The 113,051-nt window shown below is 71.8% G+C and carries 101 protein-coding genes and 1 riboswitch (1 of these 102 running past the window's edge); of the genes, 52 read left to right on the plus strand and 49 right to left on the minus strand.

All coding sequences use genetic code 11. The features are described from left to right. Positions 1 to 146: 146 nt before the first annotated feature. Positions 147 to 1,364 (minus strand): glycoside hydrolase domain-containing protein, encoded by a 1,218-nt coding sequence (locus ACZ4AA_RS00260; RefSeq protein WP_467592894.1) that lies wholly within the window; start codon positions 1,362 to 1,364, stop codon positions 147 to 149. A gap of 125 nt (positions 1,365 to 1,489) precedes the next feature. Between ACZ4AA_RS00260 and ACZ4AA_RS00265 the strand changes: the two genes are divergently transcribed. Next, a complete protein-coding gene (locus ACZ4AA_RS00265) occupies positions 1,490 to 1,546 on the plus strand; it encodes a trp operon leader peptide (protein WP_101392327.1) in 57 nt (18 codons plus the stop codon). Between the two features lie 108 nt (positions 1,547 to 1,654). After that, positions 1,655 to 3,607, plus strand: coding sequence for an anthranilate synthase family protein (locus tag ACZ4AA_RS00270; RefSeq protein WP_467592897.1), 1,953 nt, complete (start codon positions 1,655 to 1,657; stop codon positions 3,605 to 3,607). Here ACZ4AA_RS00270 and ACZ4AA_RS00275 read toward each other — a convergent pair. The 5 genes from ACZ4AA_RS00275 to ACZ4AA_RS00295 all read right to left on the minus strand — a co-directional run bounded on the left by ACZ4AA_RS00275 (position 3,559) and on the right by ACZ4AA_RS00295 (position 8,629). Beyond that, a complete protein-coding gene (locus ACZ4AA_RS00275; RefSeq protein WP_467592900.1) occupies positions 3,559 to 4,554 on the minus strand; it encodes a 2-hydroxyacid dehydrogenase in 996 nt (331 codons plus the stop codon). The genes ACZ4AA_RS00270 and ACZ4AA_RS00275 overlap by 49 nt on opposite strands. Before the next feature lie 82 nt (positions 4,555 to 4,636). Next, entirely contained in the window at positions 4,637 to 5,665 is a 1,029-nt protein-coding gene (locus ACZ4AA_RS00280) for a 6-phosphofructokinase (protein ID WP_467592903.1), read from the minus strand. Between the two features lie 140 nt (positions 5,666 to 5,805). Beyond that, complete coding sequence (locus tag ACZ4AA_RS00285) at positions 5,806 to 6,504, minus strand: response regulator (RefSeq protein WP_467592905.1); 699 nt, start codon at positions 6,502 to 6,504, stop codon at positions 5,806 to 5,808. 19 nt (positions 6,505 to 6,523) lie between these two features. After that, positions 6,524 to 7,741 carry a MacS family sensor histidine kinase gene (macS, locus tag ACZ4AA_RS00290; protein ID WP_467592908.1) on the minus strand — a complete coding sequence of 406 codons (1,218 nt, stop codon included), beginning with the start codon at positions 7,739 to 7,741 and terminating at the stop codon, positions 6,524 to 6,526. 27 nt (positions 7,742 to 7,768) lie between these two features. Continuing rightward, a complete protein-coding gene (locus tag ACZ4AA_RS00295; RefSeq protein ID WP_467592910.1) occupies positions 7,769 to 8,629 on the minus strand; it encodes a lysophospholipid acyltransferase family protein in 861 nt (286 codons plus the stop codon). Between the two features lie 159 nt (positions 8,630 to 8,788). Here ACZ4AA_RS00295 and ACZ4AA_RS00300 point away from each other — a divergent pair, with 159 nt between their 5' ends. Both ACZ4AA_RS00300 and ACZ4AA_RS00305 read left to right on the plus strand, forming a co-directional pair. Then, on the plus strand, positions 8,789 to 9,598 hold the full coding sequence (locus tag ACZ4AA_RS00300) for an alpha/beta hydrolase (RefSeq protein ID WP_467592913.1): 810 nt from the start codon (positions 8,789 to 8,791) through the stop codon (positions 9,596 to 9,598). Beyond that, on the plus strand, positions 9,591 to 10,361 hold the full coding sequence (locus ACZ4AA_RS00305) for a hypothetical protein (protein WP_467592916.1): 771 nt from the start codon (positions 9,591 to 9,593) through the stop codon (positions 10,359 to 10,361). Before ACZ4AA_RS00300 ends, ACZ4AA_RS00305 begins: the two co-directional genes overlap by 8 nt. Before the next feature lie 119 nt (positions 10,362 to 10,480). Here the strand turns inward: ACZ4AA_RS00305 and ACZ4AA_RS00310 are convergent, their stop codons facing one another. From ACZ4AA_RS00310 to ACZ4AA_RS00335, 6 genes are all read right to left on the minus strand, one after another. After that, on the minus strand, positions 10,481 to 11,245 hold the full coding sequence (locus tag ACZ4AA_RS00310; RefSeq protein ID WP_467592919.1) for an endonuclease/exonuclease/phosphatase family protein: 765 nt from the start codon (positions 11,243 to 11,245) through the stop codon (positions 10,481 to 10,483). 228 nt (positions 11,246 to 11,473) lie between these two features. Next, a complete protein-coding gene (locus ACZ4AA_RS00315) occupies positions 11,474 to 12,427 on the minus strand; it encodes an ROK family glucokinase (protein ID WP_398395472.1) in 954 nt (317 codons plus the stop codon). A gap of 54 nt (positions 12,428 to 12,481) precedes the next feature. Continuing rightward, complete coding sequence (locus tag ACZ4AA_RS00320) at positions 12,482 to 12,967, minus strand: DUF5304 domain-containing protein (protein ID WP_467592923.1); 486 nt, start codon at positions 12,965 to 12,967, stop codon at positions 12,482 to 12,484. Positions 12,968 to 13,059: 92 nt separating this feature from the next. Continuing rightward, on the minus strand, positions 13,060 to 14,229 hold the full coding sequence (locus ACZ4AA_RS00325) for an ArsA family ATPase (protein ID WP_467592926.1): 1,170 nt from the start codon (positions 14,227 to 14,229) through the stop codon (positions 13,060 to 13,062). A gap of 274 nt (positions 14,230 to 14,503) precedes the next feature. Further along, the gene (locus ACZ4AA_RS00330; protein ID WP_467592929.1) at positions 14,504 to 14,944 is read right to left on the minus strand and encodes an SRPBCC family protein; all 441 of its coding nucleotides are present in this window, start codon (positions 14,942 to 14,944) and stop codon (positions 14,504 to 14,506) included. A 124-nt stretch (positions 14,945 to 15,068) separates the two neighbouring features. Beyond that, entirely contained in the window at positions 15,069 to 15,866 is a 798-nt protein-coding gene (locus tag ACZ4AA_RS00335) for a metallophosphoesterase family protein (protein ID WP_467592931.1), read from the minus strand. Between the two features lie 296 nt (positions 15,867 to 16,162). Between ACZ4AA_RS00335 and ACZ4AA_RS00340 the strand changes: the two genes are divergently transcribed. Next, positions 16,163 to 17,959 (plus strand): AMP-dependent synthetase/ligase, encoded by a 1,797-nt coding sequence (locus ACZ4AA_RS00340; RefSeq protein ID WP_467592934.1) that lies wholly within the window; start codon positions 16,163 to 16,165, stop codon positions 17,957 to 17,959. 245 nt (positions 17,960 to 18,204) lie between these two features. Here the strand turns inward: ACZ4AA_RS00340 and ACZ4AA_RS00345 are convergent, their stop codons facing one another. After that, positions 18,205 to 19,347, minus strand: coding sequence for a glycosyltransferase family 4 protein (locus ACZ4AA_RS00345; protein WP_467592937.1), 1,143 nt, complete (start codon positions 19,345 to 19,347; stop codon positions 18,205 to 18,207). Between the two features lie 143 nt (positions 19,348 to 19,490). Here ACZ4AA_RS00345 and ACZ4AA_RS00350 point away from each other — a divergent pair, with 143 nt between their 5' ends. Next, positions 19,491 to 20,729 carry a glycosyltransferase 87 family protein gene (locus tag ACZ4AA_RS00350; RefSeq protein WP_467592939.1) on the plus strand — a complete coding sequence of 413 codons (1,239 nt, stop codon included), beginning with the start codon at positions 19,491 to 19,493 and terminating at the stop codon, positions 20,727 to 20,729. On the opposite strand, the gene ACZ4AA_RS00355 is transcribed toward ACZ4AA_RS00350, so the two are convergent. Next, complete coding sequence (locus ACZ4AA_RS00355) at positions 20,693 to 22,018, minus strand: MATE family efflux transporter (protein ID WP_467592942.1); 1,326 nt, start codon at positions 22,016 to 22,018, stop codon at positions 20,693 to 20,695. The two genes, ACZ4AA_RS00350 and ACZ4AA_RS00355, sit on opposite strands and share 37 nt — an antisense overlap. 128 nt (positions 22,019 to 22,146) lie before the next feature. Between ACZ4AA_RS00355 and ACZ4AA_RS00360 the strand changes: the two genes are divergently transcribed. Continuing rightward, entirely contained in the window at positions 22,147 to 22,671 is a 525-nt protein-coding gene (locus ACZ4AA_RS00360; RefSeq protein WP_467592944.1) for a PadR family transcriptional regulator, read from the plus strand. 13 nt (positions 22,672 to 22,684) lie between these two features. Here ACZ4AA_RS00360 and ACZ4AA_RS00365 read toward each other — a convergent pair whose 3' ends face one another. The 5 genes from ACZ4AA_RS00365 to ACZ4AA_RS00385 all read right to left on the minus strand — a co-directional run bounded on the left by ACZ4AA_RS00365 (position 22,685) and on the right by ACZ4AA_RS00385 (position 28,242). Beyond that, a complete protein-coding gene (locus tag ACZ4AA_RS00365) occupies positions 22,685 to 23,884 on the minus strand; it encodes a hypothetical protein (RefSeq protein ID WP_467592947.1) in 1,200 nt (399 codons plus the stop codon). A 77-nt stretch (positions 23,885 to 23,961) separates the two neighbouring features. Continuing rightward, entirely contained in the window at positions 23,962 to 24,984 is a 1,023-nt protein-coding gene (locus ACZ4AA_RS00370) for a C40 family peptidase (RefSeq protein ID WP_467592950.1), read from the minus strand. A gap of 237 nt (positions 24,985 to 25,221) precedes the next feature. Further along, positions 25,222 to 26,256 (minus strand): C40 family peptidase, encoded by a 1,035-nt coding sequence (locus ACZ4AA_RS00375; protein WP_467592952.1) that lies wholly within the window; start codon positions 26,254 to 26,256, stop codon positions 25,222 to 25,224. 361 nt (positions 26,257 to 26,617) lie between these two features. After that, the gene (locus ACZ4AA_RS00380; protein ID WP_467592955.1) at positions 26,618 to 27,967 is read right to left on the minus strand and encodes an NYN domain-containing protein; all 1,350 of its coding nucleotides are present in this window, start codon (positions 27,965 to 27,967) and stop codon (positions 26,618 to 26,620) included. A gap of 35 nt (positions 27,968 to 28,002) precedes the next feature. Continuing rightward, the gene (locus tag ACZ4AA_RS00385) at positions 28,003 to 28,242 is read right to left on the minus strand and encodes a hypothetical protein (RefSeq protein ID WP_261706939.1); all 240 of its coding nucleotides are present in this window, start codon (positions 28,240 to 28,242) and stop codon (positions 28,003 to 28,005) included. A 153-nt stretch (positions 28,243 to 28,395) separates the two neighbouring features. Between ACZ4AA_RS00385 and ACZ4AA_RS00390 the strand changes: the two genes are divergently transcribed. Further along, positions 28,396 to 29,151: a rhomboid family intramembrane serine protease gene (locus ACZ4AA_RS00390; protein WP_467592958.1), complete on the plus strand. Its 756-nt coding sequence runs from the start codon at positions 28,396 to 28,398 to the stop codon at positions 29,149 to 29,151. A gap of 41 nt (positions 29,152 to 29,192) precedes the next feature. Next, a complete protein-coding gene (locus tag ACZ4AA_RS00395) occupies positions 29,193 to 29,474 on the plus strand; it encodes an Lrp/AsnC family transcriptional regulator (RefSeq protein WP_467592961.1) in 282 nt (93 codons plus the stop codon). A gap of 39 nt (positions 29,475 to 29,513) precedes the next feature. On the opposite strand, the gene ACZ4AA_RS00400 is transcribed toward ACZ4AA_RS00395, so the two are convergent. From ACZ4AA_RS00400 to ctaE, 6 genes are all read right to left on the minus strand, one after another. After that, complete coding sequence (locus tag ACZ4AA_RS00400; RefSeq protein ID WP_467592964.1) at positions 29,514 to 30,890, minus strand: aminotransferase class V-fold PLP-dependent enzyme; 1,377 nt, start codon at positions 30,888 to 30,890, stop codon at positions 29,514 to 29,516. Between the two features lie 186 nt (positions 30,891 to 31,076). Continuing rightward, positions 31,077 to 31,193, minus strand: a riboswitch (SAM riboswitch). 98 nt (positions 31,194 to 31,291) lie between these two features. Continuing rightward, the gene (gene trpD / locus ACZ4AA_RS00405) at positions 31,292 to 32,356 is read right to left on the minus strand and encodes an anthranilate phosphoribosyltransferase (RefSeq protein ID WP_467592967.1); all 1,065 of its coding nucleotides are present in this window, start codon (positions 32,354 to 32,356) and stop codon (positions 31,292 to 31,294) included. 183 nt (positions 32,357 to 32,539) lie between these two features. Beyond that, positions 32,540 to 34,180 (minus strand): cytochrome bc1 complex cytochrome b subunit, encoded by a 1,641-nt coding sequence (qcrB, locus tag ACZ4AA_RS00410; protein ID WP_467592970.1) that lies wholly within the window; start codon positions 34,178 to 34,180, stop codon positions 32,540 to 32,542. Beyond that, positions 34,177 to 35,244, minus strand: a complete 1,068-nt coding sequence (qcrA, locus tag ACZ4AA_RS00415; RefSeq protein ID WP_467592973.1) for a cytochrome bc1 complex Rieske iron-sulfur subunit — start codon at positions 35,242 to 35,244, stop codon at positions 34,177 to 34,179. The genes qcrB and qcrA overlap by 4 nt, the downstream gene beginning before the upstream one ends. Continuing rightward, the gene (gene qcrC / locus ACZ4AA_RS00420; RefSeq protein WP_467592976.1) at positions 35,241 to 36,050 is read right to left on the minus strand and encodes a cytochrome bc1 complex diheme cytochrome c subunit; all 810 of its coding nucleotides are present in this window, start codon (positions 36,048 to 36,050) and stop codon (positions 35,241 to 35,243) included. Before qcrC ends, qcrA begins: the two co-directional genes overlap by 4 nt. A 64-nt stretch (positions 36,051 to 36,114) precedes the next feature. Then, on the minus strand, positions 36,115 to 36,735 hold the full coding sequence (gene ctaE / locus ACZ4AA_RS00425; RefSeq protein WP_328555967.1) for an aa3-type cytochrome oxidase subunit III: 621 nt from the start codon (positions 36,733 to 36,735) through the stop codon (positions 36,115 to 36,117). A gap of 202 nt (positions 36,736 to 36,937) precedes the next feature. On the opposite strand from ctaE, the gene ACZ4AA_RS00430 reads away from it, so the two are divergent. Next, a complete protein-coding gene (locus tag ACZ4AA_RS00430) occupies positions 36,938 to 37,339 on the plus strand; it encodes a response regulator (protein WP_467592980.1) in 402 nt (133 codons plus the stop codon). Positions 37,340 to 37,398: 59 nt separating this feature from the next. Here the strand turns inward: ACZ4AA_RS00430 and ACZ4AA_RS00435 are convergent, their stop codons facing one another. The 4 genes from ACZ4AA_RS00435 to ctaC form a co-directional block, all read right to left on the minus strand. Beyond that, on the minus strand, positions 37,399 to 38,670 hold the full coding sequence (locus tag ACZ4AA_RS00435; protein ID WP_467592983.1) for a L,D-transpeptidase: 1,272 nt from the start codon (positions 38,668 to 38,670) through the stop codon (positions 37,399 to 37,401). Positions 38,671 to 38,800: 130 nt separating this feature from the next. Beyond that, positions 38,801 to 39,199 (minus strand): cytochrome c oxidase subunit 4, encoded by a 399-nt coding sequence (locus tag ACZ4AA_RS00440; RefSeq protein WP_467592985.1) that lies wholly within the window; start codon positions 39,197 to 39,199, stop codon positions 38,801 to 38,803. After that, positions 39,196 to 40,929 (minus strand): aa3-type cytochrome oxidase subunit I, encoded by a 1,734-nt coding sequence (gene ctaD, locus ACZ4AA_RS00445; RefSeq protein ID WP_339128939.1) that lies wholly within the window; start codon positions 40,927 to 40,929, stop codon positions 39,196 to 39,198. Before ctaD ends, ACZ4AA_RS00440 begins: the two co-directional genes overlap by 4 nt. Next, on the minus strand, positions 40,926 to 41,891 hold the full coding sequence (gene ctaC, locus ACZ4AA_RS00450) for an aa3-type cytochrome oxidase subunit II (RefSeq protein ID WP_467592987.1): 966 nt from the start codon (positions 41,889 to 41,891) through the stop codon (positions 40,926 to 40,928). Before ctaC ends, ctaD begins: the two co-directional genes overlap by 4 nt. A 298-nt stretch (positions 41,892 to 42,189) precedes the next feature. Between ctaC and ACZ4AA_RS00455 the strand changes: the two genes are divergently transcribed. Beyond that, positions 42,190 to 43,572, plus strand: a complete 1,383-nt coding sequence (locus ACZ4AA_RS00455; RefSeq protein WP_467592989.1) for an aminotransferase class V-fold PLP-dependent enzyme — start codon at positions 42,190 to 42,192, stop codon at positions 43,570 to 43,572. 94 nt (positions 43,573 to 43,666) lie between these two features. Here the strand turns inward: ACZ4AA_RS00455 and ACZ4AA_RS00460 are convergent, their stop codons facing one another. Beyond that, positions 43,667 to 44,641: a carbohydrate kinase family protein gene (locus ACZ4AA_RS00460; protein ID WP_467592992.1), complete on the minus strand. Its 975-nt coding sequence runs from the start codon at positions 44,639 to 44,641 to the stop codon at positions 43,667 to 43,669. A 133-nt stretch (positions 44,642 to 44,774) separates the two neighbouring features. On the opposite strand from ACZ4AA_RS00460, the gene ACZ4AA_RS00465 reads away from it, so the two are divergent. Together ACZ4AA_RS00465 and ACZ4AA_RS00470 are read left to right on the plus strand one after the other, a co-directional pair. Then, complete coding sequence (locus ACZ4AA_RS00465; RefSeq protein WP_467592994.1) at positions 44,775 to 44,996, plus strand: hypothetical protein; 222 nt, start codon at positions 44,775 to 44,777, stop codon at positions 44,994 to 44,996. Between the two features lie 208 nt (positions 44,997 to 45,204). Further along, positions 45,205 to 47,307 (plus strand): hypothetical protein, encoded by a 2,103-nt coding sequence (locus ACZ4AA_RS00470; RefSeq protein WP_467592997.1) that lies wholly within the window; start codon positions 45,205 to 45,207, stop codon positions 47,305 to 47,307. A gap of 173 nt (positions 47,308 to 47,480) precedes the next feature. Here the strand turns inward: ACZ4AA_RS00470 and erpA are convergent, their stop codons facing one another. Beyond that, entirely contained in the window at positions 47,481 to 47,837 is a 357-nt protein-coding gene (gene erpA / locus ACZ4AA_RS00475; protein ID WP_037623995.1) for an iron-sulfur cluster insertion protein ErpA, read from the minus strand. A gap of 334 nt (positions 47,838 to 48,171) precedes the next feature. Between erpA and nadA the strand changes: the two genes are divergently transcribed. Beyond that, positions 48,172 to 49,356, plus strand: coding sequence for a quinolinate synthase NadA (gene nadA, locus ACZ4AA_RS00480; RefSeq protein WP_467593001.1), 1,185 nt, complete (start codon positions 48,172 to 48,174; stop codon positions 49,354 to 49,356). A 129-nt stretch (positions 49,357 to 49,485) separates the two neighbouring features. On the opposite strand, the gene ACZ4AA_RS00485 is transcribed toward nadA, so the two are convergent. The 5 genes from ACZ4AA_RS00485 to ACZ4AA_RS00505 form a co-directional block, all read right to left on the minus strand. Then, the gene (locus ACZ4AA_RS00485; RefSeq protein WP_467593004.1) at positions 49,486 to 52,629 is read right to left on the minus strand and encodes an efflux RND transporter permease subunit; all 3,144 of its coding nucleotides are present in this window, start codon (positions 52,627 to 52,629) and stop codon (positions 49,486 to 49,488) included. Between the two features lie 156 nt (positions 52,630 to 52,785). Then, entirely contained in the window at positions 52,786 to 53,463 is a 678-nt protein-coding gene (locus ACZ4AA_RS00490) for a response regulator (RefSeq protein WP_467593007.1), read from the minus strand. Continuing rightward, a complete protein-coding gene (locus ACZ4AA_RS00495) occupies positions 53,460 to 54,734 on the minus strand; it encodes a sensor histidine kinase (RefSeq protein WP_467593011.1) in 1,275 nt (424 codons plus the stop codon). Before ACZ4AA_RS00495 ends, ACZ4AA_RS00490 begins: the two co-directional genes overlap by 4 nt. A 348-nt stretch (positions 54,735 to 55,082) precedes the next feature. Then, entirely contained in the window at positions 55,083 to 55,361 is a 279-nt protein-coding gene (gene pspAA, locus ACZ4AA_RS00500) for a PspA-associated protein PspAA (RefSeq protein ID WP_467593014.1), read from the minus strand. A gap of 29 nt (positions 55,362 to 55,390) precedes the next feature. After that, on the minus strand, positions 55,391 to 56,188 hold the full coding sequence (locus tag ACZ4AA_RS00505) for a PspA/IM30 family protein (protein ID WP_467595043.1): 798 nt from the start codon (positions 56,186 to 56,188) through the stop codon (positions 55,391 to 55,393). Positions 56,189 to 56,433: 245 nt separating this feature from the next. On the opposite strand from ACZ4AA_RS00505, the gene ACZ4AA_RS00510 reads away from it, so the two are divergent. After that, positions 56,434 to 57,060, plus strand: coding sequence for a DUF3043 domain-containing protein (locus tag ACZ4AA_RS00510; protein WP_467593017.1), 627 nt, complete (start codon positions 56,434 to 56,436; stop codon positions 57,058 to 57,060). Between the two features lie 83 nt (positions 57,061 to 57,143). Continuing rightward, complete coding sequence (locus ACZ4AA_RS00515) at positions 57,144 to 57,845, plus strand: class I SAM-dependent methyltransferase (RefSeq protein WP_467593020.1); 702 nt, start codon at positions 57,144 to 57,146, stop codon at positions 57,843 to 57,845. A gap of 107 nt (positions 57,846 to 57,952) precedes the next feature. On the opposite strand, the gene ACZ4AA_RS00520 is transcribed toward ACZ4AA_RS00515, so the two are convergent. Further along, a complete protein-coding gene (locus ACZ4AA_RS00520) occupies positions 57,953 to 58,165 on the minus strand; it encodes a hypothetical protein (protein ID WP_467593023.1) in 213 nt (70 codons plus the stop codon). A 113-nt stretch (positions 58,166 to 58,278) separates the two neighbouring features. Between ACZ4AA_RS00520 and ACZ4AA_RS00525 the strand changes: the two genes are divergently transcribed. Beyond that, positions 58,279 to 59,478 carry a bifunctional adenosylcobinamide kinase/adenosylcobinamide-phosphate guanylyltransferase gene (locus tag ACZ4AA_RS00525; RefSeq protein WP_467593025.1) on the plus strand — a complete coding sequence of 400 codons (1,200 nt, stop codon included), beginning with the start codon at positions 58,279 to 58,281 and terminating at the stop codon, positions 59,476 to 59,478. A gap of 33 nt (positions 59,479 to 59,511) precedes the next feature. On the opposite strand, the gene ACZ4AA_RS00530 is transcribed toward ACZ4AA_RS00525, so the two are convergent. After that, positions 59,512 to 60,576: a class I SAM-dependent methyltransferase gene (locus ACZ4AA_RS00530; RefSeq protein WP_467593028.1), complete on the minus strand. Its 1,065-nt coding sequence runs from the start codon at positions 60,574 to 60,576 to the stop codon at positions 59,512 to 59,514. 121 nt (positions 60,577 to 60,697) lie between these two features. Between ACZ4AA_RS00530 and cobT the strand changes: the two genes are divergently transcribed. The 3 genes from cobT (at position 60,698) to ACZ4AA_RS00545 (ending at position 64,492) form a co-directional block, all read left to right on the plus strand. After that, positions 60,698 to 61,843: a nicotinate-nucleotide--dimethylbenzimidazole phosphoribosyltransferase gene (cobT, locus tag ACZ4AA_RS00535; protein WP_467593031.1), complete on the plus strand. Its 1,146-nt coding sequence runs from the start codon at positions 60,698 to 60,700 to the stop codon at positions 61,841 to 61,843. A gap of 107 nt (positions 61,844 to 61,950) precedes the next feature. Beyond that, entirely contained in the window at positions 61,951 to 63,747 is a 1,797-nt protein-coding gene (locus tag ACZ4AA_RS00540; protein WP_467593034.1) for a phosphatidylglycerol lysyltransferase domain-containing protein, read from the plus strand. A 43-nt stretch (positions 63,748 to 63,790) separates the two neighbouring features. Then, positions 63,791 to 64,492: a hypothetical protein gene (locus ACZ4AA_RS00545; protein ID WP_467593036.1), complete on the plus strand. Its 702-nt coding sequence runs from the start codon at positions 63,791 to 63,793 to the stop codon at positions 64,490 to 64,492. Here the strand turns inward: ACZ4AA_RS00545 and ACZ4AA_RS00550 are convergent. After that, positions 64,429 to 65,196, minus strand: a complete 768-nt coding sequence (locus ACZ4AA_RS00550; protein WP_467593038.1) for a hypothetical protein — start codon at positions 65,194 to 65,196, stop codon at positions 64,429 to 64,431. The two genes, ACZ4AA_RS00545 and ACZ4AA_RS00550, sit on opposite strands and share 64 nt — an antisense overlap. A 60-nt stretch (positions 65,197 to 65,256) precedes the next feature. On the opposite strand from ACZ4AA_RS00550, the gene ACZ4AA_RS00555 reads away from it, so the two are divergent. Next, positions 65,257 to 66,051 (plus strand): adenosylcobinamide-GDP ribazoletransferase, encoded by a 795-nt coding sequence (locus tag ACZ4AA_RS00555; RefSeq protein ID WP_467593041.1) that lies wholly within the window; start codon positions 65,257 to 65,259, stop codon positions 66,049 to 66,051. 286 nt (positions 66,052 to 66,337) lie between these two features. Here ACZ4AA_RS00555 and ACZ4AA_RS00560 read toward each other — a convergent pair whose 3' ends face one another. Next, positions 66,338 to 68,368, minus strand: a complete 2,031-nt coding sequence (locus ACZ4AA_RS00560; RefSeq protein ID WP_467593044.1) for a hypothetical protein — start codon at positions 68,366 to 68,368, stop codon at positions 66,338 to 66,340. A 346-nt stretch (positions 68,369 to 68,714) separates the two neighbouring features. Between ACZ4AA_RS00560 and ACZ4AA_RS00565 the strand changes: the two genes are divergently transcribed. From ACZ4AA_RS00565 to ACZ4AA_RS00595, 7 genes are all read left to right on the plus strand, one after another. Continuing rightward, complete coding sequence (locus ACZ4AA_RS00565; protein WP_467593046.1) at positions 68,715 to 70,241, plus strand: leucyl aminopeptidase; 1,527 nt, start codon at positions 68,715 to 68,717, stop codon at positions 70,239 to 70,241. A gap of 315 nt (positions 70,242 to 70,556) precedes the next feature. Then, positions 70,557 to 71,945, plus strand: coding sequence for a dihydrolipoyl dehydrogenase (gene lpdA / locus ACZ4AA_RS00570; RefSeq protein WP_467593049.1), 1,389 nt, complete (start codon positions 70,557 to 70,559; stop codon positions 71,943 to 71,945). Between the two features lie 145 nt (positions 71,946 to 72,090). Next, entirely contained in the window at positions 72,091 to 73,878 is a 1,788-nt protein-coding gene (gene sucB, locus ACZ4AA_RS00575) for a 2-oxoglutarate dehydrogenase, E2 component, dihydrolipoamide succinyltransferase (RefSeq protein WP_467593051.1), read from the plus strand. 315 nt (positions 73,879 to 74,193) lie between these two features. After that, positions 74,194 to 74,817, plus strand: coding sequence for a GntR family transcriptional regulator (locus ACZ4AA_RS00580; RefSeq protein ID WP_037623974.1), 624 nt, complete (start codon positions 74,194 to 74,196; stop codon positions 74,815 to 74,817). 296 nt (positions 74,818 to 75,113) lie between these two features. Beyond that, positions 75,114 to 77,813, plus strand: a complete 2,700-nt coding sequence (aceE, locus tag ACZ4AA_RS00585) for a pyruvate dehydrogenase (acetyl-transferring), homodimeric type (RefSeq protein ID WP_467593053.1) — start codon at positions 75,114 to 75,116, stop codon at positions 77,811 to 77,813. 132 nt (positions 77,814 to 77,945) lie between these two features. Continuing rightward, entirely contained in the window at positions 77,946 to 78,929 is a 984-nt protein-coding gene (locus tag ACZ4AA_RS00590; RefSeq protein WP_467593056.1) for a helix-turn-helix transcriptional regulator, read from the plus strand. Between the two features lie 103 nt (positions 78,930 to 79,032). Continuing rightward, entirely contained in the window at positions 79,033 to 79,554 is a 522-nt protein-coding gene (locus tag ACZ4AA_RS00595) for a DUF4240 domain-containing protein (RefSeq protein ID WP_467595046.1), read from the plus strand. Between the two features lie 21 nt (positions 79,555 to 79,575). On the opposite strand, the gene ACZ4AA_RS00600 is transcribed toward ACZ4AA_RS00595, so the two are convergent. Both ACZ4AA_RS00600 and ACZ4AA_RS00605 read right to left on the minus strand, forming a co-directional pair. Beyond that, on the minus strand, positions 79,576 to 79,743 hold the full coding sequence (locus ACZ4AA_RS00600) for a hypothetical protein (RefSeq protein WP_467593059.1): 168 nt from the start codon (positions 79,741 to 79,743) through the stop codon (positions 79,576 to 79,578). Positions 79,744 to 80,044: 301 nt separating this feature from the next. Continuing rightward, positions 80,045 to 80,785, minus strand: a complete 741-nt coding sequence (locus ACZ4AA_RS00605; RefSeq protein ID WP_467595049.1) for a peptidoglycan recognition protein family protein — start codon at positions 80,783 to 80,785, stop codon at positions 80,045 to 80,047. A gap of 384 nt (positions 80,786 to 81,169) precedes the next feature. Between ACZ4AA_RS00605 and ACZ4AA_RS00610 the strand changes: the two genes are divergently transcribed. After that, complete coding sequence (locus ACZ4AA_RS00610) at positions 81,170 to 82,354, plus strand: MarP family serine protease (RefSeq protein ID WP_467593061.1); 1,185 nt, start codon at positions 81,170 to 81,172, stop codon at positions 82,352 to 82,354. A gap of 79 nt (positions 82,355 to 82,433) precedes the next feature. Here ACZ4AA_RS00610 and ACZ4AA_RS00615 read toward each other — a convergent pair whose 3' ends face one another. After that, a complete protein-coding gene (locus ACZ4AA_RS00615) occupies positions 82,434 to 82,925 on the minus strand; it encodes a GNAT family N-acetyltransferase (RefSeq protein WP_467593064.1) in 492 nt (163 codons plus the stop codon). 72 nt (positions 82,926 to 82,997) lie between these two features. Between ACZ4AA_RS00615 and ACZ4AA_RS00620 the strand changes: the two genes are divergently transcribed. Beyond that, on the plus strand, positions 82,998 to 83,915 hold the full coding sequence (locus ACZ4AA_RS00620) for a TIGR01777 family oxidoreductase (protein ID WP_467593066.1): 918 nt from the start codon (positions 82,998 to 83,000) through the stop codon (positions 83,913 to 83,915). 455 nt (positions 83,916 to 84,370) lie between these two features. Then, the gene (locus ACZ4AA_RS00625; RefSeq protein WP_467593069.1) at positions 84,371 to 85,762 is read left to right on the plus strand and encodes an FAD-dependent oxidoreductase; all 1,392 of its coding nucleotides are present in this window, start codon (positions 84,371 to 84,373) and stop codon (positions 85,760 to 85,762) included. 356 nt (positions 85,763 to 86,118) lie between these two features. On the opposite strand, the gene ACZ4AA_RS00630 is transcribed toward ACZ4AA_RS00625, so the two are convergent. Then, positions 86,119 to 87,591 (minus strand): regulator, encoded by a 1,473-nt coding sequence (locus tag ACZ4AA_RS00630; protein ID WP_467593071.1) that lies wholly within the window; start codon positions 87,589 to 87,591, stop codon positions 86,119 to 86,121. A gap of 331 nt (positions 87,592 to 87,922) precedes the next feature. On the opposite strand from ACZ4AA_RS00630, the gene lipB reads away from it, so the two are divergent. From lipB to ACZ4AA_RS00650, 4 genes are all read left to right on the plus strand, one after another. Further along, positions 87,923 to 88,732: a lipoyl(octanoyl) transferase LipB gene (gene lipB, locus ACZ4AA_RS00635; protein ID WP_467593074.1), complete on the plus strand. Its 810-nt coding sequence runs from the start codon at positions 87,923 to 87,925 to the stop codon at positions 88,730 to 88,732. A gap of 132 nt (positions 88,733 to 88,864) precedes the next feature. Then, positions 88,865 to 89,830 carry a lipoyl synthase gene (lipA, locus tag ACZ4AA_RS00640; protein ID WP_467593076.1) on the plus strand — a complete coding sequence of 322 codons (966 nt, stop codon included), beginning with the start codon at positions 88,865 to 88,867 and terminating at the stop codon, positions 89,828 to 89,830. Positions 89,831 to 90,122: 292 nt separating this feature from the next. Beyond that, complete coding sequence (locus ACZ4AA_RS00645; RefSeq protein WP_467593078.1) at positions 90,123 to 90,317, plus strand: SCO2195 family GlnR-regulated protein; 195 nt, start codon at positions 90,123 to 90,125, stop codon at positions 90,315 to 90,317. Positions 90,318 to 90,480: 163 nt separating this feature from the next. Then, the gene (locus tag ACZ4AA_RS00650; protein WP_467593080.1) at positions 90,481 to 91,179 is read left to right on the plus strand and encodes a DUF4191 domain-containing protein; all 699 of its coding nucleotides are present in this window, start codon (positions 90,481 to 90,483) and stop codon (positions 91,177 to 91,179) included. Positions 91,180 to 91,627: 448 nt separating this feature from the next. Here the strand turns inward: ACZ4AA_RS00650 and ACZ4AA_RS00655 are convergent, their stop codons facing one another. Continuing rightward, on the minus strand, positions 91,628 to 92,095 hold the full coding sequence (locus ACZ4AA_RS00655) for an RDD family protein (RefSeq protein WP_467593082.1): 468 nt from the start codon (positions 92,093 to 92,095) through the stop codon (positions 91,628 to 91,630). A 199-nt stretch (positions 92,096 to 92,294) separates the two neighbouring features. On the opposite strand from ACZ4AA_RS00655, the gene glnA reads away from it, so the two are divergent. The 6 genes from glnA (at position 92,295) to ACZ4AA_RS00685 (ending at position 97,734) form a co-directional block, all read left to right on the plus strand. Continuing rightward, the gene (gene glnA / locus ACZ4AA_RS00660) at positions 92,295 to 93,704 is read left to right on the plus strand and encodes a type I glutamate--ammonia ligase (protein WP_467593085.1); all 1,410 of its coding nucleotides are present in this window, start codon (positions 92,295 to 92,297) and stop codon (positions 93,702 to 93,704) included. A 208-nt stretch (positions 93,705 to 93,912) separates the two neighbouring features. Continuing rightward, on the plus strand, positions 93,913 to 94,230 hold the full coding sequence (locus tag ACZ4AA_RS00665; protein WP_467593087.1) for a hypothetical protein: 318 nt from the start codon (positions 93,913 to 93,915) through the stop codon (positions 94,228 to 94,230). A 309-nt stretch (positions 94,231 to 94,539) separates the two neighbouring features. Then, positions 94,540 to 95,484: a zinc metalloprotease HtpX gene (gene htpX / locus ACZ4AA_RS00670; protein WP_467593090.1), complete on the plus strand. Its 945-nt coding sequence runs from the start codon at positions 94,540 to 94,542 to the stop codon at positions 95,482 to 95,484. A gap of 4 nt (positions 95,485 to 95,488) precedes the next feature. Continuing rightward, positions 95,489 to 96,073 carry a PspA-associated protein PspAB gene (pspAB, locus tag ACZ4AA_RS00675; protein ID WP_467593093.1) on the plus strand — a complete coding sequence of 195 codons (585 nt, stop codon included), beginning with the start codon at positions 95,489 to 95,491 and terminating at the stop codon, positions 96,071 to 96,073. Positions 96,074 to 96,181: 108 nt separating this feature from the next. Beyond that, complete coding sequence (locus ACZ4AA_RS00680) at positions 96,182 to 96,811, plus strand: DUF1269 domain-containing protein (RefSeq protein ID WP_467593096.1); 630 nt, start codon at positions 96,182 to 96,184, stop codon at positions 96,809 to 96,811. A 122-nt stretch (positions 96,812 to 96,933) separates the two neighbouring features. Then, positions 96,934 to 97,734 carry an alpha/beta hydrolase gene (locus ACZ4AA_RS00685; protein ID WP_467593099.1) on the plus strand — a complete coding sequence of 267 codons (801 nt, stop codon included), beginning with the start codon at positions 96,934 to 96,936 and terminating at the stop codon, positions 97,732 to 97,734. A 123-nt stretch (positions 97,735 to 97,857) separates the two neighbouring features. Here ACZ4AA_RS00685 and ACZ4AA_RS00690 read toward each other — a convergent pair whose 3' ends face one another. Together ACZ4AA_RS00690 and ACZ4AA_RS00695 are read right to left on the minus strand one after the other, a co-directional pair. Then, a complete protein-coding gene (locus ACZ4AA_RS00690; RefSeq protein ID WP_467593102.1) occupies positions 97,858 to 99,225 on the minus strand; it encodes a DUF2252 domain-containing protein in 1,368 nt (455 codons plus the stop codon). A gap of 5 nt (positions 99,226 to 99,230) precedes the next feature. Then, positions 99,231 to 99,761 (minus strand): hypothetical protein, encoded by a 531-nt coding sequence (locus tag ACZ4AA_RS00695; RefSeq protein WP_467593105.1) that lies wholly within the window; start codon positions 99,759 to 99,761, stop codon positions 99,231 to 99,233. A gap of 196 nt (positions 99,762 to 99,957) precedes the next feature. Here ACZ4AA_RS00695 and ACZ4AA_RS00700 point away from each other — a divergent pair, with 196 nt between their 5' ends. Beyond that, on the plus strand, positions 99,958 to 101,154 hold the full coding sequence (locus ACZ4AA_RS00700) for a winged helix DNA-binding domain-containing protein (RefSeq protein ID WP_467593107.1): 1,197 nt from the start codon (positions 99,958 to 99,960) through the stop codon (positions 101,152 to 101,154). 171 nt (positions 101,155 to 101,325) lie between these two features. On the opposite strand, the gene ACZ4AA_RS00705 is transcribed toward ACZ4AA_RS00700, so the two are convergent. Continuing rightward, positions 101,326 to 101,634 carry a hypothetical protein gene (locus tag ACZ4AA_RS00705; RefSeq protein WP_467593110.1) on the minus strand — a complete coding sequence of 103 codons (309 nt, stop codon included), beginning with the start codon at positions 101,632 to 101,634 and terminating at the stop codon, positions 101,326 to 101,328. A gap of 164 nt (positions 101,635 to 101,798) precedes the next feature. Here ACZ4AA_RS00705 and ACZ4AA_RS00710 point away from each other — a divergent pair, with 164 nt between their 5' ends. From ACZ4AA_RS00710 to ACZ4AA_RS00735, 6 genes are all read left to right on the plus strand, one after another. Then, on the plus strand, positions 101,799 to 102,158 hold the full coding sequence (locus ACZ4AA_RS00710) for an arsenate reductase family protein (RefSeq protein WP_467593114.1): 360 nt from the start codon (positions 101,799 to 101,801) through the stop codon (positions 102,156 to 102,158). Between the two features lie 124 nt (positions 102,159 to 102,282). After that, a complete protein-coding gene (locus ACZ4AA_RS00715; protein ID WP_467593116.1) occupies positions 102,283 to 102,960 on the plus strand; it encodes a hypothetical protein in 678 nt (225 codons plus the stop codon). A 434-nt stretch (positions 102,961 to 103,394) separates the two neighbouring features. Then, on the plus strand, positions 103,395 to 104,423 hold the full coding sequence (gene glnII, locus ACZ4AA_RS00720) for a glutamine synthetase (protein WP_467593118.1): 1,029 nt from the start codon (positions 103,395 to 103,397) through the stop codon (positions 104,421 to 104,423). A 402-nt stretch (positions 104,424 to 104,825) separates the two neighbouring features. Continuing rightward, positions 104,826 to 105,425: a winged helix-turn-helix domain-containing protein gene (locus tag ACZ4AA_RS00725; RefSeq protein WP_467593121.1), complete on the plus strand. Its 600-nt coding sequence runs from the start codon at positions 104,826 to 104,828 to the stop codon at positions 105,423 to 105,425. Between the two features lie 130 nt (positions 105,426 to 105,555). Continuing rightward, entirely contained in the window at positions 105,556 to 106,542 is a 987-nt protein-coding gene (locus tag ACZ4AA_RS00730; protein ID WP_467595053.1) for an NAD-dependent epimerase/dehydratase family protein, read from the plus strand. A 350-nt stretch (positions 106,543 to 106,892) separates the two neighbouring features. Continuing rightward, a complete protein-coding gene (locus ACZ4AA_RS00735; RefSeq protein WP_467593123.1) occupies positions 106,893 to 108,461 on the plus strand; it encodes a DUF1996 domain-containing protein in 1,569 nt (522 codons plus the stop codon). 91 nt (positions 108,462 to 108,552) lie between these two features. Here the strand turns inward: ACZ4AA_RS00735 and ACZ4AA_RS00740 are convergent, their stop codons facing one another. Continuing rightward, a complete protein-coding gene (locus ACZ4AA_RS00740; RefSeq protein ID WP_467593125.1) occupies positions 108,553 to 108,981 on the minus strand; it encodes a hypothetical protein in 429 nt (142 codons plus the stop codon). A gap of 154 nt (positions 108,982 to 109,135) precedes the next feature. Here ACZ4AA_RS00740 and ACZ4AA_RS00745 point away from each other — a divergent pair, with 154 nt between their 5' ends. The 4 genes from ACZ4AA_RS00745 to ACZ4AA_RS00760 form a co-directional block, all read left to right on the plus strand. Then, the gene (locus ACZ4AA_RS00745) at positions 109,136 to 109,645 is read left to right on the plus strand and encodes a tetratricopeptide repeat protein (RefSeq protein ID WP_467593128.1); all 510 of its coding nucleotides are present in this window, start codon (positions 109,136 to 109,138) and stop codon (positions 109,643 to 109,645) included. Positions 109,646 to 109,695: 50 nt separating this feature from the next. Continuing rightward, positions 109,696 to 111,624: a hypothetical protein gene (locus ACZ4AA_RS00750; protein WP_467593130.1), complete on the plus strand. Its 1,929-nt coding sequence runs from the start codon at positions 109,696 to 109,698 to the stop codon at positions 111,622 to 111,624. Positions 111,625 to 111,789: 165 nt separating this feature from the next. Continuing rightward, entirely contained in the window at positions 111,790 to 112,710 is a 921-nt protein-coding gene (locus ACZ4AA_RS00755) for a metal-dependent hydrolase (protein ID WP_467593134.1), read from the plus strand. Then, a protein-coding gene (locus ACZ4AA_RS00760) for a PDR/VanB family oxidoreductase (protein WP_467593136.1) crosses the window boundary here: on the plus strand, positions 112,707 to 113,051 show its 5' end (the start). 708 nt of this gene lie beyond the right edge of the window; 345 of the gene's 1,053 nt are visible here — the first part of the coding sequence; its start codon is at positions 112,707 to 112,709; its stop codon lies beyond the right edge, outside the window. Before ACZ4AA_RS00755 ends, ACZ4AA_RS00760 begins: the two co-directional genes overlap by 4 nt.

Below are 113,051 nucleotides of genomic sequence, written 5' to 3' on the forward strand. Positions count from 1 at the left end.
AACTGGGGGGGTTGGGGCCGCGCGCCCCCCCAACACCAAAATCTTGCCCCCCCCCCCCCCCGCCGGGGGGGCGGGGGGGGGGGGGGGGCCGGCCGCCCCCCCCCCCCCCCCCCCCCCCCCCGCCCGGGGAGGAGGGCCGCCGGTGTCTAGTTCACGTCGAGGCGGTCGCGGTCGATGGAGATCCGCACGCCGCCGTGGGTCTCGGTCGTGTCGCCCACGTACTGGTGGACACGCTGGTGCTTGGCCCACAGGGACGAGGGGATCGAGGAGTCGGAGGTGCTCGACACCCCGTTCCAGCGGGCGAAGTGGAGCACGTCGGGCAGGGTGACGGAGCTCTTGGCGGCGATCAGGTCGGACACCAGGGACGAGGTGTTGCCGTACGCGCCGGAGCGGTAGCCGAGGGCGTGCAGGCGCACGGTGTAGGCCTGGAGGTAGGAGAGCACCTGGTCGGTGACCTTGCCGCCGGGCTCGTAGTGCTCCAGGTCGAGATAGAGCACCGCGCCCTTGCCGAAGCCCAGCGCCGCCGCCTGCTTGACGGCGTCGTCGGCGGCCGCGGTTCCCTGCGACACCGGACTGGTGATCGCCGCGCAGCCGCCGCCGCAGCTGCCGCCGTCCGAGGAGGGCTGCCGGCCGACGTACAGCGGGAAGAACCGCCAGCCGCGCGTGTACTGCGTGCGCACCCAGCCGGCGGTCAGGTGCTGCTGGGCGCAGGCCCGGTTGAGACCGCCGATGTAGACACCGATGGCGCCGTACGGGGAGTTGTCGCGCCAGGCGTCCATCGCCGACTGGCTCGGGGCGGTGCAGGCGTCGAAGCCCTCACCGCGGTAGGAGGTCGCGTCGGTGGGCAGCGGGTCGACCGCGGCCTGGTCGGCGGCCCCCTCGCGCCGGGCCGAGGCGACGGGCAGTCCGGCGCTGCGCAGGACGTCCTGGATGCGGGTGCGGTCGTATCCGTAGGCGGCGCTGACCGCGATGCGGTCGGCGGTGGCCCGGTAGGTGCGGGCCGTGGGGTTCTCGGTGACCGCCTTCGGTGCCACGGGAGCGGGCTGGATCAGGAGGGCCTCGGTGCGGCCGGTGGCCCTGGCCGGGCAGTTCTGGTCGCTGCCCGGGGTGCCGAGGTAGACGGCGTGCCGGTCGAAGCGGACACAGGTGTCGGGATGTTTCTTCAGGTCCACGATCTGCCAGGAGTCGGGGACGGTGAACTTGTAGCCGCGGTAGGCGATCTGGGTGAGGTCCTCGGAGTCGCTCGGGCGCGGGGCGGAGCTCGCGGGGACGAGCGGCCCTGCGGCGAGGGCGGCCGCCGCGAGGAGCACGGTCAGGGCTCGGGTGCCGGTCCGGCGGGGCTGGGACGAACGGGCTGCGCGCATGGTTCTCGTTTCTCGGTGCGTTCGGACTGTCTGGCCATCCATGGCCGGTGACCGGACGGTAGGAACGCCCCGCGGGGCCGTTTCACGCTGTTGCCCGCCCCTCACCGTCGGGTAAGGTGCGGCGCATGTTCGCGCATTCGAACCAGAACTGGTGGTGGACCGCTCATCCGGCGGCCCACTGACTGCGCGTAGACGAAACGTCGCGAAGGCCGCCCGAGGGCGGCCTTCGGCGTTTGCGGACCCGGGCCGTTCCTCTCCGAGATGCACGATCCGAGAGAAGGACCGCACCGATGAATCTGCTCGACCTGCTGGACGATCCCCGTCCGTTCGCCCTGCTGCGCCGCCGCACCCCGGGCCGTGACCACGACGTCGTCGAAGTGCTGCTGGGGCCGGTGCGCGAGGTGGAGCGCCTCGCCGACATCCCCGACGAGGCTCTGGCGCTGATCCCGTTCCGGCAGATCAGGGAGCGCGGTTTCGACGTGCGGGACGACGGCACCCCGCTCACGGTGCTCGTCCCCGAGGAACGCCGCGAACTGCCGCTCGCGCAGGCGGTGGCGGAGCTCCCGGCCCACGACGTCCGGGTCGAGGGCGGCGGCTTCGACGTGGGCGACGAGGAGTACTCCGGGATCGTCGAGCGGGTGTTGCGCGAGGAGATCGGGCGCGGCGAGGGCGCCAACTTCGTGATCCGGCGGACGTACGAGGGCAGGATCCCGGGGTTCGGACGGGCCGACGCCCTGGCGCTGTTCCGCCGGCTGCTGGTCGGCGAGCGGGGCGCGTACTGGACGTTCGTCGTGCACACCGGAAATCGGCAAGGGCCCGAAGGACCTTCCTCGGAAGGGCGGGGGCGGGAGACGGGTGGGCGGACGCTCGTCGGCGCGAGCCCGGAGGTGCATGTGCGGATGTCCGCCGGGACGGTCGTGATGAACCCGATCAGCGGGACGTACCGCTATCCGGCCGGGGGGCCGACCCCCGAGGACCTGCTGGCGTTCCTCGCCGACGGCAAGGAGATCGAGGAGCTCTCGATGGTCGTCGACGAGGAGCTCAAGATGATGTGCACGGTCGGGGACATGGGCGGGGTGGTGATCGGGCCCCGGCTCAAGGAGATGGCCCATCTCGCGCACACCGAGTACGAGTTGCGCGGCCGCTCCTCGCTGGACGTGCGCGACGTGCTGCGGGAGACCATGTTCGCGGCGACCGTCACCGGCTCGCCGGTGCAGAACGCCTGCCGGGTCATCGAGCGTCACGAGGTGGGCGGGCGCGGCTACTACGCGGGCGCGCTGGCGCTCGTCGGGCGTCAGGAGGACGGGCCGGACGGCGCGCCCGGGGCGCAGACGCTCGACTCCCCGATCCTCATCCGCACCGCCGACATCGACGCGGACGGCCGGCTGCGGGTGCCGGTCGGCGCCACCCTCGTCCGGGGCTCGGACCCGGCGGGCGAGGTCGCCGAGACCCACGCCAAGGCGGCGGGGGTCCTTACGGCGCTGGGGGTGCGGCCCGGCCGGCCGGGTCCGGACGGCGCCCGGCCGGGGCTGGGCGAGGATCCGCGCGTACGGGCGTCGCTTGACGGGCGGCGGGCCTCGCTGGCGCCGTTCTGGCTGCGGATGCAGGAGCGATCCCGGGACCTGGCGGGGCACGCGCTGGTCGTGGACGCCGAGGACACCTTCACCGCGATGCTTGCGCATGTGCTGCGGTCTTCGGGCCTTGAGGTGACGGTACGCCGTCACGACGAGCCGGGGCTGCGCGAGGCGGTCCGCGCGCACGAGGGTCCGGTCGTCCTCGGCCCGGGTCCCGGTGATCCCTCCGACGCGGCGGACCCCAGGATGCGTTTCCTGCGCGGGCTGACCGCCCAGGTGCTCCGGGAGCACCGGCACGGAGTCCTCGGGGTGTGCCTCGGGCACGAGCTGATCGCGGCCGAGCTGGGTCTTGAGATCGTCCGCAAGGACGTGCCGTACCAGGGCGCGCAGACCCGTATCGACCTCTTCGGGCGGCCCGAGACCGTCGGTTTCTACAACAGCTTCGCCGCCCGGTGCGACGACGAGGCGCTGGCGGAGTTGTCGGCGCACGGCGTCGAGGTCGCGCGGGCCGCGAACGGCGAGGTGCACGCGCTGCGCGGGCCGGGGTTCGCGGGCGTGCAGTTCCACCCGGAGTCGGTGCTGACGCTGAACGGCGCGGGCGTGCTGCGGGAGCTGACGGCTCAGCTTCGAGGCACGAGCACGTTCTGCGAGCGGCGGCCCTCGGTGTAGTCGAGGACGTTCGCGGCGGTGGCCTCGACGATCTGACCGACGGCGTCACGGGTGTAGTACGCCTGGTGCGAGGTGACCAGGACGTTCGGGAAGGTGACCAGGCGGGCCAGGGTGTCGTCCTCGACGGTCTCCAGGGACTTGTCGAGGAAGAACAGTCCGGCCTCCGCCTCGTACACGTCGAGGCCGACGCCCGTGAAGCGGCCCTCGCGCAGCTCGGCGACGAGGGCCTGGCTGTCGATGAGGCCGCCGCGGCTGGAGTTCACGAGGATCGCGTCGTCCTTCATCAGGCGCAGGGCCTCGGCGTCGATGAGGTGCTGGGTCCCGGGCATCAGCGGGACGTGCAGGGAGACGAGGTCGGACTCGGCGAGCAGCCGCTCCTTGGAGACGTACTCCATGCCGAGTGCGGCGCACGCCGGGTTCTGGGCGATGTCCCAGCCGAGCAGACGCATGCCGAAGCCGTGGGCGATCCGGGTGAAGGCCTCGCCGATCTTGCCGGTGCCGACGACTCCCGCGGTGCGGCCGTGCAGGTCACGGCCCATCAGTCCTTCGAGGCGGAAGTCGAAGTCGCGGGTGCGGTTGGCGGCGCGCACGATACGGCGGTTGACGGCCATGCCGAGCGTCCAGGCGAACTCGGCGACCGAGTACGGCGAGTAGGACGAGACCCGGGCCACCGTCATGCCGAGGCGCTCGGCGACGTCGAGGTCGATGTTGTTGAACCCGGTGGAGCGCTGGGCGACCAGTTGGGTGCCGCCGGCCGCGAGGGTCTGGAGCACGCGGTGCCCCAGAGCGCAGTTGACGCTGGTGGACACGATCTCGTGGCCGGTGGCGATGGGCGCGGTGTCCTCGGTCAGGAAGACGTCGAGGCAGTGGACCTCGTGGCGTCCCGCGAAGGCCTTCTCGATCAGGGGCTTCTCGTCGGCCTGGACGCCGAACGCCAGAATCTCCACCGGTCTCTCCCGTGCTGGGGTACGGGCCGAATATACGGCCCGTACCCCCGGCGGACACCCGGGCAGCGCCGGGACGCCGTGGTCAGCCGAAGAACACCCCGACCTCCTGGTACAGGGCGGGGTCGACCGTCTTCAGCCTGGCGGTGGCCTCCGCGATCGGGACGCGGACGATGTCGGTGCCGCGCAGGGCGACCATCTTGCCGAAGTCGCCGTCGCGGACGGCCTCGATGGCGTGCAGTCCGAAGCGGGTGGCGAGCCAGCGGTCGAAGGCGCTGGGCGTCCCGCCGCGCTGGACGTGTCCGAGGACCGTGGTGCGGGCCTCCTTGCCGGTACGCCGCTCGATCTCCTTGGCCAGCCACTCGCCGACGCCGGAGAGCCGCACGTGCCCGAAGGAGTCCAGGCTGCCGTCCTTGAGGACCACGTCGCCGTCCTTGGGCATGGCGCCCTCGGCGACGACGACGATCGGCGCGTAGGACGCCTTGAAGCGGGAGGTCACCCAGGCGCAGACCTGGTCCACGTCGAAGCGCTGCTCGGGGATGAGGATGACGTTGGCGCCGCCGGCCAGGCCCGAGTGGATGGCGATCCAGCCCGCGTGGCGGCCCATCACCTCGCAGACGAGGACGCGCATGTGCGATTCGGCGGTGGTGTGGAGGCGGTCGATGGCCTCGGTGGCGATGTTGACCGCCGTGTCGAAGCCGAAGGTGTAGTCGGTGGCGGAGAGGTCGTTGTCGATGGTCTTCGGCACGCCGACGACGTTGATGCCGTACTCGTCGCCGAGCCGGGCGGCGACGCCGAGGGTGTCCTCGCCGCCGATCGCGACGAGTGCCTCGACCTCCTGCTTGGCGAGGTTCTCCTTGATGCGGCGGATGCCGTTCTCGTGCTTGAGGGGGTTGGTGCGCGAGGAGCCGAGGATGGTGCCGCCGCGCGGCAGGATCCCGCGCACGGCGGGGATGTCGAGCCGTACGGTGTCGCCTTCGAGCGGCCCCCGCCAGCCGTCCCGGTATCCGACGAAGTCATAGCCGTACTCCTGCACGCCCTTGCGGACGATGCCCCGGATGACGGCGTTGAGCCCGGGGCAGTCGCCGCCTCCGGTCAGTACTCCGACCCGCATGGAAAGTCCCTTCGCCACGGTTGGCTGTCGGACTCACGCTAATAGTGATCCAGGTCACTTCGACATGATGCGGAAGGCCTGTTCGGTGAATTGCGGGGAGTTGATACGTACATACCACCCAAAAGGTGGCATCGGCCGGGTCATCCCTCGTCGAGTCCGCGCTCGATGGCGTAGCGGACCAGCTCGACCCGGTTGTGCAGCTGGAGCTTGCCCAGGGTGTTCTGCACATGGTTCTGGACCGTGCGGTGGGAGATGACCAGGCGCTCGGCGATCTGCTTGTAGCTCAGGCCCTTGGCGACCAGGCGCAGCACCTCGGTCTCACGGTCGGTCAGCTGCGGGGCCCGCGGCTGGTCGGCGCCCGTGGCGGGGACGGGTTCCGAGGCCAGCCGGCGGTACTCGCCGAGGACCAGTCCCGCGAGACCCGGGGTGAACACCGGGTCACCCGCGGCCGTCCTGCGCACCGCGTCGGTCAGCTCCTCGGCCGAGGCCGACTTCAGGAGGTAACCGGTCGCGCCCGACTTCACCGCCTCCAGTACGTCGGCGTGCTCGCCGCTGGCCGACAGCACCAGGACGCGCAGGGACGGGTCGGCGCCGACCAGCTCCTTGCAGACCTGGACCCCCGGCTTGGCGGGCAGGTTGAGGTCGAGGACCAGGACGTCGGGGGCCGCCGCCGGCGCGCGGCGCACGGCCTGTTCGCCGTCGCCGGCGGTCGCGACCACGTCGAACCCGGCGGCCGCCAGGTCACGGGCCACGGCGTCCCGCCACATGGGGTGGTCGTCCACCACCATGACCTTGATGGGGTTCTCCCCCGCTCGCGGCTCCGCCGCCCCGACCGTCATCGCCCTGCCGCCGCCTTCGTCATCGCGTCTTCGCCCTCGTGTCCTTCGGTACCTTCAGCTCGACCTCGGTGCCCTGTCCCGGGACGGAGACCAGCTCCGCCGTGCCGCCCAGGTCGCGCAGCCGGCCGCGGATCGAGAGCGCCACGCCGAGCCGCCCCTCGCCCTCGGCCTGCGCGAGCCGCCCCTCAGGGATACCGGGGCCGTCGTCGCGCACCGTCACGATCACGGCGTCCGGTTCGTCCTCGACCAGGATCCAGGCCCTGGCGTCCACGCCCACGTGCCTGCGGACATTGTCCAGGGCGGCGCCGACGGCGGCGGCCAGTTCCCGTGCGGCGGGCGGGTCCAGCGGCACCGGCGCTCCGGGCTCGGACAGGGTCACGCGGGCGGTGGCGTACGGGGCGAGCAGTCCGCGCAGGTCGAGGGGGCCCGCGCCGTCCTCGTCGTCGGGTTCCTCCACCGCGCGTACGACCGCGCCGAGCGAGACGTCCTCCGACACCCGGGAGACGGGCACCAGACCGCCCGACACCAGGGTGCGCAGCGCGGCCTCCTGCTCACCGGCCATCCGGCCGAGCTCCGCGGCCTCGCCGCCGAGCGCGGTGCCGCGCCGCTGCACCATGGCGAGGACCTGGAGCACGCCGTCGTGGATGTCCCGGGCGAGCCGCTCGCGTTCGCGGGTGGCCGCCTCGATCTCCAGGGCCCGGGCGAGCGTGCGCTCGGAGGCGCGGGCGACCTCGACGACGTAGCCGATGGCGATGGAGGCGACCCAGACCAGGATCACGTTGTGCACGGTGTCCCGGGTCGGGGCGCCGCGCTCGACGAGGTTGGCCGCGGCCACGAGCGTGGAGGCGAAGGCCGCCCACCGCCAGCCGCCCTTGATCGCGAAGGCCAGGACCGCGCCCGCCGTCCATATCGACGGCAGGGTCGGACCGCCCGCGTCGATGCGTGAGGCGGAGTCCGCGACGCGGGTGAGCAGGATGCCGGTCAGCGCGACGGTGAGGTCGGCGGCCAGGAACCGCTTGGTGCAGTGGGCCGCGCCGGCGACCCTGGGCAGCGTGGCCAGCGTCCAGACCAGCAGGAACGCGAAGAACACCACGGCCACCCAGGGTCGGGCGAACCTGTCGTACGTGGTGGCGAAGAGCCCGATCGCGTACAGCACGGTCAGCACCCGGTAGCCGGTCAGCGCACGCCACAGCGGCTGCTCGACCGACATCCTCATGACTCTCTCGCGCTTGGCCATGCCCCCCACCCCACAACGCCGACGTCCCTACGGACGCTCCTGGGAGCCGGAACGTTGCCCGTCGGCCGGTCCGGTCTCTCCCTCGTCCGCTCTCTCGCCCTCGCCCCGTGCGCCGGCCCGCGGAGCGCCCTCTTCGCCCGCCTGGTCCGCGGCCGCCAGCTTCTCGGCCTGGGCGAGAGCCGCCCTGGCCGCCTTCTCCGCGTCCTTCTCGGCCTTCGCCGCGTCCGCGATCTGCCGCTTGGCGGCCGTCGCGTACATGTCGACGTACTCCTGGCCGGAGAGCTTCATGATCTCGTACATGACCTCGTCGGTCACCGCGCGGAGCACGAACCGGTCGTGCTCCATGCCGCTGTAGCGGCTGAAGTCCAGCGGCTTGCCGATACGGATGCCCGGACGCATCAGCTTGGGCATCAGCTTGCCCGGCGGCTGGATCTTCTCCGTGTCGATCATCGCGACCGGGACGACGGGCGCGCCCGTGGCGAGGGCCACGCGCGCGAGACCGCCGGGCTTGCCGCGGTAGAGGCGGCCGTCGGGCGAGCGGGTGCCCTCCGGGTAGATGCCGAACAGCTCACCGCGCTCGATCACGTCTATGCCGCTCTTGATGGCCGCCTCGCCCGCGCCGCGCCCGCCGGAACGGTCCACCGGGAGCTGGCCGACCCCCTTGAAGAAGGCGGCCGTCATCCGGCCCTTGATGCCCGGGGTCGTGAAGTACTCCGCCTTCGCGATGAAGGTCACCTTGCGTTCGAGGACCGCGGGAAGGAAGAACGAGTCCGAGAACGAGAGGTGATTGCTCGCCAGAATGGCCGGGCCCTCGGCGGGGATGTTCTCGAGGCCTTCCACCCAGGGTCTGAAGGCGAGCTTCAGCGGCCCTCCGATGGAAAACTTCATTGCGCCGTAGATCACCCGCGTGCCTCCTGTGTCGTGGATCAGACCTTAACCCGGAGCACCGTCAAAGGACCCGACGACCCTGGTCGGTGTCAGTACCGTCGCGTACGGTGAAGCACATCCGGAGTCGTTTTCCGCCCAACTCATGAACAGGAGACCGAGGTGCCGGTCCTTCCTGGAGCCGAGCCGTTCCGCCACGAGGGCGGAGAGGTCGGCGTCCTTCTCTGCCACGGTTTCACCGGCTCCCCGCAGTCGCTGCGCCCCTGGGCGGAGTACCTCGCCGAGCAGGGCCTGACCGTCGCCCTGCCGCTGCTGCCGGGACACGGCACGCGCTGGCAGGACATGCAGGTCACCGGCTGGCAGGACTGGTACGCGGAGGTCGACCGCGAGCTGCGCGCCCTGCGCGCGAGCTGCTCACGGGTGTTCGTCCTCGGGCTCTCGATGGGCGGCGCGCTGGCCCTGCGGCTCGCGGCCCGGCACGGAGACGAGATCAGCGGCGTCGTGCTCGTCAACCCGCTCAACAAGGTGCAGGGCCTGACGGCGCACGCCCTGCCCGTGCTCCGTCACCTCGTCCCGTCCGTGAAGGGCATCGCGAGCGACATCGCCAAGGAGGGCGCCGAGGAGCTCGGCTACGACCGGGTGCCGCTGCACGCCGCGCATTCGCTGCGCCTGCTGTGCGGGGTGGTGGACGCGGAGCTGCCGCAGGTCACCCAGCCGCTCCTGCTGCTGCACAGTCTCCAGGACCATGTGGTCTCCCCCGCCGACTCGGCGCGCATCCTGGGCCGGGTGTCCTCCACCGACGTCACGGAGATCGTGCTGGAACAGAGCTACCACGTCGCGACGTTGGACCACGACGCGGACCGGATCTTCGAGGAGAGCCACTCCTTCGTCACCCGGCTCGCGCCCGGTGCCGGCACGAAGGCCGACGCGGGTCGGGTGGGACGGCAGGAAGGGACGGCAGCCGGTGGCTGAGCACGACGCGGACCGGGGCGATTCCGAGGAGAAGGGCGTCCCGGTGGGCGAGCCGCTCGACGGGGCGCACGGTGAGGGTGTCGGCGACGCGCGCACCGAATCCGCCGGGGACCTGACCGGGGAGCCGCCCGCCGAAACCCGCGCGGAGTCCGCGGGCGACGAGCAGAGCGTGCCCTTCGACGAGGAGGCCGCCTGGAAGTCGATCGTCGAGGGGTACGGCCAGGAGCCGCCGGACCCGCCCGGCTCGCGGCCGTTCCGGCCCATCGAGGACCTGGCGCTTCCCGAGCCCGGGCCGGACATCGACTCCGGTGCGGACGGCGGCGGCGCGGGAGACGAAGAGGGCAAGGGCGACACCCCGGCTCCGGGCGCCGGGTCCGAGCCGGAGGCATCCGCGGGCGATCCGCCCGCGGCCGTCAAGCCGCTCGGCAGTTCGATCGCCTTCGCTCCCGGGGTCGGCGGCCCGCGCGACTACCGCGCGCCCGAGCCGTCCGAGGACGACTACGACGAGGACGACGAGGGCCATTTCGTTCCGCCCGAGCCGCCTCCGCTGCCCGCCGCGGACACGACCGCCAAGTTCGCCTGGCTCGGCGTGCTCGGCGGCCCCACCCTGCTTCTACTGGCCGTACTGCTCGGCTGGGACATGACCTGGTGGCTCACCACCCTGGGCGTCGGCGGCTTCCTCGGCGGCTTCGCCACCCTGGTGACGCGCATGAACGACGACGACGAGGACCACGACGACCCGGGGCGCGGCGCGGTGGTCTGACCGGGGCGCGGTGCAGTGGCCCGGGCGCGGTGCTCTGACCTGGGGGTGCTCTGACCGGGGCGCGGTCGCGGTGATCCGACCCGGCCGGCCAGGACCGGCCGGGCGTTTCGGCCGGGCTTCTAGGACGCGGGCACTCTGAGGGCGGCCAGGACCGGCAGGTGGTCCGTGGCCGCCCTCAGGTCCGCCTCGCTCACGCCGGGGAGGCCGAGCGGCACCCCGCAGCCGAGCACCTCGACGCCGGGGGTGGCGAAGACGGCGTCGATGCGCCGCTCGGGGCCCGCGAACGTCCAGGTGTGCTCCCCGCCCCAGGGACGCGTGGCCCAGCCGTCCTGGAGCGCGCCCGCGAGACGGCGGAACGACGGTCCCGCCGGGGCTTCGTTGAGGTCGCCACCCGCGACGGCGTGCACGGTGCCGAGCCCGGCGAGCCGGTCGAGGAGCATGCCGCTCTGTTCCCGGCGCTCGTCGTTCCGGAGCGACAGATGGCAGCTCAGCACGCCGAGCCGGGCACCCCCGAACCGGACGACCGCCGTGGCGAAGCCGCGCCGGTGCTCCCCCGGGGTGAGCGGGAGCAGCACGTCCTCGGTGCGCTCCACGGTGGCCCGCAGGGTGCACAGCAGCGCGGGTCCGGCGGCGGTGGCGCCTCCGGACAGGACGACGAGGCCGGAGGACGAGGCGAGTCGCGCGAGCTTCTTGCGCCAGCGGAAGAACCGCGGCGCCTCCTGGACCAGGACGAGGTCGGGTGCGCAGGCGCTGATCACCCGGGCGAGCGCCGCGGTGTCGTCGCGCATCGAGCGGATGTTGTAGCTGAGCACGCGGATGACGGCCGAACCGTCGGGCTCGGTACGGGACACGGGCAGCGGACTGGCGGAGAAGCTGGTCGGCATGGCGATCAAGATACGCGCCGGGAGCCCGTCGGAAGGGCCGAAAGGCGACACGGCCGCCGCTCCGCGAAGACACGGGACGGGGGCTCGCTTCCCTCCGGCGCGCCGGAGACCCCTCGATCGGGTGAGGCGGCAGCGGGCGGGGCCGCGGTCCGGGGCTGAGGCCGGACATGGCGGCGCCCGCCGTCCTGTGCGGGGTCGGCGGGCGCTGCCGTGCGGGACACGCGGGACCTACATGATCGGGTCGGGCTCCCGGGCCAGGTCCGCCGCTCCGACGAGACCGGCCTTGTTGCCCAGCTGAGCGGCGATCACATCGGCGACCGGGCGCCAGTTGCCGCCGACCAGCCAGCGCTTGTACGACTTGCGGATCGGGTCGAGGACCAGCTCGCCCTCGTCCGAGAGACCGCCGCCGACGATGAAGGCGGACGGGTCGAAGAGCGAGGCGAGGTCCGCCAGACCCGCGCCGGCCCAGCGGGCCAGCTCGCGGTAGGAGTCCACCGCGACATGGTCGCCCTGGCGGGCGGCCATGGAGATGTGCTTGCCCTCGATGCCGTCCGGGGTGCCGTCGCCGAGGCTCAGCAGAACCTCCGCCGCCTCGGGCGTCGCGTTGGCGCGCTGCTTGGCGTACCGGACGAGCGCGCGCCCGGAGGCGTACTGCTCCCAGCAGCCCTGCGAGCCGCAGCCGCACAGCAGGCCGTCCGGCACCATCCGGATGTGGCCGAACTCGGCGGCCACGCCGAAGTGCCCGCGGCGCAGCTTGTTGCCGATGATGATGCCGCCGCCGAGGCCCGTGCCCAGGGTGATGCAGATGACGTTGCGGTGGCCCTTGCCCGCGCCGAACTTGTACTCGCCCCAGGCGGCCGCGTTCGCGTCGTTCTCGACGACGACCGGCAGCCCGACCCGTCGCTCGACCTCGGCCTTGAGCGGCTCGTTGCGCCAGTCGATGTTCGGCGCGAAGTAGACCGTCGAGCGCTGTCGGTTCACATATCCGGCGGCACCGATGCCGACGCCGACGATGTCGTGCCCGGCCCGCGCGCCCTCCACGGCCGAGGCGATGGCGTCCACGATGGCCTGCGGCGTGCCCGGGGTCGGCACCTTGTGCGTCGAGAGAATATTGCCTTCCTCGTCGACCACACCGGCCGCGATCTTCGTGCCGCCGATGTCGACGCCGATGGTGAGTCCCATGAATCCCTCAGTTTCGGTCGAGCCCCGCTACGGCCAACCGTACCCGAGGGGCGATTAGTCCAGGTCGATGTGTTCGCCCGGACCGGGCTCGTCGTCGGGGGAATCGGTGCCGCGAGCGGTCCAGCGACGCTCCTGGTTCTCGACTGCGGAGCGGTAGGCGGCGAGCAGTTCGGAGCCCGCGGCGGCGAGGTGGTCGAAGACCTCGGGGTTGCGCTCCAGCACCGGTTCCACGGCGGCCTTGGCCTGCTGCACGACCTGGCTGACCACCTGCTGGGCGGTGCCGCCCGCCACCGCGCCGAACAGCGGCGACTGGAGTCCGGAGAGCTTGTCGGCGACGGCGTCGACGAGTTTGCGCAGTTCCTCGGCGGCCGAGCCGGGCGGCGGGCCGTGCTGGGCGCGGCGGCGGGCCTTCTCCGCGGCCAGGTCCTCCGCACAGGCGGTCGCCCAGGCGTCGGAGTCGGTGGCGTGCGCTTCCTCGAAACGGACCTCGTCGGCCGTCTCCTCCTGAGCGGCGTCGGAAGTGGGGCGCTCTTCGCTCATGGCGGGACTCCTGCCTACGTTTCTCGTGCCTTCGACGTTACCCGAACGGGGGTACCCCGTTCACCGTGCCCGGCACCCCGGATGCCGGGCGGTCACTTCCCGCGCGGCCACAGCCCTGGATCCGGGGTGAAACGGATGCGCAGCTCGCCCTCGCGCAGCGCGGCTCCGGCCACCGTGCAGCGCCGGAGAGCGGACGGGAGCGGGACGATCCTGCGGAACTGGCCGACGGTGACGACGAGTTCGTCGCCGCGCCGGATGAGGTCGAGCTCGTCGCGTATCGCGCCGGGCAGCGGAATGTGCCACACGAGCACGCCGTCGTCGGCGAGACGGTCGGTCACGGGCCACTCGACCGGGGTGGGCGCGGTGTTGACGCCGGGGACGGGAAGCGCGGCGAGGTCGTCGGTGCCGCGCGGGTCGTGGCCGCGGTGCGGGACCTCGTGGACCGTGTAGGCCTCGCGCCACTCCTCCAGGGCCTTGCGCTGCTGGGCCGCGAGGGATCCCAGCCAGGCGTCGTGGGTGGCCCCGGGCAGCACCCTGTTCGCGATCAGACCGTCGACGGGCAGTCCTCGCAGGGCGAAGGCGGTGGCGGCGGTGCGGACGGCGTCGGTGCCGGCGGGTCCGGGTTCGGCGACCAGCCGTACGGTCGTGGCGCGGTCCTCGACGACGCCCTGGACGGCGGCCAGCTCGATGTCCCAGCGCCCCGCGGTCTCGTACAGCCACTCGGCGGGCATGGGCACGCCCGCGAGCCGCCCCAGGACCGGGCGCAGGGCGCGGGCCGCCTGCCGTTCGGGCGGGAGCAGCCGGCGCAGATAGCGGCGGAGTTCCTCGGGCAGCGCGAGGAGGGCGAGGGCCTGGGGGGCCGGGGGCAGGTCCACGACGAGCAGGCCGTACGCCTCCGAGAGCGCGGCGTCGCGCAGGGCGCGCAGCAGGGCCAGTTCCTCGGCGCCGGGGAGCGGGGTGACCTCCTCGGCGTCCAGGCGGGAGGCGCCGAGGAGGTCGAGGGCGGTGGTGGCGCGGCGCTGGAAGGCGGTGAGGTCGTCGCGGAAGCGGGCGGCGGCGTCGGGGCGCCAGGCGGTGAGGCCGGGGGCGGCTTCCACGGGGTCGGGGCCGGTGGGGACGCCGAGGACGGCACCGAGGGTGTCGGTGCGGTCGGCGGTGAGCACCAGGGTGCGGGTGCCTTCCCGCGCGGCGTTCAGCGCGGTGGCCGCGGCGACGGTGGTACGGCCTGTGCCGCCCTGGCCGGTGATCAGGATGGTGCGCATGGGGGTGAACGCTACCGGTGCGGGGGCCTCGGCGGTTTTCGGGTGCGGTCCGGTGGGTCGGGTGCGGTCCGGTGGTGGGTCGGGGTCGTGCCGGTGCATCAGCCCGTCGCCGTCGGGTGTCGGGTGAGGTGTGGGCGTCGGCGGCGACGGGCATCGATGTACCGGCCCGTCCCCTCGCGCCGGATCCCGGGTGCGGGTAGCAGCACCGAGAGATTCAGCCCCTCCGGCGTTTGAGGAGCGGGGTCTGGGGCGGAGCCCCAGGGGTGGGGCAGGGCTACGCCGGTTCCTCGACGCGCTTCTTCAGGCCGGCCAGGGCCCGGTCGATGATGACCTTCTCGGCCTTGCGCTTGATCATGCCGAGCATCGGGATCTTGACGTCGACGGTCAGCCGGTAGGTGACCTCGGTGGCGCCCTCGCCCGCGGGCTCGAGGAGGTACGAGCCGTCCAGCGAGCGCAGCATCTGGGACTTGACCAGGGTCCAGGAGACCTCGTTCGCGCCGGTCCAGGTGTAACCGAGGGTCTGGTCGTCCTTGATGGCGCCGGCGTCCATGACGAGCCGGACCTGCTCGGCGCGGCCGTGCTCGTCCTCCTTGAGGACCTGCGCCTCCTTCACCTCACCCGTCCAGTCCGGGTAGCGGGCGAAGTCGGCGATCACCGCCATGACGTCAGCCGGCGCCGCCTCGATCGTGATGCTCGAACTGGTGTGTTCCGCCATCGCGGTGGCTCCTCGAGATGCGGTCCGGTGAGGGAGGATGGTGCGCACGTGTGTGCAGCGTGAAGGCTACCGCGCACGGCCACGGGCGCTGTCACCCCACCTGGCCTTCAGCCCTGTCGCCGCGTCACCACTCCAGCACCCAGGGGCGCCCCGAGCCCGCGAAGTGCCCCACATTGACGCATTCCGTCGCCCCGACCCGCATCCGGCGGGCGAGGGGCTGGTGGACGTGGCCGAAGAGCGCGTACCGGGGGCGCGTACGCCGGATCGCGTCCAGCAGCGCGCGGGAGCCCCGTTCGAAGCGGCGCGCCACGGTGTCGTACACCAGTTCCGGCACCTCCGGCGGAATGTGCGTGCACAACACGTCGACCTCGCCGACCGCCTCGATCTTGGCCGCGTACTCCTCGTCGCTGATCTCGTACGGCGTCCGCATCGGGGTCCGCAGTCCCCCGCCGACGAACCCGAAGACCCGGCCGCCGATCTCGACCCGCTCGCCGTCGAGGACCGTCGTGCCGGGTCCGGCGTACTCCGGCCACAGCGCCGGCATGTCGACATTGCCGTAGGTCGCGTACGTCGGTTTCGGGAAGGCCGCGAACAGCTCGGCGTACTGCTTGCGCACCGCCTTCTCGATCGCCGCGGCCCGGTCGGTGCCGATGCCCGCCCACAGCCGGGCGCCGAACGCGCGCGCCTCCTCGAAGCGGCGCGCGGTGCGCAGCTCGACGATGCGGTCGGCGTTCTCCACGCCGAAGAGGTCCGGGAAGATGCCGCGCGCGTGGTCGGCGTAGTCGAGGAAGAGGACCAGGTCACCGAGGCAGATCAGAGCGTCGGCGCCTTCGCCGGCCCGGGCGAGGTCCCGGGCGTTGCCGTGCACGTCACTGACGACATGAATGCGCGTCTTGCGACGGCCGACCGGTGTGGATGCCATGACGATCAAGCGTAGGCCGGTGTGGCAAACGTGAACAGAGGCGGCCGGACCTGCGATTACTGGCACCCCCGGAAGCGCGTGGACTACTGTGCGCCAAGGAACGCCAACACGTGTGACGCATAGAACATCTCACCGGGACCCCCTGTCGAAGAGGCCATACCGGCGGGTAACGTCCGGGCAGTCCAGTCGTACTCGGGATTTCAACAAGTGATCTCTTGAGTACTTGCCCGAGCCTTGGACCGCACCGTCGCATCACACAGAGTCGTGGCGCCGGCGCCCTATGAGGAGCAGCAGTCTTGCGCGAGTTCAGCCTTCCGGCTTTGTACGAGGTCCCCGCGGACGGAAATCTCACCGACATCGTCCGCCGAAACGCCGCGCAGCATCCCGACGTAGCCGTGATCGCCCGCAAGGTGGGCGGCACCTGGACGGATGTCAGCGCCACCGTCTTCCTCGCCGAGGTGCTGGCCGCGGCCAAGGGGCTCATCGCCTCGGGCGTGCGGCCCGGTGACCGCGTCGCGCTCATGTCACGGACCCGCTACGAGTGGACGCTGCTCGACTTCGCGATCTGGAGCGCCGGCGCCGTCACCGTGCCGGTGTACGAGACCAGCTCGCCCGAGCAGGTGCAGTGGATCCTCGGCGACTCGGGCGCACGGGCCTGCATCGTGGAGCTTCCCGCGCACGCGGCCTGCGTCGAGTCGGTGCGCGACCGGCTGCCCGCCCTCGAACACGTCTGGCAGATCGAGGCCGGCGGCGTCGAGGAGCTGGGGCGCCTGGGCGCGGACGTCAGCGACGCGGCCGTCGAGGAGCGCAGCTCGCTCGCCAAGGCGGACGACCCGGCGACCATCGTCTACACCTCCGGGACCACCGGCCGCCCCAAGGGCTGTGTGCTGACCCACCGCGCCTTCTTCGCGGAGTGCGGCAACATCGTGGAGCGGCTGCGCCCGCTGTTCCGCACCGGCGAGTGCTCCGTGCTGCTCTTCCTGCCGCTCGCGCACGTCTTCGGGCGGCTCGTCCAGGTCGCGCCGATGATGGCGCCGATCAAGCTGGGCTGTGTCCCGGACATCAAGAACCTCACCGACGAGCTCGCCGCGTTCCGGCCGACGCTGATCCTCGGTGTGCCGCGCGTCTTCGAGAAGGTCTACAACTCGGCGCGCGCCAAGGCCCAGGCGGACGGCAAGGGCAAGATCTTCGACAAGGCCGCCGACACGGCGATCGCCTACAGCCGCGCGCTGGACACCCCCTCGGGGCCGTCGCTCGGTCTGAAGATCAAGTACAAGACGTTCGACAAGCTCGTCTACAGCAAGCTGCGCGCGGTGCTCGGCGGCCGCGGCGAGTACGCGATCTCGGGCGGCGCGCCGCTGGGCGAGCGGCTCGGCCACTTCTTCCGCGGTATCGGGTTCACGGTCCTTGAGGGCTACGGCCTGACCGAGTCCTGCGCGGCCACGGCCTTCAACCCGTGGGACCGTACGAAGATCGGTACGGTCGGCCAGCCGCTGCCCGGCTCCGTGATCCGTATCGCCGACGACGGCGAGGTGCTGCTGCACGGCGAGCACCTGTTCCAGGGGTACTGGAACAACGAGGCGGCCACCGCCGAGGCCCTCGCCGACGGCTGGTTCCACACCGGTGACATCGGCACCCTCGACGAGGACGGCTACCTCCGCATCACCGGCCGCAAGAAGGAGATCATCGTCACCGCGGGCGGCAAGAACGTCGCCCCGGCCGTGATCGAGGACCGCATCCGTGCCCACGCGCTGGTCGCGGAGTGCATGGTCGTCGGCGACGGGCGTCCGTTCGTCGGCGCGCTGGTCACGGTCGACGAGGAGTTCCTGGGCCGTTGGGCCGAGGAACACGGGAAGCCGGCCGGCTCCACCGCGGAGTCGCTGCGTGAGGACCCGGACCTGTTCGCCGCCATCCAGGACGCGATCGACGACGGCAACGCCGCGGTGTCCAAGGCGGAGTCGGTCCGCAAGTTCCGCATCCTCGCCCACCAGTTCACGGAGGAGTCGGGGCACCTGACGCCGTCCCTGAAGCTGAAGCGGAACGTGGTGGCGAAGGACTACGCGAACGAGATCGAGGCACTGTATCGGGGCTGACGCCCGAGCGACCGGGGACTGCCCCGGCCGGAGACAACACGGCTCGGCCCCCTCTGCTGGAGGGGGCCGAGCCGTTTCCGTCCGGGGGGCCGTTTGCCCCGTCCTCCGGGGGGCGCTCCGGCCCGCGCCGCGGGGATCGGGTTCGTCCCGGGCTGACGGCCCGTCGTGGTTGCGAGCAACCCAGGGCGGTCCGCAGGCACCGGAAGTCGGTCAGCGGCACCCCGGTGGGCGAACCTGGTGACGCGCTAGAGAAGCTCTCGCAGGTGTTCGGCCAGCAGGTCCCAGCGCCATTTCTCCTCGACCCAGGACCGGCCGCGTTCGCCCATGCGGCGGCGCAGTTCGGGGTCGCCGAGCAGGGTGACGATCCTGTCGGCGCTCTCCTCGGGGGAGCCGCCGCGGACGACCCAGCCCGTCTCACCGTCGAGCACCGCGTCCGGCGCGCCCCCGGAGTCGCCGGCCACCACCGGAAGGCCCGTCGCGGACGCCTCCAGGTAGACGATGCCGAGCCCCTCGACGTCGAGTCCGCCCCTGCGCGTACGGCACGGCATCGCGAAGACGTCCCCGGCCCCGTAGTGCGCGGGCAGCTCCGACCAGGGCACCGCACCGGTGAACAGGACCGAGCCCGCGACCCCGGTCTCGTGCGCGAGCCTGCGCAGCTCCTTCTCGTACGGCCCGCCCCCGACGATCAGCAGCACCGCCTCCGGCTCCTTGGCGAGGATCCGCGGCATGGCGAGGACGAGGGTGTCCTGGCCCTTGCGCGGGACCAGGCGGGAGACGCAGACGACGACGGGCCGGTCGGTGAGGCCGAGCCGGGCCCGGACCCTCTCGCCGCCCGAGCCGGGGTGGAAGGTCCGCTCGTCGACGCCCGGCGGCAGCTGCACCATGCGCGCGGCCGCCTCGGGGGTCAGCGCGGAGGCGATCCGCGAGCGCGTGTACTCGCCGAGGTAGGTGATCGTGTCGGTGGACTCGCCGATGCGGCGCAGCAGGGTGCGGGCGGCGGGCAGCTGGGCCCAGCCGGCCTCGTGGCCGTGCGTGGTCGCCACGAGGCGGGTCGCGCCCGCCCTGCGCAGCGCCGGGGCCATCAGACCGAGCGGTGCCGCCGCCCCGAACCACACCGACGTACAGCCGTGTTCGCGCAGCAGTCCGGCCGCCCGCCGGGTGACGCCCGGCGTCGGAAGTAGCATGGTCGTGCGGTCCCGTACGACGGTGAAGGGCTGCTCCGCGTCGAAGGCCGCGGTGGCCTCCGCTCCCTCGTGGCCGCGCTTCCAGGTCGAGGCGTAGACGACGAGCCGATCGGGGTCCAGGCGCAGGGCCATGTTGTGCAGAAAGGCCTGGATGCCGCCGGGGCGGGGCGGGAAATCGTTCGTCACGATCAGGGTCTTGTGCATCGTGTTCGACACTATCGAATCTATACTCACAGCTCCGCACGGCCGCGCTCGACGGCTCGCACACAGACCGGTGCGTCACCCTGGTTCCGCTCGAAGCGCGGCGGCGAGGCGCACGGATTCCGGACGATGAGGGCCAGGTGGGCATGACGGGGGCACGGAGCACGAGGTTCCCGCTGGGCGTGGCCGCGCTGCTGGGGATCTGGGGCCTGACCAGGCTGGCGCTGCTCCTGTTCGTGGCCAAGGTGTACGTCTTCCCGGGCCCGGACGTCACCAGCGACGTCTCGGTGATCTACCACGGCTGGTACGACGTCCTGCGGCACGGCACCTTCCCGCTGCGCGACGTCACCTGGCAGTACCCGCCGGCCGCCTCGCTCGCGATCCTCGCCCCCGGTCTGCTGCCGTTCCTCGACTACGCGCACGCCTTCTTCGTGCTGGCCTTCGTCGCCGACCTGGTGGTCTTCGGACTGCTCCTGTACGCGGGCCCGCGCTCCGGCAAGACCCTGCGCGGCGCCTGGGTGTGGGCGATCGGGGTCCCGCTGCTCGGGCCGACCGTGTACGCCCGCTACGACGTGATGGTGACGGCCCTCGCGGTCGCCGCGCTGCTCGCCGGCTCCCGCCACCCCCGGGTGATGGGGATCCTCACGGGCTTCGGCGCGATGGTGAAGGTGTGGCCTGTGCTGCTCCTCCTCGGCGCCGTGCGCCGCCGGGCCTGGGTCTGGGCGGCGGCGACGGCGGCCGGGATCGGTGCGCTGTTCTGGGCGACGATGCCGGGCGCGTTCGCGTTCCTGACCTTCCAGCGCGACCGCGGCACCGAGGTGGAGTCGCTCGGCTCCCTCGTCTTCCACGTGGCCCGGCACCACGGCTGGGACGGGCGGGTGCTGCTCAACTACGGCTCGGTGGAGTTCGTCGGCCCGTACGTCGACCTGGTGAGCACGGCGGCGCTGATACTGACCGCGCTCGCCTTCGGCTGGCTGCTGCTGTGGCGGCTGTGCGCGAAGCGGTTCCTGTCGCACACGCTCGCCGACGCGGCGTTCGTCGGTGTCCTGATGTTCACCACCACCAGCCGGGTCATCAGCCCGCAGTATCTGGTGTGGCTGGTCGGGATCGCCGCGGTGTGCCTGTGCTTCCGTGCGAGCCGGATGGTGGTGCCGGCCTGTCTGGTGCTGCTCGCGTGCTTCGTGACGGTGCTGGAGTTCCCGACCTGGTTCGCGGACGTCGTGGGCAGCACCTGGCTCGGCATCACCCTCCTGGTCCTGCGCAACGGTCTGCTGGTGATCGCCTCGGTGCTGGCCGCCCGGGAGCTGTGGCGGAGCACGGTCTCCCGTCCCGCGCCCGACCTCCCGGCTCAGGCGGCCCGCGCCAAGGAGACGCTGGCCTCCTGACCCGCGGCCCGCGCGGCCCGCCTGGCCCACAGCCACAGGGCCGCGCACTGCACCGTCATGGACAGCGCGAGGGCCAGGCAGATGCCCGGCAGCCCCTGTGCCGACAGGGTGAGGGCGAGCGGCAGCTGGACAGTCGTGCCGGTCAGCGTGACCCGCAGCAGCACGGGTGCTCCCCCGCTGCCCTCGAAGACCCCGCCGAGGGCGATGAAGCAGGCCGTCAGCAGCAGGTAGGGGCCGACGCAGCGCAGGAACAGCACGCCGTCGTGGGCGACCGCGGGGCCGGCGCCGAACCCGCGCATGATCCAGGGGGCCAGGGTGGCGAGCAGCACCGCCGCGAGCAGGCCGACGGTCCCCGAGACGAGGACGGCCTGCCGTCCGATGGCGCCCCGCTCGTCCCGGCCCGCGCCGCGGCTGTGCGCGGTGTGGATCGAGGCGGCCTGGCGGACCGCGTAGAACGCCATGGTGGCGACGTACATGACCTTGTAGGCGATCGCGTAGGCGGCCACCGCCGTCGTCCCGAGGCGGGCCACGATCGCGACCAGGACCAGGGCGCCGCCCTGGCGCACCGTGAAGTCGGCGGACATGGGCAGGCCGGTGGTGAGGGTGCGGCGCAGGGCCGCGCCGGTGCCCTCGGCGGGTGCCGCGCCGGCCGCCGCCGAGAGCAGGGGGTCGCGGCGCAGGGCCCGCAGACCCGCGGCGAGGGCCACCGAGCGGCACAGCACGGTCGAGAGGGCGGCGCCCGGAACGCCGTACGCGTGGATGAGGAACGGGTCGAGGCCGAGGATCAGGCCGTTGGCCAGCAGGGCGAGACGCATCGGGGTGCGGGTGTCGCCGGCGCCCTTGAGGATGCCGTCGACGAGGTTCTGCGCGAAGAAGACGGCGATGCCTGGCATGGAGATCGCGAAGTACCGGACGGCGAGGGTGAGCGCGGGTCCGTCGCCGCCGAGCACCAGCCGGGCCAGCGGCGCGCGCAGCAGGAAGCCGCCGAGGGCGGTCACCGGGGTGAGCGCGGCGCACAGCGCCCAGCCTCCGCGTACGGCCGCGCGGACCGCTCCGGGGTCGCGGGCGCCCCGGGCGTGCGCGACCAGGACGGTGGTGCCCGAGGCGAAGACGAGGGCGACGCCGAGCAGCACGTTCTCGGTGTTCGTCGCGACGGCGACGGCGGCCACCGCGTCCCCGCCGAGCCGGGAGACCCAGACGGTGTTGATGATTCCGGCGGCCACGGAGGCGAGCAGCGAGAGGTAGACGGGGTGGGCCAGGGCTATGAGCTGCCTGCGGTGGGCGTTCACGACGACTCCCTCGAAGCGAGCTACCTCGTTTCGAGGTAGCTCGATAAGAGGTACCATGGGCGCGTGAACCCCGGCAAGCGCCCCGAGCGCCGGCCGCGTGGGGCGCACGCGAGGGAAGGGAGGGCCGGATGCTGGAACTGTCGATCCTGGGCTTTCTGTACGAGGAGCCCCTGCACGGCTATGAGCTGAAGGAGCGCATCAAGGCGCTCAGCGGCCATGTCCGTCCGGTCAGCGACGGCGCGCTCTACCCGGCGCTCACCCGCCTGGTCGACGCGGGGCTGCTCGACCAGCACACCGAGCCCGGCAGCGGCGCGGCCCCCCGGCGCATCCTGTCGCTCACCGACAAGGGGCGCGAGGACCTCCTGGAGCGGCTGCGGCACCCCAAGCAGGCCGAGATCACCGACCAGGTCCGCTTCAACACCCTGCTGTCGTTCCTGCGCCACCTGGGCGACCCGCGCGAGCAGGCCGCGGTGCTGCGCCGCCGCCAGGAGTTCCTCCAGGCCCCGACGAGCTTCTTCTACGAGGACGGCGAGCCCGTGCGCGCGGAGCAGGCCGGCGACCTGTTCCGGCAGGGCATGCTCCGGGTGGCACGGGCGACCGGCACGGCGGAGCGCGCCTGGCTCGCGGAGGCCATCGACCTGTTGGAGGCGTGAACGGCCGGGCGTGTCAGCCCAGTTGGTCCTTCAGATACTGCTGCCACAGCCGGGTGAAGTCCTCCGGCGTGGTGTGCAGCACGTCGCGCAGCGCGCCCTCGACCGCCCCCGCCCGCTTCCCGTGGTCGCCCACCGCGCGGTAGAAGTCGTTCAGCCGGACCTCGCCCCAGTGGTCCGCGATCAGCCGGCAGGCCATCCAGCCGCCCTCGTAGGCCCGCGCCAGCGCGCCCGCGTCCGCGGTGAACCCGAAGTCACGGTCGTCGGGCAGTGCCGCCGGGACCTGCCCCCCGGCCACCGCGCGCTCCAGTTCCGGCGCGACCTGTCCGGGCGTCCGCCCACTGCCGCGGTAGCCGGCCCAGTCCGCGTACCCCTCGGAGAGCCACAGCGGGGTGGCGGCCGTGGTGTGGGCGCGGGTGGCGACATGGGTGGTCTCGTGGGTGAGCACGACCTGCTTGCCGAGGTCGCCCAGGACGCCGTACGCGTCCGGGTTGACGATGATCCGGTCCGCGGGCGCCTTCGCCGAGCCCCCGGCCTCCCCGGTGGTGACCGCCGCGATCCCCCGGTACCCGGACGCCGGTGCCCCCAGCAGCCCCGCCATGCCCTCCAGCGACTTCGGTACGAGGACGACGACGTGCCGCGACCAGTCCGTGCCCCAGGCGTCGGACACGGCCGGTACGGCACGGTCCGCGAGCGACGCGAAGGAACGCAGCCGCTCGCCCGACTGCCCGACCCCCAGGACGAGGCTGTGCTCACCCCGTACGGCCGTCACGGCCCCCTCGTCCCACAGCTGCTCGCCGCCCTTGCCGGCCGGCCTGTCGGAGGTGACGCGCCAGGTTCCGCCGGTCCGGGTGAGCCCGAGCGTGCGGTCCACCGTGACGGGCGCGGTGTCGTAGCCGTCGATGCGGTAGCGCAGTTCGGCGCGGGCCGTGGCGCGGTCGCCCGTGCGGCTCAGACCGGCCAGACGGTAGGACCAGCCCGCCAGCGGCACCTCCCGCAGGTTCGCGAGGCCCGTTCCGGCACCGGCCGCGGCGCCGGTGGCCCGGAAGGCCGCCTCGTCCCGGTCCAGGACCGCGGCCGCCCGCCGGTCGAGGACCCGCCGCACATCGGCCGCGGCGGTGTCGGGCGCCGGCCGGCCGCCGCAGCCGACGAGCCCGGCGAGCAGCAGCAGCACCACCGAGAGCCCCGCTCGCGACGCACACCTTCGACCAGCCATTCTCCCGATCGTACGGTGCCCGTGCCCGCCTACAGGACCGCTCGCCCGGCCCGTGCGGTGTCCGGGTCCGCGGCCCGTCAGACGCGGGTGACGGACGAGATCGGCATCATCCCGACCGGGTCGTAGCGCACCGGGGCGCCCGGGTAGGGGGCGTGGATCACCTGGCCGTTGCCCACGTACATCCCGACATGGCTGGCGTCGGACCGGTAGGTGACCAGGTCACCTGGCCGTGCCTGGGAGAGCGGGATCCGGTGTCCGGCGAACCGCTGGGCCTGCGAGGTGCGGGGCAGACCGACGCCCGCGTGCGCGTAGGACCACTGCATGAGGCCCGAACAGTCGAAGCCGCCGGGCCCGTTGGCGCCCCACACGTAGGGGCGGCCGAGTGCCGAACGGGCCGCCGCGACGGCGATGGCCGCGCGCGAGGAGGAGGCGACGGAGTCGCCGAGCCCCGGCAGGTCGGCCCGGACCGAGCGCGACGCCCGGCCGTAGGCGGCGCGGTCGGCGTACGGCAGCGCGGCCAGGAGCTGCCGCGCCTTGGCCAGTTTGCCCTCGATGACCCGCTTGTTCCGGGCGACCGCCGTACGGCTGCGCTCCAGTTCGGCGAGTTTCCCGTCGGCCTCCTCGCGTTCCTGGGCCAGGTCGCGCAACGCGAGCTGGAGGTCCTTGAGTTCGCCCGCCTGACGGGTGCTGATCCGGTCGAGCGCGGTGGCCTTGTCGAGATAGTCCTCGGGATCGGCGGAGAAGAGCAGCGCGAGGGACGGGTCGAGGCCGCCGGAGCGGTACTGCGCCCCGGCGAGTGAACCCAGTTCGTCCCGCATGGCGTTGACGCGGTCCTGCTGCCGGGCGATCTCGTCCTGCGCCGTGCCGATCTGCCGGCGCAGCGCGTCGCCGTGCTCGTCGGCCTCGTTGTAGGCGTCGGTGGCCTTCTCGGCCTGGGCGTAGAGGCGGTCCACCTCGGCCCGGGCGTCGCCCCGCGGCGCCGCGGAGGCGGGCAGGGTGCCGAGCGCGGCGGCGGCCGCGGACATCACGCAGGCGGCGACACCGAACGCACCGGCGCCCCGGTCGAAGCCGGTCGGTGCAAGGCGGCGATGGAACCCCACGAGTGGCCGCACTCCCTTCCGCTGACGTTCCCCCGCCGTCGGGGGAACGCGGCAGACAGTAACCGCGCGACCACGCACCGGCCAAAGACCCCCGCGGGCACGCACAGTGACGCCCCGCCGGAGACGCAGGTCACCGACGGGGCGTGGGGTCAGCGCGAGTTGTCGCAATTCGCCCGTTTGGGCGGAACGGCGGAGAGCGCCGAGGGCGGGCACCGGAGCCGGGCCCGCCCTCGGGGATCAGATCCGGACGCCGAACTGGAAGGGCATGTTGCCGATCGCCTCGTAGCGGACGACCGCGCCGGTGTGCGGGGCGTGCAGCACCTGGCCGTTGCCCGCGTAGAGGCCGACGTGGTGCTGGTCGCCGTAGAAGATGACCAGGTCGCCGACCTGGAGATCGCTCTGCGAGTAGATCCGGGTGCCCGCGTTGGCCTGGGCCTCGGAGGTCCGGGGTATGGTCACGCCGGCCTGGGCGTAGGCCCAGGAGGTCAGGCCCGAGCAGTCGAACGAGCTGGGGCCGGAGGCACCGTAGACGTACGGCGAGCCGATCACGCTCTGGGCGGCCGCGAACGCGGCGCCGGCGCGGCCCGAGGCGGCCTTGGTGGTGCCGAGGTCGACGCGCTCGCTGGCGCGGGTCGCCCGCTCCTTCTCCTGGGTGGCCAGCGCCGCCTTGTCCTGCGCCGTCAGGGAGTTCAGGAGCTTCTGCGCGGAGCCCAGCTTGCCCTGGACTTCCTGCTTCTTCTTGGCGAGCTCGGCCCGGGTGTCGGCGAGGTCCTTGAGCTTCGCGGAGGCCTCGGCACGCTGCTGGGCCAGCGAACGCTGCTTCTCCTGGACCTTCTTGAGCGACTCGACCTGCTGGGCGCTCAGCTGGTCCATGGCCGAGGCCTTGTCCAGGAAGTCGTCCGGGTTGGAGGAGAGGAAGAGCGCGACGGAGGGGTCGATACCGCCGGTGCGGTACTGGGCGCTGGCCATCGAACCGAGGCCGTCACGGAGCTCGTTGAGCTCCTCCTGGCCACGGGCGACGTTGTCCTGGAGAGCGCTGATCTCCTTCTGGAGCTTCTGCTGCTTCTCCTTGGCGCCGTCGAGCTTCTCCGTGGCCTGCTCGGCCTCCTGGTAGAGCTTGTCGACCTTGGTCTTGACCTCGTCCTTGTTGGGCTTCTCGGACGGGGCCGCGTTGGCGGCGTTGGCGCTGAGCACAACGGCGGCAGCGGCGGCGGTGGTGAGCACGGTCACACGGGTGCGGCTCGGCTGCTTGGGTCGACGGTGGGACGCCACGAAGGCGAGCTCCTTCTTCCTCCAGCCGCCTGCCGAAAACGCCGACGGGCGGTGCCCCTCCACCGTCACTCCTCATGAGTGATCACCCTGTTGGAGGTTCGAGGCACGACCCTAGTGACCTACTTGTGATCAGTTCAAATCCAAACCTGAAAATTCTTTGTCACGGAGCGCATTCTTTGCCATCAACTCACCAGCAGTAATGCTCGCTTGACACTACGTCGCGTGAAGACATGACCAATTCGGGCATCACGCACAGACGTTACGCATGGTGCGTAGGCGGCTCATGCGACTTAGGAGACGGATCGCCGGACACGCGCGACGCGAGGGAGAAGACGTCCCGGAAGCACGCCGGAGGAGTCGCTCAGCCGCGCGAGAAGCGCTTGAGGAGCACCACGGACGCCACCGGCCGGGCGCCCGCCTTGGCGATCCCGTCGGCCACCTCACGGTCGGTGGAGACGACGATCACCGGCCGGCCGGGCGGCTCGGCGCGCACCAGCTGGCGGATCAGCTCGTCCGCCGTGACACCGGGCTTGGAGAACAGCACCCGCACCCCGCGCGGGGGCGCGAGCAGCACCGGCGCGGCCAGTTCGGCCCCGTCGAAGACACAGGTGACCTCGGCGCCGGTCTGCGCGGCCAGCTGCGAGAGCTGGCCGAGCAGCCGCAGCCGCTGCTTCTCCAGCGGCATCTGGGGATAGCCGGTCTTGGTGACGTTGTAGCCGTCGACCACCAGATGGGCCTGGGGCAGCGCGAGCAACTGGTCCAGGATCGCGGGGTCGTTCTCGGACAGGGCCCGGGTGGCGATGTCCTTCGGGGTCATCCGTCCCGGCTCGACCGCCTCCACCGTCTCCGCGGGCCGTACGGAGACGGGAGGCAGCGCCAGTTCCCTGCGCAGCCCCTGGGCCGCGTCCAGCACCGTGTCCAGCAGCAGCCGCACCCGCATGTCCTCGACGCTGCGACCCTCGCGGGCCGCCTTGCGGGTGGCCTCCAGCGCGGCCTCGGCCTCCGCCAGACGCGCCTTGAGCCGCCGCGTCTCGCTCTCGGCCGCGGACACCTGGGCCTGGCCCTCCGCCTTCGCCCCCTCCGTCTCGGCCTGGAGCTTGCGCAGGGCCGCCTCGCCGCGCTTGACGTCGCTGAGGGCCCCGCGCAGCTTGCGGTGAAGCGATTCCGCTTCCTTGCGGGCCGACTCCAGTTCCGCGCGCAGCCGTTCGGTCTCGGTCCGCGTCTGCGCGCGGGCCTCCGCGAGATCGGCGCGCAGCCGGTCCAGCTCGGCGCGGCTCTCCTCGTCGGCGCGCTCGGCGTCCGCGCGCAGGGCCTCCTCGCCCGCGGCGGTCACGAGCTTGACCCAACCGGCGGGACGCACGACGTAGGCCGCGGCCGCCACGTCCAGCGGATCCGCGGCCGGGGGCGGCGCGCCCGAGTCGAGAGCGCCGACGAGCTCGGGCTGGGCCTCTCTGAGCTTCTCCGCGATCCGCTGTCTGAACAGCGGGTCGGTCTCCAGCGCCGCCGCCATCGCGTTGCCCGCGAACTTGGCGCGACGATTGGGAGCGAATCGGGCGTACTGCCGCAGCTGTGCGGGCAGTTCGGACACCGTCAGCCCGCCGAAGCCGTCCGAGACGATCTGCACGACCCGCCGGCGCACGCCGTCGGGCAGCGGACGGTCGAGCACCTCGGCGGTGCCGTCGTCCGGCTCCCCGCCTGTGGTCTCCACCATCCGTTCACCCCAAAATCCGTGCGGGGCCCGCTCCCTCAGGAGCCGGCGCCCGGCCTGTCCACGAGTTCGACCTGATCCACCGCGTTGCACCAGCGGCACCGCACCGACTCGATGGTCTCACTGACCACCTCGCGCTCCTCGACCTTGGGCTCACCGGCCAGGTCCAGGTGCACATACTCGACGACCTTCGACGAGCGGGTCACGTCGAAACGCGTGAGGTTGCCACAGAGGGCACAGCGCCAGCGGGTCTTCGCGTCGGGCAGGGGAACCGTCATAGGGCAGCCGCTTTCCTTCTAGTGTCCGTCCGGCGCCGGTTTTCCCGGTGCTTTGGCTCGTAACCCTACGGCCTGGCGGGTACTCGACGCTCGGGTGTCCACGGCGGCGAGGCGGTCTGTGCGCACCCGTCCGGTTACGTCATGCTCTGTACCATGATCGGCAATTGGAGTGCGACGGCCGGAAGGGCGCTGAGGGGCCGGTCTGCGCCGGTGACGTACGGACTGATCGTCCTGTGCTGTCTGATCTTCGTGATCGGTCCCGCCTCGGGCCTGGATCCCGCGTACGGCACCGGGGACGAACTGCTGGTCGCGCAGCGGGCGTACTTCCGCCGCTGGGGCGTGGTGCCTGCCGGGCTGTTCGGCGGGGCGCCCGGCGAGGCCTTCACCCCCGCGACCGCGCTGTTCATCCACGGCAGCTGGCTCCATCTCCTGGGCAACATGCTGTTCTTCTACGTCTTCGGGCTGATGACCGAGGAGCGCATGGGCCACCTGGAGTTCGCCCTCTTCTACCTGGGCTGCGGGTATCTGGCCCTGCTGGGCTACGCGGCCGCCAACGCGTCCTCGCAGCAGTCCCTGGTCGGGGCCTCCGGGGCGATCTCCGCGGTGCTCGGCGCGTTCCTGTACCTGTTCCCCAGGGCCCGGGTGACCAGTCTCTTCCCGTTCCTGTTCTTCCTGCCGCTGCGGTTCCCCGCCTGGGTGGTGCTGCCGTTCTGGTTCACGCTGCAATGGCTGGCGGCGGGCCGCAGCTCCTCGGGTCCAGGGGTCGCCTATCTGGCCCACCTGGTGGGCTTCACCCTGGGTTTCGTCTACGCCTGGGCCCGGTTCCACCGCCGCCCGGCCGCCGTGCCCGCCCTCGGGGTGCTGCCGGGGCCCCCGGTGGAGCGGCCCGGCCCCGTGGACCGCGAGTAGGGTGAGATCCCCAGCAGCGGCCCCTAGGGAGAGAACCAGCCGTGATCACCGCGATCGTCCTCATCAAGACCAGCGTGGACCGGATCCCCGAGATCGCCGAGTCGATCGCGTCGCTGGACAGCGTCAGCGAGGTCTTCTCCGTCACCGGCACCTACGACCTGATCGCCATGGTCCGGGTCCAGGCCCACGACGACCTGGCGGACGTGATCCCCGGCAAGATCAGCAAGATCCCGGGCGTCGAGGCGACGGACACGCACGTGGCGTTCCGTACGTACTCCCAGCACGACCTGGAGGCGGCGTTCGCGATCGGTCTCGACTCCTGACCGACGCGGCGCCGCCTCCGGGCGTGGCTGCCCCTGCCCTCAGACCGCGGGGACGCAGCGGCCGCCCTCGGTGCGGTACTGCCAGCGCGCGCCGTCCCTGACCAGCTCGCGCACCGCGCGCACGAACCGCTCGACGTGCTCGTCGGGGGTGCCGGCCCCGAAGCTGACCCGGATGGCGTTGAGGGACTTCTCGCCGGGTGCCGCCTCCGGGGCTCCGCACTCCCCCTGGGTCTCGGGGGCGCTGCCGAGCAGCGTGCGCACGAGCGGATGGGCGCAGAAGAGGCCGTCGCGGACACCGATGCCGTACTCGGCGGACAGCGCCGCCGCGAAGTGCGAGCTGTTCCAGCCCTCGACGACGAAGGAGATGACGCCGACGCGGGGGGCGTCGTCGCCGAAGAGCGAGAGGACCCGGACCTCGGGGACCTCGGCGAGGCCCTCCCGGACGGTACGGATCAGGTGCCGCTCGCGGGCGAGCAGGTTGTCGAAGCCCTCCTCGGTGAGCGCCTTGCACGCCGACGCGATCGAGTAGGCGCCGATGACGTTCGGCGAGCCGGCCTCGTGCCGGGCGGCGCTGTCGTGCCACTCCACGTCCACCCCGCCGTCGGCGCGCCGGGTGACCTTGCGGCTGGCGCCGCCGCCGGCGAGGTAGGGGTCGGCCTCGCGCAGCCAGTCGGAGCGGCCCGCGAGGACACCGGAGCCGAAGGGCGCGTACAGCTTGTGCCCGGAGAAGGCGACCCAGTCGACGTCGAGGTCCTGGACCGACACCGGGTGGTGCGGGGCGAGCTGGGCGGCGTCGAGGACGATCCGGGCGCCGTGGGCGTGCGCTGCGGCGGCCAGTTCCCGCACGGGCCACAGCTCCCCGGTGACGTTCGAGGCGCCGGTGACGCACACCAGGGCCGGTCCATGGCCCCCTTCAACGGACACCGTGCGGGCGGCGAGGGCGCGCTCCAGGGTCTCGACGGCCTCGGCGGGGGTGCGGGGGGCGTTCAGGTAGGTCACCCGGGCGTCGCGCCAGGGCAGCAGCGAGGCGTGGTGCTCGGTCTCGAAGACGAAGACCTGGCAGTCGGCCGGGAGGGCCGCGGCGAGCAGGTTGAGCGAGTCGGTGGTGGAGCGGGTGAACACGACCTGGTCGTCGGCGCGGCAGTCGAGGAACTCCTCGACGGTCCTGCGGGCGTTCTCGAAGAGGTCGGTGGACAGCTGCGAGAGGTAGCCGGCGCCCCGGTGGACGCTGCCGTAGTACGGCGCGTACGCGGCCACGTCGTCCCACACCCGCTGGAGGGCGGGCGCGCTGGCGGCGTAGTCGAGGGCCGCGTAGGTCACCTCGCCGCCGGTGACGAGCGGGACGGTGACATCCCGGCCCAGAACGGGCAGGGGGGCACAAACACTCTGGTCGGCGGCAACGGTGGAGACAGACATGGCGAGCTCCTGTGAGAGGCAGGCGGGATCACCGCGCGAGCCGGCCGCCGCAGGCGGCGCTCAGCGCGGGAGAAGGGTGAAAAGGGTGTGCGGAGGCGGGGCTCGGCGCCCTATCGCATTCGCTTGCTCACAGAAGGCTCCCTCGAACGACCAGGACCCCTGGTGGTCCGCCCGGAGAGCGGGAGGGGTCCGCGCTTGCCGTAGGCCTCGCTGCCTACGACCTGGTCTTCACCCGGGGCACCCCGCCACGGACGGAGGGTTGCCGGACAGCCGGCCGGGGCCTGATGGCTGTCACTCATGACCTGATACAGCATCTTGCCAGAGGATCTTCCCCGCGCAAGACGCAGTCCAGGATCCGGACTGCGTCCCGCGCCGGGCTCCGGTGGGGACCGGCGGGTGGATCAGGCGTTGCTGGCGGCCACCCAGCGCTCCAGGGTGCGCTTCGCGGCGCCGGAGTCGATCGCCTCGGCGGCCTTCTCCATTCCCTCGCGGAGTTGGCCGGTGAGCGGCGCGCCGGTCGGCGAGAGGGCCACCAGGGCGGCCGCCGAGTTCAGCAGGACCGCGTCCCGCACGGGCCCCTTCTCGCCGTCCAGGAGGCGCCGGGCGACCTCCGCGTTGTACGAGGCGTCGGCGCCGCGCAGTGCCTCCACCGGGACGATGTCGAGCCCGACGTCGCGGGGGTCGAAGCGCTCCTCGGTGACCTTGCCGTCGCGGACGACCCACACGTGGGAACCCCCGGTGGTGGTCAGCTCGTCGAGGCCGTCGTCACCGCGGAAGACCAGCGAGGAGTTGCCGCGCTCGGCGAACACGCCCGCCACGATGGGCGCCATCCGGGCATCGGCGACGCCGACCGCCTGGGCCTTCACCCGTGCCGGGTTGGTCAGCGGTCCGAGCACGTTGAAGGTGGTCCTGATGCCCAACTGGCCGCGGGCCGCCGCCACATGACGCAGCGCCGGGTGGAACTTGACCGCGAAGCAGAAGGTGATCCCGGCCTCCTCGGCCACCGCGGCGACCCGGCTCACCGGCAGTTGCAGATTGACGCCGAGCTTCTCCAGCACGTCCGACGCCCCGGACGCGGAGGACGCCGCCCGGTTGCCGTGCTTGACGACCTTGGCGCCGGTGCCGGCCACCACGATCGAGGACATCGTGGAGATGTTGACGGTCTTCGCGCCGTCGCCGCCCGTTCCGACGATGTCGACGGTGCGTCCGGGCACCTCGATCACGTTCGCGTGCTCGTACATGGCCCGGACGAGTCCGGCGATCTCCTGGACGGTCTCGCCCTTGGCCCGCAGCGCCACCACGAACCCGGCGATCTGCGCGTCGGTCGCCTCGCCGCGCATGATGCGGTCCATCGCCCAGGCCGTGTCGTCGGCGCTCTGGTCGCGGCCTTCGAGCAGTCCGTTCAGTACCGCGGGCCAGGAACGGCCCGCCGCGGTGTCGCCTCCAGCGGGGTTCACAGCGCTCATGGTCGCTCCTGGTTTCCTGGGTCACGCGGTCGTGCTGACACGGGCGCGGGTGACACGGTCGTGGGCGCCGCGGGGTGGACTCACCCCCTGGCACCGGGTGAGTCCACCCTATCCAGCCCCGAGACGGCGAAGAGCCCCGTCCGTTGCGTGGACGGGGCTCCTGCCGTGGCGAACTGCCGGGGATCAGTGGTGGCCGTGGCCGCTCGTGATCTCCTTGTACTCCTCGACGGTGGGCTTGGGGATCTGGCCCTCCTCGCCGTAGAAGCCCTTGCTCATCTTGGCGCGCAGCTTCTGCGCACCCGAGACCTTGCGCTCGACACCGTTCTCGTCGACCGTCGGGCCGATCTCGGCCGGCTTGTACTGCACGTGCGCGGTGAGCGTGTGCAGCGCGTCCTGGCTGAGCGGCTCGTGGACCTCGATGAACTCACCGTGCGGCAGGCGCTTGATGATGCCCGACTCGCGGCCGTGCAGCACCTTGTCCCGGTCCCGGCGCTGGAGGCCGAGGCAGATCCGCTTGGTGGCGATGAACGTGAGCACCGGCACGACGAAGAAGGCGATGCGCACGAACCAGGTGATCGAGTTGATCGCCAGGTGGAAGTGCGTGGCCCAGATGTCGTTGCCGCCGCCGACGAGCAGGACGAAGTACCAGCTGATCCAGGCGGCACCGAACGCGGTCCGGGTCGGGACGTTGCGCGGGCGGTCCAGGATGTGGTGCTCGCGCTTGTCGCCGGTGACCCAGGACTCGATGAACGGGTAGACCGCGATCGCGACCAGGACCAGCGGGAAGATCACCAGCGGGATGAACACGCCCAGGACGAGCGTGTGACCCCAGAGGTTGATCTCCCAGCCCGGCATGACACGGATGAGGCCCTCGGAGAAGCCCATGTACCAGTCGGGCTGGGCGCCCGTGGAGACCATGTCCGGACGGTAGGGACCCATGGCCCAGATCGGGTTGATCGAGGCGATCGCCGCGATGGCCGCGATGACACCGAAGACCAGGAAGAAGAAGCCTCCGGCCTTGGCCATGTAGACCGGGAGCAGCGGCATGCCGACGACGTTCTCGTTGGTCTTGCCGGGGCCCGCGAACTGCGTGTGCTTGTGGTAGAAGACCAGGATCAGGTGGCCGACGACCAGGCCGAGCATGATGCCCGGCAGCAGCAGCACGTGCACCGAGTAGAAGCGGGCCACGAAGTCGCCGCCCGGGAACTCGCCGCCGAACAGGAAGAACGACAGGTACGTGCCCACGATCGGCACGGACAGGACCGCGCCTTCCATGAAGCGCACACCGGTGCCGGAGAGCAGGTCGTCCGGGAGCGAGTAACCGGTGAAGCCGGTGAACATGCCGAGGACGAACAGCAGGAATCCGAAGACCCAGTTGATCTCACGCGGCTTGCGGAACGCACCCGTGAAGAACACGCGCATCATGTGCACGAACATGCCGGCGAGGAAGATCAGCGCGGCCCAGTGGTGGATCTGACGGATCAGCAGACCACCGCGCACATCGAAGGAGATGTGCATGGTCGAGTTGAACGCCTCGGACATCAGCTGGCCCTGCAACGGCACGTAACTGCCGTCGTACACCACCTCGTTCATCGAGGGGTGGAAGAACAGGGTCAGGTACACACCCGTGAGGATGATGATGATGAAGCTGTAGAGGCAGACCTCACCCAACATGAACGACCAGTGGTCGGGGAAGATCTTGCGCATGTTGGACTTGGCCAGGGAGTAGATCCCGAGACGGCCGTCGGCCCAGTCGGCCACCCGCTCACCGGCGGGTGCCTTCTCGCGCGAGGGGCGCGAGTCGGAGGTGGTGGTAGTGCTCATCCGCGCTCCCAGAATGCAGGACCGACGGGCTCTTCGAAGTCGCTGAGCGCCTCGAGGTAGCCCTCAGCGTTCACGCCGATGCGCAGCTGCGGCAGGGCGTGACCGGCCGGGCCGAAGATGACCCGGGCACCGTCGGAGAGGTCGAAGGTGGACTGGTGGCACGGGCACAGCGCGTGGTGCGTCTGCTGCTCGTACAGGGAGATCGGGCAGCCGACGTGGGTGCAGATCTTCGAGTAGGCCACGATGCCCTGGTAGGACCACTCGAGTTCCTGCTTGTCCTTGATGTCGTCCGGCTGGAGCCGGATGATCATCAGGGCCGCCTTGGCGATCTCCTTCTGGAAGTCCTCGTCGTCCGTCTCCAGGCCCTCGGGCTTGGCGAAGGTGAGCGAACCGACGGCGACGTCCGAGGGACGCAGCGGCTCGTTCGTGTTCATGTTGACGAGGAGCTTGCCCTTGGACCACAGCGTGTGGCGCAGCTTCGTGCCGGGCAGCGGACCGAGGTCGCGCAGCAGCATGACGCCGGAGAGCGGGAACAGGGCCAGCGCGCCGAACATCGTGTTGCGGATCAGCTTGCGGCGGCCGAGCGCGGACTCCTTGGCACCCTGCTTGAAGTCGGCCAGGACCTTGGCCTTGACGTCGGGCGCCGCCTCGATCGGGTGACGATCGTCGGCGACCTCGACGTCGGACATCAGGGTGCGGGCCCAGTGGACCGCCCCCGCGCCGATCGAGAACAGCGCCACACCGAGGCACATGCCCAGCGCGAAGTTCAGCGCGCTGATGTGCCCGAGCGGGAACACGAAGATCGACTTGTTGTTCGGGATCGCCACGTACGAGGCGATGAAGCCGACGGTGGCCACCATCGACAGCACGAACAGCATGGCCACCAGGCGCTCGGACCGCTTGGCGGCCCGCTCGTCGATGTCCTGGATGCGGTGCTCGTGGGGCGGCAGCCCCGGGTCCGCGAACGGGTTCTGCTCGTCCGCGACGGCTACCGGGCCGTGACCGTGGTCGTCGGAGGCCCGCTCGGCGGGCACGTTCTCTTCTGGAATGTCTTGGCTACTCATGACTTCTTGGCCTTTGCGGTCCGAGCGGCGACCCAGACGGCGACGGCGACCAGGGTTCCGAGACCGAAGACCCAGCCGAACAGGCCCTCGCTGACCGGCCCGAGGCCACCCAGTTCGAGTCCGCCGTTGCTCTCGGTGTCGTCACCGTTGACCGCGTCGAGGTACGCGATGATGTCCTGCTTGTTCTTCTCCGTCAGCGTGGTGTCGGGGAAGGACGGCATGTTCTGCGGGCCCGTCTGCATGGCCTCGTAGATGTGCTTCGGGTCGACACCCTCCAGGCTCGGCGCGAACTTGCCGTGCGTCAGCGCGCCACCCTTGCCGGTGAAGTTGTGACACTGGGCGCAGTTCGTGCGGAAGAGTTCACCGCCGTTGGCGATGTCCGCGCCGCCGGGGCTGACCTGGTTCTTGGTCGGGATCGCGGGGCCGGCGCCGAGCGAGGCGATGTAGGCCGCGAGCTGGTCGATCTCGGCCTGGGTGTAGATGACCTTCTTGCGCGGGATCTGAGCGCCCGGCTGCTGGGCCGGCATACGGCCGGTGCCGACCTGGAAGTCGACCGCGGCCGCGCCCACACCCACCAGGCTGGGGCCGTCGGAGCTGCCCTGACCGCCGGTTCCGTGGCAGCTTGCGCAGCCCACGGAGTACAGCTTCTTGCCCTCGGTGATACCGAGGGACTGGGAGGTTTCATCGGCCTGCGCCTTGCCCGCGGGTGCGAACGCGGCGTACAGCCCCCCGGTGGCCGCCAGCGCGAGGAGTAGGACGACGACCGCCGCCAGCGGATGGCGTCGTCGTGCGGAGAGCTTTTTCACGGATTACCCCGGTGTCAGGATCTTCTGCGTCGGTGCTTCTGGATGTTTCGGGCGGTGGGCCCGATTACTTGATCAGGTAGATCGTGGCGAAAAGGCCGATCCAGACGACATCGACGAAGTGCCAGTAGTAGGACACGACGATGGCGGCGGTCGCCTGCTCATGAGTGAACCTCCGAGCCGCGTAGGTGCGACCGAGGACCAGCAGGAAGGCGATGAGTCCGCCCGTCACATGCAGTCCGTGGAAGCCGGTGGTCAGGTAGAACACCGAGCCGTACGGGTCGGAGGAGAGCGAGAGCCCGTCCTTCTTGACCAGTTCGGTGTACTCGAAGACCTGACCGCCGATGAAGATCGCACCCATGATGAAGGTGACGATGAACCACATCCGGAGCTTCTTCACGTCCCCGCGCTCGGCGGCGAACACGCCGAGCTGGCAGGTCAGGGAGGAGAGCACCAGGATCGTGGTGTTCGTCGCGGAGAACGGAAGATTGAGATGGCCTGCCATCTCCTTCCAGTGATCCGGCCCGGTCACCGATCGCAGGGTGAAGTACATCGCGAAGAGGGCCGCGAAGAACATCAGCTCGGAACTCAGCCAGATGATGGTTCCGACGCTGGTGAGGTTCGGCCGATTGACCGACGGGTGCGCGTGCCCGGTTTCTACTGTCGTTGCTGTCGCCACGACCGACATTATGTCGGTCGCTTATCCCGCCCTCACGCCGGGGGGTGCCGTTCGGGGTGTTGACCGGGTGGGTCCAGCCCGTATGGACCATCGAAGCCGTGTCCGAACCGGTGCTGACGAGGTGTTCAAGGGAGTAGCATCCGCGCATCGGGCCGGGGACGATCAGCCCGATCGCACGATGTCCGTACGACGCTGACGTCTCGGAGGAAGAATGCAGCCGACCGCCACGGTGCTGGTCTACAGCGACGACTCCAACACCCGCGCGCAGGTGCGGCTCGCCACCGGGCGCAGGCCCGCCCCGGACGTCCCCCTCGTGGAGTTCATCGAGTGCGCGACGCCGGCCGCCGTCGTCAAGGAGCTCGACAAGGGCGGCATCGACGTCTGTGTGCTGGACGGTGAGGCGGTGCCGATGGGCGGCATGGGCGTCTGCCGGCAGATCAAGGACGAGATCTTCAACTGCCCGCCCGCGCTGGTGCTCATCGGCCGCCCGCAGGACGCCTGGCTGGCCACCTGGAGCCGTGCCGACGCCGCGGTGACCCTGCCGGTCGACCCGGTGGAGTTCGCCGCCTCACTGGCCTCCCTGCTGCGCCGCAGGAACCTTCTGAGCGCCTGAGGCGCGACCGCGCCCCCCGCCAGGGGCGCGGCCTTCCTCACCCGCTTTCGCGGCGAGGCTCACACGCTCTCGGGGCGCAGCCTGGCACGCTGGGCCGGGCTCGGGGCGTCCGGGGACCCGGCGACCAGGGCGCTGCCCTCGCGCCAGTTCTTCCAGTCGAGGTTCCAGTCGCCGAAGCCGTTCCCGAAGGTGTCCATGGTCTTGCCCTCGGAGTTGACGACCTTGACTATGTCTCCGGTGTTGAACGTGTCGAAGAACCACTCGGCGTTCTCGGTGCTCATGCCGGTGCAGCCGTGGCTGACGTTGGCGTACCCCTGGGAGCCGGTCGACCAGGGCGCGGCGTGGACGTACTCACCGCTCCAGGTCACACGGGTGGCGTAACGCACCTCCAGGTCGTAGGAGTCCGAACTGCCCTCGGCGATCCCGATGCTGGTACCGCGCATCCGTACGAGGGACTCCTTGCCGAGCACGACCTTGACGCCGTTGCGCGTGTCGAATCCGGGCTTGCCCGTGGTGACGGGGATCTCCTTGATGTCCTGGCCGTTGCGGTAGACCGTCATGGAGTGGGTGCCCGCGTCGGTCAGGGCGACCATGCTGTCCCCTGTGGTGATCTTCACGGGCTTGGCGTCGCCGCCCCACAGCCGTTCGCCGACCCTGATGCCGGCGAGGTTGCTGTGGGCCGTGACGGTGGCGTGGGCGGGCCAGTACTCCTTGGGGCGGTAGTGCAGCGTCTTGTCGTCCACCCAGTACCAGGAGCCGTCCACCGCGGGGGTGGAGTCGACCCTGAGGGCGCGCTCGACGATCGTGCGGGCCGCCTTGTCCTTGACGGGGGCGCTGAGTTCGGCGGTTATGGGCTGGCCGACGCCGTACCTGCCGGTCTGGGGCCCGAACGCGACGTTCAGCACCTTCTTCGTCTTCGGCGTACTGGTGTCGAAGCCGATGACCTTGCGGCCGGGGGCGCCGTCCTCGTCCTCGGTGCTCACTGTGACCGTGTAGTGGGTGCCTGCGGCGAGGGGCGAGGTGCTGTGCCAGCGGCTGCCGTCGGCGGCCAGTTCGCCCGCTACGTAGCGTCCTGAGGCGTCCGTGGCGGTCACGTCGGTGATGCGCCCCCCGTCACTCTCGGAGGTGATTTCCAGGGGCTTGTCGGGGTCGATCCGGGTCTGCTTCTTGCTGTCCTCGGAGAGTCCCTTGAACGAGATCTGTCCCGCCGCGTCGTACGGCTTCGCCGAGAGCGGGTGGTCGTCGGAGCCGCAGGCGGCGGCGCCGGCGCCGAGGGAGACCACCAGCGCGGTGCAGCTGACGACCGTGCGGATTCGCGGTGAGTGCTTCATGAGTCCACGCTATGGACGCTCGTCAAGCACGGCGCGCCGGGTGAGCCGAGCGAGGGACACAAGTCGCGGCAAACGAGGGAGCCCGGACTCTCCTGACGGAGTGTCCGGGCTCTCGTGTGTTCAGCGCGTGCTACTGGGTGCGGTTCTCACCGTGGTAGTACTCGAAGACCCAGCCCCACAGGCCGAGCAGGATGAGCGGCGCCGAGAAGTACAGCAGCCACCAGCCGAAGACGACGCCCAGGAAGGCGAGCGCGCCACCGGTGCCGAGCGCGAGCGGCTGCCAGCTGTGCGGGCTGAAGAAGCCCACCTCGCCGGCCTCGTCCGCGACGTCGGCCTCCTTGTTGTCCTGCGCCATGGCGTCGACACGCCGGGCCGTGAAGGCCAGGTAGTAGCCGATCATCATGCTCAGGCCGAAGCCCATGAAGAGGGCAGTGGTGCCGGCCGGCTCCTTGGACCAGACGCCGTAGACAACCCCCATGATGAGGATGAACAGCGCCAGCCAGATGAACATCTTGCCTTGGACCTTCACTTGCCGGCCTCCTTTCCGCCAGGAAGGGCCGACGAACCGTGACCGGCGTTCTCGAGCTGGTCGAGAGCGGCGATCTCCGGGTGGTGCAGGTCGAAGGCCGGGGATTCACTGCGGATCCGCGGCAGCGTGAGGAAGTTGTGCCGCGGCGGCGGGCAGGAGGTCGCCCACTCCAGCGAACGGCCGTAGCCCCACGGGTCGTCGACCTCGACCTTCTTGCCGTACTTGGCCGTCTTCCACACGTTGTAGAGGAACGGCAGGATCGACAGGCCGAGCAGGAACGAGCTGATCGTCGAGATCGTGTTCAGCGCGGTGAAGCCGTCGGCGGCGAGGTAGTCCGCGTAGCGACGCGGCATGCCCTCGGCACCCAGCCAGTGCTGCACCAGGAACGTTCCGTGGAAGCCCACGAACAGCGTCCAGAAGGTGACCTTGCCCAGACGCTCGTCGAGCATCTTGCCGGTCATCTTCGGCCACCAGAAGTGGAAGCCGGAGAACATCGCGAACACCACGGTGCCGAACACCACGTAGTGGAAGTGCGCCACCACGAAGTAGGAGTCGGACACGTGGAAGTCCATCGGCGGCGAGGCCAGGATGACGCCGGTCAGACCACCGAAGGTGAAGGTGATGAGGAAGCCGACGGCCCAGAGCATCGGTGTCTCGAAGGACAGCGAGCCCTTCCACATCGTTCCGATCCAGTTGAAGAACTTCACACCGGTCGGTACGGCGATGAGGAACGTCATGAAGGAGAAGAACGGGAGCAGTACGCCACCGGTGACGTACATGTGGTGCGCCCACACGGTCACGGAGAGGCCCGCGATCGCGATGGTCGCGCCGATCAGGCCCATGTAGCCGAACATCGGCTTGCGCGAGAAGACCGGGATGACTTCGGAGATGATGCCGAAGAACGGCAGGGCGATGATGTACACCTCTGGATGGCCGAAGAACCAGAAGAGGTGTTGCCAGAGCAAGGCTCCGCCGTTTGCCGCGTCGAACACATGCGCACCGAATTTTCGGTCCGCCTCCAGGGCGAACAGCGCCGCCGCGAGGACGGGGAAGGCCAGCAGCACCAGAACCGCGGTGAGCAGGACGTTCCACACGAAGATCGGCATACGGAACATCGTCATGCCGGGAGCGCGCATGCAGATGATCGTGGTGATGAAGTTGACCGCGCCGAGGATGGTGCCGAAGCCGGAGAAGGCCAGACCCATGATCCACATGTCCGCGCCGATGCCCGGCGAGCGGACCGCGTCCGACAGCGGGCTGTAGGCGAACCAGCCGAAGTCGGCCGCGCCCTGCGGGGTGAGAAAGCCGCCGACCGCGATCGTCGAGCCGAAGAGGTACAGCCAGTAGGCGAACATGTTCAGCCGCGGGAACGCCACGTCGGGCGCGCCGATCTGGAGCGGCATGATCCAGTTCGTGAAACCGGCGAACAGCGGCGTCGCGAACATCAGCAGCATGATCGTGCCGTGCATCGTGAACGCCTGGTTGAACTGCTCGTTCGACATGATCTGGAGTCCGGGACGCGCCAGCTCCGCACGCATGAGCAGCGCCATGACGCCACCGATGCAGAAGAACGCGAACGACGTCACCAGATAGAGCGTGCCGATCGTCTTGTGGTCAGTGGTGGTGAGCCACTTGATCACGACGCTGCCGGGCTGCTTGCGCCGCACCGGCAGCTCGTTCTCGTACGAGTCTTCGGCGGCGGCACCCTGGGGTTCGTTGAGGATGCTCACAGGTTGTTCGTCTCCCGGTTCTTCTCGTGGCCCGTCTGCTCAATGCCGGCCGGGACGTAACCGGTCTGTCCCTTCGCCGCGAGCTCCTTGAGGTGGGCCTCGTAGCGCTCGGGGGAGACGACCTTCACGTTGAAGAGCATCCGGGAGTGGTCGACGCCGCACAGCTCGGCGCACTTGCCCAGGAACGTGCCCTGACGGTTCGGGGTCACCTGGAAGGAATTGGTGTGACCCGGGATGACGTCCTGCTTCATGAGGAACGGCACCACCCAGAAGGAGTGGATGACGTCACGCGAAGTGAGGACGAAGCGGACCGTCTTGCCCTCGGGGAGCCAGAGGGTCGGACCCGGGTTGCCCGTCTGCGGGTTCTTCGAGGCAGGTGTGCCGACGTCGTAGACACCACCGGCGTTCGCCGGGAAGTCCTTCTTGAACCGGTCCGGGATGGCGGCCAGGTTCGGGTCGGTCTTGGCGTTCCCGGAGGAACCGGGGACATCCTCGATGTAGTTGAAGCCCCAGCTCCACTGGAAGCCGACCACGTTGACCGTGACGTCGGGCTTCGGGCTGAGGCTGAGGAGCTTCGTCTCGTCACGTGCCGTGAAGTAGAACAGCACCGAGACGATGATGAGCGGGACCACCGTGTACAGCGCCTCGATGGGCATGTTGTACCGGGTCTGCGGAGGAACTTCGACCTTGGTCCGGCTGCGCCGGTGGAAGATGACACTCCACAGGATCAGGCCCCAGACCAGCACGCCCGTGGCGAGCGCGGCCGCCCACGAGCCCTGCCAGAGGGAGAGGATCCGCGGAGCCTCCTCCGTGACCGGGGTGGGCATACCAAGGCGGGGGAAGTCTTCCCAGTTGTACGAGCAACCAGTGGCTGTCGCCAGGACCAGGCCCGCAGTCATTGCCTGCAGCAGCTTCCGCCGCATCGGGCGCCGCGGCGAGCGGTCGGAGCCGTTGGGACTCACGTAGCGCCTTCCCGAGAGTCTCGCCCGCGCTGTTGGCTGCGGCCTTCTCGCTGGTCGGTCGCCGCCCTGCGTCGGGCAGGGGTTTGGATGTTTATGCGGACCAAACCCTACTGGACGCTATTTGGGGTCGCGCGGGGAGGGTGCCCAACGCGCCGCCCGACTCCCCGAAGGAGTGCTGTTTCGCCTCCAAGCCCTTGTCAGAGCACCTGGAATGCCCCGGTCCGGATGGCTTCTGACGCTCTCTCGGGAGTGCACGGGAGGGGTCCCGGGGCGGCCGGGGAGGCCCTAGCGTGGGGGCGTGTCCTACTTCGACGCCGCGTCCGCGGCACCGCTGCATCCCGTCGCCCGGCAGGCCCTCCAGGCCTCCTTCGACGAGGGGTGGGCCGATCCCGCCCGTCTCTACCGTGAGGGAAGGAGGGCCCGGCTGCTCCTCGACGCGGCCCGCGAGGCGGCGGCCGACGCGGTGGGCTGCCGCCCCGACGAGCTGGTCTTCACCACCTCCGGCACCCGGGCGGTGCACTCCGGCATCGAGGGCGCCCTGGCGGGCCGGCGGCGCGTCGGACACCACCTGATCGTGTCAGCGGTCGAACACTCGTCGGTACTCCATGCGGCGGACCTCCACGAGGCGTCCGGGGGGTCGGTGACCCGCGTTCAGGTGGACCGCTCCGGCCGGGTGTCCCCTTCCGCGTACGCCGAGGCCCTGGTTCCCGGCACCGCGCTGGCCTGTCTCCAGTCCGCCAATCACGAGGTGGGCACCGAGCAACCGGTCGCCGAGGTAGCACAGATGTGCCGGGAGGCAGGGGTGCCGCTGCTGGTGGACGCGGCGCAGTCGCTGGGCTGGGGACGGGTGGAGGGCGACTGGTCCCTGCTGACCGCGAGTGCCCACAAATGGGGCGGGCCCTCGGGCGTCGGGCTGCTCGTCGTCCGTAAGGGGGTCCGGTTCGCCCCCCAAGGGCCCGCGGACGAGAGGGAGTCGGGACGGGCGCCCGGGTTCGAGAACATCCCGGCGATCGTCGCCGCGGCGGCCTCGCTGCGGGCCGTCCGGGCGGAGGCGGCGGAGGAGGCGGCACGGCTGCGTGAACTGACGGAGCGGATCCGCGCGCGGGTGCCCGCGCTGGTGCCGGACGTCGAGGTGGTCGGCGACGCGGTCCGCCGGCTCCCGGGGATCGTCACCTTCTCCTGTCTCTATGTCGACGGGGAGACCCTGCTGCACGAACTGGACCGGGTGGGCTTCTCGGTGTCCTCGGGTTCTTCCTGCACCAGCAGCACCCTGACCCCCAGCCATGTCCTGAAGGCCATGGGTGTCCTGAGCGAGGGCAATGTGCGGGTGTCGCTGCCGCCCGGCACCGGGGAGGAGGACGTCGACCGCTTCCTGTCGGTGCTCCCGGGCCTGGTGTCGGGGGTCCGCGAGAAGCTGGGCGCGCCGACGGCGGTGACGAAGGTGCCCGCGTCCGCCGACGCGCTCGTCGTCGACGCGCTGGGCCGGCGCTGCCCGATCCCCGTCATCGAGCTGGCCAAGGTCATCGGGGACGTGCCGGTCGGCGGCACGGTCCGGGTCCTGTCCGACGACGAGGCGGCCCGTCTCGACATTCCCGCGTGGTGCGAGATGCGGGGCCAGGAGTACGTCGGGGAGGAGCCGGCCGATCGCGGCTCCGCCTACGTCGTCCGCCGGCTGTCGTAGAGCGGCCCGCGCACCGGGGGCCGGCCTCCGCCGGACAACGGCACGGGCCCGCCTCCGCAGGACGGAAGGCGGGCCCGGACCCGGATCGGGGAACCTAGGCGAGGTGCGCCCGGACCTCGGTGGCGGCGTCGTCGCCGTACGCCTTGGTGAAGCGGTCCATGAAGTGGCCGCGGCTCAGCTGGTACTCCTGTGTGCCGACCGTCTCGATGACCAGGGTGGCGAGCATGCAGCCGACCTGGGCGGCGCGCTCCAGGCCGACGCCCCAGGCGAGGCCGGAGAGGAAACCGGCGCGGAAGGCGTCACCGACGCCCGTCGGGTCGGCCTTGAGCTGCTCCTCGGCGCAGCCGACCTCGATCGGGTCCTGGCCGACGCTCTCGATGCGGACACCGCGCGAGCCGAGGGTGGTGACGCGGTGGCCGACCTTGGAGAGGATCTCCGCGTCGCTCCAGCCGGTCTTCGACTCGATGAGCCCCTTCTCGTACTCGTTCGAGAAGAGGTACGTCGCCCCGTCCAGCAGTATCCGGATCTCGTCGCCGTTCATGCGCGCGATCTGCTGCGAGAAGTCGGCGGCGAACGGGATCGCCCGCGAGCGGCACTCCTCGGTGTGGCGGAGCATCCCCTCGGGGTCGTCCGCTCCGATCAGGACGAGGTCGAGACCGCCGACCCGGTCCGCGACGGCCTTGAGTTCGATGAGGCGGGCCTCGCTCATCGCGCCCGTGTAGAACGAGCCGATCTGGTTGTGGTCGGCGTCCGTGGTGCACACGAAGCGCGCGGTGTGCAGCACCTCGGAGATACGCACGGAGGCGGTGTCGACGCCGTGCCGGTCCAGCCAGGCGCGGTACTCGTCGAAGTCCGAGCCGGCCGCGCCGACCAGGATCGGCCGGGTGCCGAGCTGGCCCATGCCGAACGCGATGTTCGCGCCGACCCCGCCGCGCCGGACATCGAGGTTGTCGACCAGGAAGGAGAGGGAGACCGTGTGCAGCTGATCGGCGACCAGCTGGTCGGCGAAACGGCCGGGGAAGGTCATGAGGTGGTCGGTGGCGATGGAGCCGGTGACTGCGATACGCACGGCTAGGACACGCTCCTGCGAGGGGAGAGGATTGACAGTTAACGCTACCGGGTCCGCACGCGACCCCTGAAGGGCCAAAACTACCCGATAGTAGATCTTTCTTCGTGACGGCAACGGTGCATACGGTTCCGGTATGACGAACCTCAAGGTCCATGGCTCCGCTCCGCTCGGTCCGGTCGGCGACCTGGAAGGCGATCTGGCGTCGCTGCGCGGCGACTGCGCCCGGATGGCCGGTCACTGGGCGGCCCCCGCACCCGTTGTCCCCCTTCATGTCTCCCCGTCCCTCATCCACGGGGTGACGGTTCCGCCCTCCTCGGCGCGGCTGCTGGACGCGATGTCCGACTACGGCGACTGACCGGCGGCCCCCGCGCGGCGCCGCCGAACGGGTGAGAGCCCCGGCGGCGCCGAACGGGTGAACCGGAGTGCGCCGGCAGGGAACCGTGCGCTCCCCCGCCGCGTCCCATCGCTGTCCCCCGTACCGGGGATGCGCGCTACGACCCCAAGGTGCCCGTCGTCGACGGGGCCGGGTCGTGGGACGGCAGTGGAGGCGAAGGAGCGATGCGGTGAGCACCGAGCGACCCGACAACGACGCGACCGATCCGGTCGGGGGTCACGCCAGGGGTCCCGTCGAGAGCCCCGCAGAGGACGCCGTCACGGATCCCCCGGAGGAAACCGCCGCGTCCCCTGTCGGGGTTCCCACCGGGGACCCCGTCCCGGAACCCGCCGGGGACCGGGCCGAGGCGGCACCCCGCGGGACCGCAGAGCCCGACGCCGGTCCGGACGAGGACCAGGCCGAGGAACCCGACGAGGACCCGGTCGGGACAGCGGGCGAGGCGGGTGCGGAGCCCGGCGCCGGTCCGGACGAGGACCGGGTCGAGGGTTCCGGCGAGAGCTCGGCCGAAGGTCCCGCCGAGAGCTCTGCCCAGACGGCGGGCGAGGCGACCCTGGAGTCCGGCGCCGGTTTCGGCAAGGGGCACGCCCCGGGTTCCGACGAGGACCGGGCTCAGGCGGAGGTCGACGGGACTGCGGAAACCGGGACCGGTTTCGGCGTGGGCCACGCCTCAGGTTCCGACGAGGACCCGGCTCAGGCGGCGGCCGACGGGACTGCGGAAGCCGGGACCGGTTCCGGCGCGGGGCGGGTGCGTCTCGTCGACGGGCTCCACGGGGAGCACCCGGAGAGCTCCGCCGGGGGCCGGCGGCGGACGCCGGTCGCGGTGGCCTCGGTCGTAGCCGCCGTGCTGCTCGTCGGGGGTGGCGGCGCCTACTTCGCCGCGACGGCGTCCGGCGGCGGCCGTTCCGGCACCCCCGGCGCCGGCGAGAGCACTCCCCCGCGGCTGGCCCTCGACGGCTACGTCGCGAGCACCGGGACCACGGGCGGCACCGCCGGTATCGCGCCCGGTGAGCCCAACCCCTACGGCACGGCCTACCGCGCGAGCGGCCCGCTCCCCTCGGGCCCCGGATCGGCGCGGGTGCGGTGGGCCGAGGGCAGGGTGACCCGGACCGAGGTGGCACGGCTCGCGACGGCACTGGGCCTGGCGGGCACCCCCCGGCTCACCGGGGACGCCTGGACGGTCGGCAGCGTCAAGGACGGCAACGAGCCGAATCTGCGGGTCACCGCGGACGCCCCGGGAACCTGGACCTTCAGCTCGGCCCTGCCGGGAGGCGACAACTGCGTCAAGGGCAGGATGTGCCCGCTCGCCGGGGTCTCCCCGGCCGATCCCGGCCCCGCCCCGGTGAGCGTGGCGGCCGCCGAGAAGGCGGCGGCGCCCGTGCTGAAGGCGTTGGGCCAGGACGACGCGAAGCTCGACGCGAGCCAGCTCATGAACCAGGTACGGGTCGTGAACGCCGACCCGGTGGTGGGCGGGCTTCCCACGTACGGGTGGACGACCGGTCTGCGGATCGGCGCGGACGGCCATGTCATCGGCGGCAGCGGCCAGTTGAAGACTCCGGTGGACGGAGACGCGTACCCGGTCGTCGGCGCCCGCAAGACGCTGGACCTGATGAACGGGTCGGCGCCGGCGACGGAGGGCCGGCGCATGGGCATCGGCGGCTGCGCCAGCCCCGTACCGCTGAAGGACCGGGACGAGATGCCGTGCGGGCATCCCTCCCCGTCCGAGCCCGAGGCGGTGACCGTCGAGAAGGCGACCTTCGGGCTGGCGGCGCAGCGCGCGAACGGGCGCCAGGCGCTGGTGCCGTCCTGGCTGTTCGAGGTGCGGTCGCCGGGTGCGCGGGACACGTACACCGTGACGCATCCGGCCATCGACCCGGCGTTCCTGGCCTCGCCGGAGTCGCCGGCGCCGCCGAGCGCGGATCCGACCCTGCCGGTGCCGTCGGGCGAGCCGTCCTCACCGGCCGCCACGCGTGACGTCGGCATCCAGGGCTACACGGCCCACGGCCGGGATCTGGCGGTCGACTTCACCGGCGGGGTGTGCGGCGACTACACGGTGTCGGCGAGCGAGAGCTCGGCCAAGGTCACCGTCACCGTGACGGTGAGGCCCTGGAAGAACAAGGTCTGCATCATGATCGCCAAGATCTACGAGCGGACGGTGCGCCTGGACGCGCCGCTCGGGGACCGCGCGGTCGTGGGCAGCGACGGCAAGGCGATCCACCAAGGACGCTTCGGTGTGCCCGAGACCTCGGGAGCGACACCGGCCGAGCCCCGCTAGCGGCGGGCCCGGCGACCCACGAGGGCGGCGGACCGGCCCCAGACCCACGAGGGCGCCGGACCGGCCCCGGACACGCGAAGGCGGCGTCCCCCTGGCATGGGGGACGCCGCCTTCGTCCGTACTCCGCGTGTGCGCGCCGTCGCCACGGGCCGTGGACCCGGCTCCGGGGCGGACTAGCTGAAGGAGTCGCCGCAGGCGCAGGAGCCCGTCGCGTTCGGGTTGTCGATCGTGAAGCCCTGCTTCTCGATGGTGTCCACGAAGTCGATCGAGGCGCCGCCCAGGTACGGGGCGCTCATGCGGTCGGTGACGACCTTCACACCGTCGAAGTCCTTGACGACGTCGCCGTCGAGCGAGCGCTCGTCGAAGAAGAGCTGGTATCGCAGGCCGGAGCAGCCGCCGGGCTGAACGGCGACGCGCAGCGCCAGGTCCTCGCGGCCTTCCTGGTCGAGCAGGGCCTTGACCTTGGCCGCGGCGGCGTCGGACAGGATGATGCCGTCGTTCACGGTGGTGGTCTCGTCCGATACGGACATCTGCTTCTCTCCCGGGTTGTACGGAGACTGCTTGCCGCAGGTTGCAACCTGCGGGGCCGCGGATTCATTCCGGGCCGTGCTCGTGTCTTCTGCCTTCTCTCTTCATGCTCGCACACACGCCCGCGCACGAACACCGGCCTGTGGACAACCCCACGGACACCCGGATGTCACCCGCCGGAGCGGCGACCGGGATTCACGTCACATGGACGCTATGGCCATCGTCAACGTGACGTGAAGCGGTTATGATAGATAGCGTCAAATAGACGAAAAGGCATCGTTCCGCCGGACCTCCTCCAGGAGCCCGGTGACCCGCAGAACAGAAAGGGTGCGTGTCGTGACCACCGCCCAGACCCAGGAGCTCGACGTACAGCCGACGCCCCTCGCCCTGCTGCTGCTCGGCCGCCAGGCCGACCCGAGGAGCGAGCGCGGCGTCGAGTGCCCCGGCGACCTGCCCTCGCCGTCCGACCCCGATCTGGTCGAGCGCGCGCGGGCGGCCAAGGAGAAGCTCGGCGACAAGGTCTTCGTGCTCGGCCACCACTACCAGCGCGACGAGGTCATCCAGTTCGCTGACGTCACGGGTGACTCGTTCAAGCTGGCCCGCGACGCGGCGGCCCGTCCGGAGGCCGAGTACATCGTCTTCTGCGGCGTGCACTTCATGGCGGAGTCGGCCGACATCCTCACGGACGACTCCCAGAAGGTCGTCCTGCCGGACCTCGCCGCGGGCTGCTCGATGGCCGACATGGCCACCGCCGAACAGGTCGCCGAGTGCTGGGACGTGCTGACCGAGGCCGGCGTCGCCGAGAGCGTCGTACCGGTCGCGTACATGAACTCCTCGGCCGACATCAAGGCCTTCACGGGCAAGCACGGCGGCACGATCTGTACGTCGTCGAACGCCCGGCGCGCCCTGGAGTGGGCCTTCGAGCAGGGCTCCCAGGTGCTGTTCCTGCCCGACCAGCACCTCGGCCGCAACACCGCCGTCCGCGACATGGGCATGTCCCTGGACGACTGCGTGGTCTACAACCCGCACAAGCCCGGCGGCGGGCTGACCGCGGAGGAGCTGCGCAACGCCAAGATGATCCTGTGGCGCGGCCACTGCTCGGTGCACGGCCGCTTCAGCGTGGACTCGGTGAACGACGTGCGCGAGCGCATCCCGGGCGTGAACGTCCTCGTGCACCCGGAGTGCAAGCACGAGGTCGTGGCGGCGGCGGACCAGGTCGGCTCCACCGAGTACATCATCAAGGCCCTGGAGGACGCCCCGGCCGGCTCCAAGTGGGCGATCGGCACCGAGCTGAACCTCGTACGGCGGCTCGCGAACCGGTACGCGCCCGAGGGCAAGGAGATCGTCTTCCTCGACAAGACGGTCTGCTTCTGCTCGACGATGAACCGCATCGACCTGCCGCACCTGGTGTGGACCCTGGAGTCCCTCGCCGAGGGCAACCTGGTCAACCGCATCGAGGTCGACAAGGAGACCGAGAAGTACGCGAAGCTGGCGCTGGAGCGGATGCTGGCGCTGCCGTAGCCGCTCCCGTGCCGTAGCCGCGGCCGCCCGCCGCGCGTGGCACGACGGACGCCGCCGCGGGCGACACGTCGCACACACGAAGAGGCGCCCCTCGTGACCGAGGGGCGCCTCTTCGTCGTCGTGACCGGATCAGACTCCGGCGGGCTCCGGGGACTTGTCCTCGTCGTCCACGGGGTCCGTCTCGGCTCCGGTGCCGGTGCCGGACCTCGCCTCCCGCTTCGCCGCCTTCTTCGCCGCCCGGCGCTCCTTGCGCAGTTCGAGCATCGCGTAGAGCGTCGGCACGAGCAGCAGCGTCAGCAGCGTCGACGTGATGAGGCCGCCGATCACGACCACCGCGAGCGGCTGCGCGATGAAGCCGCCCTCACCGGTCACGCCCAGCGCCATCGGCAGCAGCGCGAAGATCGTCGCCAGGGCCGTCATCAGGATCGGGCGGAGCCGGTGCCGGCCGCCCTCGATCACGGCCTCGACCACGCCGTAGCCCTGTGCCCGGTACTGGTTGACGAGGTCGATCAGCACGATCGCGTTCGTCACCACGATGCCGATGAGCATCAGCATGCCGATCATCGCCGGGACACCCATCGGGGTGCCCGTGACGACGAGCATGCCGATCGCGCCGGTCGCCGCGAACGGGATCGACACCAGCAGGATCAGCGGCTGGACGAGCGAGCGGAACGTCGCCACCAGCAGCATGAAGACGATCGCGATCGCCGCGAGCATCGCCAGACCGAGGTTCTTGAACGCGTCGCTCTGGTCCGAGGAGACACCCCCGATCGACGCGGTGGCGCCGGCGGGCAGCTTCAGCCCGGCGAGCTTCGCCGAGAGGTCGGAGCTGACCGCGCCGGTGTTGTCGCCGGTCGGCTTGGCGGTGATCGTGGCGGCGCGCTGGCCGTCGATCCGGGTCATGGAGACCGGACCGTCGACGAGCTTCACGTCCGCGATGTCACCGAGCTTCACCGCACCGAGCCGCAGAGCGCGCAGCTCCTCGATCGTGGTGACCGGCTTCGCGGACCTGATGACGACGTCCCGCTCGGTGTCGTCCAGGATCGCCTTGCCCGTGGTCGTGCCGCGGACCGCCTGGGTGACGGCCGCGCCGAGGGTGGCGTCGTTGAAACCGGCCGCCGCGGCCTGGGAGTTGGCCCGGACCGAGACGCGCGGGACGCTCTGCGAGAGGTCGCTCGTGACGTCGGTGACGTCGTCCAGCTTCGCGACCTCGTCGCGGACCTGGCCGGCCGCCTTGCGCAGCACGTCCCCGTCCGCCGCCTTCACGACGACCTTGAGGTCCTGGCTGCCGAAGGCGTCACCGGCGGCGACCGTGGTGGTGCCGAGACCGGAGAGCTCGCCGAGCCCCTTCTCGATGCGGTCCTGCACGTCCTTGGCGGACGCGGAGTCCTCCAGCATGACCTGGAAGGACGCCTGGTTGGTGTCCGTGCCGCCGCCGAAGGCCGCCATGAAGCCGGATGAGCCGATGGTGACCTGGTAGTCCTTGACGCCCTTGACGCCGCCGAGGAGCTTCTCGATCTTCTTGGCCTGCGCGTCGGTCGCGGCCAGGCTGGTGCCCGGCTTCAACGCCTGCTTGACGGTGAGGACCTTCTGCTCGCCCTGGTCGAAGAAGTTCGTCTTCAGCAGGGGCGCCATGCCGAACGTGCCGACGAGGATCGCGGCCGCGATGAGCAGGCTGGTCAGCCGGCGGCGGGTCGCGAAGCGCAGGACGGGGACGTAGAAGCGCTGGAGACGGCTGCGCTCCTCCTTCTCCTCGGCCTTGCGGCGGGCCTCCTCGGCGTCCGCCGGGGTGCCCTTGGGCGCGCGCAGGAACCAGAACGAGAGGACGGGGACGACCGTCAGCGAGACGAGCAGGGACGCGAGCAGCGCGGCCGTGACCGTGAGGCTGAAGGAGCCGAACAGTTCGCCGACCATGCCGCCGGTCAGACCGATCGGCAGGAAGACGGCGACGGTGGTGAGCGTCGAGGAGGTGACCGCTCCGGCCACCTCACGGACCGCGGTGAGGATCGCCTCCTGGCGCTCCTCGCCGTATCCGAGGTGCCGCTTGATGTTCTCCAGGACGACGATCGAGTCGTCGACGACCCGGCCGATCGCGATGGTGAGCGCGCCCAGCGTGAGCATGTTGAGCGACAGGTCGCGGGTCCACAGCACGATCAGGGCCAGCACCACGGACAGCGGGATGGAGACCGCGGTGACCAGCGTCGAGCGGACCGAGGCCAGGAAGAGCAGGATCACCAGGACCGCGAACAGCAGACCGAGGGCGCCCTCGGTGGTCAGTCCGTGGATGGACTTGGAGACCGCCGGGCCCTGGTCGCTGACGACGGTGATCGTCGCGCCCTTGCCCAGGTCGGCCCTGAGGCCGGGGAGCTTGTCCTTGACCGCGTCGGAGATGGCGACGGCGCTGCCGTCGTGGGCCATGGTGACGGTCACGGCGAGGCTCGGGCGGCCGTCGGTGCGGGTGATGGAGTCCGCCGCGGCCTGCTGCTGCTCGACGGTGGCGACGCTCGCGAGACGCACCGGCTTCTTGCCGGGCGCTCCCACGACCATCAGGTCCTGGATCTGGCCGAGCGAGGTGAAGCCGCCGCCGACCCGCACGGTGCGGTTGCTGCCGTCCTGGTCGAAGGATCCGGCCGGGACGGTCGCGCCGCCCGCCTGGAGCGCCTGGCCGAGCGCGGCCGGGGTGAGTCCGGCCTTCGCCAGCTTCTTGTCGTCGGGCGTGACGGTGACCTGGAGGTCGCGGACGCCGGCGACCTGGACCCGGCCGACGCCGTCGATGCCCTCCAGCGAGGGGACGACGGTGCGGTCGAGCCGGTCGGCGAGCGCCTGCTGGTCCTGGTCGGAGGTGACGGCGAGGACGACGGTCGGCATGTCGTCCGTCGAGCCGGCGATGACCTGCGGGTCGACGGAGTCGGGGAGCTGGGAGCTGACCCGGTTGACGGCCTGCTGGACGTCGGCGACGAGTTGCTTGGTGTCGTTGCCGTAGTCGAAGGACGCCATGATCACGGCGTTGCCCTCGCTCGCGGTGGAGGTGACACCGGTGATGCCGTCGACGGCCTGGAGGCTGTTCTCGACCGGTTCGACGACCTGCTTCTCGACCACGTCGGGAGACGCACCCTGGTACGGCGCGAGCACCGACACCACGGGCAGTTCGATGGTGGGCAGCAACTGCTGCTTGAGCTGGGGGATCGCTATCGCCCCGAAGACGAGCGCGACGATCGACATCAGCCCGATGAGGGCCCGCTGCGCGAGGCTGAATCTGGACAGCCAGGACATGGGTGGTGGGTCTCTTTTCCGTGGTTCGAGCGGAACGCGGGGGACGGGGGAACTCCCCACGTCACACCCTGGGCCATGAACGGGCGGTGATCCGTAGCCCCTGGGTCCATTTCCTTACCCGGAACCTACTCCAGGCGCAGTACGCCCGGGTAACGCTCAGTCCACCCTCGGGCGGACCAGACCCGACTCGTACGCGATGACCACCAGCTGGGCCCGGTCACGGGCGCCGAGTTTGGCCATGGCCCGGTTGACGTGCGTCTTCACCGTGAGCGGACTCACTTCGAGGCGTTCGGCGATCTCGTCGTTCGACAGGCCCGCGGCGACCTGGACGAGCACCTCGCGCTCGCGCCCGGTGAGCGCGCCGAGCCGCTCGGAGCGGGCGGTGGCGGGCCCGTCGTCGTCGGCCTGCGCGAGGAAGCGGGCGATGAGTCCCTTGGTCGCCGCCGGGGACAGCAGTGCCTCGCCGCCCGCCGCGATCCGGATGGCGTTCAGCAGTTCCTCGGGCTCGGCGCCCTTGCCGAGGAACCCGGAGGCGCCGGCGCGCAGCGACTGCACCACGTACTCGTCGACCTCGAAGGTGGTCAGCATCACGACCCGTACGTGCGCGAGGCCCGGGTCCGCGGTGATCATCCGGGTGGCGGCGAGTCCGTCGGTGCCCGGCATCCTGATGTCCATCAGGACCACGTCGGCCCGTTCGTCCCGGGTCACGGTCACGGCCTGGGCGCCGTCGGACGCCTCTCCCACGACCTCCATGTCGGGCTCCGAGTCGACCAGCACGCGAAAGGCGCTGCGCAGCAGTGCCTGGTCGTCGGCGAGCACGACACGGATCGTCATACGGGGTCCCCCAGGGCCGAGGCGCGGTTCTTGACGGGAAGGATCGCATGGACGCGGAAGCCGCCTCCGTAGCGGGGACCGGTGGTGCAGCTCCCGCCGATCGCGGTGACGCGCTCGCGCATGCCGAGCAGTCCGTGGCCGCCGCCCTCCTGCGGTCCGGTGTCCGGTCCGAAGCCGTCCTCCTGTCCGGAGCCGGTGTCCTGGGCGGTTCCGGTGCCGTGTCCTGGGCCGTTGTCGAGGACGGTCACCTCGACCACCGGTCCGACCCGCACCACGCTGACCTCGGCCTTCGCTCCAGGGCCCGCGTGCTTGCGCACATTGGTCAGGGCCTCCTGGATCACCCGGTACGCGGCGAGGTCGGCGGCCGCGGGCAGCACCGTGCCGGAGTCGGCGCGGGCCACCTCGACGGGGAGTCCCGCGTTGCGGAAGGTGTCGGCGAGCTCGTCGAGCCGGGCCAGCCCGGGCGCGGGTTCGGTGGGGGCCTCGGGGTCGCCGGACTGGCGCAGCAGGCCCACGGTGGCGCGCAGCTCGTTCAGCGCTGACCGGCTGGCCTCCCGTACGTGGGCGAGCGCCTCCTTCGCCTGGTCGGGGCGCTTGTCCATCACATGGGCGGCGACTCCGGCCTGCACGTTGACGAGGGCGATGTGGTGGGCGACGACGTCGTGCAGGTCGCGGGCGATCCGCAGCCGCTCCTCGGCGACGCGGCGGCGTGCCTCCTCCTCGCGGGTGCGCTCGGCCCGCAGCGCGCGTTCCTTGATCGCGTGCACGAAGGCGCGGCGGCTGCGGACGGCGTCCCCGGCCGCGGCGGCCATGCCGGTCCACGCGAAGACGCCGAGGTTCTCCTGGGCGTACCAGGGCAGCGGTCCCGCGAGCATGGCGACCGCCGTCAGGAGCGTCATGGTGAGCAGGCCGACGCGCCAGGTGGTGGGGCGGTCGGTGGCCGAGGCCACGGTGTACAGGGCGACGACGGCGGACATGGTCACCGGGGCGCGGGGGTCGGCGGTCACCAGTTCCACCAGGGAGACGCCGACGGTCGCAGCGAGGACCTTCATCGGGGCGCGGCGGCGGAACACCAGGGCGGCGGCCCCGAGGACCATCAGGGCGAGGCTGAGGGCGTCGGGGGTGCGGGCGCTCCAGGTCGTGCCGTCGCCCCCGTGCGAGTCGACGAAGGAGCCGGCCACCATGGCGGCGAGGACGCCCGCGGCGAGCGCGGCGTCCAGGGCGAGGCGATGGTCCCGCAACCAGTCCCGCATACGCTCCAGGGTGCTCATCCGGTCCACGGTACGGGTCCCTGCCGGGTCGGAGACCGGCCGGTACGGCACGACTCTCCTGAGCGGGGCACCGGGTGTCACGCCCGGGGAGCGTGGAGTGGTCCGGGAGGTGCCCGGCCGGGCCGGGGTGTCCCCGGAACAGGCTCCACAGGGCACGGGACCTCGCCGAAACGGCGTGCCTGCGCGGACGTCCTGGCGAGGGCAGTGTGCCTGCGCACATGTCCCCGGCGGGGGCGTGTGCGGTGGTGTCGCCACCGGTGTCGCCACCGGGGGCGACACCGGCCTCAGGTCTGCGGGCCCCGCCTCCGGGCCGGGGCGTGGGGCCTCGGGAGCCGGGGCGAAAGGGGGTCAGCCGGGGATCAGGCCGTCGTCGCTCAGCATCGCGCGGACCTCTTCGAGGGTGGCGTCCGCGGCCGGGAGGATGAGCTCCGACGGCTCCAGGGAGTCGTCGGGAACCGGGGTCCCGGCACCGCGCACCGCTTCCAGGAGGGCTCCCAGAGTGCGGCGGAAGCCGGACTCGTCACCCCTCTCCATCTCGGCGAGCAGTTCGTTGTCCAGCTTGTCCAGGGCGGTGAGCCGGCCGTCGTCCAGCTTCACCTGCCCCTCCCCCATGATCCGTACGATCATGACGCCTCCTCAGGCATGGGCCCGCCAGGTCACTGCTTGTCGAAGCGCGGAGTGTCCTTGGGCTGCGACGACGACTGGTTCTGGCCCGTGCCGCCCTCGATCGCCTGCTGCTGCGACGAGGAACCGCCGGCCAGCTCGGCCTTCATGCGCTGGAGCTCCAGCTCCACGTCCGAACCACCGGAGATCCGGTCCAGTTCGCTCTGGATGTCGTCCTTCGCCAGCCCGGACTGGTCGTCCAGGGCTCCGGAGGCGAGCAGCTCGTCGATCGCGCCGGCGCGAGCCTGAAGCTGCGCGGTCTTGTCCTCGGCACGCTGGATGGCGAGCCCCACGTCGCCCATCTCCTCGGAGATGCCCGAGAAGGCCTCGCCGATCCGGGTCTGCGCCTGGGCCGCCGTGTACGTCGCCTTGATCGTCTCCTTCTTCGTACGGAAGGCGTCGACCTTGGCCTGGAGCCGCTGGGCGGCGAGGGTGAGCTTCTCCTCCTCGCCCTGGAGCGTCTGGTGCTGCGTCTCCAGGTCGGTGACCTGCTGCTGGAGCGCGGCACGGCGCGAGAGCGCCTCACGGGCGAGGTCCTCGCGGCCGAGCGCGAGGGCCTTGCGGCCCTGGTCCTCCAGCTTGGAGGACTGGTTCTGGAGCTGGTTCAGCTGAAGTTCGAGACGCTTGCGGCTCGTCGCCACGTCGGCGACACCGCGCCGGACCTTCTGGAGCAGCTCCAGCTGCTTCTGATAGGAGTAATCGAGGGTTTCGCGCGGGTCCTCGGCCCGGTCAAGGGCCTTGTTCGCCTTCGCGCGGAAGATCATCCCCATACGCTTCATGACACCGCTCATGGGCTTCGCGCGCCCCCTTCTGACGGACTCCAGCTCCAGGTACTGCAACAGGACCCACAGTACGGGCCCCACATCCATTACCGCACTGTTCGGGGACGGATGCGCTCATCCCCAAGGACGATCGTGCCCGCCACCGCTCCGGCGTGAGGAGTAGGTGGAACCCGGGGCGCACCCCGGACCGACGCCCCCTCTGTCCAGCACAGACGCACGGTGTTGCCGGATCGTTCCCCACTCGATCGACGTCCATGCTCGCGGACCCCGTACCCTTGGGTTTTGTGTTCCGTAGCCGTGCGAAGGAAGAGAAGGCCCCCGCCGACAAGGCGCCGGTGACCGACTCCAAAGTGACCCGTGACCCTCAGGCCCCCAAGGGCCGCCCCACGCCCAAGCGCAGTGAGGCCCAGACCCAGCGCCGTAGCGTCGCCCAGACGCCGTCGACGCGCAAGGAGGCCGCCAAGCGCCAGCGTGACGATCGCCGTACGGCGATGGAGCGGCAGCGCCAGGCGCTGGCCAGCGGTGACGAGCGGTATCTGCCCGCGCGCGACAAGGGCAAGGTGCGCCGGTTCGCCCGCGACTTCGTGGACTCGCGGCTCTGCATCGCCGAGCTCTTCCTGCCGCTGGCCGTGATCATCCTCATCCTGAGCGTGGTCCCGGTCGCCGCCCTGAAGAACGTGGCCCTGCTGCTGTGGCTGGTCATCATCGTGATGATCGTCGTGGACTCGGTCCTCATCACGATCCGTCTGCGCAAGCAGCTCGCCACGCGCTTCCCGGGCGAGAACACCCGGGGCGCGGTCCGCTACGCGCTCATGCGCACGCTTCAGATGCGTCGACTCCGGCTTCCGAAGCCGCAGGTCAAGCGCGGAGAGCGGCCCTGACTACCACGTCGTTCTCCGGGGGCGCGGCGGATGCCTGGCTGAGCAGGCTGGGCGGGCTGCGGGATGTCGTACGGCAGGAACTGGTGGCCCGGCAGCTCGATGAGCAGATAACCGGGCGCTATCCGGTGGGACAGCGCCTGCGGGTGCTGGACGTCGGGGCGGGCCAGGGCACACAGGCCCTGCGGCTCGCGCGGGCGGGCCACCAGGTGACCGCGCTGGAACAGGACGCCACGATGCTGTCCGTGGCGCGCGAGGCGCTGGCCGCCGAGCCCGAGGGCATCCGGAGCCGGGTGCGCCTCATCGAGGGCGACGGGCACGAGACCGGTGTGCACTTCCTGCCGGGCAGTTTCGACGTGGTGCTGTGCCACGGCGTGCTGATGTACGTCGAGGAGCCGGACGCCCTGCTGGCGGGGCTGGCGCGGATGCTGGCCCCGGGCGGGCTGCTCTCGCTGCTGGTGCGCAACGGCGACGCGCTGGCCATGCGGTCCGGGATCGGCGGGGACTGGGCGACGGCGCTGGCCTCGTTCGACACGACCGCGTACACGAACCGGCTCGGTCTCGACGTCCGCGCCGACCGGCTCTCCACGCTGACCGGCACGCTCGCCGGGATCGGGGCTCCGCTGCACGCCTGGTACGGGGTGCGTGTCTTCACGGACACGGCCGCCGACGGCGCGCCGGTGCCGCCGGACGCGGAGACCCTGCTGGCCGCGGAGGAACGGGCCGGCCGTACGGACCCCTACCGCCAGGTGGCGGCGCTGCTGCACCTGTGCGGCGTACGGGGCTGAACGCCCCGGGGCCGCCGGACGGCTCCGGAGCCCCGATGTCGCTCGCACGGGTGCCGCGGTGGATGGCGGCGGGTTGCCGGGGCGGGCCCCCGGCAACCCCCACCGGCCTACTCCTGCTCGGCGTGCAGGCTCATCGGACCGTAGATCTGCGTGCTGTCCTCGAAGAGGAACACCTGGTCCGCCCCACCCGCCACAAGGTCCTTCCACACCTCACCGATCCAGGACTCCGCGTCGCCCTGGGTGGTGAACTCCTCGGGCTGCACCGCGGGTTCGACCTCTGTCCCGTCGGACTTCTCGAACCGCCACGTCCATGCCGCCATGTACGCCTCCAAGGTGTGAGCACACTGCACAGCGGAAGCCGGACAAGATCCGTCTCCCGTCCGAAGCCTAGCCGGACGCGCAAGACGTGCGGGGACACGGAAAAATCGGCGGAGTGGAACTGACTCTGCTCGGCACCGGTGCCCCCGCGGGCCTGCCCCGCCCCGACTGTCCCTGCGCCGCCTGCGCGAGCGCGCTCTGCGAGGAGGCGCGGGCGGCCACCGCGCTGCTCGTCGACGGCACACTGCTCCTCGACCTCACCCCCGGCGCCGCGTTCGCGGCGGCCCGCTCCGGCCACTCGCTGGGCGGCGTACGGCAGGTACTGCTCTCCCATCCGCACGACGGACCCGCCATGGAGGTGCCGGCCGGGCTGCCGCAGCCGGGCCGGGTGCCCGACGGACGGGAGTTGGCGCTGCTGACGGGCCACCGGGTGCGGGCGGTGCCGATGGACGCGCCCGGCACGGGGTACGCGGTGACCGGACCGGCCGGACAGCGGCTGCTGTATCTGCCGCCGGGCGCCGCGCCGGCGGGCCTGGACGAGAACGGCGGGGCCTATCACATGGTGCTCCTGGACGTGGTGGGACGGCCCGACGCCCTGGCGAGGCTGCGGGCGGCCGGCGCGGTCGATCCGACGACGGACGTGATCGCGGTGCACCTCGACCACGACGTGCCCCCGGGGGCCGAGCTGCGCAGGCGGCTCGCCGCCGCGGGAGCGCGGGCCGTGCCCGACGGGACGACGCTCGACGTGGGTGTCTACGAGGACGTGCCCGACGTGCCGCGCCGGACGCTGGTGCTCGGCGGGGCGCGCTCGGGCAAGTCGGTGGAGGCGGAGCGCCGGATGGAGGCCTTCGCCGACGTCCTGTACGTCGCCACGGGAGGCACCCGCGGCGGTGACTCCGAATGGGCGCAGCGGGTCAGCGTCCACCGTGAGCGGCGGCCCGGCTCCTGGCGGACCGTCGAGACCTGTGACCTGGTCCCGCTCCTGGCCGAGAAGGGGCCGCCGCTGCTCGTCGACTGTCTCTCGCTGTGGCTGACGGACGCCATGGACACGGTGAACGCCTGGGACGACGCCGAGTGGTCCGGGGGTGGTGAACGGGCCCTGCGCGCCCGGGTGGAGGAGCTGGTGTCCGCCGTGCGCACCACCCGTCGCACGCTCGTCGCCGTCTCGAACGAGGTCGGTTCGGGCATCGTGCCCGCCACGGCCTCCGGCCGCCGCTACCGTGACGAACTCGGGCGGCTGAACGCGGCGTTCGCCGGGGAGTGCGAGCACGTGCTGCTGGTGGTGGCGGGACAGGCCCTGACCCTGCGGGGCTGACCCGGCCCGTCCCGCGCACGCCCCGCGTGGCGGTCAGTCCTCCTTGCGGGCGACGACGCGGTACGCGTTCGAGAAGCGGGTGCGGCGCAGCAGCGGGGCGAGCAGCCGGTCCAGCGCGGCGGCCGAGGCGAGGAGCGGGGCGGACGCCCGGCTCAGAGCCGGACGCGCGGCGCGCCGGAGCGGGGTCGGCGCGGCCGGGCGCCAGGGGGCGTCGGGGCCGGGGAGGGAGCGCGCGAGTGCCAGGGCGAGGGCGCCGGAGAGGTCGTGGGGGACGTGCGGTTCGCGTCGGTCGGTGGCGACGACCACGCAGCCGAGGGCTTCGAGTTCGCCGAGCAGGTTGGGCAGCGGCATGAGGTGCAGATGGCGCGGCTGGCCGTACGCCGGCCACCACTTGCCGAGCAGCGCGCCGAACGCGCAGTCGGGGTCGGGCACTTCGACCAGAAGGTGTCCGCCGGGTCTCAACACCTCCAGCGCGGCGCGCAGTTCCTCGCGCGGTTCGGGGGTGTGCTCCAGATGGTGGAACATGCTCACGACGTCGTAGCGGGCCCTCAGCCGCTCCGCGATCCGCGGGTCGGCGAGCCGTCCGACGTGCGCCTCCTCCACGCGTCCCGCCGCCCGCGCCCGCTCGACGCGCCGCGTCGGGTCGAGTCCGTCGAAGGACGTGTACGGGTGGACCTGCTTGGCCGCCTCGGGGAAGTGTCCGTGCCCGGTGCCGACGTCGAGCCAGCTCTCCGGTTCCGCGAAGGGCAGCAGGGCGCGGGCCGCCGCGCGATGGCGACCGGCGCGGCCCGGGTGGGCGAGCAGCCGTTCGGCGAGGCCGTCGGGGGCCTCCTCGCGGTCTTGCTGGTAGAAGGCCAGCCCCTCGGGGGTGAGCCGGGGGTTCTGGAAGGCGTGGGCGCAGTCCCCGCACTCGTCGACGGCGAACGTTCCCGGCTTGCGCTGCCGCAGGTCCGGTGTGCGCAGCCGGGTGCGCAGGCGCTTCGAGCCGCACCACGGGCAGTCGGGGCGGCGCGGTTCGTGGAACCGGGCGGTGCCCTGGGCGAGTTCGGCGGCGTAGGCGGCACGGCGTTCGGCGATCGGCTGCGGGCTGGGGGGCATGGACGCTCCTGTCGGGGACGACCGTACGACAATCCGATACAAAAGGTACGTATGCGAGGGGGATCCGGGGCGCAACGACGTGGCGCGGACACGTTCGATCAGTGCCGGTACTGTTCGGCGAATGAGCTCGCTTAATCTCGACGACTTCACCGATCTGATCGAGCGTCCCGACGGAGGCGTACGCCGTGACGCCGAGGCGTACCGGGAGCGCAGGACCGTGCCGCCGGGGGCGCTGGGCCGCCTCGACGACCTGGGTGAATGGCTGGCGGCCGCGCAGTCCGCGGTGCCGGTACGGCCGATCGAGCACCCGCGTGCCGTGCTGTTCGCGGGCGACCACGGGATCGCCGCCCTCGATGTGTCGGCGCGCCCCGCGGGCAGTGCCGGCGCTCTGGTGCGGGCGGTCCTGGAGGGCGCGAGCCCCGTGTCGGTGCTCGCGCGCGGGCTCGGTGTGCCGGTGCGCGTGGTCGACATGTCGCTGGAGGCGGACCCCGCGGGGCTGCCCGACGAGGTCGTCCGGCACCGGGTCCGGCGCGGTTCGGGGCGGATCGACGTCGAGGACGCGATGACCCTGGAGGAGGCGGAGGCCGCGTTCCGGGCCGGAATGGCCATCGCGGACGAGGAGGCGGACTCCGGAACGGATCTGGTGGTCCTCGGCGACATCAGCGTGGGCGGGACCACGGCGGCGGCCGTTCTGGTCGCGGCGCTGTGCGGGACCGACGCGTCCGTGGTGACCGGGCGGGGCGGGCGGTCCATCGACGACCTCGCGTGGATGCGCAAGTGCGCCGCCGTGCGCGACGCCCTGCGGCGGGCCCGGCCCGTGCTCGGGGACCAGCTCCAGCTGCTGGCGACGGTGGGCGGGGCGGACCTGGCGGCGATGACCGGGTTTTTGCTCCAGAGCGCGGCTCGCAAGATGCCGGTGATTCTCGACGGGGTCGTGTCGGCCGCGTGCGCGCTGGTCGGTCAGCGGGTCGCCTTCCGGGCGCCGGACTGGTGGCTGGCCGGGCAGCGCAGCGGGGAGCCGGCGCAGGCGAAGGCGCTGGACCGGATGGCTCTCGAACCGTTGCTCGATCACGGGGTGACGGTGGGCGAAGGGGTGGGGGCGCTGCTGGCCCTGCCGCTGGTCCGGGCCGCGGCGAGCCTCGCGGCGGAGCTTCCGGAGGAGGACTCCTCGCAGGCGGAGGTCCCGGACGAGCCCGGCAAGCCCGAGTCCGACGCCGGTCCGGAGTCCGGGCCGGATGCCGATGCCGACGCCGGTTCGGACACGTAACCCGTTCGACCCGGCCCTCCCTCACCCCCTCCGCCCCCGCCCGCCCCGCACCAAACGCCGGAGGGGCTGAATCTTTGTGGGCGTTTTGACCCATATCATCGCCCTTTATGGGAGATGCCCGAATTGCCGCTGACCAGGGACGGGCGTCGGCCCGCCGGAGTGACGGGGACCGGCGGTCCACGGCCGCCTCGCGGCGGTCCGCGGCCTTCGCCGTGTGGTACCTGCGCGCGGTCACGTTCATCAACTTTCTGAGCGCGGCCTGGGTGTCGCTCGGGCAGGACGTGCGCCGGCACAACACCGAGAACTACTTCACGCCCTATCTGCTGACCGCGGGCTTCGCCTCCGGTGTGTTCACGATGTTCCTGGCCATCACCATGCGACGGCGCAAGCGGGCCGCCTGGATCCTCAACTCCGTGCTCAGCGGGCTGTTCCTGCTGCTGTTCGGCGTCGCGATGGCGTTCCCCGAGATCCGCCAGTACGCGCAGAACTGGGTCTCCCTCGTCCTGACCGCGGCCTTCGTGGGCTCCCTGGCCGCCGGGCGCCGCGAGTTCTACGCCAAGGGCGACCGGTCGAACCCGAAGCTCGCCGCGGTCGTGGCGGTCGGGGGGCTGCTGGTCACCTCGCTGCTGGCCGCGCTGCTGGTCACGGTCACCAACCACGCGCACGACGCGCACCGTTCGACCTTCCTGGACCGCTGGCGCTACGGCACCCTGCGGCTCGTCTCGGTCGCCGCCGACGGCTCCCACTATCCCGGGATCGCCACACCGAACTGGGTCAACGTCTCGGTCAACGTGCTCAGCACCCTGCTGGTGCTCGCCGTCCTCTACGCGGCCTTCCGCTCCCGGCGCGCCGTCGACCCGCTCACCGAGGACGACGAGAAGCGGCTGCGGGAACTGCTCGACCGCAACGGCGACCGGGACTCGCTGGGCTACTTCTCACTGCGCCGGGAGAAGAGCGTGGTCTGGTCTCCCACCGGCAAGGCGGCGGTGGCGTACCGGGTGGTGGGCGGGGTCTCCCTGGCGGGCGGCGACCCCATCGGCGACCCCGAGGCCTGGCCAGGCGCCATCGAGCCCTGGCTCGCCGAGGCCCGTGAGCACGGCTGGATCCCGGCGGTGATGGGCGCGAGCGAGGAGGCCGGCACGGTCTACTCCCGGCACGGGCTCGACGCCCTGGAGCTGGGCGACGAAGCCCTCGTCGAGACCGCCGAGTTCACCCTGGAGGGGCGGGCCATGCGGACCGTCCGGCAGGCCTACAACCGGGTCAGGCGGGCCGGTTACCGGGTGCGCATCCGGCGCCACGAGGACATCCCGGCCGCCGAGATGGCGTATCTGCTCCAGCGCGCGGACGACTGGCGCGACGGCGCGACCGAGCGGGGATTCAGCATGGCCCTCGGACGGCTCGGCGACCCCGAGGACGGACAGTGCGTGATGCTCGAATGCACTGACTCCGAGGGCGAGTTGAGGGCGGTGCTGTCCTTCGTGCCCTGGGGGCCCGGCGGGCTCTCCCTCGATCTGATGCGGCGCGACCGCGACGCGGAGAACGGGCTCATGGAGTTCATGGTGATCGAACTCCTGCGGCGCGCCGGAGAGATCGGGATCACTCAGGTCTCGCTCAACTTCGCCATGTTCCGTTCGGTCTTCGAACGTGGGGCGCGTCTCGGCGCGGGTCCGGTGCTGCGGCTGTGGCGGTCACTGCTCAGCTTCTTCTCCCGCTGGTGGCAGATCGAGTCGCTGTACCGGGCCAACGCCAAGTACCGGCCCATCTGGGAGCCGCGGTTCCTGCTCTTCGAGAAGAGCGCGGACCTGCTGCGCATCGGGGTCGCGTCCGCGCGCGCCGAGGGGTTCCTGGAGGCGCCGGGGCTGCCGAAATGGCTGCACCGCAAGCACCTGGAGTCACACAGATGAGACCGGCGGGGGCCGGCGTGAGGAGAACCGTGGGGGCCACCGGATGAGCGCACTCGCCCGCTGGGTCCGGGCCGAGTGGGGTCTGCTGTACGCGACCGTGCGCCGGGCCCTGTGGGCGAGGGGCCCGCGGGCGGTCCCGATGACCCTCGCCGCGGTGGGTCTGACGGCCGTCCTCCAGTTCGTCCAGAACCAGTCCTGGGGCTATCGGTTCGTGCAGAACACCGGCGCCGTCCGGGCCGAGGACCCGCTGTGGCTCGCCCTGCTGCGCACCCCTCTCTCGCTGTTCGTGCCCGCGCTGGATCTGCCGGTGTGGGGCGCTCTCGCGCAGATCCTCATCGTCTTCGGGATCGCCGAGATCTGCCTGGGCTGGTGGCGCACGCTCGTCGTCGCGTACGTCGCCACGCTGGCCGGGACGCTGTACGCGCGCGTCGGCATCGCGCTGGGCCCGCACCGTCCGCTGGGGCTGCCGGGCGCGGACGCGCTGGTCGTCGACACCGGCCCGTCGGCGGCGGTGGTGGGTCTCGCGGTGTTCCTGGGCTGGCGCTACCGGGCGTACGTGACGGCGGGCATCGTGATCGGGGCGATGGTGGCCGAGGTGATCGTCAAGGACAACCTGGCGGGCAAGGAGCATCTGGCGGCGATCGCCGCGGTGTTCGTGGTGTGCGCTCTCTCGGCGGTGCGTCACCGCCGTTCGGGCAGGGAGCGCGCGGCCGCCGGGTCGGGTTTGCCGCCGATCCACTCCTGAACCCTGCGGGCGGGGCCCGACCAGCGGCGGTCGTGCCGGTAGGAGCGCAGCCGGGACCGGGCGCGGGCCCGCGGCCGGTTCCGGTAGAAGCGCCTGGCCCACGGCGAGGCGGGCTTGGCCAGCCGGACGGCGCCGACGAGGGCGATGAAGGGGACGATCACCCCGAAGATCGCCGTGCGGGCCTTGCCCTTGCTCAGGGTGAGCAGCGCGAAGAAGAAGTTCAGGACGATGGTCACGATCGCGCTGGCCCGGTCCTGCGCCTCCTGGTTGCCGACGTCGTTGACGCCGAAGGGCGAGAAGCCGCTGAGCATCAGGCCGACGAGGGCCGCCGTGACCACCACGACCTCGACGCTCTTGCGTCCGTCCTCGCTCCAGTAGACGTCGTCGAGGTGCAGGATCAGCGCGAACTCGTCGAGCACGAGGCCGGTCCCGATGCCGAACACGACCGCGCTCACACAGGGCCAGAATCCGTAGCGGCTGCCGGCGACCGCGCCGAAGCCGCCGATCACCGTGAGCACGACCCCGGGGACCACGTGGTGGATGTGCAGATCACCGGCCTTGACGTTGCCGAAGGGCCCTTTGCCGGCGCGGATCATCCGCACGATGATCCGGGTGACCACGAAGGTCACCACGAACGAGGCCAGCGCCAGAAACAGGGGGAGCTTTCCGGGCTCGACGATGTTCCGATACAACCAATGACCCATATGTGAACTTTATCCAGCGCCGCCGTATCCGCCCTCCGGGCGTCCGGGTAGCCTGCGCCGATGTCCAAGACCGCCTCCGGGCCCTCGTTGCCCGACAGCCTGCGCTTCGCCTTCGGCACGCTCACCGTGCTCCCCGTGAAGGTGACCCGCTGGGACCGCGACGCGGCGCGCGGCGGGATGCTGTGCGCCCCGCTGGCCGGTCTGGTGGTCGGGGCGGGCGCGGCGCTGGCGGGTGTGGCGCTGCTGGCCATGGGCTCGGGCCCGCTGCTCGCGGCCGTGGCCACCGCCGCCGTACCGGCCGCGCTCACCCGGGGTCTGCACCTCGACGGTCTCGCCGACACCGCGGACGGGCTGGGCAGCGCGAAGCCCGCCGAGGACGCGCTGCGGATCATGAAGCAGTCGGACATCGGCCCGTTCGGCGTGATCACCCTCCTGTTCGTCCTGCTCGCCCAGGTGGCCGCACTCGCGCAGGCCTACGAGGCCTCGTGGGGCCGGGGTGTCCTCGCGGCCGTCGTCTCGGCGGCGGCGGCCCGGCTCGCCCTGACGCTCGCCGCCCGCACCGGGGTGCCCGCGGCCCGGCCCGAGGGTCTGGGCGCGGCGGTCGCGGGCACCGTGCCGGTGCGCGGCGCGCTGCTGGTGGCGGTGGCCCTGACGGCGGTGGCGGCGGGCGCCGGCGCGCTCGTCGGGACGTACGAGATCGTGCGCGCGGCCGTGGCGGTGGCTCTCGCCTGCCTGGCCGCCGAAGTGCTGCTGCGGCACTGCACCAGGCGGTTCGGCGGGATCACCGGCGATGTGTTCGGCGGCCTGGCCGAGACGGCGGCGACGACCGCGCTCGTGGTGTTCTCGCTCGGCTGACCGGCGCTTTCAGGGGGCGTGGGCAAGGCCGTGGGCCAGACCCTGGGGCAGGGTGCCCCAGGAAAGGTCTCCGGTGCCGGGGACCGCGCAGGACGGCGCCGCCCGGTTCGAGGAGCGCGTGGGCGACGGTTCCGGCGTGCCGGCGCGGGGCGCAACGGCGGGTCCGCAGCCGCGCGTCGGCCGTGCCGAGGAGGCCCGGAGCGGGCGGCTCCCGGTCGCACGGCTCGGACGCGCACCCCGGCCGTTCCCGGCCGGGGTGCGCGTCGCGAGCCGCGGTGATGCGCGCCTAGGCGGGCAGGTTCAGCTTGACGGCGGACTGAAGGAGCTCCGGCGTGGTCCACTCGTTGCGCTCACCCGCGTACGGGGTGCCGAACGCGGCGGTGCCGAGCGTGAGCTGCTTGGTGGTCCCGTCGGGCACGGTCACCGGGATCTGCGTCCCGTTCGGGGCGGTGACGGTGACCTTGTTGCCGATCCGGTAGGCCGTGACCCTGCCGCTCGCCAGGGCCGTCTGCCAGTCGGCGCGGCGCTGGAGCTCCGTACCGATGGCGCTCTGACGGGGGTTCTGGAGCGGGGCGTTGTCCGCGTAGATCGCCTTGTAGTCGGCGAGCACCTTGTCCAGGACCGGGTACAGGACGCGGCCCTCGGCCAGGTTGGCCTGGTGGACGTAGTGCGGACGCGGGTCGTTGCCGATGGCGTGCCCGAGCGCGGTGCGCGCCTCGGTCGGGACGATGTAGTCCGCGTAGCCGGTGGCCGTGTTCAGCGGGGCCGGCAGACAGGTGGACGTCGCGCTGTTCTCGCACACGCCGCTGCCGCCGTCGGCCTTGGAGCTGTAGATGTAGTTGTACTCGTCGGCCATCTCCTCGGGTGTGCCGGTGTTGTAGTAGATGTTCATCGGGTAGCGCGGGACGGTCATCACGCCGTTGCCGACCGAACGCTGCTCGGGCTCACGGGAGTTGTCGGACCCGGTCCACTTGACGCCGTTCGCGGAGAGGGCGCGCGCGAGGTTGGGGTTGTCGACGGGCTGCTGGGGCAGCGTCTTGAGACCCGAGTGCTCGCCGGTCACCAGCTCGGTGCGGTCGGTGGAAAGGCCGTGGGAGGCCGCCCAGTTGTTGTTGTCCGAGATCTGCGCGGAGATGTCGGACCGGCTGACCCACTTCGTGGAGCCGTCGGCGTTCTTCGAGCAGGTCCAGGGGACGGTCGTGGTGTCCTGGACGCAGCCGAGGAACAGGTGCGTGTAGGTGTGGTTCATCCAGCGGAACTTGGCCTTGTCGGCGAGCAGCCGGTCCGTGAGGGCGTCGGTGCCGCCGTTCTCGGACTTCCACTCCTCCCCCGCGCCCGCGTTGAAGACCATGTCGAGCGTGAACCCGTGGTCGGCCTCCCACTGGGCGGCGTAGGCGGCGTCGGCGGCGGTCATCCGGATCGGCGTGGTGGAGTCCTCGCCGTCGCTGCCCGCGCAGTCGATGTCGCCCGGGGTGCAGTTGCGCTGCGAGTCCCAGCGGGCGTCGGACGCGAAGACGTCGTCGACGTGGACGGAGAAGTAGTTCCTGGCCTGGCCGAGGTGCACGCCCTGGGTGAGCCAGTCGACGATGCCGCGCGCCAGGACCTTGAACTGCTTCTGGTACTGGTTGTAGGCGAAGGTCACCACGAGTTCGCGGCGCCCGTCGTGCTCGTACTGGCCGAGCATCGAACCGCCGGAGGGCGCGTTCAGGTAGCTGGTGAACCCGTCCCTCGGGTGGGCCGCGTAGCCGTAGGTCTCCTGGACGGCGGGGTCGTTGTCCTCGAAGGTCAGCGGTCCGTCGAGGTAGCGGAACGGGCCGGTCGTGCCCGCCGCGGTGACCTGGGTGGTCTGGCCGTCCAGCACACCGGACCAGCCGCCGTTCTCGCTGGTGTAGTCGAGACCGACCTCCGGGTGGGCCCAGGTGTAGGCGTCGACCTGCGGGATGCCGAATGTCTTCTCGTAAGCCTCCAGAGCGGTCTGTTCGGCCGAACCCGCGCCGAAAGGTGCCTCGTTCGGCAGGACGACACCCTGGTACTTGGCGCGCGGGGCGCCGCTCACGGTGTCGCTCAGGAACGTCGCGTTGATGGTCGGGCGGTTCGCGTCGCCCAGATTGACCGTGGTGTACGGGACACCCTCGTTCCTCAGCTCCGCGGTGATGGCTCCGACCTGGCCCGCGCCGTTGTCCACGACCAGGACCTTGAGATCGATCCGCGGCGTGGCCGCCGCGGACGCACCCGGTGCCCCCATGCCCAGCGCCAGAAGTCCGGCGGCCCCCAGGACGGCAGCCGTCCCTCTCCACCGAAGCAGACTCTGTGCCATATGTAGCTTTCTCCCCCTCGAGCATCCCCCACGGGTGGAAACCATGGGGAATCTGTGGAAATCGTGCAAAGCAGTGGGCGGCATGCCCACTGAACACGATGAGTGTGTCTCAGGTCACCAGGAGTGAGGGGCGAGAATCATGGACGGCGCCACCTGTGGGTGAACGTCCGTAGAAATGAGCGAAACCCGGCCCCGAGCGTAGGCTCGTCCCGGGTACCGGCCCGGCCCTTCGGGGGCCCCGGCAAGGACCGCCCCCGAGGACGGATCTAGGGTCAGCCGTCGGGCCCGGTCGACCCACCCCTTCTCGGCCACACGAACTTTCAATGGAAGCGGAGATCTCACCACCGTGACTGCTCTCACTCTCAGCACCGCCGCAGCGTCCGGTCTGCGGGCCGACGCGATCGTCGTCGGTGTCGCGAAGGGCCCCAAGGGCCCGGTCGTCGCACCGGGCGCCGAGGCCGTGGACAAGGCGTACGACGGCGGGCTCGCCGGAATCCTGGAGACCCTCGGAGCCTCCGGTTCCGAGGGCGAGGTGACCAAGCTCCCCGCGCCGTCCGGTTTCAAGGCCCCCGTCGTGGTGGCCGTCGGCCTGGGAGCGGTCCCGGAGGACGAGGCCGGCTACGACGCGGAGGCACTGCGCCGCGCCGCCGGTGTCGCCGCCCGCGCGCTCGCCGGTGCCAAGAAGGCCGCGTTCGCGCTGCCGGTCTCGGACGCCGCCGACGCCGGTGCCGTCGCCGAGGGCGCCCGCCTGGGCGCGTACGGCTTCGACGCCTACAAGGAGGCGGGCCGCGACGAGGCCGCCAAGGGCCGCAAGGGCCCCCTCGGCGAGGTGACCGTCCTCGGCGGCAAGCCCCGGGACGCGGCGTACAAGGCGGCCCTGGCGCGCGCCACCGCCGTGACCGAGGAGCTCAACCGCGCCCGCGACCTCGTGAACACCCCGCCGAACGACCTCAACCCGGAGTCCTTCGCCGCCGTCGCCACCGCGGCCGGCAAGGAGCACGGCATCAAGGTGCAGGTCCTCGACGAGAAGGCCCTGGTCAAGGGCGGCTACGGCGGCATCCTCGGCGTCGGCGCCGGCTCGGCCGCCGGTCCGCGCCTGGTGAAGCTGTCGTACACCTCCTCCAAGGCCAAGAAGCACCTCGCCTTCGTCGGCAAGGGCATCACCTACGACTCGGGCGGCATCTCGCTCAAGCCGGCCGGCCACAACGAGACGATGAAGTGCGACATGGCCGGCGCCGCCGCGGTGTTCGCCGCCGTGGTCACCGCCGCGCGCCTCGGCCTCGACGTCAACGTCACGGGCTGGCTCGCGCTCGCCGAGAACATGCCGTCCGGCTCGGCCACCCGTCCGGGTGACGTGCTGCGCATGTACAGCGGCAAGACCGTCGAGGTGCTGAACACCGACGCCGAGGGCCGGCTGGTCCTGGCGGACGCGCTGTGGAAGGCGTCCGAGGAGAAGCCGGACGCGATCGTCGACGTGGCGACGCTGACCGGCGCCATGGTGCTGGCGCTCGGCAACCGCACCTTCGGCGTGATGGCCAACGACGACGCGTTCCGCGCCTCGATCGTCGAGGCCGCCGAGGAGGTCGGCGAGGAGTCCTGGCCGATGCCGCTGCCCGAGCACCTGCGCAAGGGCATGGACTCCCCCACCGCCGACATCGCCAACATGGGCGAGCGCATGGGCGGCGGCCTGGTCGCCGGCCTGTTCCTGCGCGAGTTCGTGGGCGAGGGCATCACGTGGGCGCACCTGGACATCGCGGGCCCCGCGTTCAACGAGGCCGGCCCGTTCGGCTACACCCCCAAGGGCGGCACCGGTTCCGCGGTCCGCACCCTGGTCCGCCTCGCCGAGCTGACGGCGGCCGGCGACCTGGGCTGAGTCCTCGTACGGCAGGCGGCCCCGGGCGTCCACGCGCCCGGGGCCGCTCGTTTGGCCCAACGGAGGTTTCGCCCTCGACGAAATCCGCAGGTTCACCCCGCTCCGCACCCCGTCGACGTGATGGATCAGACGCCGCACACACCGGCCCGGCGTCTCGCTCGCCCTCGACAAGTGCGAAGATGGGTTCTCGGCAGGACAGGGCCCCCACCACAGGGCCGTAGAAAGAGCGGCCGGACACCAGCCGACCGACCGGTCAACCACCCGCAAGGGACGAAGGTGCCCGGCGTAACGGCGCACATGCATGGAGGACGTGACGTGGCGAACGACGCCAGCACCGTTTTCGACCTAGTGATCCTCGGCGGCGGTAGCGGCGGTTACGCCGCGGCGCTGCGCGGAGCGCAGCTGGGCCTGGACGTCGCCCTGATCGAGAAGGACAAGGTCGGCGGTACCTGCCTGCACCGCGGGTGCATCCCCACGAAGGCCCTGCTGCACGCGGGCGAGATCGCCGACCAGGCCCGCGAGAGCGCGCAGTTCGGCGTCAAGGCCACCTTCGAGGGCATCGACGTACCCGCCGTCCACAAGTACAAGGACGGGGTCATCTCGGGCCTGTACAAGGGTCTCCAGGGTCTCATCGCGTCCCGCAAGGTGACGTACATCGAGGGTGAGGGCCGCCTGTCCTCCCCGACCTCCGTCGACGTGAACGGCCAGCGGATCCAGGGCCGCCACGTGCTCCTGGCGACCGGCTCCGTGCCGAAGTCGCTGCCGGGCCTGGAGATCGACGGCAACCGCATCATCTCCTCGGACCACGCGCTCGTCCTGGACCGCGTCCCGCAGTCCGCGATCATCCTGGGCGGCGGCGTCATCGGCGTCGAGTTCGCCTCGGCGTGGAAGTCCTTCGGTGCCGAGGTGACGGTGATCGAGGGCCTCAAGCACCTCGTCCCGGTCGAGGACGAGAACTCCTCCAAGCTTCTTGAGCGCGCGTTCCGCAAGCGTGGCATCAAGTTCAACCTGGGCACCTTCTTCTCGAAGGCCGAGTACACCCAGAACGGTGTCAAGGTCACCCTCGCCGACGGCAAGGAGTTCGAGGCCGAGGTCCTGCTCGTCGCCGTCGGCCGCGGCCCGGTCTCGGCCGGTCTCGGCTACGAGGAGCAGGGCGTCGCGATGGACCGCGGCTACGTCCTGGTCGACGAGTACATGCGCACGAACGTGCCCACCGTCTCCGCCGTCGGCGACCTCGTCCCGACGCTCCAGCTCGCCCACGTCGGCTTCGCCGAGGGCATGCTGGTCGCGGAGCGGCTGGCCGGTCTGAAGACCGTCCCGATCGACTACGACGGCGTCCCGCGCGTGACGTACTGCCACCCCGAGGTCGCCTCCGTCGGCATCACCGAGGCCAAGGCCAAGGAGATCTACGGCGCGGACAAGGTCGTCGCCCTGAAGTACAGCCTCGCGGGCAACGGCAAGAGCAAGATCCTCAACACCTCGGGCGAGATCAAGCTCGTCCAGGTGAAGGACGGTGCCGTGGTCGGCGTCCACATGGTCGGCGACCGCATGGGCGAGCAGGTCGGCGAAGCCCAGCTGATCTACAACTGGGAAGCGCTGCCGGCCGAGGTCGCCCAGCTCATCCACGCCCACCCGACGCAGAACGAGGCGCTCGGCGAGGCCCACCTCGCGCTCGCGGGCAAGCCGCTGCACGCGCACGACTGACCGGCCCGGCCGGGGGTTTCCCCGGCCGCCCGCCGTTCCAGTCACCGCGTCGAGCAGGGCTCGACGACGACCACAGACTTCCGCACTTCCCCTGGCTCTCGGCCCCGGCCGAGCAGGGGAGACCCAATAAGGAGCCACAGAAACCATGCCGGTTTCCGTAACCCTTCCGGCACTCGGTGAGAGCGTCACCGAGGGCACTGTCACCCGCTGGCTGAAGGCCGAGGGCGAGCGCGTCGAGGCCGACGAGCCGCTGCTGGAGGTGTCGACGGACAAGGTCGACACCGAGATCCCCTCCCCCGCCGCCGGCATCCTGGCGTCCATCAAGGTCGCCGAGGACGAGACCGTCGAGGTCGGCGCCGAGCTGGCCGTCATCGACGACGGCACGGGCGCGCCCGCCGCCGCCGCCCCCGCTCCCGCCGCCGCCGAGGCCCCGGCCGCAGCTCCGGCCGCCCCCGCCCCGGTCGCCGAGGCCCCCGCGGCCCCGGCCGCTCCTGCTGCTCCGGCCGCCCCCGCCACTCCGGCCGGTGGCGCCTCCGGCACCGACGTCGTACTGCCCGCGCTGGGCGAGTCGGTCACCGAGGGCACCGTCACCCGCTGGCTGAAGCAGGTCGGCGAGGAGGTCGCGGAGGACGAGCCCCTGCTCGAGGTCTCCACGGACAAGGTCGACACCGAGATCCCCGCGCCGGTCGCCGGCGTGCTGCTGGAGATCGTGGTCGGCGAGGACGAGACCGCCGAGGTCGGCGCGAAGCTGGCCGTCATCGGTGCTCCCGGTGCCGCTCCGGCCGCCGCCGCCCCGGCCGCCCCCGCTGTTCCGGCTCCGGCCGCCCCGGCTCCCGCCGCCCCCGCTCCGGCCCCGGCTGCTCCGGCCGCCCCGGCCGCCGCCGCCCCGGCTCCGGTCCAGCCGGCCGCGCCCGCCGCTCCGGCTCCGGCCCCCGCGCCGGTGGCCGCGCCCGCCCCCGTCACCCCGGCCCCGGCGCTCGCCGCGACCGCCGGTGACGACGGCGCGTACGTGACCCCGCTGGTGCGCAAGCTCGCCGCCGAGAACGGCGTCGACCTGGCCGCCGTCAAGGGCACCGGTGTCGGTGGCCGTATCCGCAAGCAGGACGTCCTCGCCGCCGCCGAGGCCGCGAAGGCCGCCTCCGCCGCCCAGGCTCCGGCCGCCGCGGCCCCGGCCGCCGCCGCCAAGAAGGCGCCGGCCCTGGAGGTCTCCCCGCTGCGCGGCCAGACCGTCAAGATGACCCGCATCCGCAAGGTCATCGGCGACAACATGGTGAAGGCCCTGCACGAGCAGGCGCAGCTGTCCTCGGTCGTCGAGGTCGACATCACCCGCCTGATGAAGCTCCGCGCGCAGGCGAAGGACTCCTTCGCGGCCCGCGAGGGCGTCAAGCTCTCCCCGATGCCGTTCTTCGTGAAGGCCGCGGCCCAGGCGCTGAAGGCCCACCCGGCCGTCAACGCCCGGATCAACGTGGACGAGGGCACGATCACCTACTTCGACACCGAGAACATCGGTATCGCGGTGGACTCGGAGAAGGGCCTGATGACCCCGGTCATCAAGCGCGCGGGCGACCTGAACATCGCCGGCATCTCGAAGGCGACCGCCGACCTGGCGGGCAAGGTCCGGGCGAACAAGATCACCCCGGACGAGCTGACCGGCGCGACCTTCACCATCTCCAACACCGGCTCGCGCGGCGCGCTCTTCGACACGATCATCGTGCCGCCGAACCAGGTCGCGATCCTCGGCATCGGTGCCACGGTCAAGCGTCCCGCCGTCATCGAGACGGAGGAGGGCACCGTGATCGGTGTCCGCGACATGACCTACCTGACGCTCTCCTACGACCACCGTCTGGTGGACGGCGCCGACGCCGCCCGCTACCTGACCGCGGTCAAGGCGATCCTGGAGGCGGGCGAGTTCGAGGTCGAGCTCGGCCTGTAACCCGCGCCGCCCGTACACGGCACGCAGACACCTCACCCCCGTCCGGAGCTCCGGACGGGGGTGAGGTGTTTCCGCCGCACCCGGTTCCCCCGGCCGCCGATCTTCCGCCGCGCCCCGTCCTCCGCGATCACATCGACGGCACGAATCCGGACTTCACCCGGTACGAACCCGTACGGACGGGAACACTCTGACAGCGTGTAAGTCTCGTCTCACCTGCGGGAAAGCGCCGCCATGCGCCCCTCACCGACCGGCCCCCGGCCTTATTGTCTAGAGGTCAAGCCCCGGGGTCCCGCCGCCCCTCCCGAAGGAGCCTTCATGACCGCGCCCGTCGTCCACTCGCTGCGCGAACAGATCCGCGAGCACATCGTGGAGGGGATCGTCAGCGGGCGCTGGAAGCCGGGCGAGCGGATCGTGGAGCGGCGGATCGCCACCGAGCTGGAGGTCAGCCAGACCCCGGTGCGCGAGGCGCTGCGCGAGCTGGAGTCGCTGCGGCTGATCGAGTCGGCGCCGAACAAGGGCGTCCGGGTGCGGAACCTGACGGCGGCCGACCTGGAGGAGAGCTACCCCGTCCGCGCCGGTCTGGAGGCCATCGCGGCGGAGCTGGCGGCGGGGAAGCTGGCGGAGGACTGCTCGGCCCTGGAGCCGCACGTGGCGGCCCTGTACGAGGCCGACCGGCTGGCCGACGGGACCGGCCAGGTCCGGCACACCGTGGGCTTCCACCGCGAGCTGGTCCGGGCGGCGGGCAACTCCGTCCTCCTGCACACCTGGGAGGGCCTGGGCATCGAGGTCTTCACGGCCCTGTCCATCCGCTGGCTCGGGACCGTGCAGCAGTCGTACGCGGAGGAGCACGAGGCCCTCGTGGACGCCTTCCGGCGGCGCGACCCGCTGATCGCCGACCTCGTCAAGGCCCACGTCCTCGGCTGCGCCCCGCGCCCCTGAGGAAAGCGCCTGCGCCGTCGGCGCAGGGGAGCACTCCCCCGCTCAACCGTGCTCCCACCTGCGAAAACCCTCCCTTTTCACGGCACCCGGTGCCTGACGGCAAGGCACCCCGTGCCGACTTTCCGATCTGAAGAGGATTTCCCCCGGATTCCTTTGATCGATCATCGATCAGGGGGTTACAGTCCTCGACGGGCTCCCACAAGAGCCCGCCGCCCTGTCCTGCCATAGACCAAGGGCACCCCCCGAAAACCCCTTGCCGATGAGGGAACCCCCCTCCGCATCCGGAAGGCGGCGCAATGACCGACCCCACCGCAATCCAGCCGAGCGAGCTCGACCAGCTCCCGGACCGCGACCCCGAGGAGACCGCCGAGTGGCAGGCCTCCCTGGACGCCGTCACCCAGGCGGCCGGGCCGCACCGTGCCGCGTACCTGATGCGCCGCACGCTGGAGCGCGCCGAGGGCAACGGTCTCGCGCTGCCCAAGCTGCTCGAGACCGACTACGTCAACACCATCCCCACCGCCGCCGAGCCCTCCGCGGCCGGCGACGAGGCGATGGAGGCCAGGATCACCGCGTGGAACCGCTGGAACGCGGCCGCGATGGTGACCCGGGGCGCGAAGCACGGCGTCGGCGGCCACATCGCCACCTTCGCCTCCGCGGCCTGGCTCTACGAGACCGGCTTCAACCATTTCTTCAAGGGCAAGGAGGGTGACGGGTCGGGCGACCAGCTCTTCATCCAGGGCCACGCCTCGCCCGGCATCTACGCCCGCGCCTTCCTCGACGGCCGGCTGACCGAGCGGCACCTGGACAACTTCCGCCAGGAGTCGGGCGGCAACGGCCTCCCGTCGTACCCGCACCCGCGCCGGCTGCCCTGGCTGTGGGAGTTCCCGACCGTCTCCATGGGCCTCGGCCCGCTGTCGGCGATCTACCAGGCCCGCTTCAACCGCTATCTGACCAGCCGTGGCATCAAGGACGTCTCGCAGTCCCACGTGTGGGCCTTCCTCGGTGACGGCGAGATGGACGAGCCGGAGTCGACGGCGGCACTCACGCTCGCCTCCCGCGAGGGTCTGGACAACCTGACCTTCGTCATCAACTGCAACCTCCAGCGTCTCGACGGCCCGGTCCGCGCGAACTTCAAGATCGTGCAGGAGCTGGAGGCCCGGTTCCGCGGTTCCGGCTGGAACGTCGTGAAGTCGCTGTGGGGCTCGGCCTGGGACGAGCTGTTCCAGCTCGACACCACGGGCGCGCTCGTCCGCCGTCTGCGCGAGGTACCCGACGCGCAGGTGCAGACGTACCAGACCCGCGACGCCGCCTACATCCGCCAGGACTTCTTCGGCTCCGACCCGGCGCTCGTCGAGATGGCGAAGCTGCTGAGCGACGACAAGATCATCGAGTGCTTCCGCGTCTCGCGCGGCGGCCACGAGTCGCGCAAGGTGTACGCGGCCTACCGCGCCGCCGTGTCCCACAAGGGCGCGCCGACGGTGATCCTGGCCCAGACGGTCAAGGGTCACACCCTCGGCGAGGGCTTCGCGTCGAAGAACGCCAACCACCAGATGAAGAAGCTGTCGGTGGACGAGTTCAAGCAGATGCGTGATCTGCTCGAACTGCCCATCTCCGACAGCCAGTTCGTCGACGGAGTGGTCCCCTACGGCCACCCGGGCGCCGACGCCCCCGAGGTCCGCTACCTCCAGGAGCGCCGCGCGGCCCTCGGCGGTCCGGCCCCGGCCCGCCGCACGCACGCCGTGGCCCCGCTGCCGGCCCCCGCCGACAAGACGTTCGCGTCCTTCGACAAGGGCTCCGGCACGCAGAACCTCGCGACCACGATGGCGTTCGTCCGTCTCGTCAAGGACCTGGTCCGCGACAAGCAGACCGGCCGCCGCTGGGTGCCGATCGTCCCGGACGAGGCCCGTACCTTCGGTATGGAGTCGCTCTTCCCGTCGCTGGGCATCTACTCGCCCAAGGGCCAGACGTACGAGCCGGTCGACCGCGACCAGTTGATGTACTACAAGGAGGCCAAGGACGGCCAGATCCTCAACGAGGGGATCACCGAGGCCGGTTCCATGGCGGACTTCATCGCCGCGTCCACCGCGTACTCCACGCACGGCGAGACGATGATCCCCTTCTACATCTTCTACTCGATGTTCGGCTGGCAGCGCACGGCCGACCAGATGTGGCAGCTGGGCGACCAGCTCGGCCGCGGCTTCCTGGTCGGTGCCACGGCGGGCCGTACGACCCTGACCGGTGAGGGCCTCCAGCACGCCGACGGCCACTCCCCGGTCATCGCCGCCACGAACCCGGCGGCCCTGTCCTACGACCCGGCGTTCGCGTACGAGATCGCGGCGATCGTCAAGGACGGTCTGCGCCGGATGTACGGCGAGGCGGCCCCGGGCGAGGACCAGGACGTCTTCTACTACCTGACCGTCTACAACGAGCCGATGCCGCAGCCGGCCAAGCCGGCCGGTGTCGACGAGGGCATCCTCAAGGGCCTGTACCGCTTCAACACGGCGGAGTCGGCGGGCCTGAACGTGGCCGCGGCGAACGCTCCGCGCATCCAGCTCCTCGGCTCCGGCACGGCGATCCACTGGACGCTGGAGGCGCAGAAGCTGCTCGCCGAGGAGTGGGGCGTGGCCGCCGACGTGTGGTCCGCGACCTCCTGGACCGAGCTGCGCCGTGAAGCGCTGGAGGCCGACGCGGCCCTGCTGCGCGGCGAGGAGCGGGTGCCGTTCGTCCGCCAGGCGCTGCACGGCGCCGAGGGTCCGGTGCTCGCGGTCTCCGACTACATGCGCCAGGTCCCGGACCAGATCGCGCAGTGGGTCGAGCAGGACTGGTCCTCGCTCGGTGCCGACGGCTTCGGTCTCTCCGACACCCGCCAGGCGGCCCGCCGCCACTTCGGCGTGGACGCGCAGTCGATCGTCGTCGCGGCGCTGGCGCAGCTCGCCCGCCGCGGTGAGGTCAAGGCGTCGGCGGTGAAGGAGGCCCGGGAGCGCTACGGCCTGTAGTGCCCGGGGCATGAACCCGGAGAAGGGGTACGGCGGACGCCGTGCCCCTTCTCGCTTTTCCGGCGCCCCCGCAGCCTCGCGGGGGCGCCGCCGGTCCTCCGCGTTGTCGGTGGTGCCCGGCATCATGAACCCATGCGTGCCGCTCGTCTGATCAGGATGGTGCTGCTGCTCCAGACCCGCGCGTCGATGACCGCCGCCGAGCTGGCGCGGGAGCTGGAGGTGTCCGAGCGCACGGTCGCCCGGGACGCGCAGGCCCTGTCGGAGGCGGGGATCCCGGTCTACGCCGACCGTGGCCGGGCCGGGGGCTACCGCCTGATCGGCGGGTACCGCACACGGCTGACGGGACTGGCGCGCAGTGAGGCGGAGGCGCTGTTCCTGAGCGGGGTGCCGGGGGCGCTGCGCGACATGGGCCTGAAGGACACGGCCTCGGCGGCCCGGCTGAAGGTGTCGGCGGCGCTGCTGCCCTCCGTGCGGGACGCCTCGCGGTCGGCGGCGCAGCGCTTCCATCTGGACGCTCCGGCCTGGTTCAGCGAGCCGCCGACGCCCGAGCTGCTGCCCGAGCTCGCGGCCGCGGTGTGGGACGACCGCCCGGTCCTCGCGCGCTACCGGCGCGGCGCGGCCGAGGTGGAGCGGGCGCTCGAACCGTACGGGCTCGTCCTGAAGGCCGGGCTCTGGTACCTGTGCGCGCGCGTGGCGGACACGGAGGTCTTCCAGGTCTACAGGATCGACCGGTTCACGGCCGTCGACCCCTCCCCGGAGCGGTTCAGGCGGGACGAGGGGTTCGACCTGCCGGCGTTCTGGGAGGAGCGGGCCGAGGAGTTCGCCCGGTCCGTCCTGCGGTCCGAGATCGTCGTACGGCTCTCCCCCGAGGGTGTGCGACAGCTGCCGTACGCCGTCGGTCCCGTGTCCGCCGAGGAGGGGCTCGGCACGGCCGGTGCCCCCGACGGGCGGGGCCGGGTGACGCTCACCTTGCCGGTCGAGTCCGAGGAGGTGGCCCGGATGCAGCTGCGGGGGCTCGGTCCGGAGGTCGAGGTGCTCGCCCCGGCGGCCCTGCGGGAGCGCTGCGGGCGGGACGCGGCCGGGGTGGCGGCGCTCTACCGGTCCCCGACCGCTTGAGATCCGTAGGAACCCGGCGGTTTTACCTTCGGCATGTGCATGCATAACAATCTGCGCCACTCCACGTGCGCCCCTCCCGCCCAGGCCCGATGCTTGACCCGTGATGGACGAGACTGAGTTCTGGCAGCTGGTGGACACGACCCGCGAGACTGCCGAGGGAGATCCCGAGGAACAGGCGGATCTGCTCGTCGAGCGGCTCGTCCAGCTGGACCCGGACTCCGTCCTGGACTTCGCCCGGCACTTCGAGTCCCGCTACAACCGCGCCTACCGCTGGGATCTGTGGGGCGCGGCCTGGCTGCTGCTCGACGGGGCCAGCGACGACGCCTTCGACTTCTTCCGGTGCTGGCTGATCGGCCAGGGCCGGGACGTCTTCGAGGGGGCGATGCACGACCCCGACACGCTCGCCGAGCTGCTGGACGACTTCGACGAGGAGATCGACGGTGACGGCGAGGAGCTGGGCTACGCGGCCGACGAGGCCTACGAGCAGCTGACCGGTGCCGTCGCGCCCGCCCTGGGCATCCCGGCCGCGCCCGCCGAGCCCGAGGGCGCCCCGCTCGCGTTCGAGAACGACTCGGTGATCGCGGAGCGCTATCCCAAGCTGTGGGAGCGGTTCAGGGAGGACTGACCGGCCGGACCGACGAGCCGGTCAGGGCGTGCCCGTGCGGCCCCGGGGTACGGCCGGCGGACGCGTCCGGTCCGCGGGGAGGTACGCCGGCCGGCCCTCGGCTCGCGCGGTGTGGTGCTGCGGGGCCGCGTTGGCCTGGTCCAGCGCGGACGCCGTGACCGCCGCCGGGCCGAGGACGACGGTCACCACGGCACACACCACCGCCCACGGCCCCCGCGGCGCCACCCGGACACCGGACGGCTCCGCGGCCCCCGCGCCCTGCCCGCCCCCGGTGCGCCCCGCGTGCGCCCCGCTCCCCGCGCGGCGCGCGGGCCCCGTGCGCCCCGCTCCCCGCGCGGCGCGCGGGCCCCGTACGACTGATCCTCATGGTCCCCGCCTCAGGTCGGCGCCTACGACGCCGTGCGGCGCCGTACGGGGACGGTAGGGCGCCCGGCTCTGGGGACTCTGTGAGCCGGGCGAGGTGTTCCTGTGAACGGGCGGCGCCGGGCGCTCAGCGGCCCTGGATGCGGGCCGCGAGGGCACGGATCTCGGGGAGGCGGGCGCTGAGGGCGGCGCCCGGGCACCGGGTCATGAAGGCCGCGTCGTGGCCGGAGACGGTGGAGAGCACGACGGCGGTGCCCGCCGCGAAGCGGCTGAGGCTGTTGCTGGAGACGAGGCGGACCGTGCCCCGGGGGTCCACGCCCGCGAGCCCGAGCTTCCAGGCCACGAGACGGGCGATCGCGTCGGTCATCGCCTTCGGCACCGGCGATCCGGCCGTGAACGTGCCGATGGCGGCGATCCCGGCGGTGCGGTGGTTGAAGCCCTGCGTGTGCGCCCCGGTGACGGGCCGGCCGACCCCGCCCGCGCGGCCCTCGTAGATCGTGCCGCAGCGGTCGACGAGGAAGTTGTAGCCGATGTCGTCCCAGTCCTTGGCGCCCGTCTGGCCCGCGTACACGTCACGGATGATGCGGGGCACGTCCGCGCAGTCGTAGCCGTTCGGCGAGTCGGTGTGATGGATGAAGACCGCCACGACCCGGTCGTCGTAGCGGGGCGGGGGCTGCTCGCGTGTCGTGGCGGAGTCGAGCCATTTCGACCGCGGCACGATGGGGGGCATGGCGACGGTCCGGGGAACGACGATTCTGGCCGCGACCGGCGGCGGGGCGGGGGCGCGAGCCGTCGTACGGTCCGCTCCGGCCGCGCACAGCACCAGTGCCAGGACGGCGAGCAGACCGGGCACGCACGCGAGGAGCACGAGCACCGGTCGCGGTATGCCCGCCGGCACGCTCCGGCGCACGCCGGCGCGCAGGGAGGCGCGGGCCGCGCGCCAGGGTCCGGTGCGGCTCTCGCCGGCCCGGGGCCCCGGCCGTCCGTGGCGCCCGTGCCGGACGGGGCGGGCCGTTCGTTCCCCGCTCCGTATTCGAGGCCCCCGCGGCTTCCGGAAGACACGCATGGAGCCACCCTGACCCGGATCCGCGCGGGCCGCGATGTGTGGTGTGCCACCTGGTGGAACCATCGTGCGTGTCCGGGACGTTTCTACAGGTCCACGGGTATGGCCGTTTCCACGGCACGGAACGCGCGTGGCTGATCACCGGGCCCGCCCGACGCGTACTAAGGGGCCCTAGAGAAAGGCGGCTCCGTGGACGTTCTCGACCTCCTGCTGATGCTGGTCATCCTGGTCTACGCGGCGTCCGGGTACCGCCGCGGCCTGGTGGCCGGCTGTGTCTCGCTGGCGGGCTTCGTGGGCGGCGCCGTCATCGGCGTATGGGTGCTGCCGTGGGTGATGGAGCTGGTCACGGCGGGGACGCAGGCGGCGACGGTCACGGCGGTCCTCACGGTGCTGGTGCCCGCCGTGGTGGGCCATGAGCTGGCCGGGCGGCTGGCGCTGAAGCTGCGCCGCGAGCTGGACCAGGGACCGCTGCGGGTGGCCGACGGGGTCGGCGGCGCCGCCGCGAACACCCTGGCCGTGCTGCTGGTGGCCTGGGTCGCCGCGAGCGTCCTCGGGGCGTCGTCCTCGACGGTGGTGACGCAGTCGATCCGCAACTCGGCGCTGCTGGGCGCCGTGCAGAACTCGATGCCGGAGACCACGCCGACCTGGTTCTCGCGTGCGACCTCGGCCCTCACGGAGGCGGGCTTCCCGCAGGTCTTCAACCCCTTCGAGAACGAACCGACGGCCGGGGTCGCCAAGCCCACGGGGGACAGTGTCACGCCCTCCGCGACGAACGCGGCCAAGGTGAGCACCGTGAAGGTCGAGGGCGCCTCGGGCAACCAGGGCCGGGAGGGCAGCGGCTTCGTCTACGCCCCGCACCGCGTGATGACCAACGCGCACGTGGTCGCCGGCATCGACCGGCCGACCGTGCGGGTGGGCGGGGTCGGCCGCCCGTACCAGGCGCGGGTGGTCCTCTTCGATCCGCAGAAGGATGTCGCCGTCCTGTACGTGCCGGCTCTGCGGGCCCCCGTCCTGCACTTCGACGGGGTCGCCTCGCGCGGGGACTCCGCCGTGGTCGCCGGCTATCCGCAGGACGGCGGTCTCGACCTCCAGGCGGCCACCGTGGCGAGCCGCATCAACGCGACGGGCCAGAACATCTACAACACGGGCACGGTCACCCGCGAGATCTACTCGATCCGCTCGACCGTGCGGCCCGGCAACTCCGGCGGTCCGCTCCTCAGCACCGACGGCGAGGTCTACGGCGTGGTCTTCGCCCGCTCGACCTCGGACGACGAGACGGGGTACGTGCTGACGGCGCACGAGGTCGCGAGCGACGCCCGGAAGGCGGCACACGCCACGGCCCCCGTGGACACGGGCCACCTCGTCACCTCCTGACCCGGAACCGGGCACCGGTCGGCGGGGGCCCGGGGCCGGGCGCCGGTCAGAGGGGCCCCGGTGTCGGGTCGGGCGCCGGTCAGAGAGCGCGCCCCATCAGGACGTCGTCCACATAGACACCGTCCAGCAGGAACTCCCCGGGCAGGATCCCCTCGACGACGAACCCCTCGGACGCGTACAGCCCCCGCGCCGGGGCGTTGTGGCCGAGCACGCGCAGGGTGATGCGCCGGGCGTCCTGGCGGCGGGCCTCGTCGCACGCCGCCCGCAGCAGCGCGCGGCCCACCCCGGCGCCGCGGGCCTCGTCGGCGACGGCCAGTCCGAGGATCTGGCGCACATGCGCGTTGCACGCCAGCGGGGTCGGGAAGCCGATCCGGATGTATCCGGCCAGACTGCCGTCGAGCTCGGCGACGATGTGGTCCCGGGGGCCGAACCGCTCGCTGTAGAAGGGTTCGTACGGCGGCCTCGGGCGCGGCATGACCGCGTGCAGCGTGGACCAGGTGTCGCGGTCGATCCGGCCGAGCTCGTCCTCGTCGTCCAGGGTGGCGGTGCGTATCCGCGGAGCAGCTGACATACCGGTCACTGTACGGCCGCCGCGCTGCGGCCCCTTCCGTGAAGTCGGCGGCGACGCGGGCAGGATGGACCCATGAGCGACTCACCGCTGTCCCCGGGTTCCCGCATCGTGATCGCCGGCGCGTCCGGTCTGATCGGCTCCGCGCTGGCGCGCTCGCTGAGCGCCGAGGGGCACGAGGTGGTCCGGCTCGTGCGCCGTGAGCCGCGTTCACCGGACGAGGTCCGCTGGGATCCGCAGCGGCAGCGGATCGACGCGGTGGGACTCATCGGCTGCGCCGCGGTGGTCAATCTGGCGGGCGCCCCGGTCGCGGGGCGGCCCTGGACCCGTGCGTACAAGCGGATGATCCGGGACAGCCGGGTGCTCGGGACGGCGACGCTCGCGGAGGCGGTGGCCTCCCTCGACGAACCGCCGAGGGTCTTCGTCAACGGAAGCGCGATCGGGTTCTACGGCGACACGGGCGATCGCGCGGTGGACGAGTCCGCGCCGCCCGGGGACGGGTTCCTGCCGTCCGTCTGCGTGGAGTGGGAGGAGGCGGCCGCGCCCGCGCAGGAGGCGGGGGTGCGGACGGTGATCCCCAGGACCGGGCTCGTGGTGGCCCGCGAGGGCGGGGCCTGGGCCCGGCTGATCCCGCTGTTCAAGGCGGGGGCCGGGGGGCGGATGGGGAACGGGCGGCAGTACTGGAGTCCGGTCTCGCTGCACGACGAGGTGGCCGCGATCCGGCACCTCATCGACACCGAGTCGCTGTCGGGACCGGTGAACCTGACCGCCCCCGACCCGCTCACCAACGCCGAGATCACCGCGGCCATGGGCCGCGTCCTGCACCGCCCCACCCTCCTGACCGCCCCCGCGCCGCTGCTGCGCCTCGCCCTCGGCGACATGGCCGACGACGTCCTGGGCAGCCAGCGGGTCCTGCCCACCCGCCTCCTGGAATCGGGCTTCACCTTCGCGTTCCCGTCGTTCGAGGCGACCCTGAGAGCAGCACTGGGCTGAGGACCGTTCCCCGGCGCGACTTCGCCTCGGGTCCGGGAGCCCGTCCCGGCGGCTCCCGTCGCCAAGTGGTCCGCTCGCCGACGGACCCGCCGTCCCGGAAGGCCGCGCCCCGCGTGAACGACTCTTCCCGGTACCCCGGACGGGCCGGTTTCCGGCGGATCCGCCGGGCGCCCGAGGCCTCCGCCCGGTGCGCGGGCCTCGGGCGCCGGAACAAGCCCCGGCGGCGGTGGCGCCGTCGTCTCGCGCCCGGCCGCCCGAGGCGCCAGAAGCCCGGCACCGGCGAGACCGATCACCCCGCCGGGGGGGCACATGCACCCCCCATGCCCCCGTGCACGGCCGCCGCGCGGCTTCCGCCGTGCGGCCGAACCTCGCACCCTCGTTCCGAACTCGGGCATTCCAGAAGCGTGTTGGGGGCATGACGTCCCCACCGGCCGCGCAACCTCGAGGAGGGGCACGTGCTAGAGCCCGCACGCCACGCCGCGCACACGGCGGAGATCACCGAAGACGTCGACGTCGTCGTCGTGGGAGCCGGTGTCGCCGGCCTCGCGGCCGCACGTCATCTGACCGGGGCGGGGTTGAGGACCGCCGTCCTGGAGGCCGCCCCCCATGTGGGCGGCCGTATGTCCACGGAGAAGGTCGACGGCTTCCGACTGGACCGGCTCGGCCGGCTCCTGTCCACCTCGTACCCGGAACTGCGCCTCACCCCGGGCCTGGGCGGCCTCGTCCTGTGCCCGTTCACGCCCGGCGTGCTGCTGCACAGCGACGGCCACCGCCACCCCACGGGCACGCCCGGCACACCCCGGAGCGCGAGGGGCGCACTCACCACCGCGCGCGCCCTCGCGAGCGCCCCCCGGCTTCCGCTGCCGCGACCCGCGCGCGGCACCACCCGCCCCGGACCGCTCGGCAGTCCCCTCGACCAGTCCCGCCTCAGCGCGGCCCTCGCACGTCTCGCCTCCACTCCGCCGGAGCGCCTGCTCGCCCGCCCCGACCTCACCACCGCGCATTCGCTGACCACGCGGGGGCTCCCGGCCCGTACGGTCGACGCCTTTCTGCGCCCCCTCCTCGCGGCCCTGCTGTGCGACCCGGACCTGACGACGTCCAGCCGTTGTGCCGACCTCTCGCTGCACTCCTTCGCGACCGGACGGCTGTGCCTGCCGGAGGGCGGCGCGGACGCGCTCCCCGAACTGCTCGCCGCCGCGCTTCCGCCCGGCACCGTGCACACGGGCGTCGAGGTCACCTCCGTCTCCACGACCCGGGTGACGACGCGGGACCACGGCGAACTCCGCTGCCGGGCGATCCTGTTGGCGACAGGGGCACGCGCCGCCGCCGAGTTCCTGCCCGGACTGCACGTTCCGGCCTTTCATCCGGTGACCGTCCTGCACCACACCACGGACGAACCGCCGCTCACCGAACCGGCGTTGATCCTGGACGCCGACCGGAGCGGCCCGGTCGCGCACACGGCGGTCGTCAGCCAGGTCGACCCGACCCGGGCGCCGGCCGGCCGTGCGCTGATCTCCTCGACCGTGCTCGGCACACCGCCCGCCGCGGTCCATCTGGACGCCACCGTCCGGGCCCAGTTGGCCCGCCTCTACGGCACCTCGACGACCCGCTGGGAACTGCTGGCGGTCCATCACGAGCCCGAGGCCGTCCCGGCGATGCCGCCACCGCACGATGTGCGCCCCGTACGGCTGCTCGCGGGCCTGTACGTGTGCGGTGACCACCGGGACACCGGCACGGTGCAGGGCGCGCTGCACTCGGCCAGGCGGGCCGCCCACGCCCTCCTGACGGACCTGGAGGTCACCCCGGCCGTCCCACTGGCGGAACCCCTGGAGTCGGCCGCCGCCTGACCCGGCGCCGGCCCGGGGCCCGGGAGCCCCGGACCCCGGCACGAGGCCTGCGGACGCCGGGCCCCGCGAAGGACAGAACCCCCGCGTCGGCGGGCGGGCCCCACTCCCGCCCGCCGCAGCCGCCCCTTCCGGGGTCCCCACCCCCGGAAGGGGCGGCCCGAGCCACTGGAGGCCGACCGGGGCGGTCCCCGCCCGGGCGGGGCGTCCCGGGTTCCGGTGGGCCGGTTCGCGCGGGCCGGGGCGGACTCCCGCCCCCGGCCCGCGCCTCGGGCTTCCCGGTCTTCGGTTCCCCAGGCCGGAGACCGGGGACGGACCCCTGCCCCCCGTGACCCGCCGGCCCCGCCGGACAGGCGCCCTCAGCTCAGCGCCGCCACCTTGTCGCGGTAGCCCCGGACGGGCGCGGCGTCCTTGTACGGTTCGAGCCGTTTCTCGAAGTCCCGTACGTACTCAACGGCCCGCGCCGACCGCATCTCCGCCGCCTGCCCCGCCGCCTCCGCGCCGAGCAGACAGGCCTGGTCGAGCTCCCCGAGCCCGAGCCGCGCCGAGGCGAGCACCACCCGGCAGAACAGCCTGCTGCGCGCGTAGCCGGGCGCCCGCAGCTGGAGCGAGCGTTCGGCGTGCTGCGCCGCCGCCCTGAACTGCTGGAGGTCACGGTGGCAGTGCCCGAACTCGTCGGCGAGCTGGGCCTCGTCGAAGTACCGGGCCCAGTGCGGGACCTCGTCACCGGTCCGGGCCGCCTCCAGCGCGCGTTCCGCCCGCACCAGGGAGGCCGTGCAGGCCCGCACCTCGCCGAGCACCCCGTGGCCGCGCGCCTCGACGGCGTGCAGCAGCGCCTGCACGACCTGCGGTCCCCCGGTGCCGAGGCCCTGCTGGGCGACCCGGGCGAGCTGCACGGCCTCGCGCCCGTGCCCGAGGTAGACGGCCTGCCGGCTCATCGTGATGAGCACGTACGAGCCGTACACCCGGTCACCGGCGGCCTGCGCCAGGCGCAGGGCCTGGACGAAGTACCGCTGGGCGAGTCCGTGCGCGCCGATGTCGTACGACGTCCAGCCGGCGAGCCGGGTGAGGTCGGCGGCGGCGGCGAACAGGTGCCGCCCGGTCTGTTCGCCGTAGGCACCGCGCAGCATCGGCTCGGCCTCGTGCTCCAGATAGCGCACCAGGGCCTGGCGGGCGTGGCCGCCGCCGTAGGCGTGGTCGAGGGCGCGGAAGAGTTCGCCGACCGAGCGGAGCGCGGCGATGTCCCCGCCGCTGACCCGCTGGCCGGGGCCCCGCTCGGTGCGGCCTCGCCGGGAGGAGGGTCCTCCCGGCTCGGGCGGTGCCGTGACCTTGGGCGGCAGCGGACGGCCCTGGGCGGGGATGCGGGCCGACTGCTCCCCGCGGGCGACCCGGTCGTCGGCCCGGCCGATCAGCCAGTCCCGGCTGGGCACGACGAGCCCGGCCGGGGTGAAGGCGATCTTGCGGAGCTCGGCGTGGCTTCCGGAGTCCTTGCGCCACAGGCCGCTGACGATGTCCACGGCCTCCTCGGGGGTCGCGGCGAACTCCAGCCCCGCGTACACGGGTGCGCAGGCGTCCAGGCCGAGGTCCTGCGCGCTCAGGCGCCGGCCGAGGCGGCGTGTGAAGACCTCGGCGATGAGCGCGGGGGTGGTGCCGCGTGGCTGCTGGCCCCGCAGCCACCGGGTCACCGATGTCTTGTCGTATCTCAGGTCCAGTCCGTGTTCGAGTCCGAGCTGGTCGACCCGACGGGCGAGACCTGCGTTGGAGAACCCCGCTTCTGCGATGAGCGCGGCGAGCTGTCGATTGGGCGTGCGCTGCGCGGGTCGTTCCGTCATCTGCGGTGCGGTCTCCTGCCTTCGGGTCTCCAGGGGGTCTCGGGGCGGCGTGAGAGCGTGCTCACGCCTCCCCGAGGCCCCCCTGTGCCCGGATTGCCTGTGAGCAGCCCTTATGGCCTCGTGAACGGCGCGAATGTAGCGGAGCGTGAGCACGTCATCGCACACATCGACATTCATTCATCCGATCGTGTGAGGATTAGCTGTCGAGCTGACGCGGATCGGACGGACGTACAGTGGCGTGGGCGCGCCACGGACCTGACGAAAGGTTCCTCCGCGTGCCCCGCACGGGGACCACCACGTGCCCGAGGAAGCTTCTAGGGAGGCGCTTGCCGTGAGTGAGTTGCGGTTCGTCCGCATGGGATTCGGTGCCGAGGCCGTCGAGTACCAGGAGGCGTGGGACGAGCAGCGCCGCGTGCACACCGCCCGGTTCCTGGACGAGATCCCCGACACCTGTCTGCTCCTGGAGCACCCCCCGGTGTACACCGCCGGGCGGCGCACCGCGGAGAACGAGCGGCCCCTGGACGGCACCCCCGTCATCGACGTGGACCGCGGCGGCAAGATCACCTGGCACGGTCCCGGCCAGCTGGTGGGCTACCCCATCCAGAAGCTCCCGCGTCCCGTGGACGTCGTAGCGCACGTACGCCGTCTGGAAGAGGCGCTCATCCGCACCTGCGCCGAGTTCGGCCTGGAGACGAGCCGGGTCGAGGGCCGCAGCGGCGTCTGGGTCCTCGGCGACGCCAAGGACCCCGCCCGGGGAACCTCCTCCGGGCTCGGAGGGCTCTCCCTCGACTTCGACCCGCGGCTCCAGGACGACGAGTTCGACCCGCGCCTCAACGGCCCGGAGTACGCCCCGTCCAACGCGGGCCAGCGCCGCGAGGACCGCAAGATCGCCGCGATCGGCATCCGCGTCGCCAAGGGCGTCACGATGCACGGCTTCGCGCTGAACGTGAACCCGGACAACGCCTGGTTCGACCGGATCATCCCGTGCGGCATCCGCGACGCGGGCGTCGCCTCCCTCGCGGCCGAACTGGGCCGCGACGTGACCATCGCCGAGGTCCTGCCGGTGGCCGAGCGGCACCTCAGGGACATCCTGACCAACGCGGACCTCAAGCCGCGCGTCGTGGAACGCGCCACCGCCTAGAACCCGCGCCCCCGCCCTGCGCGGCCCTCCGGGAATGCACCCCCGCTCCCGAAGGTTGCCCACGGCGGAAGCCGAGCACCGCACGGGCGTACCCTGGTGTACGCCGAAGAATCGAAGTTACAGGGAGCCGATGTGTCCGCAGTCGCACCCGACGGACGCAAGATGCTGCGCCTGGAGGTCCGGAACAGCCAGACCCCCATCGAGCGCAAGCCCGAGTGGATCAAGACCCGGGCGAAAATGGGCCCCGAGTACACGAAGATGCAAGCCCTGGTGAAGAGCGAGGGCCTGCACACGGTCTGCCAGGAGGCGGGCTGCCCCAACATCTACGAGTGCTGGGAAGACCGCGAGGCCACCTTCCTGATCGGCGGTGACCAGTGCACCCGGCGCTGCGACTTCTGCCAGATCGACACCGGCAAGCCCGAGGCGCTCGACCGTGACGAGCCGCGCCGCGTCGGCGAGTCCGTCGTCACGATGGACCTGAACTACGCCACCATCACCGGCGTCGCCCGCGACGACCTGGAGGACGGCGGTGCCTGGCTGTACGCCGAGACGGTCCGCCAGATCCACGCGCAGACGGCGGGCCGCGAGGCGGGCCGCACCAAGGTCGAACTGCTCGCCCCGGACTTCAACGCCGAGCCCGCGCAGCTCGCCGAGGTGTTCTCCTCGCGCCCCGAGGTCTTCGCGCACAACGTCGAGACGGTCCCGCGGATCTTCAAGCGGATCCGTCCGGGCTTCCGCTACGAGCGCTCGCTCAAGGTCATCACCGAGGCCCGTGACTACGGTCTGGTCACAAAATCGAACCTGATCCTCGGCATGGGCGAGACCCGCGAAGAGGTCAGCGAGGCGCTCCAGCAGCTGCACGAGGCGGGCTGCGAGCTCATCACCATCACGCAGTACCTGCGCCCCTCCGTGCGCCACCACCCCGTGGAGCGCTGGGTCAAGCCGCAGGAGTTCGTGGAGCTCAAGGAGGAGGCCGAGGAGATCGGCTTCTCCGGCGTCATGTCGGGCCCGCTGGTCCGCTCCTCGTACCGCGCCGGCCGCCTCTACCAGATGGCCATCGAGAAGCGGGGCGCGTACGTCGCCTCCCAGGCGGTCTGATCCCCCGAACGGCACACGTTGCGAAAGGAAAGCGGTGGCACTCGGTGCCACCGCTTTCGTGTGAATCCGCGCACAAGCAACTCGCCCTTCACCGCGGCCCGTTCACACCCCCCGACCACGTCCCCGCAGCTGAACGCGGCATCAGGATCGGGTCAGGAAAAGGACCCGCGGTATCAAGGCTTCATTGGTGTTTGACCGCTCGGTCACGTACTGGTAACACCAATCAGTGACTCTGGTTCCACGTCACACCCGTCCCCGTCCGAGCCGTCGATCCCTAGGGGGGATCCGCATCATGCAGGCCGCGCCCGTACGCGCCACCCCGATTCCGTCGTTCACCGATGCACTGCGTGCCGTCGAATCGCTGCTCATGAGCAGCGGTCAGCGCACCGCCCGCCGCAACGCCTGGACCTCCGTCCTGGAGGACCGCCGCCGCGCCAAGGACCGGGTCGAGACGCAGCGCGTGGTGGAATCCGTCACTCGTTCCTGACCGCGGCCGGTACCGAGCGCAGTCGGTCCGGCACCGGTCGGTGCCCGTCGCGCCCCCCGCGCGGCTCCGGCACGGGCCGGTGCCGTCACGGCGGCCGCCCGCGGGCCCCGCTCGCCCGGTACTGCCGTCGTCGGCGCTTCGCGGGCCACGTAGACTCGTGGGCATGGCGAGGAAGGAACCCGCAGCGGACGCTGCGAACCCCGGGCGACTCAAGCAGATCGCTCTGACGTACAAAATGACCCGCAAGGCCGATTCCAAGATCGGTCTTGTACTCGCGGCTGTCGGAATTCTCACCCTGGGTGTCTTCCTCGCGATCGGCTTCTTGATCGGCCACCCGGTCTATCTCGGGATTCTCGGGCTTCTGCTCGCCTTCCTCGCGATGGCGATCGTCTTCGGGCGCAGGGCCGAGCGGGCCGCCTTCGGGCAGATGGAGGGCCAGCCGGGCGCGGCCGCGGCGGTGCTCGACAACATCGGCCGAGGCTGGACGACGACTCCGGCCGTCGCGATGAACCGCAGCCAGGACGTGGTGCACCGCGCCGTCGGCAAGGCCGGCATCGTGCTGGTGGCCGAGGGCAACCCGAACCGGGTCAAGAGCCTGCTGGCCGCCGAGAAGAAGAAGATGGCGCGGATCGTCTCGGACGTTCCGGTGCACGACATCCTCGTGGGCACGGGCGAGGGCCAGGTGGAGCTGAAGAGGCTCCGCACGACGATGCTGAAGCTGCCGCGCGTGCTCGCCGGTCCCCAGGTCACCGCGACCAACGACCGGCTGCGCGCCATGGGCGACCTGATGAGCAACATGCCGCTCCCGAAGGGCCCGATGCCCAAGGGGATGCGGATGCCGCGGGGCGGACCCAAGCGGTGACGCTCACGCCGGCCTGACCAGTCCTACGACGATGGGGCGCCCGGAGATCTCCGGGCGCCCCATCGTCGTTGCCACGGGCCCGCGCCGGGCTCCGGCCGCATGGACCACACCGGGCGGTGCCTTGCCGGGAGCCGGCGCTCAGGACGCGGCCGGCGGTCCCTCGCCGGGAGCCGGCGCTTCGGGCGCACTGGGTGGTCCCTCGCCGGGGACGTGGCGCTCCGGGTGCATCGGACGGTCAACCATCGGAAGCGACGCGCTCCGGGCCTACCAAACGGTCACCCGTCGGAAGCGACGTGCCATGCGCTCCGGGGTACCGGACGGTCGCCCGTCGGGGTCGGATCGCCCTGGATGGCGGGGTCGGCTCGCCCCGGCGAGTCGTCCCGCTCGGCCGAGCAGGTTGGCTTCGCCGATGCGGGACGGGGTTCTCCCCCGGTTTCGGGACCCGAGGTCAGACGCGGATCTCGATCGTTCGGGCGAGGCGGTCGTGGAGGCCTCGGCCGTCGCGGTCCCAGACCAGCGCCGGGACGGCCACGCACAGGAGCGCCGTGCGCAGCAGGACACGCAGCGGGTTCGCCCGGCCGCCGCCCTCGGCGACGACCCGCAGGCCCAGCAGCCTCTTGCCCGGGGTGGAGCCGACGGTGCCGACCGTCAGGACCCCGAGAACGAAGAAGACGAGCAGCGCCCAGTTGCCCGTGGCCTGGCCGTAGCCGTCGGTGAGCAGCCCGTATGCGATCAGGAGGCACAGGCCCCAGTCGATCGCGAGGGCGCCGAGGCGGCGGCCGGGACGGGCGATCGAGCCCGGTCCGTGCTCCGGGAGACCGAGCTGTTCGCCGCGGTACCCGAAGTCGACACCGGCGTCCTCCGCCGCCGCGCGGGGGCCGGAGAGCCACGATCCGATTGCTTGCCTGTTGTCCACCCGTCCAAGGTACTGTGCCCGTTTTGCCATGCGGACAGGAGGGGCCTGGAGGGCCGCGGTCGGTTAACTTGGGCGAAACAAATGGGTCACGCTGGAGAAATCCCCCGTCCCTATGGTCGGCTCCAGCGTGTGCCACCGCACTGGCCGCACGAACGAACTACCACCCCGGTCCACTGTGGGCGGGAGTAGGAGGAGCTGGATGTTCCAGAACGCCGACGAGGCCAAGAAGTACATCGCGGACGAGGACGTCAAGTTCGTCGATGTCCGTTTCTGCGACCTGCCGGGTGTGATGCAGCACTTCACGATCCCGGCCGAGGCCTTCGACCCGGCCGAGGAGCTCGCCTTCGACGGCTCCTCCATCCGCGGCTTCCAGGCCATCCACGAGTCCGACATGGCGCTCCGCGCCGACCTGTCCACCGCGCGCGTCGACCCCTTCCGCCGCGACAAGACGGTCAACATCAACTTCTTCATCCACGACCCGATCACGGGCGAGCAGTACTCCCGTGACCCGCGCAACGTGGCCAAGAAGGCCGAGGCCTACCTCGCCTCGACCGGTATCGCCGACACCGCGTACTTCGGTCCCGAGGCCGAGTTCTACGTGTTCGACAGCGTGCGCTTCAGGACCGCCGAGAACGAGTCCTTCTACCACATCGACTCCGAGGCCGGCGCCTGGAACACCGGTGCCGCCGAGGACAACCGCGGTTACAAGGTCCGCTACAAGGGCGGCTACTTCCCCACCCCGCCGGTCGACCACTTCGCCGACCTGCGTGCGGAGATCTCCCTGGAGCTGGCCGCGTCCGGCCTCCAGGTCGAGCGCCAGCACCACGAGGTGGGCACCGCCGGCCAGGCCGAGATCAACTACAAGTTCAACACGCTGCTCGCCGCGGCCGACGACCTCCAGCTCTTCAAGTACATCGTGAAGAACGTCGCCTGGCGCAACGGCAAGACCGCGACCTTCATGCCGAAGCCGATCTTCGGTGACAACGGCTCGGGCATGCATGTCCACCAGTCGCTGTGGAGCAACGGCTCCCCGCTGTTCTACGACGAGGCCGGCTACGCGGGCCTGTCGGACATGGCCCGCTACTACATCGGCGGCATCCTCAAGCACGCCCCGTCGCTGCTCGCCTTCACCAACCCGACGGTGAACTCGTACCACCGCCTGGTCCCCGGCTTCGAGGCCCCGGTCAACCTGGTCTACTCGCAGCGCAACCGCTCCGCGGCCATGCGTATCCCGATCACGGGCTCGAACCCGAAGGCCAAGCGCGTCGAGTTCCGCGCGCCCGACTCCTCCGGCAACCCGTACCTGGCGTTCGCGGCCCTGCTGATGGCCGGTCTGGACGGCGTGAAGAACAAGATCGAGCCGGCCGAGCCGATCGACAAGGACCTGTACGAGCTGGCTCCCGAGGAGCACGCGGGCGTCGCCCAGGTCCCGACCTCGCTCCCGGCCGTCCTCGACTCGCTGGAGCGCGACCACGAGTTCCTGCTCGCGGGCGACGTCTTCACGTCCGACCTGATCGAGACGTGGATCGACTACAAGCGCACGAACGAGATCGCCCCCCTCGCCCTGCGCCCGCACCCGCACGAGTTCGAGCTGTACTTCGACGTGTGATATCGCCCCAGGTCAGAGCGGTTTTCCGCTCTCCTGGGCCGTCTGTGGTCCGTCGGCCGTGCCCTTCCTCACCGGAAGGACACGGCCGTCGGCCTGTTCCGGGCCCTTCGCCGCCGACGGCGATCGCGGGCTCACCCGGGGCGGAGCTGATGACGCCGGGGCCGTCATGATCACGGGGGGGGCTGGAAACCGGCGCAGGGGAGAAGACGTGATCTACGTTGCGGGGCCTTTTGTCCTGTTGGCGTCGATGGTTGCTGTCGGCAGCATCGTGGCGATCATTCGTGGCTGGGTGCCGTCCTCGGCCCGGCCGTCTGTCGAGCGGCCCCGCCTCTACGGTCTGGGGACGCTGTTGTGTTCTGTTGCCGTGGGTTCGATGGCGGTCGGCGCCTTGGTGTTCGTGCGCACCGACCCCATGCGGGGGCTGGCAAGAGGGGTTTCGATCGGGGTACTCCTTCTCGGCTTGAAGGTGCTTCGGTCGTGCCGACGCCCTGGAAGCGCCGATTTGCCTGACCTGAACAACTCCTAGGGGCCCAGGGCAGGCCGCCGGTGGCCACGCCACAAGTCGGGCGACGACGCGTCCGTCGCCTTCTGTCACTGGTGATCGCCGCAGGTGAGCGACGAACGGCGCCCTTTGCTCCGTCCCTCTGAACGAGGCTGACCGTGGCATCCGAACACCCTCGGGAGCTGGGCGCGGCCGGTGTCGTTCGCCGCCGGGGGCCGGCTCGCGGTATGGAGAGTTCTTTGCTTGCCGTGGGGCCGATCGGGCCCGGTTCATGGGGAAGTGCGGGCGCACAATGGAGAGCGGGACGAGTGCCTGAGTGCGGGGTGGTGCGAGATGCGGAGCCGGTTCCGGAACGATCGGCAGCTGACCGTGCGGATGACGGTCACGCTGTTCCTGCTCGGATTGCTGTACGTGGCCTTCGTCGCCGCGTTGATCGTGTTGCTGAAGTCCTGGGTCCTGGTCGTCGTGATCGCGGCCGGGGTACTCATCGCGCAGTACTGGTTCTCGGACCGGATCGCGCTGTACGCCATGCACGGAAGGATCGTGGAGCGGGAGGAGTACCCCCAGCTCCACGGCGTCGTCGACCGGCTGTGCGCCGTGGCCGACATGCCCAAGCCGCTGGTCGCGGTGTCGGACATCGACATGCCGAACGCGTTCGCCACGGGGCGCAACGCCGATCACGCGGTGCTGTGCGTGACCACCGGGCTGCTGCGCCGCCTGGAGCCGGACGAGCTGGAGGGTGTCCTCGCGCACGAGCTGTCGCACGTCGCGCACAAGGATGTCGCCGTGATCACCGTGGCGTCCTTCCTCGGCGTCCTCGCCGGACTGATCGTGCGGTTCGCGTTCTACTCGCAGCTCTTCGGAGGGCGGGGCCGCAAGGACCAGAACACCGTCGCCATCTTCATGGCGGTGATGGCGGTGTCCGCGGCCGTGTACGCCATCAGCTTCATGCTGATCCGGGCGCTGTCCCGGTACCGCGAACTGGCCGCCGACCGTTCCGCGGCCCTGCTCACCGGCCGCCCCTCGGCGCTGGCTTCCGCGCTGACCAAGGTGACCGGGGACATCGGCCGGATCCCGACGAAGGACCTGCGGACCGCGCAGGCCTTCAACGCCTTCTACTTCACCCCCGCGCTCGGCGCCCAGCCGGGCATCGCGAACCTGTTCTCGACCCACCCGAGCCTGGAGCAGCGGCTCGGACAACTGGCCCGTATCTCCGTCGAGCTCGGCGAGGCGGCCGTGCCGGACGCGGGTGCCCCGACTCCCGGAGAGGCTCTCTGACCGCATGGGGTTCCTGGACATCCTGCTCGGCCGCAGCAAGCCCGCCGCACCCGACCTCGACCAGCTCTTCGGACTGCCGTCGGCGGCCCTGACCCTCCAGGCGGCGGCCGGGTTCACCCCGACCGGCACGGGAGCGGTGTGCTTCGCGTCCGTGGAGGGCGGGGCCTTCGCCCAGGCGCACGAGGAGGCGCAGGCCCTCCTGGACGCGGACACCGGGCGGACGGGCCCCCCGGTGGAACGAAGCAGGGACGAGTACGGCTACTCGTGGCTGGTCTCCCGCCGCACGCCCGAGGACCTGCCGGCGCTGGTGAGCGATCTGCACGCGGTCAACACGTCCCTGGAGAGCACCGGATTCGGTCCCCAGCTGCTGTGCTCCGTGGTGGCTTTCGAGGACGGCGGACAGCGGCGGCTCGGTCTGGTCTATCTGTACAAGCGAGGATCGTTCTACCCCTTCGTGCCGCTCGCCGGCGGGGGCGAGCGGCGGGACAACGCGCTGGAGCTCCAGATCAAGGCGGTCCTGGCCGACGACCTGCGCATCGAGCAGGACCTCGCCCGCTGGTTCCCGATCTGGGGCGCGCCGGGCCTGTGACGCCACGGCCGGAGGAGCCCCTCGCGGGGCGCTCAGCCGGATTTCTCCCGACTGCATCCCCCCCATATCGCTATAAAGTCGTACGGAATCGACGCAAGGGGTGCCCTCATGAGCAATCTGTTCGTCGTCGCCTACGACGATGTCGCCACCGCGAGCCGGGTGCGCGACAAGCTCTTCGAGCTGTCGAAGCAGCATCTCGTCGAGCTGGAGGACGCGGTCGTCGTCGAGCGGAGCGAGGACGGCAGGATCAAGCTCCACCAGGCGGTCAGTCACACGGCCGTCGGCGCGGCCGGGGGCGCGCTGTGGGGCGGTGTCATCGGGCTGCTCTTCCTGGCACCGCTGCTCGGCGCGGCGGTGGGCGCCGCGGCCGGTGCCGCCGGAGGGGCGGTCACGGACACGGGGATCAACGACCGGTTCATGAAGGATCTCAGCCAGAATCTCCGGCCGGGCGCGGCCGCGCTGTTCGTCCTGGTCAAGCAGGCGGCCGGGGACAAGGTGATTCCCCAGATCGCCGAGTTCGGCGGCCAGTTGGTGCAGACCTCGCTGAGCCAGGAGCAGGAGGACCATCTGCGCGAGGCCGTCGCCGCCGCGCAGGCGAAGGCCGCCGAGGGCACCGCGCCGCCGGAGAGCGGACCGGCGACGGTCGGCACGGCCGCACAGGCGAAGGACGCCGGGAGCGCGGTTCCGTCGCCCGGTCTCACCGAGCCGGGCCCGAGCGGTACTTCCGCCGCAGGCTGAGCCGGGCGGCGGGCCCGTCGATCGCCGTTCCCCGAAGGGTGGTCGCGCGGCCGCTCCGGCCACCGGACGGCATCCCGCACCCCGGCTCGGGCGCGGCGCGGTCCGCGTGCGTGAATGGGGAGATGCTCTCCGCCTTCACGCACCACCACGACGACGAACGACTGAGCTGCGTCTCCAGCGGTGGTGATCACGCCGGAGGTCCCGCCGCGACCGCCGTCCTGCTGCACGGCGCGGGCAACGGCAGCAAGGAGCGGCTGCTCCCGCTCCTCGGCGAGTTCGCCGCCCGTGGCTGCGCCGGGCTCGCCTTCGACTTCTCCGGACACGGTGAAAGCAGCGGCACCCTGGGCGAGTTGAGCCTTCGACTGCGGTTCGAGCAGGCGGTGTCGGTGATCGACGCGACGGTTCCGGCGGATGCCCCGCTGATCCTGGTCGGGTTCAGCATGAGCGGCCAGACGGCGGCCGATCTCGCGCGGCACTACGGGAAACGCGTGGTGACGCTCGTCCTGTGCGCTCCCGCGGTGTACGCGGCCGAGGCCTGGAACCTCCCCTTCGAGGACCCGGAGAGCGCCCCGCGGCAGGACGGTCCGGCGGCGCAGAGCCGCTTCAGCGGGATCCTCCGTACCCCGGACAGCTGGCGGCGGACGTCCGCGCTCGACGTGCTGCGGGCGTACGAGGGCAGGGCGGTGCTCGTCGTACCCGCCGCGGACGCGGTCATCCCGCCGGCCGTGACGGAGGCGGTCGCGGACGCGCTGGGCGCTCGCGCGGACTTCACCCGCTTCGAACTGCCCGCCGCCGATCACTTCCTGGGCCTCTGGTTCCGCGACCACGCCGAGGACCGGCGCCGGCTCGTGGACCTCGCCCTCACCGGACTCGGCACCCCGGCCCGCGACGTCACCGGAGTCCCCGAGGCCGACGGGGCCTGAGCGGCGGACGGGCCTGAGCGGCAGCCGGGGCCTGAGCGGGCGCGGCACCTGAGCGGGCGCCGACGGTGGTGCGTGCGGCGCCGCCCGCACCACCGTCGGCGCCCCCACCGCCCGGTGGTGGTCTCAGACGCCCGGTGCCGCCGGGACCACGCCCGCGATGACGGCCGCGCCCAGTGCCGCGTGGTCGGCGGCGTTGCGGTCCGTGTAGCGCAGCGCGAACTCCGCGACGGCCCGCTCGAAGGTGTCGGAGCCGCCGAGGTAGGCGGCGATCGCGACGCGGTCGCCGGAGCGGGCGTGCGCGCGGGCCAGGGCGGTGCCGCACAGCCGGGCGTAGGCGCGCAGTTCGCCCGGGCCCATGCCGGCGATGTCCGCGGACTCCTTCATGTCGTGCAGCTGGCGCCAGTAGAACGCGCGTCCCTCGGGGCCGGTCGTCCAGCCGAGGAAGGCGTCACCGGCGGCCTGCATGAGCCGCTGGCCCGCGACGACCCGGCGCCCCGGATGGACGTACGGGCCGCTGGGCAGATGCTCCTCCAGGACGGAGCGTCCCGCCTGTCTGATCTGGAGGAACAGCGGGTCGTCGGCGTCGCGTCCGGCGAGCAGCACGATGAAGCAGCGGGTGCCGACACTGCCCACACCGACGACCTTGCGGGCGGCGTCGACGAACCGGTAGCGGTCGAGCAGCAGCCGGCGTTCCTCGGGGAGGGTGGAGCGGTAGTCGCTGAAGATCTTGCGGAGCGAGGCCATGTCCATGGCTCCGGCCGGCTCCAGCAGGGGCGGGTCGTGGACGATGCGTCGCCGGCCGCCGACGGTCTCGGTGAGTTTGCCGAGCGCCAGCAGGCTGGTGCGGCGGCGGGCCCGGGTGAGGGTGGCCTCGGCGCGCCGGCCGCGGCGGCCCGAGCGGACCAGGGGCAGCAGCAGTCCGGCGTCGATGTGCTGGTACCAGACGGTCAGTTCGCCCTGCCGGGCCAGTCGTCGCACGGCCTCGCGGTACTGCCCGGCGGCGGCTCGTGCCGCGTCGAAGACGTGCTCGTCCTTGTGCCCGTTCTCCCGGGCCGCGACCGCGACGCTGGCCGCGAGCCGTTTGACGTCCCATTCGAAGGGTCCGGGGAAGGTCTCGTCGAAGTGGTTGAGGTCGAAGAGCAGGGGGCGTTCCGGGGCGGCGTACAGACCGAAGTTCAGCAGGTGGGCGTCGCCGCACAGCTGGACGGTGAGCCCGGTGTGGGGCTGGGCGGCGAGGTCGGCGGCCATGACGGCGGAGGCCCCGCGCAGGAAGGCGAGGGGGGAGGCCGCCATCCGCGCGTACCGGATCGGCAGGAGTTCCGGGAGCCGGTCCCTGCCCTGCGCCTGGAGGATCCCCACGGGGTCGGGGCGGCCGGCGACGGGGATCCAGCTGCCGTGCGCGGAGCGGCGCACCCGCTTGCGGGCCGCCCGGCCGCGGGCGGCCCGGTCCGCCGTTCCGGCCGTGCCGGCCGTGACGCTGTCGCGGAGCACGGCCGTCAGTGCCTTACGGCCCGGGCGACGTCGGCCTTGACGTCACCGGTGAGGGAGCGGTTGCTGCGGGCGGTGGCGTCCTTGGAGCCGTTCGCGGCGACGTCGTCCACCGTCACGACGGTCGTGTCGAGGAGGTTGCCGCTCGCGTCGCGGAAGTCGACCTGGACGACGTACGACTTCGCCGAGGAGGTCGGATTGGCGGCGGTGACCTTGACCGTGGCGCGCCCGTCGGAGTCGGCGGTCGCGGTCCCGTCGAGCTTGACCTCGCTCTTGGCGTCCGTGCCGCTCTTGAACTCGTCGAACTTCCGGCCGGCCTCGGCGGTCGCGGAGGCGAGGGCGTCACCGGCCTCGGTGGCGGCGGACGCGGCCTGCGAGACGGCGGACGCGGCCCGGGAGGCGGCGGACGCGGCCTTGGACGCGGTGCCGGAGGGGCTGCTGTCGTCGGAGCAGGCGGTCAGTTGCGCGGCCAGGGCCGCCATCACGGACACGGCCAGAATCAGTCGGACCGGTCCTCGTATGCCGTCCCTCTGCTGCATCGACTCTCCCCACGTGGTCCTGGTTCGCCTCCGGATCCCGCTTCCTCGCGGTGGCCCAAGTCAAGGCCTCGGGCCGGTTCCCCGCATGCCCGGCTGCGTCCAACGGGTGAACCCCGTCCCGTGGCGGGGGCGGGTCCTGGAGGATGAGGATGCGGAACGCGGAGCGCGAGGTACGGAGCGACCGGACGGAGACGACGTGACGGGAAAGCCGCGGCACATCGGGGTGGCGGAGCGGCGGGCACGGCTCGGGCTGCGGCAGCGGCTGGCGGGCACCGCGCGGGCGGCGGCCCCCGAGGAGGTGGCGGACTCCCTGGTCGCCCTGCACGGCACCGACCCGGCGACGGTGTATCTGGGGGTGGGCGCCCGGCTCGCGGACCCCCGCGGGACGGTGGCGCTGGTGGAGCGGGCCCTGTACGAGGACCGTTCACTCGTACGGATGCACGGCATGCGGCACACCGTGTTCGTGTTCCCCAGCGCTCTGGCGGCCGTCGTGCACGCCTCGACGGCGCTCGACATCGCCGCGAAGGCCCGTGCCGGGCTGGTCAAGGACCTGGTCACCGGGAGCGGCGGACGGCTGACCGGGCCATGGCTCGACGAGGTCGAGGCGTCGGCGCTGGCCGCGCTGGCCCGGCGCGGGGAGGCCACGGTGAGCGAACTCAGCGCGGACGAGCCGCGGTTGAAGGAGCAGTTCGCCTACGCGGCCGGGAAGAGCTACGAGGGGGTGCACACCGTCTCGTCCCGGCTGATGCGTGTCCTCGGGGTGGAGGGCCGGGTGGTCAGGGGGCGTCCGCTCGGGTCCTGGACGTCGACGCAGTTCCGCTGGGCGATCGCGCCGCCCCATCCCTCCCTGCCGCCCGCCGAGGCCCGGTCCGAGCTGTTGGACCGCTGGCTCAGGGCGTGCGGGCCGGCCGGCGAGGCCGACCTGAAGTGGTGGACGGGGTGGAAGGTCACCGACGTACGGCGGGCGCTGGCCGACAGCGGGGCGGTCGCCGTCTCGCTGGACGACGGGGGCACGGGCTATGTGGCGGCGGGTGACGAGGAGCCGGTGGACGGGCCGGACACCCCGTGGGCCGCCCTGCTGCCCGCCCTCGATCCGGCGCCCATGAGCCGGCCGGAGCGCGACTGGTTCCTCGGACCGTCCCTGCGGCCCGCCCTCTTCGACCGCAGCGGCAATGTCGGCCCGACGGTGTGGTGGGACGGCCGGGTGGTCGGGGGCTGGGCGCAGCGGCCCGACGGAGAGATCGTCTGGCGGCTGCTGGAGACCGGGGGCGTCGGCCGTGAGGCCCGGGACGCGATCACGGCGGAGGTCGAACGCCTTCGGGCCTGGGTGGGCGACACCCGCGTCACCCCGCGCTTCCGGACGCCCCTGGAAAAAGAGTTGTCGGCGCGGTGAGAGCAGCGGGCGGGACAGCGGTGCCCGAGAGGACGCGAACCGGATGCGCTCAGACGCGCCACGCGGGACGCCGGGACAGCGGTGCCCGGGCGGGTGCCGGCGTCGGAACCGGTGCCGGGCGGCCCGCCACGGGGGCGGAGCGGCCCGGCGCCGGTCGGTGCGCTCTGTTCCTCAGCGCGCGTACCTCATCAGGGCACGCACCATGTGGCAGGTGGTGTCCGACGGCGGGTGAACGCCGATGAGTCGCGCGGTGGTGCGGATCTTCTCGTCGCGGGCCTGGTTCGGCACGTAGACGCCGGAGTCGAGCAGGGCGATGGCGAGGCGCATCGCCTTGAGCCGGCGGTTGTGCGTGACGTACCAGTCGCGGGGGCGCCCCGGCGGGAGCGGGCACTTCTCCACGGGTTCGTACGGCAGGTCCGGCGGAACCGCCGTCCTGGATGTGGACCGAGTGGGCAGCGGCTTCAGTGCGGCAGCGGGCACAGGCATCCTCCTGTCGCGGTCTGGGCGTCGTCCGGACCCCCCGGCGACACCCTCGAACACTGCTTCTATTCTACTGCCAGGCACTGACAAAAGCCGCTGGCCACAGGCGCTTTGGAAGCTCCGTGACGGCAGTGAGGGAAGACATCCGGCGTAACGTGTGCGGCATGGAGATCTGGATCAATCCGGCCTGTTCGAAGTGCCGCAGCGCGATCAGCCTGCTCGACGCGGAGGGCGCCGAGTACACCGTCCGCCGGTATCTGGAGGACGTGCCGAGCGCGGACGAGATCCGTGCCGTCCTGGACCGTCTCGGCCTCGAACCGTGGGACATCACGCGGACCGGGGAGGCCGAGGCGAAGGAGCTGGGGATCAAGGACTGGTCGCGGGACGCCGGTTCACGGGACCGGTGGATCACGGCGCTGTCCGAGCACCCGAAGCTCATCCAGCGGCCGATCATCACCGCGGACGACGGGACCGCCCTGGTGGGCCGCACGGAGGAGGCGGTTCGGGAGGCCCTGTCCCGCTAGCCCGGCCCGCTCGCCAACTCCCCTGTGATCCAGGTTACTTAAGTGAATGCCGTAACCGTTGAGCAACCTCGTTCGGCATCTCGTACATAGCGGCGTAACGCTCCCCCACTCTCTGGAGGCGCGCATGTCGCGTAGGAGAACTCTCAGCACCAAGAAGAAGATCGCTCTGCTGGTCAGCGCGGCGACCGTGGCCGGCGGCGGGGCCTTCGCCCTGGCCGCCACCTCGAACGCGGCGTCCGTGCAGACCGCTCAGACTTCGGTCGCGTGCCAGGGCCTGGCCACGGCACTCGGCAACAACCTGAATTTCATCGCGGACCAGAAGGCCCACCCCGACTCCCAGTCGGCGGCCAGGATCGCGAACCGCGAAGCGGTCGTCGCGCAGATCAAGGTTCAGCAGCAGGCGTCGGGCTGCGCTGTCGGGGAGTCGGCTCAGGGCTCCCAGACCGGCCAGCAGGCCGCCCAGCAGCCCGCGCAGTCCGCTCCCGCCCAGGCCGCCCCCGCGGCTCCGGCGCAGAGCGCCCCCGCGAACAACGCGGGCGGCGGCGCCGCGACCGGACAGCAGGTCTGCAACGGTTCGACCGTCACGCTCTCCGGCGAGGGCGGCGCTCCGGCCGCGTCCAGCAACCAGTTCCCGGCCGGCACGAAGCTGAAGGTGACCAACCTGGACAACAACAAGTCCACGACCGTCACGGTCACCTCGGTCTCCGGAAGCTGCGCCCTGCTCAACAACGCGGCCTTCGAACAGGTCCGCGAGCCGGGCAAGTTCCTGATCCGCCGGGCCCGTATCGAGAAGGTGGGATAACGGGCGGAACGCCTCGAAAGCCCTGCCGTCACCGTCCCTTCCGGGTCGGGGGCGGCAGGGCTTTCGCATGGGCGGGGGCTGTCCGCGCGGACCGGCCGCCTCGCGACCCGACGGCCGAGACGCGCACCATGAGGACACATCGCGCCGGACGGCTTCACCCGGATCGCATACGAGGAACCCCCACCGGAGTGTTGGAACCCCGGTGGGCGACGGGCCGGGCGATCGCGGACGCGAACGATCACAAGCGGTCGGAGACGGTCACACGGGCCGTGTGAGACCGGGCACACACGGCCCAGGTAACACGGGGTTCACATTCGGGCAACGCTCGGGAAATCGCTGGTTGACAGGCTTCCGGACATCCCCGGCGGCGCCCCAGTGCCGCAGCGCCGCAGCACCCGCACGTGCGATCAGACCCACCCCGAAGGATGTGGCCCGTGAGCTTCAAGGCTGAGTACATCTGGATCGACGGCACCGAGCCGACGGCCAAGCTCCGTTCGAAGACGAAGATCCTGGCCGACGACGCCAAGGGTGCGGAGCTGCCGATCTGGGGCTTCGACGGCTCCTCGACGAACCAGGCCGAGGGTCACGCCTCGGACCGCGTACTCAAGCCCGTGGCCAGCTTCCCGGACCCGATCCGCGGCGGCGGCGACATCCTCGTCCTGTGCGAGGTCCTGAACATCGACATGACGCCGCACGAGTCCAACACCCGTGCCGCGCTGACCGAGGTCGCGGAGAAGTTCGCCGCGCAGGAGTCGATCTTCGGCATCGAGCAGGAGTACACCTTCTTCAAGGGCGCCCGTCCGCTCGGCTTCCCCGAGGGCGGCTTCCCGGCCGCGCAGGGCGGCTACTACTGCGGTGTCGGCGCGGACGAGATCTTCGGCCGTGACGTCGTCGAGGCGCACCTGGACAACTGCCTCAAGGCGGGCCTCGGCATCTCCGGCATCAACGCCGAGGTCATGCCCGGCCAGTGGGAGTTCCAGGTCGGCCCGCTGGCGCCGCTGGAGGTCTCGGACCAGCTCTGGGTCGCCCGCTGGCTGCTCTACCGCACCGCCGAGGACTTCGGCGTCTCCGCGACGCTGGACCCGAAGCCGGTGAAGGGCGACTGGAACGGCGCGGGCGCGCACACCAACTTCTCCACCAAGGCGATGCGCGAGGGCTACGACGCGATCATCACCGCGTGCGAGTCGCTCGGCGAGGGCTCCAAGCCGATGGACCACGTCAAGAACTACGGCGCCGGCATCGACGACCGTCTGACGGGCCTGCACGAGACCGCCCCGTGGAACGAGTACAGCTACGGCGTCTCCGACCGCGGCGCCTCGGTCCGCATCCCGTGGCAGGTCGAGAAGGACGGCAAGGGCTACATCGAGGACCGCCGCCCGAACGCCAACGTCGACCCGTACGTCGTGACGCGTCTGATCGTCGACACCTGCTGCACCGCGCTGGAGAAGGCCGGTCAGGTCTGATCCCGCCCAGCACTTCCGACGGGGCGTCCACCATCGCGGTGGGCGCCCCGTCGCGTTGCCGGCGGGCCGGCGATCCACAGGACGTCAACTTCACGCCAAGGAGGCGTCCGAGCAGTGAGCAGAGGCTCCTGTTACGGGGCCGTGTCTGCTTCAATGGGTTCATGGCCAACTTCCAGAAGTGCATCGCGACGGGTCGCCATGACCTCGAGCCCTTCTGGCCTTCCCGTCAGCACCACGACTTCGACCGGGTGTGTTGTCGCGTGACGAACGCGCCGGCCCTCTAAAGCCGTACATCCCGGCCTTCGGCCAGCGCGCACGACGTACGTCCTCGACCGCCCCGACCACGAACTCGCGGCCGTCGAACCTCCCGACGAACTTCTCGCGCGAAAGAGCTGACCTCTCATGGCGACCACCCGTTCCTTCTCCTCCGTAGCGACCTCTCCCCTGCCCGCTCCCGCGGCCGCCCCCGCGCGGCACCGGCTGCGCGCCGTCGACCGGGACGAGGTCGCCGACGTGGCGACCTTCCTTCCCCCGGGCGCCACCTGGCTGCCCGCCCCCCAGAACGCGCTGCCCGTCCTGCCGGGGCAGCCGCCGATGATCGGCTACCTGGTCCTCGTCCCGGCCGACCAGCAGCCCCTGCTGCCGGTCGCCGTCACCGCCCCGGCCGAGCCCGGCGGCGCCGCTCCCACCGAGGGCACCGGCTCCGCCGCCCCGCTGGTGCGCGTCGACACCGTGCAGCGCACCGCCGAGGTCGACGGACAGGCCCTGGACCTCACCTACCTGGAGTTCGAGCTGCTCGCGCATCTCGTCCGGCATCCGCACCGGGTGCACACCCGCGACCAGTTGGTCTCCACGGTGTGGGGCTACGGACATGTCGGCGACGGGCGGACCGTCGACGTCCATGTCGCACGACTGCGCCGCAAGCTCGGCGCCCGGCACCGGCAGGCGATCCAGACGGTGCGCCGGGTGGGCTACAAGTACACGCCGCCGACCGCTCGTTGACCCGGACGGTCCGGGATCCCGTAGGCCTCGGGCCGGTCCCGGGCCGCCCGGCGGATCTCCTGTCGGCAGAGCGGAGTTCCGCCTGGCCTCCCGAGGGGGCACAGTCGTCCCCATGACACGCAGACTTCTGATGCTGGGCGGTACGGAGTTCGTGGGACGCGCGGTCGTGGAGGCCGCGCTCGCCCGGGGATGGGAGGTGACCGTCTTCCATCGCGGCCGCCACGAACCCCCTCCCGGTGTGCGGTCGTTGCTCGGCGACCGCACCGCGCCGGACGGACTCGCGGCGCTCGCCGGCACCACGGACACCTGGGACGCCGTCGTCGACACCTGGTCGGCGGCGCCGCGACCCGTCCGGGACGCGGCGCGGCTGCTGGCCGGGCGAGCGGCCCGCCATGTGTACGTGTCGAGCTGCTCGGTGTACGCGTGGCCCCGCGCCGCCGGGTTCACCGAGGACGCCCCGCTCGTGGAGGGCGCCTCGGCCGACGCGGAGGCGAGCGACTACGCCCGGGACAAGCGGGGCGGGGAACTGGCCGCCGTCGAGGCCTTCGGCGGCGACCGGTCGCTGCTCGTGCGGTGCGGACTGATCCTCGGGCCGTACGAGAACGTGGGACGGCTGCCGTGGTGGCTGAACCGGATCGCGGCCGGGGGTCCCGTGCTGGCTCCCGGGCCCCGTGAGCTGCCGCTCCAGTACGTCGACGTCCGGGATCTGGCGCGGTGGACGCTCGGCGCCGTGGAGGCGGAACGCGACGGGGCGTACAACCTGGTGAGTGCCCCGGGGCACAGCACGATGGGGGCACTGCTCGACGCCTGTGTGCGGGCCACCGGGTCGCGGGCCGAGCTGCGCTGGGCGGACCCCGCGACCGTCCTCGACGCCGGGATCGAACCGTGGACGCAGCTTCCGGTGTGGGTGCCGCCCGGCACCGAGCTGCACACCTCGGTGTATTCGGGCGATGTCTCACGCGCCCTGCGGACCGGCCTGCGGTGCAGGTCGGTCGAGGAGACCGTCGACGCCACCTGGAACTGGCTCCGGTCACTCGGCGGCCCCGGCCCCCGACGTCCCGACCGGCCCGCGGTGGGACTGGATCCGGCGGTCGAGGCGAAGGTTCTCGGCATCTGAACCCCGGCAATTCCCCGACCCGGCGCCCGGACGACGACCGCCGTGAACTCGGCTTTCCGACAGGCCAGTTGGAGCGCGCGCGGACGGCCGTCCGATCGCCGTCCGCGCGCGCTGTCCGGACCGGGGCAGTTATTGAATACGAGTCAAGAAAAGCGCCCTCAAACCTGAATTGCGAGATCAACTCCCGGAAATTCGCGGGCTTCTGGGGCCATTGTGACCGAATTGGTCTCACGACTTTCTAAGATTCTTTCGAGACCCCTGAACACCTCACGCACCTCCCGCGTATGGAATGGAGCCGCTTCACTCCTGTCGGGCGCCTCGCTGCCCCGCAAGGAAGTCAGAGGAGTTCCATGGGACGCAACATTCGAAAACGCCGTTCGCCGCTGGCCGTTCGTGCCATTGCCGCGTCGGCAGCGCTCGCGATCGGTGGGGGTGGGCTGGTCTGGGCGAACTTCTACGCCTCGGCGCACGAGAGCAACTCGGCGCGCAACACCACCAAGTCCGCCCCCGCCCAGGTGGCCACCATCAGCTGCCCGGACGTCGGCCAGAAGCTGTCCAACGTTCCGAACCAGGCGCGGGGCCAGGTCGACGGTGAGCTGGCGACACTCGACCAGCAGATCACCGCGGCCTACCAGCGACTCGCGACCACGCGTGACGCGCAGGTGAGAGACGCGAGCTTCGTCCAGAACTCCATCCTCACGCCGCTGAAGCAGAACCGGTCGGTGATCATCGACCGGATCAAGCTGGAGATCAACCGCGTCGGCGGCAGGGCTCCGGGCTGGCTCGACGGGCTCTCCACCTGTACGGGTCAGCCTGCCGCGGGTCAGCCTGCCGCAGGCCAGAACAACGGCGGGCAGAACAACGGCGGCGCCACGGCCGCTCCGTCCGCGAGCGCGAGCGCCGGTGCGGGCACCGGTGCGAACGCCGGCGCGGGTGCGGGTGCCTCCGCGAGCGCGAGCGCTCCCGCCGGTGGCGCCCAGGCGAACAACGGCGGACAGGCCGGCAACGGCCCGCTCGCGACCGACTTCGTCGACATCACGAAGGTCCAGCCGAACGTCGCCGCCAAGCCCCGTGCCGGTGCCGCCGGTTCGCGCGGTGTGTTCTCGTCGTCCTGCGGTGTCAACGCGAACAAGAAGTTCAACACGGACAACGTGATCGTGGCGCCCGGTGTCTCCAACGGCGCGCACCACCTGCACGACTACGTCGGCAACCAGTCCAACGACGCGTTCGCCACCAACGACACGTTCGCGGCGGCCCAGACGTCCTGTGCCAACCAGGGCGACAAGTCGACGTACTACTGGCCGGTCGTGCGTATCCAGAACGGCACCCAGGACTTCGACCAGAACAACCTGGGCGGCGGCAAGGAACTCAACGTCGGCGCGATCCAGCAGGTGAAGCAGGCGCAGATCAAGTTCGTCGGCAGCCCGACCAGCAAGGTCGTCGCGATGCCGAAGTTCCTGCGCATCATCACCGGTGACGCCAAGACCACGACCAACGGTCTCGGCAACGCCAACGCCCACTGGAGCTGCACCGGCTTCGAGAACAAGGTGCAGCTCACGCAGCAGTACCCGATCTGCCCGCGGGGCAGCACCGTGGTCCGCACCTTCGCCTTCCAGAGCTGCTGGGACGGGGTGAACATCGACAGCGCGAACCACCGCACCCACGTGGCCTTCGCCGACGCCCAGGGCAACTGCGCAGGCGGGTTCAAGGCGATCCCGCAGCTGACGATGCGCCTCGTCTACAACTTCCGGGCCCCGACCCTCACCAACGGGCAGATCAAGAACGCCTACGCGGTGGACGGTTTCCCGGAGCAGCTGCACAAGCCGGCCACCGACCACGACGACTTCATCAACGTCTTCGACGACGCCCTGATGAACAAGATGGTCACCTGCATCAACAACGGCCAGCGTTGTAGGTAAGCAGCCCCACCGGTAAGCAGCTCCACCGAGAAGGCCGGTGGCGGGATCTCCCGCCACCGGCCTTCTTGTCGCTGACCCGGGTCCCGCGCGGTCAGCCGCTGTGCTGATGACCGGAGTGCGAGGCCCCCTGCTCCAGCGTCCCGCCGAGCCGGCCGCGCAGCGTGGTGACCATCTTCTGGTCCCCGACGGCCACCCACTTGGCGCCCACGAGGTAGTAACCGCCGTAGTCCTTGGCCCCGTTGAGCCAATCGCGCTGACCGCGGTCGGTGGCGAAGGTCGCCAGGATGAACTTGCCGGTGGTGATCGCGCAGACGCCCTGGCGGATCTCGTCCGCGTCGGTCTGGATGCTCGGCTTGCACTTCACCTCGGCGGCCAGCTCCTCCAGACTGCCGGTGGCCGTGGGCGGGACGGTGTCCTTGGCCGCCGCGCCCTTGCCGTCCGATCCGCCGCCGCAGCCGGTCAGTGCCAGCAGGGCGGCCACGGCCGCCCCGGTCAGAAGCTTCCCGCGTGTCAACCTCATACGTTCCTCCGGTACCTGTCGGCGTTCACGCCGAGAAGAGCCCCGGCGAGGGCTCTGCCTTCGATTACGGCTCCGGACCGCCCGGCGCTCAATCCGCCCCCGCGGAGGGGGAACCCGGTACCGCCGGGAACACGGCTGTGCGAGGGTGGCACCCGTGAACGAAGACTGGGAAGAGCGTACGACGGCGGCCTGGGCCGGTTTCGACGACTACGAGGAGGAGCGGGCGGCGGACTTCCGCGCGGTGATCGACGCGCTGGTCGCCGAACTGCCGGCGGACAGCCCCCTCGGCCCCTTCGAGCGGGCCTGCGCCTGGGACTCGACGGGCCACTCCGACAAGGCCGTCCCCCTGTACCGGGAGGCGCTGGCCCGGGGGCTGAGCGGGTACAAGGGCCGCCGGGCGCGGATCCAGCTCTCCAGTTCACTGCGCAACATCGGGCAGGCGGACGAGGGCGTCAAGCTCCTCACCCCCGAACTGGTCGCGCCCTCGGACGAACTGGACGACGCGGTGCGGGCCTGCCTGGCACTGTGCCTCGCCGATCTCGGCCGCGAACGCGAGGGCCTGGCCCTGGTGATCGGCGCCCTGGCCCCCCATCTGCCGCGCTACCAGCGGTCGATGGCCAACTACGCGCGCCTTCTCGTGGAACCCGGGGAATCCGCGGACTGAGTCCTCGGCGGGGCCGGTGACCATCCGCCGATTCGCTCGTTCTGCTGAACGTGCAGTCACAGGATGTAGCCCCGCGCCCCGCGCCCTCCTCCGGAGTTGTCGTCGACGTCGAGCAGGCCGAGGCCGCGCTCGTCGAGCACTACCCGCGGCTGGTCCGGCTCGCCTATCTGATGCTTCCGCCGAGCCTCGGCCGCAACCGGCGGGTGCTGACCGCGCACGCCCTCGCCCAGCGCGCCCTGCCGCGCGGCAGGGCGGCGGGCGACACCTCGGCGATCCCGGCGCAGCAGAGCGGCGGCGGCCGCGACGGCGACCCGGGCTACGCGTTCGTACGCCTCCAGGTGGTGCGCGCGGCGCTGGAGGCGGGACTGCCGCTGAGGCGGTGGGCGTGGCCCAAGCGGTCCCAGCTGCCTCCGCTCCTGCCCCAGGTGTGGGGCCTGCGGCTCTTCCCCCGCTCCGGTGGCGCCGACGAACTCGCCCTGGACCAGCGGCTGTCCACACTCTCCGGACCGGCCCGCGCCGCCTACGTGCTGCGCGGTCTGGAGAAGCTGGCCGACGCGCCGCTGCGCCGGGTGCTGTCGGCGGCGGGCGTCGGGGACCCGGCCGCGGCACTGAAGGAGGCCTCGGGCGTCGAGGCGCGGGACGCGCTGCTCGACTCCCCCGAGTTCGACCCCTGCTCGCTCCAGGCCCGGCCCACCGATCTGCTGCGGCGCAGGCAGCACCTGCGGGCCGCGTTCGCCGCCACCGCCACCGCGGCCGTGTGCGGCGCGCTGCTGGCGCTGCCGGGCGACGGCTGGGGCCCGGACGGCGCCGCGGCCCCCTCGTACGCGCAGAACCCGGCCGCCGAGGCCGCGCTCGACCCGGCCCGGCTGGAGCGGGTGGCGCCCGCGGCCTGGGAGTCGTCCGCGCGCACCGACTTCTCCGTCTGGCCGGCCCGCGGCGGCCTGGTCGGCGACACCGCGCTGCTGCGCCGCGCGCTCGCGGTCTGGGCCAGGCCCGGCGAGTCCGTCCAGGTCTCGGCGACACCCGGCACCCCCTCCGGCGCTCCGCCAGGACCACCCCAGCTGCTGTACGCGGGCGTCGTCGACCAGGCGCGCGTGGTGCTCCTGTACGACGGTCTGCGCATCGCGCGCTACGCCGAGCCGAAGGACGGCACGGGCGGCGCGGCCCTCGACTTCGCGCGGGCCGACGGGGCGAACGGGGCGGAGGCCGGCGCGGTGGTGCTGGGCCGTGCCGACGGCAACGTCCGCTATCTGACGGCGCCCTGGGTGACCAAGGCGGCCGAGCGCGACCTGCTGAAGCCCTCCGCGGGGGCGATGGACCTCACCCTGTCCGCGGACGGCTCCACCTCACCGCTGGCCGGTCCCCCGCAGAGCGGCGCGTGCACGTCGTGGAACGTGCTCCAGGTCCAGGACGCCTCCGGCACCCGGCTGCTGAGCGACCTCGGCGAGCTGATCCCGGCCCACCTCACCGCGGGCCGGCCGGCCGCGCCCCGGGAGGCGGCGGGAGCGGAGAACCTGCGGGAGTGGGCGCCGTTCGCGTGCTCGCTGGCCACGATGCGCTCGCAGGGCGTGCGGAGCGTGAACGCCTGGGAGTACGCGCGCCAGCCGCTGCCCGACGGGAGCGGCTCGGCGGCCTGGGTGTGCACACGGGCCGACACCTGGCGCGGCGGCGGCACCCGGGTGCTGGCCCAGTTCCGTACTCCCGGTGGGGTGTACGGGGCGGTCGCCGCGAAGGCCGAGAACTCCCCGGCGTGCGGCTCCCGCGATCCGCATGTGCTGGCCGGTGTGCTGTGGAAGTCGGGCGGTGGGTTCTGGTATCTCCTCGCGGCGGGCGGCAAGGGCACCGCGTCGGTCCGGGCGACCGGTGGGGTGAGCGGCTCCGCGCCGGGCCCCCTGCTCACCGTACGGGCCACGCAGGGAGCGCAGGCCGAGCTGAAGGGGACCCTGACGGACGGCCGCGGCATCACCGGGCTGCGCTGACCACCAGGAGACCGGTCGCGACGCCGGCACGGACACACCGGCCGCTCGACCGACGCGGGCACGCGCCCGCTTCGCCGGCACACACCTGCCGCTTTGCTGACGCAGGTGTAAACAAGTGGGCGCAGAGGGCTTCTCCGGGCGTCTACCCGTCAGTACATTGACGCCATGTCTAACACGCAGGGCCGGCTGCCCCGGCCGGTCGAGTCCGAGCGGACGGCCCTCAAGGCGCGCAAGGTGTCGTTCTCCTGGGAGGACACCCCCCTGCACTGGGTGCCCGACGAGCCCTTCGCCACGCACACCATGAACGTACTCCACCTGCTGCTGCCGGCCGGCGAGCGGTGGTTCGTGCATGTGTACCGGCAGGTCCTGCCCCTCATCCGCGACGAGAAGCTGCGCCAGGACGTCATCGGGTTCATCGGACAGGAGGCGACGCACTCGCAGGCGCACGACGAGGTGCTGCCCCACCTGGCAGAGCTGGGGCTCGACCCGACGCCGTACACCGCGCAGGTCGACTGGCTCTTCGAGAAGCTCCTCGGCGACCGGACCCTCCCGCCGGGCAGGGCACGCCGCTGGTGGCTGATGGAGCGGGTCGCCCTGATCGCCGCGATCGAGCACTACACCGCCTTCCTCGGCGACTGGATCCTGAACTCCGAGGAGCTGGACCGGCGCGGCGCCGACCCGGTCATGCTGGACCTGATGCGCTGGCACGGCGCCGAGGAGGTCGAGCACCGCTCGGTGGCCTTCGATCTGTTCGTGCACCTCGACGGCGGCTACCGGCGGCGGGCGCGGACCTGGGCGACCGCGTTCACCGCGCTCGTGTTCCTGTGGCAGCGCGGGGCCCGTTTCTTCATGGAGAACGATCCGACGCTCGTCGACGGCCGGGCGAGCTTCAAGCACTTCTACACCGCGGGAAAGCGGGGCGTGCTGCCGCCGACCGGGGACCTGCTGAAGTCGATCCCCCGCTATCTCAGCCGCTCCTACCACCCCTCGCAGGAGGGCTCCACCGAGCAGGCGGCCGCCTATCTGGCCTCCTCCCCCGCCGCGACCGCCGCCTCGGCCGCCGAGAAGGCCGCGGGTGCCGCGTGACGCCGAGGCTCGCGACCGTCGTCGCCGTCGCCGGGGCGGCCGTGCTCGTACGGCGCGCGCTGCGCCGCCGGATCGGGGCGTCCCCGCTGTGGCCGCTGCCCGCGCTGGAGGACCCCGTCTCGGGCCGGCCCCGCTCACGGACCCTGCGGCTGGCCGTCGGGCGCCACGAGCGCGTCGCCGACGGTGTCGTCCTGATGCGGCTGGAAGGCACGGACCTGCCCCCATGGGAGCCGGGGGCCCATCTCGAAGTCGTACTGCCCTCCGGGCTCGTACGGCAGTACTCCCTGTGCGGGGACCCGGAGGACCGCTCCTCGTACACCATCGCGGTCCGGCTCGTCGAG

The organism is Streptomyces sp. NPDC024698 (assembly GCF_055559015.1).

What these genes read in the sequence shown, in the direction of transcription:
- ACZ4AA_RS00260 (WP_467592894.1), bottom strand. Translation starts at nt 1,364, where the DNA reads ATGCGCGCAGCCCGTTCGTCCCAGCCCCGCCGGACCGGCACCCGAGCC.
- ACZ4AA_RS00270 (WP_467592897.1), top strand. Translation starts at nt 1,655, where the DNA reads ATGAATCTGCTCGACCTGCTGGACGATCCCCGTCCGTTCGCCCTGCTG.
- ACZ4AA_RS00280 (WP_467592903.1), bottom strand. Translation starts at nt 5,665, where the DNA reads ATGCGGGTCGGAGTACTGACCGGAGGCGGCGACTGCCCCGGGCTCAAC.
- ACZ4AA_RS00285 (WP_467592905.1), bottom strand. Translation starts at nt 6,504, where the DNA reads ATGACGGTCGGGGCGGCGGAGCCGCGAGCGGGGGAGAACCCCATCAAG.
- macS (WP_467592908.1), bottom strand. Translation starts at nt 7,741, where the DNA reads ATGGCCAAGCGCGAGAGAGTCATGAGGATGTCGGTCGAGCAGCCGCTG.
- ACZ4AA_RS00295 (WP_467592910.1), bottom strand. Translation starts at nt 8,629, where the DNA reads ATGAAGTTTTCCATCGGAGGGCCGCTGAAGCTCGCCTTCAGACCCTGG.
- ACZ4AA_RS00310 (WP_467592919.1), bottom strand. Translation starts at nt 11,245, where the DNA reads ATGCCGACCAGCTTCTCCGCCAGTCCGCTGCCCGTGTCCCGTACCGAG.
- ACZ4AA_RS00315 (WP_398395472.1), bottom strand. Translation starts at nt 12,427, where the DNA reads ATGGGACTCACCATCGGCGTCGACATCGGCGGCACGAAGATCGCGGCC.
- ACZ4AA_RS00320 (WP_467592923.1), bottom strand. Translation starts at nt 12,967, where the DNA reads ATGAGCGAAGAGCGCCCCACTTCCGACGCCGCTCAGGAGGAGACGGCC.
- ACZ4AA_RS00325 (WP_467592926.1), bottom strand. Translation starts at nt 14,229, where the DNA reads ATGCGCACCATCCTGATCACCGGCCAGGGCGGCACAGGCCGTACCACC.
- ACZ4AA_RS00330 (WP_467592929.1), bottom strand. Translation starts at nt 14,944, where the DNA reads ATGGCGGAACACACCAGTTCGAGCATCACGATCGAGGCGGCGCCGGCT.
- ACZ4AA_RS00335 (WP_467592931.1), bottom strand. Translation starts at nt 15,866, where the DNA reads ATGGCATCCACACCGGTCGGCCGTCGCAAGACGCGCATTCATGTCGTC.
- ACZ4AA_RS00345 (WP_467592937.1), bottom strand. Translation starts at nt 19,347, where the DNA reads ATGCACAAGACCCTGATCGTGACGAACGATTTCCCGCCCCGCCCCGGC.
- ACZ4AA_RS00350 (WP_467592939.1), top strand. Translation starts at nt 19,491, where the DNA reads ATGACGGGGGCACGGAGCACGAGGTTCCCGCTGGGCGTGGCCGCGCTG.
- ACZ4AA_RS00360 (WP_467592944.1), top strand. Translation starts at nt 22,147, where the DNA reads ATGCTGGAACTGTCGATCCTGGGCTTTCTGTACGAGGAGCCCCTGCAC.
- ACZ4AA_RS00365 (WP_467592947.1), bottom strand. Translation starts at nt 23,884, where the DNA reads ATGGCTGGTCGAAGGTGTGCGTCGCGAGCGGGGCTCTCGGTGGTGCTG.
- ACZ4AA_RS00380 (WP_467592955.1), bottom strand. Translation starts at nt 27,967, where the DNA reads ATGGTGGAGACCACAGGCGGGGAGCCGGACGACGGCACCGCCGAGGTG.
- ACZ4AA_RS00385 (WP_261706939.1), bottom strand. Translation starts at nt 28,242, where the DNA reads ATGACGGTTCCCCTGCCCGACGCGAAGACCCGCTGGCGCTGTGCCCTC.
- ACZ4AA_RS00390 (WP_467592958.1), top strand. Translation starts at nt 28,396, where the DNA reads ATGATCGGCAATTGGAGTGCGACGGCCGGAAGGGCGCTGAGGGGCCGG.
- ACZ4AA_RS00400 (WP_467592964.1), bottom strand. Translation starts at nt 30,890, where the DNA reads ATGTCTGTCTCCACCGTTGCCGCCGACCAGAGTGTTTGTGCCCCCCTG.
- trpD (WP_467592967.1), bottom strand. Translation starts at nt 32,356, where the DNA reads ATGAGCGCTGTGAACCCCGCTGGAGGCGACACCGCGGCGGGCCGTTCC.
- qcrB (WP_467592970.1), bottom strand. Translation starts at nt 34,180, where the DNA reads ATGAGCACTACCACCACCTCCGACTCGCGCCCCTCGCGCGAGAAGGCA.
- qcrA (WP_467592973.1), bottom strand. Translation starts at nt 35,244, where the DNA reads ATGAGTAGCCAAGACATTCCAGAAGAGAACGTGCCCGCCGAGCGGGCC.
- ctaE (WP_328555967.1), bottom strand. Translation starts at nt 36,735, where the DNA reads ATGTCGGTCGTGGCGACAGCAACGACAGTAGAAACCGGGCACGCGCAC.
- ACZ4AA_RS00430 (WP_467592980.1), top strand. Translation starts at nt 36,938, where the DNA reads ATGCAGCCGACCGCCACGGTGCTGGTCTACAGCGACGACTCCAACACC.
- ACZ4AA_RS00435 (WP_467592983.1), bottom strand. Translation starts at nt 38,670, where the DNA reads ATGAAGCACTCACCGCGAATCCGCACGGTCGTCAGCTGCACCGCGCTG.
- ACZ4AA_RS00465 (WP_467592994.1), top strand. Translation starts at nt 44,775, where the DNA reads ATGACGAACCTCAAGGTCCATGGCTCCGCTCCGCTCGGTCCGGTCGGC.
- erpA (WP_037623995.1), bottom strand. Translation starts at nt 47,837, where the DNA reads ATGTCCGTATCGGACGAGACCACCACCGTGAACGACGGCATCATCCTG.
- ACZ4AA_RS00485 (WP_467593004.1), bottom strand. Translation starts at nt 52,629, where the DNA reads ATGTCCTGGCTGTCCAGATTCAGCCTCGCGCAGCGGGCCCTCATCGGG.
- ACZ4AA_RS00490 (WP_467593007.1), bottom strand. Translation starts at nt 53,463, where the DNA reads ATGACGATCCGTGTCGTGCTCGCCGACGACCAGGCACTGCTGCGCAGC.
- ACZ4AA_RS00495 (WP_467593011.1), bottom strand. Translation starts at nt 54,734, where the DNA reads ATGAGCACCCTGGAGCGTATGCGGGACTGGTTGCGGGACCATCGCCTC.
- pspAA (WP_467593014.1), bottom strand. Translation starts at nt 55,361, where the DNA reads ATGATCGTACGGATCATGGGGGAGGGGCAGGTGAAGCTGGACGACGGC.
- ACZ4AA_RS00505 (WP_467595043.1), bottom strand. Translation starts at nt 56,188, where the DNA reads ATGAGCGGTGTCATGAAGCGTATGGGGATGATCTTCCGCGCGAAGGCG.
- ACZ4AA_RS00510 (WP_467593017.1), top strand. Translation starts at nt 56,434, where the DNA reads ATGCTCGCGGACCCCGTACCCTTGGGTTTTGTGTTCCGTAGCCGTGCG.
- ACZ4AA_RS00520 (WP_467593023.1), bottom strand. Translation starts at nt 58,165, where the DNA reads ATGGCGGCATGGACGTGGCGGTTCGAGAAGTCCGACGGGACAGAGGTC.
- ACZ4AA_RS00530 (WP_467593028.1), bottom strand. Translation starts at nt 60,576, where the DNA reads ATGCCCCCCAGCCCGCAGCCGATCGCCGAACGCCGTGCCGCCTACGCC.
- cobT (WP_467593031.1), top strand. Translation starts at nt 60,698, where the DNA reads ATGAGCTCGCTTAATCTCGACGACTTCACCGATCTGATCGAGCGTCCC.
- ACZ4AA_RS00540 (WP_467593034.1), top strand. Translation starts at nt 61,951, where the DNA reads ATGGGAGATGCCCGAATTGCCGCTGACCAGGGACGGGCGTCGGCCCGC.
- ACZ4AA_RS00545 (WP_467593036.1), top strand. Translation starts at nt 63,791, where the DNA reads ATGAGCGCACTCGCCCGCTGGGTCCGGGCCGAGTGGGGTCTGCTGTAC.
- ACZ4AA_RS00550 (WP_467593038.1), bottom strand. Translation starts at nt 65,196, where the DNA reads ATGGGTCATTGGTTGTATCGGAACATCGTCGAGCCCGGAAAGCTCCCC.
- ACZ4AA_RS00555 (WP_467593041.1), top strand. Translation starts at nt 65,257, where the DNA reads ATGTCCAAGACCGCCTCCGGGCCCTCGTTGCCCGACAGCCTGCGCTTC.
- ACZ4AA_RS00560 (WP_467593044.1), bottom strand. Translation starts at nt 68,368, where the DNA reads ATGGCACAGAGTCTGCTTCGGTGGAGAGGGACGGCTGCCGTCCTGGGG.
- sucB (WP_467593051.1), top strand. Translation starts at nt 72,091, where the DNA reads ATGCCGGTTTCCGTAACCCTTCCGGCACTCGGTGAGAGCGTCACCGAG.
- ACZ4AA_RS00580 (WP_037623974.1), top strand. Translation starts at nt 74,194, where the DNA reads ATGACCGCGCCCGTCGTCCACTCGCTGCGCGAACAGATCCGCGAGCAC.
- aceE (WP_467593053.1), top strand. Translation starts at nt 75,114, where the DNA reads ATGACCGACCCCACCGCAATCCAGCCGAGCGAGCTCGACCAGCTCCCG.
- ACZ4AA_RS00590 (WP_467593056.1), top strand. Translation starts at nt 77,946, where the DNA reads ATGCGTGCCGCTCGTCTGATCAGGATGGTGCTGCTGCTCCAGACCCGC.
- ACZ4AA_RS00595 (WP_467595046.1), top strand. Translation starts at nt 79,033, where the DNA reads ATGGACGAGACTGAGTTCTGGCAGCTGGTGGACACGACCCGCGAGACT.
- ACZ4AA_RS00615 (WP_467593064.1), bottom strand. Translation starts at nt 82,925, where the DNA reads ATGTCAGCTGCTCCGCGGATACGCACCGCCACCCTGGACGACGAGGAC.
- ACZ4AA_RS00620 (WP_467593066.1), top strand. Translation starts at nt 82,998, where the DNA reads ATGAGCGACTCACCGCTGTCCCCGGGTTCCCGCATCGTGATCGCCGGC.
- ACZ4AA_RS00630 (WP_467593071.1), bottom strand. Translation starts at nt 87,591, where the DNA reads ATGACGGAACGACCCGCGCAGCGCACGCCCAATCGACAGCTCGCCGCG.
- ACZ4AA_RS00645 (WP_467593078.1), top strand. Translation starts at nt 90,123, where the DNA reads ATGCAGGCCGCGCCCGTACGCGCCACCCCGATTCCGTCGTTCACCGAT.
- ACZ4AA_RS00650 (WP_467593080.1), top strand. Translation starts at nt 90,481, where the DNA reads ATGGCGAGGAAGGAACCCGCAGCGGACGCTGCGAACCCCGGGCGACTC.
- glnA (WP_467593085.1), top strand. Translation starts at nt 92,295, where the DNA reads ATGTTCCAGAACGCCGACGAGGCCAAGAAGTACATCGCGGACGAGGAC.
- htpX (WP_467593090.1), top strand. Translation starts at nt 94,540, where the DNA reads ATGCGGAGCCGGTTCCGGAACGATCGGCAGCTGACCGTGCGGATGACG.
- pspAB (WP_467593093.1), top strand. Translation starts at nt 95,489, where the DNA reads ATGGGGTTCCTGGACATCCTGCTCGGCCGCAGCAAGCCCGCCGCACCC.
- ACZ4AA_RS00680 (WP_467593096.1), top strand. Translation starts at nt 96,182, where the DNA reads ATGAGCAATCTGTTCGTCGTCGCCTACGACGATGTCGCCACCGCGAGC.
- ACZ4AA_RS00685 (WP_467593099.1), top strand. Translation starts at nt 96,934, where the DNA reads ATGCTCTCCGCCTTCACGCACCACCACGACGACGAACGACTGAGCTGC.
- ACZ4AA_RS00695 (WP_467593105.1), bottom strand. Translation starts at nt 99,761, where the DNA reads ATGCAGCAGAGGGACGGCATACGAGGACCGGTCCGACTGATTCTGGCC.
- ACZ4AA_RS00710 (WP_467593114.1), top strand. Translation starts at nt 101,799, where the DNA reads ATGGAGATCTGGATCAATCCGGCCTGTTCGAAGTGCCGCAGCGCGATC.
- ACZ4AA_RS00715 (WP_467593116.1), top strand. Translation starts at nt 102,283, where the DNA reads ATGTCGCGTAGGAGAACTCTCAGCACCAAGAAGAAGATCGCTCTGCTG.
- ACZ4AA_RS00725 (WP_467593121.1), top strand. Translation starts at nt 104,826, where the DNA reads ATGGCGACCACCCGTTCCTTCTCCTCCGTAGCGACCTCTCCCCTGCCC.
- ACZ4AA_RS00730 (WP_467595053.1), top strand. Translation starts at nt 105,556, where the DNA reads ATGCTGGGCGGTACGGAGTTCGTGGGACGCGCGGTCGTGGAGGCCGCG.
- ACZ4AA_RS00735 (WP_467593123.1), top strand. Translation starts at nt 106,893, where the DNA reads ATGGGACGCAACATTCGAAAACGCCGTTCGCCGCTGGCCGTTCGTGCC.
- ACZ4AA_RS00740 (WP_467593125.1), bottom strand. Translation starts at nt 108,981, where the DNA reads ATGAGGTTGACACGCGGGAAGCTTCTGACCGGGGCGGCCGTGGCCGCC.
- ACZ4AA_RS00755 (WP_467593134.1), top strand. Translation starts at nt 111,790, where the DNA reads ATGTCTAACACGCAGGGCCGGCTGCCCCGGCCGGTCGAGTCCGAGCGG.